Origin of the sequence: Streptomyces mutabilis, from assembly GCF_046628145.1 — a bacterium.
GTDB lineage: Bacteria > Actinomycetota > Actinomycetes > Streptomycetales > Streptomycetaceae > Streptomyces > Streptomyces mutabilis.
In genome coordinates this window covers 4,360,001-4,471,475 of record NZ_CP176874.1, presented here as the reverse complement: position 1 = coordinate 4,471,475, position 111,475 = coordinate 4,360,001, and the positions used below count along the sequence as shown (strand labels likewise).

Sequence of the window (111,475 nt, the reverse complement as noted above, 5' to 3'; positions counted from 1 at the left end):
GGTGGCGCGGGTGGACCATCACCGTGTAGAGCCACAGCCAGTGGGTCATCAGCCGGTGGGTGTTCAGCGTGAGGAACGCGGTGGCGGCCACCCGGCCGGTCTCGTCGTGTCCGACGAGGAGACGGGTACGGCCCTCGGCCATGGCGACCATGTGCTTGACCAGCTCGGCGCGGATGTCCTCGCGTACGGCGGGCGGGACGAAGCCCACGGAGCCGCCCGCGTCGGTGACGTCGGTCCACAGGTCGAGTACGCCGTCGCGCAGGTCCGGGGTGAGGGCGGGATCGAACGTGAAGGTAAGGGACACACGGCAATAGTAACCATTACCCCAGGGCGCGGGCAGCTACTTTCAGGTCCGAGAGCAGCCCCCGATACGCCCCGTCCCGGTCCTCGGCGCGCAGCACGGCCGAAGGGTGCACCGTCGGCACGAGCCGCTCGGGGCGCCCGTGGATCTCCTCCTCCAGCACGGTGCCGCGCACCCGCGTGACCCGGAACGAGGAGCCGAGCAGCGCCTTGCCTGCCGTGGCGCCGAGCACCACGATCAGTTCGGGTTCGACCCGGGCCAGCTCGGCGGCCAGCCAGGGGCCGCAGGCGGTCATCTCGCGCAGGGTGGGCGCCTTGTGGATGCGGCGCTTGCGGGGCTCGGACCGTGTGAACTTGAAGTGCTTGACGGCGTTGGTCACGTACGCGTCCGCCGGGTCGATGCCGGCGTCCGCCAGCGCCCGGTCGAGGAGCCTCCCGGTGGGACCGACGAAGGGTTCGCCCTGCCGGTCCTCCTGGTCGCCGGGCTGCTCGCCGATCAGCATCACGCGGGCGGTCGCCTTGCCGGCACCGAAGACCGTCTGCGTGGCGTCCCGGTGCAGGGGGCAGCCGCGGCATTCGGCTGCCGCCCGGCGCAGGGCGGGGAGGCCGCCGCGCTCGGGAACGAAGGGTTCGGCGGTGTAAGCGTCCTCGGTACCGGCCATGCGGCAGCGGGTACCCACCGCCGTCCTGCGGACCCGTGCCGGGTGCGCTGGGCGGGTGGTCGCTCGCGCGGTTCCCACCGGCCCGCACCCGGCGGACGACCGGACGCCCCGTGTCACACCCGCATCGGCTGCGGCGACTCCCGGCGCGCCGGGTCGGGACCGTCGTACTCCCGGATGATCTCGTACCGCGTGTTCCGCTCCACCGGCCGGAACCCGGCGTCGCGGATCAGGTCGAGCAGGTCGTCCCGCGTCAGCTTGTTCGGCGTGCCGAAGTCGTCCGCGTCGTGCGTGATCTTGTACTCGACGACCGAGCCGTCCATGTCGTCGGCGCCGTGCTGGAGGGCGAGCTGCGCGGTCTGGACGCCGTGCATGACCCAGAAGACCTTGACGTGCGGGACGTTGTCGAAGAGGAGCCGCGAGACCGCGAAGGTCTTCAGCGCCTCCGCGCCGGTCGCCATCTGCGTCCGGGCCTGGAGCCGGTTCCTGACCTTGCCGTCCTTCATGTCCACGAAGTCGTGCTGGTAGCGCAGCGGGATGAAGACCTGGAAGCCGCCCGTCTCGTCCTGGAGCTCACGCAGCCGCAGCACGTGGTCCACGCGGTGGCGGGGCTCCTCGATGTGGCCGTAGAGCATGGTGCACGGGGTCTTCAGGCCCTTCTCGTGCGCCAGGCGGTGGATGCGCGACCAGTCCTCCCAGTGGGTGCGGTGGTCGACGATGTGCTGCCGCACCTCCCAGTCGAAGATCTCGGCGCCGCCGCCGGTCAGGGACTCCAGACCGGCGTCGATCAGCTCGTCGAGGATGTCGGAGGCGGACATCCCGGAGATGGTCTCGAAGTGGTGGATCTCGGTGGCGGTGAACGCCTTGAGCGACACGTCCGGCAGCGCGGCCTTCAGCTCCCGCAGCGAGCGCGGGTAGTAGCGCCAGGGCAGGTTCGGGTGCAGGCCGTTGACGATGTGCAGCTCGGTGAGATTCTCGCCCTCCATCTCCTTGGCGAGTCTGACCGCCTCCTCGATGCGCATCGTGTACGCGTCCTTCTCCCCCGGCTTGCGCTGGAAGGAGCAGTACGCGCAGGACGCGGTGCACACGTTGGTCATGTTGAGGTGGCGGTTGACGTTGAAGTGGACGACGTCGCCGTTCTTCCGCGTCCGCACCTCGTGCGCGAGGCCGCCGAGCCAGGCCAGGTCGTCCGACTCGTACAGCGCGATGCCGTCCTCGCGGGTCAGCCGCTCACCGGAGCGGACCTTCTGCTCCAGCTCCCGCTTGAGCCCGGCGTCCATGCGATACCTCTTTCTCCGACAGGGTCCGTCAGACCCCGTAAACCGTACGCCCCGCGCCCTACACCTCTTCGGGCAGCTCGCCCACCCTGTTCTCCCACTTGGTGGACAGGACGATGGTGGTACGGGTCCGGGAGACGCCCTTCGTCCCCGACAGCCGCCGGATGATGCTCTCCAGGCCGTCCACGTCGGTGGCCCGCACCTTGAGCATGTAGGAGTCGTCGCCGGCGATGAACCAGCAGTCCTCGATCTCCCGCAGGTCCTTGAGCCGCTGCGCCACGTCCTCGTGGTCGGCGGCGTCGGAGAGCGAGATGCCGATCAGGGCGGTGACGCCGAGGCCGAGCGAGGCGGCGTCCACGGTGGCGCGGTAGCCGGTGATGACCCCGGCCGCCTCCAGCCGGTTGATGCGGTCGGTGACGCTGGGCCCCGACAGTCCGACGAGGCGCCCCAGCTCCGCGTAGGAGGCCCGGCCGTTCTCCCTCAGGGCCTGGATGAGCTGCCTGTCCACCGCGTCCATGCGATCGAAGCCTTCCACTGAAGAGGTCTGACGATGTGGGTAACAAACGTGTGGGGGGAGGTGGTACTCGCGTGATGCTCGGTCGGTGCTCAGTCGGCGGGGCGCGCCCCGCCGAGGTCGCCGCTCCAGCGGCGGTAGAGGCCGTGTCCGACGCCCGCCGCGTCGAGTACGCGTCCGGCGACGAAGTCGACCAGGTCCTGGATGTGCGTCGCCCCCGCGTAGAAGGCCGGTGAGGCGGGCACCACGGCCGCGCCCGCGTCGTCCAGTGTCACCAGGTGCCTGAGGGTCCGGCCGTCCAGCGGGGTCTCCCGTACGGCCACGACCAGCTTGCGGCGTTCCTTCAGGGTCACGCTCGCCGCCCGTTGCAGCAGGTCCTTCGACAGCCCGAGGGCGACGCCCGCCACGCAGGCCGTCGACGCGGGCACGATCAGCATGCCCTTGACGGGGTACGAGCCCGAGGACGGCCCGGCCGCGAGGTCGCCGGCGCTCCAGTGCCGTACCCGGTCGCCGGAGACGTCCACGTCGAACGTGTCGGGCTTCCCGTCGGCCCCGCGCGCGAGCCAGGCGCGCAGGTCGTCGCGCCAGTGGGCGTCCCGGAAGGAGATGCCGGTCTCGTCGAGCAGGGTGAGCCGCGAGGCCCGGCTGACCACCAGGTCGACACTCTCACCGGCGGCGAGCAGCGCACGCAGCACCGCTGCCGCGTAGGGCGTACCGGATGCCCCCGACACCCCCACGATCCAAGGCGTGCGCTGGGTCTGTCCTGGCTTCATGATGCCGAGCCTAGTCGCAGGCCCAGGGTTTTCAGACCGTGAGCCCCCGCACCAGCAGATCCAGCAGCGCGCACACGAACAGCGCGATGCCGATGAAGCCGTTGACGCTGAAGAACGCCCTGTTCAAGCGGGTCAGGTCATGGGGGCGCACGATGGTGTGCTCGTAGACGAAGGCGCCGGCGACGATCAGCAGGCCGAGCCAGAGGAAGACTCCCGCGCCGGTGGCGACGGCGTACCAGACGAACAGGGCCGTGGTGACGGTGTGGCAGGCGCGGGCGCCCCAGATGGCGGCGGGGATGCCGAAGCGGGCCGGGACCGACTTCACGCCGACCTGCCGGTCGGTCTCGACGTCCTGGCAGGCGTAGATCAGGTCGAAGCCGCCGATCCAGATGCCGACCGCGAGGCCGAGGATCACGGCGTCCCAGGACCAGCTGCCGGTGATCGCCAGCCAGCCGCCGATCGGGCCCATCGCCTGGGCGAGACCGAGGATGGCCTGCGGGAAGTTCGTGAACCGCTTGCCGTAGGGGTAGACGACCATCGGGACGACGGCGACGGGGGCGAGGGCGAGGCAGAGCGGGTTGAGCAGGGCCGCCGCGCCCAGGAAGACGACCAGGGCGACCAGCGCGCCGGTCCAGGCGTGCTTGACCGACATGGCGCCGGTGACCAGTTCGCGGTGGGCGGTGCGGGGATTGCGGGCGTCGATCTCGCGGTCGATGATCCGGTTGACCGCCATCGCGAAGGTGCGCAGGCCCACCATCGCGACGGTGACCAGGAGCAGCCGGCCCCAGTGGATGTTCTCGTCCCACTCGTACATCGCGGTCAGCGCGGCGATGTACGCGAAGGGCAGGGCGAAGACCGAGTGCTCGATCATCACCAGGCGCAGGAACGCCTTGGTGCGCCCCGGCTGCTGCGGCAGCGCGGCGGAAGCCGACGTCACAGTCCGTACTCCTTCCAGCGGCGGTCGACCTTCGCCGCCGTCTCCGGGTCGGACAGCACCATGTCCGGCCAGCCCCCGTCTCGTGTGTACCCCTCCTCGGGCAGCTTCTTCGTGGCGTCGATGCCGGCCTTGCCACCCCAGAACTGCTGGTAGGAGGCGTGGTCGAGGTGGTCGACCGGGCCTTCGACGACGGTGAGGTCGCGGGCGTAGTCGGTGTTGCCGAGGGCCCGCCAGGCGACCTCGTGCAGGTCGTGGACGTCGCAGTCGGAGTCGACGACCACGATCAGCTTGGTCAGGGACATCATGTGGGCGCCCCAGATGGCGTGCATGACCTTCTGGGCGTGCTTGGGGTACTTCTTGTCGATCGAGACGATCGCGCAGTTGTGGAAGCCGCCGGCCTCGGGGAGGTGGTAGTCCACGATGTCCGGGACGATGATCTTGAGGAGCGGGAGGAAGAAGCGCTCCGTGGCCCTCCCCAGCGGGCCGTCCTCCGTCGGGGGCCGCCCGACCACGATCGACTGGAGCAGCGGACGCTTCCGCATCGTCACGCAGTCGATCTTCAGGGCGGGGAAGGGCTCCTGCGGGGTGTAGAAGCCGGTGTGGTCGCCGAAGGGGCCCTCGGGGAGCATCTCGCCGGGCTCCAGCCAGCCCTCGATGACGACCTCCGCCTGCGCCGGGACCTGGAGCGGGACCGTCTTGCAGTCGACCATCTCGATCCGCTTGCCCTGGAGGAACCCGGCGAACAGGTACTCGTCGATGTCGCCGGGGAGCGGGGCGGTGGAGGCGTACGTCACGGCGGGCGGGCAGCCGAAGGCGATGGCGACCGGCAGGCGCTCACCGCGCCGGGCGGCGACCTGGTAGTGGTTCCGGCTGTCCTTGTGGATCTGCCAGTGCATGCCGATGGTGCGCTTGTCGTGGCGCTGGAGGCGGTACAGGCCCAGATTGCGGATGCCCGTCTCCGGGTCCTTGGTGTGGGTGAGCCCGAGGTTGAAGAAGGAGCCGCCGTCGTCCGGCCAGGTGAAGAGGGCGGGGAGCCGTTCGAGGTCCACGTCGTCGCCGGTGAGGACGACCTCCTGCACGGGGGCGCTGTCGCCCTTCACCTTCTTCGGCGGTACGTGCGTCATCGCGCCGAGCTTGCCGAAGGCCTCGCGGATGCCGACGAAGCCCTGGGGCAGCTCGGGCTTCAGCAACCCGCCGATCTTGTCCGAGATGTCGGAGTACGACTTCAGGCCGAGGGCCTTGAGCAGGCGCCGGTCGGTGCCGAAGACGTTCATCGCAAGGGGCATGTCGGAGCCCTTCACGTTCTCGAAGAGGAGAGCGGGGCCGCCGGCCTTGTTCACCCGGTCGACGATCTCCCCGACCTCCAGGTACGGGTCCACCTCGGCCTTGACGCGCTTGAGGTCACCGTCGCGCTCCAGGGCCCTGAGCAGGGAGCGAAGATCGTCGTAAGCCATGCGGTCCAGTATCCCCGAGCGGCTACGCTGGGCCTGTACCGACCCTGTACCCCACCGCTTTCGCTGGAGAGGCTCCATGCTTCGGGTGCTGATGTTCCTGATCCCACTGGCATTGAGCGTCTACGCGTTCATCGACTGCATCAGCACGAAGAACGACGACATCCGTCACATGCCCAAGCCGCTGTGGGCGATCCTCGTGCTGCTGTTCCCGCTGGTCGGGTCGATCTCCTGGATCATCGCCGGCAAGAAGCGGCAGCCGGCCGGCTCGTCGCCCTGGCAGGGCGGCGGCGGGCGGCGGCAGTGGGTGGCGCCGGACGACAACCCGGACTTCCTGAAGTCCCTGGGCGACCAGCCCGGCGACACGGGCAAGGACCGGGGCGAGGGAGGCTCGCAGGACACCGGCCGGAGCGGCCCCGAGGACGACGAGGACCGCAAGGGCGGCAAGCGGGACGAGGCCTGACCTCTCCCTCCGCCGGATCCCCGTGCCGGCGTCAGATCCCCGTGCCGGCGTCAGATCCCGGTCCCGGCGTCAGATCCCGGTCCCGGCGTCAGATCCTGGTCCAGCGCTGGGAGGCGGAGCCGGTGCACGTCGTGGTCGTCAGGCCGATCCTGGACGCCCGGCGGTTGAGATCGAGGCAACCACCCGTGTTGAGGTTCCTGAGCGAGCCGTTCGCCCCCTCTTTCCACTCTCCCCCCACCTGACCGCAGGCGGCCCTGACGAGCCAGGCGTTCGCGCTCCTGGAGTGGATGCACTCGGCCGTCCCCATGTTGAGGATCCTGAACGCCCCGTCCGAGGTGCTCTGGAAGCGGAAGAGGGCCATGTCGCCCGAGCAGTTGCCGTCGTCGATCGGGGTGCCGACGTACATGCACTTCCCGCTCGATCCGTTCTTCAGCATGAAGGCGTCCGACGCCGACCCGCCGTCTCCCGAGCCGCCACTGGCGGACCCACTCGTCCCGGACCCGCCTCCGGAGCCCGAGGACCCTCCCGAGCCGGACGATCCCCCCGCACCGGACGAGCCCCCGTCGCCGGACGCCCCTCCCGTGCCGGTGGACCCTCCCGAGTCCGCAGAGCCGCCGGGCGCTCCTCCCGTGGCAGCAGCGTCACCGCCCCCGCCGGGCGCGGTGCCGTCGCCGTCCCGCCCACCGTCTTCTTCCTCCCCGTCCTTGCCCTTGCCCTGGTCCTTGTCCTCGCCGTCCTTCTTCCCCTCGTCAGGGCTGCCGGAGGCGGAGGCGCTCGGGCCGGTCGAGCCGGTGGCGGAGTCGGCGGGGCCCGGAGCGGCGGTTCCGGTGGCCGCGGGCCGCGCGCCGGCGTCCCGGCCGCCGTCCGATTCGTTCATCGCGTACGGCAGCAGCGTGAGACCGAGCGTCGCCCCCGTCACGACGACGGGAACCACGATCGCCAGCACCTTCGTACGGCCGCGCCGCTCACGCTTCTGCGGACTCCCGCCCGGAACGACCACGGGAGCGGACGGCTGGTCAGGCACCGCCTCGTCCGGCTCGGGCAGTTGCGCGGCGTCCGGAACCGTCGAGGCGAACGCCGCCCGCTCGGCCAGCGGGCCGTTCACCGCGTCGGGCCACAGGGGCGCGGTGAACGGCCCGTGCCGCTCCGCGGTCTCCACCAGTTCGGCCGCCGTCGGCCGGCCCTCGTGGTCCTTGTCCAGGCAGGCCGCGACGACCTCGGCGAGCTCGGCGTCCAGCTCGCGCAGCGGCTGGAGGTCGGGCTCCTCGTGCACGATGCGGTACAGCACCGCGTGCCCGGACTCGTCACCGAAGGGCGGCCGGCCGGAGGCGGCGTAAGCGATCACCGAGCCCAGCGCGAAGACGTCGACGACGCCGCTGGACTCCCGTTTCCCGGAGGCCTGTTCGGGCGACATGTAGGCGGGCGTGCCCACCACCATGCCGGTCCGGGTCAGCTGGCTCTGCTCGGCGGCCCGGGCGACGCCGAAGTCGATGAGGGTGAGGCCGTCCTGGGTCAGCATGACGTTGGACGGTTTGAGGTCGCGGTGGACCATGTCCAGGGCGTGCACCGCCGCCAGCCCGGCGGCTGCCTCCCTGAGGACGAGCCACAGTGCCTCGGCGGGCAGCGGACCGTGCAGGTCGACGGCCTCGCGCAGGGTGATGCCGGGCACGTACGCGGTGGCGAACCACGGCGGCTTGGCGTCCCGGTCCCCCGCGAGCAGCGGCGCGGTGGCCTCGTCGGGCAGCCGGGAGAGGTTGTCCAGCTCGTGTCCGAAGCGGCGCAGGAAGTCCTTGTCCTCCCCGGCGACCGAGGGCAGCACCTGCTTGACGGCCGCGTACCGGCCCTCGTGGACACCGAGGTAGACCCGGCCCATGCCGCCGGCCCCGAGCCGTCCCAGCAGCGGGATCGGCCCGATCCGGCGCGGGTCGTCGTCCTCCAACGGCTCGGCACCACTGCACGTGAGGCCGGATCCGGCTTCCCCGCTCAACTCTGTCCCCGTTCACCTGCTGCCGCGAGCTCCCGTACGGGCCGCCAAGGCCACTCACGGGAAGCTACATCTTTAGCACGGGAGGCCCAAGTACGGTGCTGTACACGTCTGGTGAAACAGGGTCAGGCGCGTCCCGTCAGCGTCTTGATCCCGGCCGGGGACAGGGCCCGGTCGAAGGCCCGTACGTCGCGCACGGCGCCGGGGAAGAAGTCGCGGGGCTCTCCGTCGAAGGACGCGCGGCCGATCATGAAGGCGCCGGTGGCGGGCATCGGGTCGGGGTCCTCGACGACGGCCTCCTGCACGCCGTCGACGTACAGCAGCAGCTTGCGGGCCTCGCCGTCGCAGACGCCGGCCAGGTGGGTCCAGACGTGCGCCGCGGGGGCGGTGCGGCCGACGGCGCGCCGGCCGGGGCGGGCGAAGGCCCAGCCCTTGTCCTCGCTGGAGTACTGGAGGTAGAAGCCGCTGGCGCCGCCGCTCTCCTGGCTGACAGCGGTGGCGAAGATGCCCGGTACGGCGGCCAGGCGGACCCAGGCCGCGACGGTGAAGCTCCGGCCCGCTCCCGTCTTCAGCACCGGGCCGTCGGTCACGATCTGGCTGCCGGCCCCGTCGAAGGCGGCGCCCGCCCCGCCGGGCTGCCAGGCGACGGCGGTCGCGGTGCCGTCGTGCCCGCCGGCGGTGTCCCGCGCGATCGCGCCGGAGGTCTCGTCGAGGGGCCAGCGACCGACGGGGCTGGGCAGGCGCGGGCCGGTGGTGGTGGGCGAGGGTGACGGCGCGGGCGCGGCGCCGGTCTCCTGCGAGGTGGACGAGCGGTTGAGCCAGAAACCCGTTCCGACGCCGAGCGCGGCGATCGCGCCCGCGCCGGAGAGCAGGAAGGCCCGTCGGCCGCGGGCGCCTCCGCGCGGGTCCGGCGGGGCGGGGCGCACGTCCTGTGCACCGGGCGCCGACGGCCGCACGGCCTCCACCCGGGTCGCCGGGTGCGCGGCGGTGGGCGGGGGGACCTCGGTGGGGCGGGCGGGAGCCGGGACGCCGGCGGGCGGGGCGGCCCCGACGGGACGGACGGGAGCCGGTGCGTCCCCGCTGGGTGTCGTGTCCGTGCCGGTCGGGCTAAGGCCCGGGGTCCAGTGACCGGCGAACGGGAGAGCCACCGTGGTCTCGCCGACGGACGGGCCGATCCGGGCGAGGATCTCGCGCGGGGTCGGCCGGCGGGCCGGGTCCTTGACGAGGCAGTCGTCGACGAGGGCGCGCAGGACCGGGTCGGTGACGGCGTCCACGTCGGGGGCGTTGTGCACGACCCGGTAGAGAAGCGCGGGGGTCGGTCCGTCGCCGAACGGGTTGGCGCCGGTCGCCGCGTAGGCCAGGACCGCGCCCAGGCAGAAGACGTCGCTGGCCCAGGTCACCTCGCCCCCGTTGACCTGCTCGGGGGACATGAATCCCGGCGAGCCCGCCATGTGCCCGGTGCCGGTGATCGAGTCGGCGTCGACGCTGCGCGCGATGCCGAAGTCGATGACGCGCGGCCCGTCCTCGGCGAGCAGGACGTTGGACGGCTTGAGGTCGCGGTGGACGAGGTGCGCGGCGTGGATGGACACCAGCGCCTCGGCCAGCCCGGCCGCCAGCGCGAGCACCGCCGCCGGCTCGAACGGCCCCCGCTCGGCGACCGCCCGCTCCAGCGACGGCCCGGCGATGTAGCTGGTGACCAGCCAGGGCCGGGGCGCGTCCGGGTCGGCGTCGACGACGGGAGCGGTGAAGGCGCCGCTGACCGTCCGGGCCGCCTGCACCTCGCGGCGGAAGCGCTGCCGGAACTCCGGCCTGCGCAGCAGCTCGGCGTGGACCACCTTGACCGCGACGAGCCGGCCGCCCGGCGAACGGCCGAGGTAGACCCGGCCCATGCCGCCCACGCCCAGTCGGCTCAGCAACCGGTACTCCCCGACGGAGCGCGGATCGTCGGGTTCCAGCGCTGACACAGATGCCTCCCGGCGTGCGGTCCCTCCCCGTATCCGTCTCTCCGTACGGGCAGTGCCAGCATAGGGGCGGCTCTCAGCCGGTGGCCGCGGCGGACCTCTCGACGGCTTCCGGGGTCACGGGGGTGAAGAAGTTGACCAGGTTGCCGTCGGGGTCGCGGAACAGGAAGGCACGGTTGCCCCAGGGCATCGTCGTGGGCTCCTTGACGATGTCGTCGACGAAGCCGGCCAGGTCGCGGTGCACGGCGTCCACGTCGTCGACGCGGAACTCGATGACGGCGCTGCGGTTGGCGGCCGGACGGGCGGAGCCGGGGGCGAAGAGCGGCACGGTCCGCGTGCTGCCGATCGCGAGGGTGCCGGAGCCGGTGCGGAGTTCGGCGAAGTCCTCGGTGTACCGGTTCGCCTTCACTCCGGTGACGCGTTCGTAGAAGTCGACGAGGCGGTCGACGTCGCTCGTGATGACGCGGATCGAGACGAGGTTCATGGGTTCGCTCCTGGTCGGTCGGGGCTGTCTCGATCGCACGCTAGGAGCGATGTAGGACAACTGCCGACCGCTGTCCCGGCGGCGGGGCCCCGGTCGCCGCGCTGGAGTCGTTCCCGTACGTGTCCGTCCTGGTGGTGCTCCTCCAACACGTCACTGGTCACAGCGGCGGGTGCCTGCTCCGGGGGCCGCGCATAGGCTGCGGACCGATGACCACCGACGACCGCCGCCGTCTCCGCACCGTCGACCTGGCCCGCACGGCCGGTCTCTCGACACAGCAGATCCGCAACTACGAGGACGCCGGCGTCCTCCCCGCGGCCGAGCGGACGGAGTCCGGGTACCGGGTCTTCGGCGAGCGGCACCGCCAGGCGCTGCTGACCTACCGGACGATCCGGAAGGGCTACGGGCCGGTGACGGCGACGCGGATCATGCGGACCGTGCACGAGGGGGACGTCCCCGGCGCGCTCGCCCTCGTGGACGCCGCGCACGCCGCCCTGCACGGGGAGCGGGGCTCGCTGCGGGCCGCGCGCGAGGCGCTGGACGCGTTGGCGGGGCGGGGGGAGGGACCGGTGACGGGCGACGGCGGCCTGCGCATCGGTGAGGTGGCCGCGCTGGTCGGCGTGAGGACGTCGGCGTTGCGGGTGTGGGAGGCGGCGGGGCTGCTCACGCCCGGGCGGGAACGCGGGACCGGGTACCGCGTGTACGCCCCGGCAGACGTGCGCGACGCACGGGTCGTGCACACGCTGCGCCGCAGCCACTACCTGTTCGACCAGATCCGGCCCGTCCTGGACGGCCTGCGGCGGGAGGGCGGCGGCGAGGCGCTGCGGACGGCGATCGCCGCCAGGGAACAGGCGGTCACCGCCCGCACACGGGCCGCCCTGGAGGGCGCCGGCCGACTGCACACGTATCTGACTTGCATCGACGACACCCTGCGTGGTTAATGGATCACTCACTGACGGCCCATCAGTCGACGGAGGGTCAGCAAGACATGGAGAGCGCCCCGCACCAGGAGTTCCAGCCACCCGGCCAGAGAACCCAGCCACCGGGCCAGTACGACATCCCGCCGCCGCCCGCCGTGCCACCGCGGACCGTACGGGCCGTCGACCTGCGGGTCGGCAAGCGGCTGCTGTGGGTCGGCGCGGCGGCGTACCCCTTGCAGAACATCACCCGGGTGTACACCTTCACCATGACGCCCCGGCGCAAGGAAGCCACGCTGCGGTTCCTGAAGCGCACGGCGCTGATCCTGTCGGTGGCCTTCGCGCTGACGATCGTCGCCGGGCTGACCGCGATCGCCGACAGCTCGATGGCCGGCGGCATCCTCACCTTCGTGTGGATAGGAGCCGTCGCGGCGCTGGTGTTCAGCATCGTGGACCTGTTCTCCGTGCTGTCGGCACCGGCCCAGTACGTCCTGGCGGTGGAGACGTCCGGGCCGTCCATCGCGATGGTGACCAGCGCCGACCCGCACCAGCTCGACCGACTCGTCGCGCCCATCGTGCAGGCCATCGAGAATCCCGAGGCGGAGTTCCACGTCAGGGTCGAGCAGCTCCTGGTCAACCCCAGGAACTACTACTTCGGCGACAACGTCAACATGTACGGCGGATCGGGAAACGTAGGGGTGGGGAACTCATGAGCGGCGACAACTACTACTTCGGCGACAGCGTCTCGATGCACGGCGGCCTCGGCAACACCGGCATCGTCAAGAACCAGGCGGCGCCCGCCGCGACCGAGGCGTCGCCCGCCCTGGAGGCGGCGATCCAGCAGCTGGTCGAGCTGGTCGACGAGCTGCGTGCACAGGTGCCGCCGGCCAGCGCCCGGTCCATCGACGACTGCCTGCCGGACATCACCACGGCTCCCGGCGTCCAGCCGCAGCAGCGGCACCGCGCCCTGATGGCGGTGGCGGGCATCGCCGCCACGGTGGGAGCGGTCGGCCAGCCCGTCGTCGAGGCGGTGAACAGCGTCCTCGCGCTGCTCGGCGGTTGACGCCCGGCCCCCGTACCGTCGTTCGAGGGGCCATCCGTTCCGTTGAACCGTGCCGACACAGCAGGTGCGCGGCCGCGGGCTCGTCATTCCCTTGGTCGGGTCTGTACATCTGCGAACGGAGACCCCTCGTGCGACTGACCGACATCCACCGCTGCGAGATCCGGCCCGGGCGCCTCGTCGAGTGGACGCTCAGTCCGGCGACCGTCCAGGTCGCGGCAGCGCTGCCCGAGGACGCGCGGCCGCCTGCGTACATCCAGGAGTCGCACATCCGGACGGCCCGGTCGGTCCGCGACGACGGTCTCTTCGTGCCGACCTGGCTCGGAGCGGCCTTCGACATCCCGGGCCCGGTCGACCTCGACGTGCTCCAGGAGGCGCTGCGCGCCTGGACGCTGCGGCACGAGACGCTGCGCAGCGGCTTCCGGTGGGGCGGCGGGAGCGGGGACCCGATGCGGCGCTTCACCCTCGACGCGGACGCCGTGTCCCTGCACCGCGAGGACGTCGGCGACTTCCCGGACGCGACGGAACTGGCCCGCCACCTCCAGGACCGCTTCGACGGCGTCGCCGACGCGCTGCGCTGGCCCAACCTCATCTACACGGCGGTCGTCCGCGACGACGGCGTCAGCGTCTACATGGCCTTCGACCACAGCAACGTCGACGCCTACTCCATCTACCGCATCCCCGCCGAGATCGACGAGTTGTACGCGGCCGGCGTCGAGGGCCGGTCCGTGCCGCGGCCCCGGGTCGGCAGCTACGTCGACTTCTGCGAGGCCGAGCGCGCGGACGCCGACCGGATCGACGGCGACCACGACATCGTGGGCCGCTGGCGGGAGTTCATCCGGCGGTGCGACGGGAGGCTGCCCTCCTTCCCCGTCGACCTCGGCCTGGAGCCGGGCGGCCCGCTGCCCGAGCAGAAGCTGCTGCGCGAGCCACTGGTGGACGCGGCCGACGCCGCCGCGTTCGAGGCGTACTGCCGCCCCTACGGCGGCAGCCTGGTCGGCGTCCTGGCCGCCACCGCGCAGGTCGTCCACGAGATCGGGGGCGAGCCCGTCTACCGCACCGTCGTGCCGTTCCACACCCGGTCGCGGTCCCAGTGGTCGGAGTCCGTGGGCTGGTACGTGGGCGGCGCGCCGATCGAGGTCCCCGTGGCGAAGGCCCACGGCTTCACGGACGCCCTGCGCACCGTCCGCGCCCAGCTCCAGGCCAACCGGCGGATGTCCCGCATGCCGATCGACCGGGTGCTGCGCCTGCTCGGCACGGACTTCCGGCCCACCTCGCCCGACCTGTACTCGATCGTCTCCTACGTCGACGCCCGCGACGTCCCCGGTTCCGGCGGCTGGCCGGACCGGACGGCGTACGCCCTGCTGCGGGTGTCGTACGGCGATCAGGTGTGCGCGTGGGTCACCCGGCTCCCGGAGGGCCTGTGGTTCGCCGCCCGCTACCCGGACACCGACGTGGCGCACAAGAACCTGCGCCTGTACGTGGAGCGGCTGCGGGACATCGTCACGGGCGTCGCCCGCGCCCGTGACTAGGGGCGCGCCGGCCCGCCCGGTCCAGGACGGCGAAGCGTCCGGTCACCTCGCCCTTCTCGAAGCCCCGGGGCAGGTCCTCGACGGCCACCTCTCGCGTTCACCCGGTCACCGGTGAGACGGAAGGCGTGGTTGTGGACGGAGCGTGCGTGCGCGTCGAAGAGATCACCGAAGGCGTCCTGGGCCGCCGCGCGGACGCGTTTGCGCGGATTCGTATCCACGCCTTCTTGTCTGTCCGCACGCGGAAGGCCGGTTCCCGTGACGTGGGTCACGGGAACCGGCCTCGCTCGGCGTCTTGTTCAGAAGCCGACGGACTGGAGGGCGCCCAGGCCCACGTCCGCGTAGGAGTGCTTGCCGGAGACGAAGATGTTCACGCCGTAGTAGTTGAACAGCCAGCAGGCGAAGGCGGCCAGGGCCAGGTAGGCGGCCTTGCGGCCCTTCCAGCCGGCGGTGGCGCGGGCGTGCAGGTAACCGGCGTAGGCGACCCAGGTGATGAACGACCAGGTCTCCTTGGGGTCCCAGCCCCAGTAGCGGCCCCAGGCGTCGCCCGCCCAGATCGCGCCCGCGATGATCGTGAACGTCCACAGCGGGAAGACGGCGGCGTTGACGCGGTAGGCGAACTTGTCGAGGGAGGCGGCGGCCGGCAGGCGGTCCAGGACCGAGTTGGCGAAGCGGCCGGGGGTGCCGCCGGAGGCGAGCTTGTTCTCGAACGAGTCCTTGAACAGGTAGAGGATCGTGGAGACCGCGCCGACGTAGAACACCGCGCCGCAGAAGATCGCCGTCGAGACGTGGATGTACAGCCAGTACGAGTGCAGCGCCGGGACGAGCTGGTCGCTGGCGGTGTACAGGACCGTGACGGCGAGGCCGAGGTCGAGCAGGACCGTGGTGGTCAGCGGGAGGCCGAGCCAGCGGACGTTCTTCTTCAGGGCGAGCAGCACCAGGTACACGCCGACGGCGGTCGTCGTGAAGGTGATGTTGAACTCGTACATGTTGCCCCACGGCGCCCGCTTCACGGACAGCGCGCGGGCGATCACACCGGCGGCCTCCAGGGCGAAGGCGAGCACGGTGAGCGAGATGGCGATCCGGCCGTAGAGGTCGCCCTTCTCGGTGCCGCCGTGCGCGCCCGGCCCGTCCGGTACGTCGCGGGAGCCGGTGGCGGCGCGGACGACGACCTTGGGCCGCTCCAGTACGGCGGTGGAGCCGGCCTTGTTCACGGTGACGTCCGGCCCGGTCTTCGCCGTCGCCTTGGCCTCACCGGTCGCGGTGAGCGCGGCGGCGGTGCGGCCGACCTTGCTGCGGCTGCCGAAGAGCCACTCGGCGATGTACGCGAAGAAGGCCAGCGTGTAGACGGCCATCGCGGAGTAGATCAGCGTGTTGCTGGCGTTCGCGAGGTTCTCGTTGGTCGCGGCGGCCAGATCGATTGCGGCGGCGAGAGTCACTTCTCAGCCCCTTCGGCAGGTACGACGTGGGTGTCGGGGGAATCGGGGGTGTCGTCGTCGTTCTTCGGCGCGTCGGGTGCGTCGGGTGCCTGCTCGTACAGGATCCCAGCCAGGTCGCCGAGCTCTTCGGGGACCTTCGCGGACTCGCTGCGCCCGAGACCGGCCATCTCCACGACCGTGACGCCGTCGGCGCCCTTGACGGCCCGCACCCAGACGCGGCGGCGCTGGATGAACAGGGAGCCGGCGAGGCCGAGGATCGCGGCGACGGCGCCGGCGAGCGCCCAGCCGCTGGCGGGCTGCCGGGTGACCTGGAAACCGGCCCATTCCTGGACGCCGTCGAAGGTGACCGTGCCGGCGCCGTTCGGCAGCGTCATGGTCTCCCCGACCTTGAGCTGCTTCTTGAACAGCTCCCCGTCGGAGTCCTTGAACTCCTCCAGGTTGGTCTTGTCGAGCTGGTAGATGCTCTTCGCGAAGCCCGCGTCCACGCCGAGGTCGCCGTGGTAGGCGGAGAGCGCCAGCATCGGGTTGATCAGGGCGGGGAAGGTCGACAGCATCGTGCTGCCCTCGCCGCCGTAGGTCGGCAGGAAGAAGGCGTTGAAGCCGAGCTGTTCCCTCTCGCCCTCGGCGTTGCGGTAGCCGTCGCGGACCATGACGGCGCCGGAGGAGGTGACGTTGGAGTCCAGCGGCAGCAGCGCGGTCGCCTCCTTGTCCATGACGACCTTGCCCTTGGCGTCCCTGACGGTGAGGACGGGCGCGTAGCCGTGGCTGACGAGGTAGACCTTCGAGCCGTCGATCTCCAGCGGCTCGTTGACCTTGATGGTGGTCGACTTCTCCTCGCCGTAGGCGCCCTCGCTGTAGGCGACCTCGGCCTCGTAGATGCGGGGGGTGCCGCGGTTGGGGCCGGACGGCTCGTAGGTCCCGTGGAAGTCCTTCAGGGTGAAGCTGAAGGGGGCCAGGTCGTGGTCCGGGTCGAAGAGGTTGCCGGACTTGAAGTCGTCGTACTGCGTGAGGGTGTTGGAGAAGCCGTCGCCCTCCAGGATCAGCTTGTTGCCCTCGTACTTGAAGAGCTGGCCCCAGGCGAAGGCGATCAGCATCACGATCAGCGCGACGTGGAAGGCCAGGTTGCCGGCCTCGCGCACGTAGCCCTTCTCGGCGGCGACGGCGTCACCGACGGCGTGGGCGCGGAAGCGGCGCTTCTTCAGCAGCTTCAGCGCGGCCTCGCGGACCTCCTCGGGCTCGGCCCCGGTGCGCCAGGTGGTGTACGCGGGCAGCCGGGTCAGGCGCCGGGGGGCGCCGGGCGGACGGCCGCGCAGCTGGCCGACGAACTGCCAGGTGCGCGGCACGATGCAGCCGATGAGGGAGACGAACAGCAGGATGTAGATCGCGGAGAACCACACCGAGCTGTAGACGTGGAAGAGGCCGAGCTTGTCGTAGACCGGCGCGAGGACGTCGTGGTTCTCGCGGAACTCCTCGACCTTGAGGGCGTCGACGCCCTCCTGCGGGATCAGCGAGCCGGGGATGGCGCCCAGCGACAGCAGCAGGAGCAGCAGCAGCGCCACCCGCATCGAGGTGAGCTGCCGCCAGAACCAGCGGGCCCAGCCGATGACGCCGAGGGAGGGGAGGTTCGGTGTCTCCTCCCTGGGAGCGGTGGTCAGCTGGGAGCCGGCGGCGCCGAGGTCCTGGTCCTCGCCTGCCGCCGGGGTCCTGGCCGCCGGGGCCTGGTCCGCCGAGGTCTCGTCCGCCGGGGTCTTGCCGGTCGTGGTGTTGCTCATCGGGTCAGATCCCTACAGTGAAGCCGTTGGACCAGGTCTGCATGTCCTGCACGATGCTGTCCCAGGCACCGGTCAGCAGGAGCAGGCCGGTCGCGATCATCATGCCGCCGCCGATCCGCATGACCCACACATAGTGGCGCTTGATCCAGCCGAAGGCGCCGAGCGCCTTGCGGAAGGCGACCGCGGCGAGCACGAAGGGCAGGCCGAGGCCCAGGCAGTAGGCGACGGTCAGTATCGCGCCGCGGCCGGCGGTGCCCTGCTCGGCGGAGAGCACCAGTACGGACGAGAGCGTCGGGCCGATGCAGGGCGTCCAGCCGATGCCGAACAGGGCGCCGAGGACGGGGGCGCCGATCAGGCCGCTGACGGGCTTCTTGTGGAAGCGGAACTCGCGCTGGGTGAGCCAGGGCATCAGGCCCATGAAGAAGACGCCCATGAGGATCATGAAGACGCCCAGCACCTTGGTCAGCACGCCCCGGTTGGACTGCAGCGTTTCGCCGAAGTAGCCGAACAGCGCACCGCTGGAGACGAACACGGCGGTGAAACCGAGGACGAAGAGCGAGGCTCCGGCGACCATCCGCCCGCGCCGGGCCTCTTGGAGGTCGGTGCCGGTGACGCCGGTCACGTAGGAGAGGTAGCCGGGGACGAGCGGCAGGACGCAGGGCGAGAAGAAGGAGACGAGGCCGCCGAGCAGCGCGATGGGCAGGGCCACCAGCAGCGCGCCGTTGAGCACCGTGCCGTTGTATCCCTCCACGGCGAGCGTGGTCACTGCGGACACGTCACGTCTCCGACTTGCCGGAGGAGTCCTTGAGGTAGGGCTCGAGCATCTTGCGGAGCTTTTCCTCGCTGAGCGCCTGGAGGGTGCGCGCGGCGACCTTGCCCTCCCGGTCGATGATCAGCGTCGAGGGGATGGCCTGCGGGTTGAGGGTGCCCTTCTCGAAGCGGAGCATCAGCTTGCCGGTCGGGTCGTACAAGCTCGGGTAGCTGACCCCGAACTCCTCCTCGAATGCCTTCGCCGGGCCGGTGGAGGTGTCGCGGGTGTTGATGCCGACGAACTGGACGCCCTGGTCCTTGACGTCCTGGTAGACCTTCTCGAAGTTCTTGGCCTCGGCCCGGCAGGGCGGACACCAGGAGCCCCACACGTTGAGGACGACGACCTTGCCCTTGTAGTCGTCGACGTCGATGTGCCCGCCGTCGACCGTCTTGCCGGACAGGTCGGGGGCGTCGGCCCGCTCACCCTTCTTGGCGGTGGAGATGCCGTCGGCGCCCGTGACGAAGCCGGTCTGGCCACCGCCGCCCGAGGTGCCGCCGGAGCCGCACGCGGACACGAGCAGTGCCGAGACTGCCGCGCCGGCGGCAAGGGAGACGCGACGGCGGACGCGGACGGCGGTGCGGGTCGAGCGCAGGGGGGCGCAGCTGGCGGCACTCATGTGAAAAGTTTCGCATGTCCGTTCCGGGGATCTTGCGCACCCCCCTCACGGGCGGAAACCCGCATTTCAGGCGGCGTTTCCGGTGGGTGCCGAGGAGCCGGCGCCGGTCTCCTTGAGGAAGGCGTTCCAGCCGCCGGCCGGCCGCTGCCCCACCTCGACGCTCCGGAGCTTGGCCAGCACCTCCGGCTTCTGCACGTCCAGCCAGTCGGTGAACTGGCGGAAGGAGACGAGCCGGATGTCCTCGCCCTTCTCCTTCTCCCGGGCGATGTACTCGAGGGCGTTCTCGACGGCGTCCATGTAGATGCCGCCGTTCCACTCCTCGAAGTGGTTGCCGATGAAGAACGGCGCCCGGTTCGTCTCGTATGCCCGTTTGAAGCCGGATATGTAGGCGTTGGTGGCCTGTTCGCGCCAGCCCGGGTAGTTGTGGGCGGGCGCCTTGGTGGAGTTGACGGACTGGTTGGCGAGGATGTTGTAGTCCATCGAGAGCACCTCGAAGGAGTGCCCGGGGAAAGGTATCTGCTGGAGCGGCAGGTCCCAGATCCCGTCCTTCTTCGCCGGCCACACCTGACGGCCGCCGGGCGAGGAGGCGTCGTAGCGCCAGCCGAGCTCGCGGGCGGTGGGCAGCAGGTTGTCCTGGCCGAGGAGGCAGGGCGTGCGGCCGCCGACCAGTTCCTTGTCGTAGTCGAAGGGCAGGGAGGGCAGGTCGGTCCAGCCGGTGTTGGTCCGCCACTCCTTCACGAAGGACTTCGCCTGGTCGATCTCGCTGCGCCACTGCGCGGGCGTCCAGGTGCCGACGCTGCCGCTGCCGCCGCAGAAGTGCCCGTTGAAGTGGGTGCCGATCTCGTGGCCGTCCAGCCAGGCCCGGCGGACGCCCGCGAGGGTGTCCTTGATGTGGGCGTCGGTGAGGTATCCGATGTCCGAGGCGCCGCGCGGGTTGTTCGGCGGGTCGTAGAGGCGCTTCTTCGACTCGGGCAGCAGGTACAGCCCGGAGAGGAAGAAGGTCATGTGCGCGCCGTGCTCCTGGGCGAGGTCGAGGAAGCGCGGGAAGAGCCCGTTGCCGACCTCGCCCGCCCCGTCCCAGGAGAAGACGACGAACTGCGGCGGCGTCTGACCCGGCTCCAGCGGCACGGGCGCGTCCGGCTGGTGGGGCTGCTTGCCGGTGTACGACGTCGAGCCGTCGCCGATGGGCTTCGCGGGGGCCTTGTCACTGCCGGAGGGCGAGGGCTTCCCGGAACCCCCGGCCGGGTGCGAGCCGTCCGACGCCGTGTGGGAGCCGGTACCGCAGCCCGCGAGCCCGACGGCGGCCGCGGCGCCCGCGCCGAGTTGGAGCATCCCCCTGCGGGTGAGAGTGCGGGTGGAAGTGCGCATCGCAACCTCGTTCGTCACGTCCTCTGGTGGTCACTCAGTCAGAGGACGTGACGAACGTGCGGGTTCCGGAAATCTGTGCGGATTCCGTAACGAGCGTCACATGCCGCCGGGTCTTACGGCGGACCGGTGGGGCAGGCCGCCCTCAGGCCCCGTACGCCTTGCCCTGCCCCTTGACCGGCTTGGCGCCGGCGAGGAGGTGGGGCGGGACGAGGTCGCGGGCGGGCTCGGTGTAGCCGACGGAGACGATGCGGTCGCCCCGGTACGTGAACGTCGTCAGGGACGCCAGCGTGCACTGCCGCTTGCGCGGGTCGTGCCACAGCCGCCGCCGCTCGACGTACGAGCGCAGGATCCAGATCGGCAGCTGATGGCTGACGACCACGGCCTCGTGCCCGCGCGCCCGCTCCTTGGCCGCGTCCAGCGCGCCCATCATCCGCACCACCTGGTCGACGTACGGCTCGCCCCAGGACGGCTTGAACGGGTTGACCACGTGCTTCCAGTTGCCGGGCCGGCGCAGCGCGCCGTCACCGATGCCGAAGGTCTTGCCCTGGAAGACGTTGTCGGCCTCGATGAGCCGCGCGTCGGTGGCGAGGTCCAGCCCGTGCGCCTTGGCGATCGGCGTCGCCGTCTCCTGCGCCCGCTCCAGCGGCGAGGCGACGACGTACGTCACGTCGCGCGGGGCGAGGTGCTCGGCGACCCGGTCGGCCATGCGCCGGCCCAGGTCGGAGAGGTGGTAGCCGGGCAGGCGGCCGTAGAGGACACCGGTGGGGTTGTCCACCTCGCCGTGCCGCATGACGTGGACGACGGTCAGCTCGTCGTTGTCGTGGCTCACGCGGACGCCTCCGCAGCCGCGCGGGCCGCCGCCGGGAGGGCGTCGGCGATGCGCTGGACGGCCCGCTCGTCGTGGGCGGTGGACACGAACCAGGACTCGAAGGAGGACGGCGGCAGGTAGACGCCGTTGGAGAGGAGCGAGTGGAAGAAGGCGGTGAAGCGGAAAGACTCCTGCGCCTTGGCGTCCTCGTAGTTGCGCACCGGGCCGTCGGTGAAGAACACGGAGAACATGTTGGAGGCCGTTTGCAGCGTGTGCGCGACGCCCTCCTTGCTCAGCGCCTCGGTGACCAGCCCCTGGATCTGCTCCGACACGGCGTTGACCTCGGCGTACGCGGCGTCGTCGAGGAGGCGCAGCTGGGCGAGCCCGGCGGCGGTGGCGACCGGGTTACCGGAGAGGGTGCCGGCCTGGTAGACGGGCCCGGCGGGGGCGAGGTGCGCCATGACGTCGGCGCGCCCGCCGAACGCCGCGGCCGGGAAGCCGCCGCCCATGACCTTGCCGAAGGTCATGAGGTCGGGAACGACCCCCTCCACCCCGTACCACCCGGCGCGGCTGGTCCGGAAGCCGGTCATCACCTCGTCGGAGACGAACAGCGCGCCGTTCGCGGCGCACGCGTCCTTCAGTCCCTGGTTGAACCCGGGCAGCGGCGGCACGACGCCCATGTTGCCGGGGGACGCCTCGGTGATCACGCAGGCGATCTCGCCGGGGTGGGCGGCGAAGGCCGCGTGCACGGCGTCCAGGTCGTTGTACGGCAGCACGATCGTGTCGCTCGCCTGGGCGCCGGTGACCCCGGGGGTGTCGGGCAGCGCGAAGGTGGCGACGCCGGAGCCGGCGGCGGCGAGGAGCGAGTCGACGTGACCGTGGTAGCAGCCGGCGAACTTGACGACCTTCGTGCGCCGCGTGAACCCGCGGGCGAGCCGGATGGCGGACATGGTCGCCTCGGTGCCGCTCGACACGAGCCGCACCTCCTCCAGCGGCGCGACCCGCTCCACCATCGCCTCGGCGAGGGCGACCTCGCCCTCGGCGGGCGTACCGAAGGACGTCCCGCGCGCGACCGCCTCCTGCACGGCGGCGACCACCTCGGGGTGGGCGTGCCCGAGGATCATCGGGCCCCAGGAGCAGACCAGGTCGACGTACTCGCGGCCGTCGGCGTCGGTCAGGTACGGCCCGGTGCCGGAGACCATGAACCGGGGCGTGCCGCCGACGGCGCCGAAGGCCCGCACCGGCGAGTTCACACCGCCGGGCGTGACGGCCGCCGCGCGGTCGAACAGAGCCTGCGAGGCCGGTGCTTCGTATGGATATGCCAGTTCGCTCATGACCTGCGACTTCTCCGACCTTCTCGACCTTCTCCGACTTCCCGGGCCCGGCCCGGACCTTCCTCGGCCCCTGCCCGGCTCCCGCGCGGCCCCTGGTTGCCCAGGGTGACCTCATTCAGGGTAGACAACCCGCCCGACCGCCGTGCCGTCTGCCAGACTGGAGACCATCCACGCAGCTCACGCGGGCGGCGAGGAGAGGGGCTGCAGGCCGTCCCGCGGATGTACGACGGACCCACGACGGGCATATGTCCGACCGTACGTTTCGGCGAGCGGCCGTGGGGGAGGTCACTGACACGATGATCGGGTTGCGCGGCGGGGGCCACGCGTCCTAGAAAAGCAGTCGGGTGGAGATATGCATCGCGGTGGCGGACTGGGCGAGGGGACCGACGACCTGGGTCCTCGACGTGCCCGGCGGGGAAGGCACCGGCGCGAGGCGGCGGAATCGACCGAAGCACGTCAGGCACACGGCACCCCGGGCGAGCCCGACCGGCTCGACGGACAGGCCGGCCGGCTGGGGGCGGGGAGCAGGAATGGTGGTCGGGTGGGGGTGACCTACAAGTACTTCGGCGCGCCCGACGGCGCGACCGCGGCCCGCGTCCCGATCTCGATGCGCCCCGAGGAACTCGGTGGTGACGAGCTCGGGATGAACGGCATGTTCACCAAGATCAAGCCGGAGACCATGGCCGCCATGGTCCTCACCGGCATCGAGGGCGTCCCCCTCCACAAGGTGCCCCCGCTGGAACTGGTCGTCCTGCATCCCGACTACGCGGTGGTGAAGCTCCCGATGACCGTCGTCGACCCCCTGCGCGGCATCGGCGAGGAGGCGGTCGGCGCGGCGGCCTTCATCTGGTCGACGGTCCCGGACCGGGGTGGGCCGCGGGACGCGTTCAACGTGTACCAGTTGCTGCACGAGTGGCAGGACTTCTCGCACCGGCTGCATGAGGCGGGGCATCAGCCGTATTGCCTGGTGTGGCCCTGAGCTGGCCTGACCTGGGGTTTCGCGGGATTCGGGCGGGGCTTTCGGGCTCCGCCCTCATCGTGTGGCGGAGGGGCCTTCGGGGGGCCAGGGCACTTTGAGGGCACATTGGTTCGGCCGGGGGCTCAGGTGTGCCCTGCCGTGCGGGCGTGCCGCCGTACGCGCCACGCCGTAACGGTGAGCGGTCTGCCGGGGATGGACGGCACCCTCATCTGCCGTCCATCCCCGGTTCCCGCACTGCACGCGTCCCGCCAGGACCACTGTGCGGCGGGGTCCGGCCAGCGAGCGACGCGTGGTGCGGGGGTCTGGCTGAGGCCGCGGTCAGTGGGCGAGCTGGGCAGCCGCGTTGATGGCCTCACGCATCTTCTGCTCGGTCTGCTCCTGGGCCAGGGTCCGTTCGATGACGGCGGTGAGATCACGTCGAGGGATGACGACGATGCCGTCGCGGTCGCCGAGGATGGCGTCGCCGGCGTTGCAGACGACGTTGCCGCATGCGACGGGGAAGCCGATGCGGCCGGGTCCGTTCTTCCAGGGGCCGGCGGGGGAGATACCGCGGGCGTAGACGGCGAGTCCCTGGCCGGCGAGTTCTTCGACGTCGCGGACGGCTCCGTCGATGACGATGCCGGTGACGCCCTTGGCGAGACAGATCTCGCCGAGAAGGTCACCGAACACGGCGCGGTTGATCTCGGCGTTTGCGTTGACGACGAGGACGTCGCCCGGGCGGGCGTCGTCCAGGGCCCGGTGGATGGCGAGGTTGTCGCCCTCGCGGGCGAGGACGGGCAGGACGGTGCCGGCCAGTCGCGGTGCGGGGGTCACAGGGCGGATGGCCGCGGCCATGATGCCCATGCGGGCCTGCACGTCGCCGACGAGCGCCACCGGGTATGGGGCGAGCCTTTTCACCTCGTCCAGGTCGGCGCGTTCCCAGGCGGGGGCGATGTCGATGTTGTCGGTCGAGGCGTTGATGAACAAGGCGTTCTCGTCTCCGGGAAGGTGAGGGGCGGGGATCAGGCTGCGGCGCTGACGGTGTACGGCGTGCTCCGGGTCCTGGCCTGCGAGGGCCTGCTGGATGCAGGCGAGGGCCTGGGTGCCCGCGGCCAGCAGCGACTGGCTGGTCTGCCCGGCGATGTGCGGCGTGACGATCAGGTTGTCCAGGCTGCCGAGCCGGGCCGCGAGTTCCGGACTGTGCGGGAGGGGGTCCTGCATGTCGGTCGACTCGCCGTCGAGGACATCGAGGGCTGCTCCGCCCAGGTGGCCGGACTCGAGCCCCGCCAGAACGGCGGTCTCATCGACGAGTCCGCCGCGGGCGGTGTTGATCAGTACTGCTCCCGGGCGCATCCGGGCGATGGCCGCAGCGTCGATGATGTGTTTGGTCGCTGCGGTGAGCGGGGCGTGCAGGCTCAGTACGTCGCACTGGGCGATGAGGTCGTCGAGGAGGACGAGCCGGGCGCCGTACTGCTCCACGGTGTCCGGGGCGACGTAGGGGTCTGAGACGAGTACGGGCATGCCGAAACCGCGGGCGATGCCCGCGGTCAGTGAGGCGATGCGGCCGAAGCCGAGCAGGCCCAGTGTGCGGCCCTGCAGTTCGAACCCGGTGAGCGCGGGCTTGATGGCGGCCCACTGGCCGGCGGCGGTTCCCGCCGTGGCGGCCGGGATGCGACGGGCGAGGGCCAGGGTGAGCGCGAAGACATGCTCGGCGACGGACCGGGCGTTGCTGCCGGGCGTGACGGTGACCCACACGCCGGCGTCGGTGGCCGCCTGGATGTCGACGTTGTCGGTGCCCACCCCGTGCCGGGCGATGATCTTCAGGCGGCTGGACGCCTGGATCTTGTCGGCGGTGAACCGCTCGGCTCGCAGCATGACCGCTTCGACACTGTCCTGGAGGGCCTGTCCTGAGATCCGTGTACGCCCGGTATGACCGGATGGCGTTGGGGTGACCGGCGCCGGGAAGGATCATGATGGGCGACAGGGACGAGCCCGGCAAGCGTTCGAGCGTCGTACGTACGGAAGCCGAGTTGACGCAGCGACAGGTGGAGGACCAGGAGATCGCGCGGCAGTTGGTCGAGCGGGCTCGCAGCGAGGGCGTGAGTCTGGTCGGGCAGGACAGTCTGTTCAAGGGGCTGCTGAAGAGGGTGCTGGAGGGTGCTCTTGAGGCGGAGATGACGGAGCATCTCGGCTACGAGAAGGGCGATCCGGCCGGCCGTGGGGTGCCGAACGCGCGGAACGGGACGGGATCGAATCGCTGAACTCGCGGTTCCGGCAGGCCAGCCGTCGCCGTGGGCACTTCCCCAGCGAGGACGCGGCCCTGAAGGTCCTCTACCTCGCCATCCGGCACCGCGAACCCAACCGCCCGAACCCGACCGGCCGGACCCACAACTGGAAAGCCGCGATCAACGTCCTCGTCGGCTACTACGGCGACCGCATCGACCTCGACGGATTCCGCCTGAACACCACCGAGTGACCCACCGAAACTAAACCAGCAGAACGTCAAAGAAGGGGCATACACGGAAACCGAGACACGCCCCCCTCATGGGGATCGGCGGCCTCACGGGGTGGAGGCGCGCAGCAGTCGAGCCAGATATCAACCGGTATTCCGCAGAACCAGGCAGCCCGACACGCTATGGACCGGGCGCGGCGCATTCTGGTGACCCTTCTTTTGGAAGCAACGGCTATCGGTGGGCCGCGCCAAGAGTACGGACCGACGTACTCGGCCCCGGCGAGGCGCGGCATCCCAGCCACGGCACACCGGTCATCGGACGCCTCGACGACACTCTTATCGGGGGAGCTTGGTCCCATAACGCTAAGCTCACTACTGGCAGTTGGACCCTCGCGAAGAACGATGCGTGGATACAGACCATCATCGATCAACGCGGTACCGTGTACGTCACGTCACCCACCGCAGGAAACTACTGGAAGACGTCCCGAAGGGAACCAACTGTGTTCGCCCGCGAGATCCAGCAGCTCCTCCAGTCTGGGTACAAATGGAAGGGAGACTATCTTGTCGCGCCGAAGGGGTAGCAAGGAAGCCGAACAACCACCTGTAAGCGTGGCAATCCTCAAAGACAAGCGCTTCGATGGCTATCTGCGCTACGTCATTCCACACGATCTGGACGCTGCTATCGATGTCGTGATCCAGTCGTACATGCAGAGTTCTGCGCCGGTCAGGCAGAAGGCGATCGACGACCTGAATGATCGAAGCGCATCCGTTCTCAGCGTTTATGGGCAGCGAATGGCCTCGACCGCAGTCCGCGCCGGATCAATTGACCCTCTACACCGCGGGGTCGTCGCAGTGGGCATGGCGGAAGAGCGCCTCAGCGACGCTCGCGAAAACCTGTACCCGTTGGCAGCGATCAACGATGGCGCTTCTCTTGTCGGCACTTCACTCCGGGAGCTGATCACGGACGCCTCGGCCTTTCTGCCGCTGACAGCAGTAGACCGATTGCGTGCCTTTGATCAGCGTCAAGAGCAGGATAAATCTCTCGAAGCTATGGGCATGAGAAGAACCGGTAGCGGCCAGAAATTCCTCTACTTCTAGCTCACTTCAGGCACCTGAAGCTCACCACGATTGACGGTCCTGAAATCTGCGAAACGTCCTACTGGCGTTCCGTTCCCGCTCCTCGGCGCCAACGACCGCTTCCGTCTAGCCGCTAAGCACTGGACGGAAGCGGCCACGTGGGTCTCCCAGTTCACCCGTGTGACTGTCTCGGAGATTCCCATCCGACATGCTTCGCTGCGGCCGCGGCTGGCCTCGCCTGTCACGTACTACGCATCAGCGGTCCGGATCGCGCATGTACCTTTTGATCCCCGATGATCGTCAGCCCGGGCGGCTGGGACGGCCATTCTGAGCCTCGGTCGCCTCCGCGTCCAGGAAGCCGAGTCCTTACACGGCAACGACGGCGCCAACGTCTCAGTGCCGTTCATGCACTGCGGCGATCAGCCGGCCGACGGCAGCGACCCCTGCGGCGCAGTCCACGACCTACAGGAACGGCTTGTCGTGCTGGTCACTCACGCGGATACTCTCAGTTGGCGGCTGACACGGTACGCGTACAGCTCGGACAAGGCTTCAGCCGACGCACGTTTCGCCGTCGTCGCAATGACCCAGCAAACTGTCCAGGGCGGAACGGCCGAGGATCACGGGTGACCGACCGAGGTCCTTGGAATCCCGTACCGCCGCGTACGCACCGAGGTCGGCGATCTCGACGCAGTCGTTGGCGCCTCCGCTGTAAGAGCTCCTGCGCCAGTGCGCGTTGTACAGTTCCTCGGCGCGGGGGCGGCGGGGTGGAATCGTGCTCAAGGTTCGAGCTCCTCGGCAGTGCGGATGAGGCGGGTAAGGGTCTCGCCCGGGCTGAGGGCAGAGGCCCTGAGCTGGTCGAAAATGTCCGTGTAGTTTCGGACGTCGCTTTGGCATTCCAGATACACGGAGTTGTTGGGGTTCTCCAGCCAGACCAGCGGAGCTGTGGGCTGGGGGAAGGTGAGGATGACGAAGGGGCCGTACAGGCCCGGATGGGCGCCGAGGGCGAACGGGAGGAGCTGGATGGTGACGTTCGGCTGTTCGCCGACCTGGGCAAGGCGCTCGAACTGCTGGCGCATCACGCCGGGTGAGCCGATAACGCGGTGGAGGACTCCTTCGTCCAGGACGGCACGCAGTTCGGCGGGGCGCTCACCGGACAAGCGGCTTTCCTGGCGTTCCATGCGTACCTTGACCAGAGCGTCCACCTGATCGGCACCGAGATCAGGACGCATCTGGGCGATGACGGCGCGAGCGTAGTCCTCCGTCTGAAGCAGGCCGGGAACGAGCAAGGGCTGGTAGTTGGCCAGCGCGACGGCACCTGTCTCCAAGGCGAGGTATCCGTCGTAGCGGGTCGGGGCGAGAACCGTGGAGTACTTGCGCCACCAGGGCTTCTGCTGTTCCTTGTCGGCACGCACCAGGTCCAGGATGTCGTCACGCAGCTCGGCGTCCGTGACGGAGTAGCAGTCGAGGAGAGCCCGCACCAGCACCGGGGTGGTACCGCGCTCGCCGGTCTCGATCCGGCTGAGAGACCCCTGATTGACCTCGATTCGCTCCGACACCTCGGTGAGGGTCAGGCCGGACGCCTCCCGTAACTCGCGCAGCCGTGCGGCGAGCTGGCGTCGGTAGACCGACTGAGGGACCAGCTTCCTCTTCAGTGCCATGCAGGCAGTCTGTCCATCCACCCGTTGGCGGACAACCCGAACGGGCCAACTTGGCCAGACATATTGTCTAGTTGCCTTTTGCGTCAGCACTCTTGCGTAGGACATCCCGTACGCCGCACGGTCCGGCGTGCGTGCCGTTTACCAAGGAGCCCTTGGCTCCGCCGACGTGTTGGGAGGTCTCCATGCCCCGGAACACGCTGCTCCGGCAGTTACTCGAAGAGCGGCACCTCACGACTTACACGGCGTTCGAGGTGCAGTTCTCCCGCGCGGCCCGAAACCTGGCCGAGGAAGCGGGTGACCCTCGGCTGGCCTCGGTCGCGGTCTCTTCGCGACAGTTCGACCGGTGGATGAGCGGGGAACTGAAGCAGCTTCCCCGCCCCGACACGTGCCGCATTCTGGAGGAGCTGCTGGGCAGGACTGCCCGCGACCTGTTCGCTTCGCCCTCGGCCTATCCGCCGACCGCCCCAGAACCACTTCCTGCGGACGTTCCACCTTCTCCCCAGCCCGGCCCGACGGCCCCCGCCGACGATCCGACGCACCTTCTCGCCCGAGCCCGACAGCTGGCCTGCGGCAACGTCGACCAGACCACTCTGTCCTTTCTCGCCTCCCGGATCGAGGTGATCACCGAGCGGTACGAGAAGGACGGTCCGGACGGCCTGTGGGGACAGACAAAGAGCCTGCACAACATGGGGCACACCCTGCTCGCCGGTCAGCAACCTCCATCCGCACGCAGGGAACTCTTCCGGATCACCGCACGCGCCGGCGGACTGCTCGGCTACATGGCGGTCAACACCGGCGCGTTCCGCCTGGCTGAGGCGTACTGCGCCGAAGCGCTGGAACTGAGCCGGGCGATCGGCGATCTCGACACCGAGCTGTGGACCTGCGGCACCCACTCCTTCGCGGCGTACTACGCAGGCCGTTACGACGAGGCCAACGCGCGGGCCGCCGCCGCGGTGGACCGGGCGCCGAACCACCCGCAGGCCATCCGACTGCTGGTCAACGGCCGGGCCCGGGCGCTCGGCAAGCTCGGTGACCGGAACCAGGCCGAGCGGGCCATCGGACAGGCGCTGGAGCTCTCCGACCAGCATGACGTGGCCCCTGGCCTGACCTCCTGCATCTCCTTCTCGCCGTATGGGCGGGCCCGCACCCTGGCCAATGCGCTGACCGCCCGCGTCGCCCTGCAGGACACCGGGCACGTGCTGCGAGACGCCGAGAACCTCGACGACCTGGTCGAGAAGTCCGACTCCGCGTGGAGCCGCTCGCTCGTCCGCCTCGACGTGGCCACCGCGATGCTTCAACAGCTAGCACCCGACGTGGAGCACGCCATGTCCCTCGGGCAACAGGCGATCACTCTGGCCAGCCCGCTGCCGATCAGCTCGGTGCGACAACGCTCCCGAGACCTGTACGAGCGAGCAGCCCCTTGGCGATCCCGGCCAGCGGTGCGCGAGTATGGCGAACAGCTCCGCGCCTGGGGCTGTCAGTTCCCGCCTGCCGAGGTGGGGTGATCACGAAGGAGTTCGCCGGGTGCCTTGGCCGCACATCCAGCTCAGCGCCGATCCCGCAGCCTTCCCCGCCCACCCGCCGGCCGACCTGGGTGACCCCACGGTGATCGCGGCGCACGACCAGGCCACCTTCGACGCCGTGGAGACCATGGTCGATCACTGGGACCGCCCCGGCTGGACGGCACAGACCCGGGCGTACTACTGGATGCTCACCTTCCCCGACAGCCCAGCGCTGGCCGACCTCGCTCTTCGCTGTCAGCAGCACCTCGCGCCGCTCGGCCTGGATCCTGTCCCCGACGACGGGTTGCACATCACGCTCACCCGCGTCGGTTCCGCCGCAGAGCTGCCGCTGAGCCGTCTCGATGACGTCATCAACGCGGCGGCCCCGCTATGCCCGGCGGCCTTCCGCCTGCGGGCGGTCCCCCTCGCGGGTTCTCGGGGAGCCGTACGTCTGACAGTCGCCCCTTGGGGCCCGGTACTGGCGCTGCACGCGGCCCTCAGCGAGTCCATGGCTTCGCTCGGGCTGGCGCCCCGCAAGCCGACCGCGCTGTTCCGCCCCCACCTGAGCTTGGCCTACAACAACCGGCCACGCCCCGCTGCCCCGGTCATCGAGGCCGTCTCCCCACTCCGGGGCCTTGCACCAGTCGATCTGCACGTCCAGGAGGTGCAGTTGGTGGAGCTGCGACGCGAGGACCGCGCCTATCGGTGGAACGTCGTCAAGAGCCTGCCGCTCGGCTGACTGCCGTTTCCCCGCGCGGCAGGACGGCAACGACCGCCTTGCCGACGGCGGTGGTCTCCACGTACCACCGACGTGCCAGCGTCTGCACCAGCCACAGCCCACGGCCGGACTCGGCAAGCGGATCGGCAGCCGTCTCCGACAGGTGCACACGACCGTCGTCAGGCTCCGGGTCGTGGACCGCGATGACGACCTGATCCCCGTCGATCTCGATGGTCAGACAGTCAGGGCCGGCCACCGTGTGTCGCACGGCGTTGCCCACCAGCTCGGATACGACCAGCACAGCGTCGTCCACGCAGGGGGCGACGTCGGCCAGCATCGTACGAACCCGGTCACGGGCCGCAACAAGCGGCTCGCGCTGACCGGCCAGGGCCACCCAGTGCGTGGGAGAACTGGGGACCGTCGGGCGTGAGTCGTTCAGCATCGCGATCGCTCTTCCGGTCGTACGAACGGGTGTGACCCACAGGTTCCGCTTGTCTCCAGTGCGTTTCCACGCCGTCCGGCCGACGCTTCTCCGCCGTCCAGACGGCGGGGAGACGGCGTATCGACGGCGTGGAAACGCCGCTACCGCAACGGGAACCTCGAAGCCGACGGCCAGCCCTTCCAGGGGCGTCCGGTTCGCCGACTTCGCGTAGAGGAGATCATCGTGCCCGCCCCCGTACGAGCTACCTACCGGCTGCGCCTCGCTGTGCCAGAGAAGGCGGGGCGATGACGGCCACCACCCTCCGCCCCGGTTGGTCCCATCCCGTGCGAGCCGCCGTACCGCTCTTCAACGAGGCCGGCTTGAGGCAGATTTTGGAGAAGGTGCAGCGCTGGGCCCCGTATGTCGACGGGCTGCTGCTCGATGACGTGGCAGTCGTCCTGGACGACTACACGCCCACCGAGCACGAGGTCGACGAGCACGCGCAGCGCCTTCGTGGCCACCTGAGGCGACTCGTCCACCTCGCCGTGGTTACCAAGGTGGCCGAGAGAGACGCGCAGACAGCCGACCTCGTCGAGCGCGGGCGCACCATCCCGTCCGAGGAAGTGCCAACGGATCACCGCCGTGCCGTCGGACACATCCGACGTATGGCGTGGACGCTCGACGAACTCCTCGAACGCCTGGTGGCCCACCAGTGCCTTACGGAGGCGCCGTGACCTTCCCGCCTCTCCGCCTCACGTACAACCCGCGGGCCGTCGAGTCGAGAGACAAGACCCTCTCCCTGATCCCGTACATCACCCAGAGGGAAGGGGAGGACGCGGCGCCGGACAACCTCGTCATCACGCGGCACTCCTCCGGTCCGCAGCTGTACTACGCGGACGAAGACCCCCGGGACCGAGACCCGCGGGGCGTGCTTTGGGCCCGGTGCGGGTGGAACCCTGTCGACGCCGAAGGCCGGATCTCCGGTGAGCCGCAGTGGAAGCTGATGCACCCCCACCGGCAGATGGTGTGCATGCAGACACTCACCTGCCAGGTCTGTACAGGTCCCGCCCGCACGCCCCTCGGGTTCATCTTTCTCGCAGGCCCTCGGGATCACGATGCAAGTCCGACGGGCATTCTCACCAATCAGCCTCCGGTGTGCCGCAGGCACACCCGTGCCGCCGCGAGGCTTTGTCCGCACCTGGAGGACGACCCGACGGTGTTCCTGGCCAGGAGCGCACCCCTGTACGGCGTGCACGGCACTCTGTACGGCCGGGACGAGAGTGGTGTGAAGGTCATCGCACAGCCGGATACGCCCTTGCCGTACGGCCATCCGAACCTCGGGACGTTCCTCGCCTCGCAGTTGGTTCGCCGCCTCCAGTCGTTCCGCGTCGTCGGCCTCGACGAGCTGATCAACGATCTGGCCACTGCCTCGTAGAGCCCCGCGTCGGGGCCCTCCAGCCTCACCGGCCGGCCAGCCGAAGGACAGGTGGCCGGTGAGCGGGGCGGGTCCGAGGAGTTCCCCCGACTCCACCTCTGCACGGACCCGTCCCACCCCTGCCAGACGACATGGAGGCAACGTGCACCAACTGATCGCGAGTCCGTTCCTGGGCCAGTACCTCCTCCTCCGGCCCGGTCACGCCAAGGGAGTGGCCATCCCCGAGTCCCGCTTCGAGGAACTGCACACGGCGGTCACCGCGGACCGGTCGGCCCCGGCCTGGCTCACCGAGGCGACCACGGCTGCATGGCAGATGCCCATGCCCAACAGGCCACTGCGAGACACCCTCATCGTCCGCGAACGCTCCGCCTACGGGTACGCGAAGGCGTCCTGGGAGATCAACCTCGGCTGCGACCACGACTGCGGCTTCTGCTACCTCGGCGAGAAGCGGTTCGAGGGCCTGGACTGGGACGACAAGACGCGTCTGCTCACGATGCTGCGCGATGCTGGCGTCCTGTGGCTCCAGATCACCGGCGGCGAGGCCCTGATCGATCCGCAGTTCGCCGCCGCGTACGAGTACGCCACCGGGCTCGGGATGATGATCCAGGTATCGACGAACGGCAGCCAGCTCCACAAAGTGAGGATGCAGGAGCTGTTCGCCCGCCTGCGGCCCTACCGCCTGACGGTGAGCCTCTACGGGGCGACCGGGGAGACCTACGACGCCGTCACCCGCAACCGCGGCGCCTTCGACCGCTTCAGCCGCGGCCTGGACGCCTCCCGTGCGGCGGGCCTGCCCGTGCGAATCAACATCATCGTCGCCGAGGAGAACGCCCACGAGGTGGATGACATGGTCCGCCTGGTGGAAGACCGCTGGGGCTTCCCGTACCAGGTCTTCACGAACATGTCCCCGACGATCGACGGAGAGGCGAAGCCGCTCGCCTCACAGGCCCAGAAGTACGTCCGCGCCCGCCGTGTCTTCACCGGCTGCAACGCCGGCCACACCTTCTTCCACGTGGACCCGCACGGCATCGCCTCGGTCTGCAAGATCGGCCGCGACCCCAGCGTGAACCTCATGACCGAGGGTCTGACCGCCCTTCCCCGACTCGGCGGCATCGCCGAGTCCCTCCAACTCCGCACCGGTGGATGCTCCGGCTGCTCGAAGGTCGGCACCTGCAGGACATGCCGACCGCTGGCCAAGCTCCACCAGGAGGCGGGGGACAACCGATCGCTCTACTGCCAACACGGAGGTTACGGAGCATGACTCCCACCAGCGCCACCCTGACCCGGCCCGCACCGGTCCCGGTCACCATCGGCCTGCGCCCGCCCACAGAGGCCACCGGCACCCTGCCCGTGCCCATCTCCGCGCCCCCGGTCCCTGAGGGCACGTTCCGGATCATCGGCGACCTGGACGTCGACGTCGCCGAGTCCGCCGGGTGCAGCTGCTCGGCCGGCGACGACCAGCCCTACTAGACCGGGGCTCCGCTCCGGCGCGCTGCCCCGGCCGTACGCTGGCCGGGGCAGCCCATCGTCTTCTCCGAGGAACCGCGCCGTGTCCATGATCCGCCGCCACTTCCACGACCTTCCCGTGGAGGCACGCCAGGCCACCGCCGACAAGGCGGGCCCCGTCCACGCCGCCCGCACCGCCGACGGAGGGCTGAACTCGGGCATCGCCGCGTTCCTCGAGACCGATCACGGCCCGGTCTTCGTCAAGGGCATCCCCACCGACCATCCACAGGCCCCGGCCCAGCGTCGAGAGGCCGCGATCAACCCACACCTCCCCCGTGCCTGCCCCCGCCTGTACTGGCACATTGAGGTGGCCGGCTGGGACCTCCTCGGATACGAGGTCCTCCCGGGGCGGCGCGCCGACTACAGCCCGGGCTCCCCAGACCTGCCCCTCGTTGCTGCCGCTCTTGCGGAACTCCAGGAGACCACCGCTCCCACGGACGTTCCCATCAAGGCCGCCGAACAGCGCTGGGCCGCCTACGCCCCGCCCGGAACCGCCGCCCTCTTCTCCGGCGACACCCTCCTGCACACTGACCTTGCCCCGCACAACGTGCTCGTGGACAGCCGTGCCCACATCATCGACTGGGCCTGGCCCACACGCGGCGCCGCCTGGATCGACCCCGCCACCCTCATCCTGCGCCTGCTCGAAGCCGGACACACGCTCGCTGAAGCGGACGCCTTCACCCACCGCTTCCCTTCCTGGCGCACCGCACCAGCGGAGGCCAAGGAAGCGTTCGCCGCCGCCAACGCTGCGGTGTGGGAGGAGATCGCCCGCGCCGACAGCGCGTCGTGGAAGGCTGCGATGGTCGATCACGCGGTCTCCTTCCATGCCCACCTGCGCGCGTTGCCCGGCAAGAGGTAGATCGGGAGCTCAAACAACTCCGACCCCATGTCATGAGAATGCGTCTCCCGGACCTCTCCAGTTGTGTACGGCCGCAGCCCAGCGTCTGGGCAGGGCGGCCAGCTACTTCGAGGAGGTCTTCGTGGAGATCATGGGCGCACCGAGGGCGAGCACCCCGACCCCACGCAGCGCGAGAAGTAGGGGAGGCCGCGATGTCCGAGCTGAAGACCCCGCACGCCGGGGACGACCGAGCCAAGGACGATGACGTCGTCGCCCTACTGATGCGCCAGCACGGCGACATCCGCAACCTCTTCGACGAGGTCGAGGCCACCCAGGGCGAGGAACGCCGCGACGCCTTCCGCCGCCTGGTGCGCCTGCTGGCGGTGCACGAGACGGCCGAGGAGGAGGTGGTTCACCCCTTCGCCCGCAAGGGCTTCCCCGGGGGCGAGCAGGTTGTGAAGGAACGTCTCGCCGAGGAGAAGGCCGCCAAGGAGACCCTGTCGGCGCTGGACGAGATGGACACCGACGACCCGAAGTTCATGCCCCAGCTGCTCAAGCTGCGCAGGGACGTCCAGGAACACGCGCGGGCCGAGGAACGCTACGAGTTCACCCACATCCGCCGCAGCACCGATGTCACCAACCTCGCCGCGATGGCCAAGGCGATCAAGGCCGCTGAGGCGATGGCACCGACCCGGCCCCACCCGGGTGTCGAGTCCGGGGCGAAGAACATGGCCCTCGGGCCGGTCGCAGCGCTGATGGACCGCACCAAGGACGCCGTGCGCCAGGCCATGGGCAAGGGCTGACTCCGCGTCCTCCTGGCCAGCCGGGGCATCCGCCCGGGCGGCGGGGAGGGCGGAGCCGGCCTCCCGGCCCGGCCGCTGTTTGCCCCCTGCCCCCCGGGGGACCCTGCGCCCATGAGCCAGAAGCCAGGTCGTCGCCGTATGGGCCAGAACCGGATGCTGTGGCTGCTCGACGCCCTGGAGCGCGATCCCAGGGCGGACGCGGCGATCGACAAGCTCACCAAGGGCGTGCGGGCGCTTCCGCTGGGCCGGGCCCGAGACGCGTTGCACGGCAGGTGGCTCGGCCATCCCGTGCACCCCCTGATGGTCCAGGTGCCGGTCGGCAGCTGGATGTCCGCCGCCGTGCTCGACCTGTGGCCCGGCCGCACCCGAGAGGCCGGCCTCCTGGTCGGGGTCGGGCTGGCGGCGGCCGGTCCGGCCGCGTTGGCGGGCGCGGTCGACTGGGCCGAGCTGCACCGGCAGCAGACCCGGGTGGGGCTGGTGCACGCCGTGGCCAATACGGCGGCCGTGGGACTGTACGGCGCCTCGCTCCTGTGCCGCCTCACCGGACGGGCCACAGCGGGCCGCGCCTACGGCTTCCTCGGGCTGACGGCGGTCGGCCTGGGCGGCATGCTGGGCGGCCACCTCGCCTACCGGCAGGCTTCCGGCGCCAACCACGCCGAAGAGGTACCGCACGTCGTCGGGGAAGGCTGGCACCGGATCGGCACCGTGGACGAGTTCCCCGCCGGCCGGCCCGTGCGGCGCTCCGTGGACGACGTGCCGGTCCTGGTGGTGCGCGAGACCGGCGGCGCCTTCCACGCACTGGCCGACCGGTGCAGTCATCTGGCGGGCCCGCTGTCCGAGGGCACGGTCGCCGACGGGTGCGTCGAATGTCCCTGGCACGGCAGCGTCTTCCGGCTCTCGGACGGCTGGAACGTCCGCGGTCCCGCCACCGCGCCCCAGCCCGCCTTCGACACGCGCGTCGTCGACGGACACGTGGAGATCAGGCTGCGCCGCGAGGACGGCACGGAGAGCGCGGACGAGGACCGAACGGCCGGGACACCGGAGCGGGCAGGAAAGGACGAAGGCCATGGGCGCGGCGACTGACGGCGGTGTCACGGAGCGGCTGAGGCGACGGCTGCGACGCACCGGGCGCACCTACTCGGCGGGAGAGGACCGCCCGCTGCTCGGCTACGCGGCGGCCATGACGGCGTTCGGCGTCTACACGGCGGGGTGGGCGGCGGTGGTCAGGACGCGCGGTCGTCCGCTGCCGGACCGGCCCCTGCCCTGGGACGTGGCACTGACCGCGGTGGCCACCTTCCGACTGAGCCGACTGCTGAGCAAGGCGTCGGTGACCAGTCCGCTGAGGGCGCCCTTCACCAAGTTCCAGGGGCCGCAGGGTCCGGCCGAGCTGCACGAGGAGGCGAGGTCCGAGGGCGCCAAGGACACGGTCGGCGAGCTGCTGACGTGCCCGTTCTGCATGAGCGTCTGGGTGGCCTCGACCCTCACCGCCGGGCAGCTGCTCTGGCCGCGCGCCACCCGCACCGCCATGGGGGCGCTCACCGCTCTGGCCGGCGCGGACGCGTTGCAGCTGACGTACAGCGCGCTGGTGGCCAAGACGACCGGCGACTGACCACGCCACACCGCGCCCGCCCGACCGCCTCGCGGCCGCGCGGGCGCACGTGGCGGTCACCGCCCCCGGGGCGGAGGTCCCACGTCGGATCGGCGGCCGGGGCGCATCGCCGCGTGCCGCTGCCCGGGACCGGGGCCCGACCGGGCGGCCAGGGCGTCGGCGACCGCGCCGGTGACGAAGGCGGTACACCGTCTTGTGCAGCAGGTCGACGACGAGTTCGCGGCGCGGCCAGGTCTCGGGTGGGGCGCCGACACCGGTGGCGTTCTCCAGGATCTGGTCGGAGGTGACCCGGACGACGGCGAACTTCCCCGACGACCAGGGCCCGCGCAGCCCGGCCTGCGCCATCACCGACCGCAGGATCCCGAGGAGGGCCCCCTGCCCCACGTGCATGGCCAGGTTCACCGGCACCGGCTGACGCCCGGAGTGCTCCCGCATGCCGGTGAGGCGTTCCAGTGTGCGGGCGGGGACGTGGGAGTCGGGCCGGCCGGTCAGCCGTTGCTCCGCCTTCTCGCCCAGCGTCATCACCAGCACTCCGGTCGTACCGGCCAGCAGTCCCTGCCAGAGTGCGCGCTTCATCATGTGGCGGCGAGTACCCAGCGCGCCTCGGCTCACCTGCTCCCCGGCCTCGGGCGGAGACGGGCCGTCCGGGTCCGCACAGCGGGGGGGCGGCCGGATCCGCTCAGCGGACCACCGTGCACAGCGCACTGCTGACGGCGGCCGCGCAGGCCAGCAGGCACGATGCCCAGGCACCGTGGCGTCTGAGCAGGTCGCGTCGCAGCCGCAGGTACCGGGCCTCGTACTCCCGGCCCAGCTCGTCGGCACGGCGCAGGGTCGCCTCGAACATCTGGTGGAAGAGGCGGAGACGGTGGGCGACATAGTGCCGGGTGAGATCCTCCGCCTGCGCGGTGGTCAGCCAGGGGAGGGCGTCGCAGAGCGCTTGCGCCTCCCGGTGTGCGTCGTGCCGGTGCTGCCGGGCCAGGAGGACGCCTTCCGCCTCCGCCGCGATGGCCGAGGCCGGACCGGGGACCGGACCGTGGAGGTGCCCGTCCGTGATCTCCGGTCGCCCTTGTGACCGCTCGTGTCCAGCACGTCGCGCTGCCCGGTGTTCTCCGCCTGGTCGAGGCCGGCCAGGTGGGGGTGGTGCAGGTCGAAGGCGGGCGACTCGGAGCGCCTTCACCTGATCACGGGCCGCCGACGCTTACCGGGTCGGTGCGTTGACTCCCTGCTTCACGAAGCCGCCCAGCACCGCGACACCGCCTCCGCGGCCGCCGTCGGCCCGGACACGTTCTCACTGGTCATCGCAGCACTATCCGTGATCGGGAGCTACTGCGAACGATGCACAGTCCCGCAGGGCGCCCTATCGGGCGGAGCCACTGGGGCCGTCCGGTGACCGGCTGCTGCGCGGAGAGAGAGGCCGGAGCCTGAGAGAGTGGGGGTATGGATATCGAACGCCGGAACAATGTCACCGTCACCGGCAACCCCCAGGGCCGGGCGGTGGTGCTGGCTCATGGGTTCGGTTGTGATCAGAACATGTGGCGTCTGACCGTGCCTGCTCTGGCTGAGGACTACCGGGTGGTGCTGTTCGACTACGTCGGTGCGGGCCGCTCTGACCTGTCCGCGTTCTCGGAAAGCCGCTACGCCTCATTGGACGGTTACGCCCGTGATGTGGTGGAGGTGTGCGAAGCGCTCGATCTGCGCGATGCGGTGTTCGTGGGCCACTCGGTCAGCGCAATGATCGGCGTGCTGGCCGCCGGAACGGCCCCGGAGCGCATCGGGGCGCTGGTGATGGTCGCGCCGTCTCCGCGGTACATCGACGACCCGGGCTACCGGGGCGGTTTCAGTGCGGAAGACATCGACGAGCTGCTGGAGTCTCTGGAGTCCAACTATCTGGGCTGGTCGGCTGCGATGGCGCCCGTGATCATGGGGAACGCGGACCGGCCCGAGCTCGGCGAGGAACTGACGAACAGCTTCTGCGCCACCGACCCGGACATGGCACGGGTCTTCGCCCGCACCACGTTCCTGTCCGATTCGCGGGACGACCTGAAGGCTGTGACGGTGCCGACACTGATCCTGGAGTGCACCCAGGATGTGATCGCCCCCCGGGAGGTCGGCGCCTTCGTGCACCAGATGATCGCGGGCTCCAAGCTGGTCACGCTCGATGCCACGGGGCACTGTCCACACCTTTCCGCGCCCGAGGCCACCAACGGGGCGATCACCGACTTCCTTGCGCGCCTACGGTGATGTGCCGCAACGGGCCGGAGCCCGACTGCGAGAAGAAGTCGACCGAGTCATTCGCCGCCCTGCTGGAGGACAGCGCCGAGGAACTCTACGAAAACGCGCCCTGCGGTTACCTGTCCACGCTGATGGACGGCACCATCGCCAAGATCAACGCGACCCTCCTGGACTGGCTCGGCCTGAAGGCCGATGCGGTGGTGGGCCGGATGCACTTCGCCGACCTGCTGACTGTGGGCGGCAAGCTGTACCACGAGACGCACTTCGCCCCTCTGCTGCGGATGCGGGGCGAGATCAGCGGCATAGCCCTGGAGATCAAGCAGGCCGGAGGCGGCCGTATCCCGGTGCTCGTGTCCTCCGTGGTCAAGCACGGCGGGAACGGCGAGCCCCTGCTGATCCGCACCACGGTCTTCGACGCCCGGGACCGCCGTGCGTACGAGCAGGAGCTCCTGCGGGCCCGTAGAGCAGCCGAGCAGGCCCAGAAGCAGGCGGAGGCCGACCGGGCCCGGCTGCAGGACGCGCTGGCGGTACTGCAGCAGTCACTGCTGCCCGCCACCCTGCCACCGGTGCCAGGGATGGAAGCGGCAGCCCATTACCGCACCGCCTCTCCGGACCGGCTCGGCGGCGATTTCTACGACCTCTTCGCCATCGACGGCGATCGCTTCGCCTTCTTTCTCGGCGACGTGTGCGGCAAGGGCCCACAGGCTGCCGCCGTCACCTCGCTGATCCGCTACACCCTGCGGGCCGCAGCCCTGCACGACCCCGATCCCGTTGCCGCACTGAAGACGCTCAACCACGTACTTCACGAGCGCTACACGGGTGACGACCCGCGCTACTGCACCACCATCTTCGGCACGCTCGAGCCCCACCCCACAACGGGAGAAGCCACCGTCCGCATCGCCTCCGGCGGCCACCCGCCGGCGCTCGTCCTGCGCGCCGACGGCAGGGCCGACTACCTGTCCACCCCCGGCGGCCTCCTCGTCGGCGTCCTGCCGACCGCACCCTTCACCGCCGCCACCACCACTCTCGGCCCTGGCGACGCCCTTGTTCTCTACACCGACGGCCTGACCGAGGCCCGCACGGGCGAAGACCGCACCTCCCTCTACGGGGACGAGGCCCTGCTCGAGTTCGCCGCCAGTCACGCGGGCAAGTCCGCGCCATCCGTCATCCGCGCACTGACGGACCTGCTGGACGACTTGGCTGACGGCCTCGACGACGACACCGCCCTCCTCGCCCTCGGCGTGCCCGCCTCCCCTCCACCGACAAGAAAAGCCGCATGAACCCGATGTGGATCACCACCCGAGACGCTGCCACCGGTCCCGTACTGGGCATCGTCGGGGACCTCGACTACACCACCGTCGGTGAGCTGCGCGAACGGCTCACCACACTCACCCTCCGCCCAGGCCAGCGCCTCGTCCTCGACCTGGCCGGGCTGACGTTCTGCGACTCCAGCGGCATCACCGCCCTGATCGCAGCCCGCAACCACGCCGATGCCTTGCATGCCGACATCGCACTCGCCGCCGTACCCGCCCACACCCTCCGTGTGCTGCGCATGGTCGGCCTCGACCAGATCTTCCCCCTTCACCCCGACAGCGACGCCGCCACTCGGCCCTGAACCGCGAAAGACGACATGACTTCGATGGGCGGGGGCCTGATGATCGAGCGGGTGCGAGTGGGGTGGGCAGAGCTATTGGCGGGCGGCCGGCAGGCGGCTCCTCGTCACCGTAGCGGCCATTGAGGCCCTCGCCGCCGAGATCGACGCCCCGGGAGACATAAGTGTACTTTGCACGTATCTCGGTCGCCCCATAACGGTCCGGTCTCACGTGCTGGGATTTCCGCTGGTCACGGTTTGTTATGTGACTTACATCACTAAAGCTTCGGCAAAGTCGTGGTAGAACATCGCAACTCCGCAGGTGACTGGGCCCAACGCCACGCTGTGGAGGGACGGCAGCCATCAGCAGCACCACCCGGCGTGATCACGGTCCGAAACCGCACCGTGTGGCCGGGTTCGCCCATCGGACAACGACGTTCGCTCAGAGACCGCCCTTCCCCTCGCCCGGCGGGAGTCCCCGGCCCGTCGGCACCGCTCCACGAGGTAGCCAAGTGTCACTCGAATCCGTCACCGAGTCCGTCGACGAAGCCGTCAGCGGATTCTTCGAACCCATAGCCAAGTGGCTGGGAGAGGTCGTCTTCTACGCCGTTCCCGTCGGCGGCACCGACCTGCCCCTCATCGTCGCCTGGCTCGTCGTCGCCGGCCTGGTCTTCACCGGCTGGTTCGGGTTCGTCCAGATCCGCAAGTTCCGACTCGCCGTCGACGTGGTGAGGGGGAAGTACGACGAGAAGGGCTCGGCCGGCGAGGTCAACCACTTCCAGGCGCTGACCGCCGCCGTCTCCGGCACCGTCGGCCTCGGCAACATCGCCGGTGTGGCCGTCGCCGTCTCCATCGGCGGCCCCGGCGCCACGTTCTGGATGATCCTGTGCGGCCTGCTCGGCATGGCCACCAAGTTCGTCGAGGTCACCCTCGGCGTGAAGTACCGCGAGGTGCACGCCGACGGCACCGTGTCCGGCGGCCCGATGCACTACCTGCCCAAGGGCCTCGCCGAGCGCTTCGGCAAGAACGGCAGGACCCTCGGCAAGGTCCTCGCGGTGCTCGCCTCCTTCATGATCCTCTTCTTCGGCCTCTTCGGCGGCAACCTCTTCCAGGTCAACCAGTCCTACGCGCAGCTGGTCTCCGTCACCGGCGGCGAGGACGGCGCCGTCGGCTCCTCCGCCGGCGCCCTGCTCTTCGGCATCCTGGTCGCCGCGCTGGTCGGCATCGTGCTCCTCGGCGGCATCCGCTCCATCGCCAACGTCACCAGCAGGCTCGTGCCCGCCATGGCCGGCATCTACATCGTCGCGTGCCTGGTCGTGATCCTGGTCAACGTCACCGCCGTCCCGGACGCCGTCACCGCCATCGTCGAGGGCGCCTTCAACCCCGAGGGGGTCGCCGGCGGTGTGCTCGGCGCACTGATCATCGGCTTCAAGCGGGCCGCCTTCTCCAACGAGGCGGGCCTGGGCTCCGCCCCGATCGCCCACTCCGCGGTCAAGACCAAGCACCCCGCGAGCGAGGGCCTGGTCGCCCTGCTGGAGCCGTTCATCGACACCGTCGTCATCTGCACCATGACCGCGCTGACCATCGTCATCGCCAACCCGGCCACGCTCGGCAAGGACATCGGCGGCGTCACCATCACCTCCGACGCCTTCGAGACGGTGCTGCCCTGGTTCCCGTACATCCTGACCGTCGCGGTGATGCTGTTCGCCATCTCCACGGTGCTCACGTGGGGGTACTACGGCCTCAAGGCGTGGACGTACCTCTTCGGCCGCAGCCGGACCAGCGAGGTCACGTACAAGGTCCTCTACACCGTCTTCGCCATCGCCGGATCGCTGCTGACGCTGCAGACCCTGATCGACCTGGCCGACGCGGTGCTGTTCTCGCTCGCCGTCATCAACATCATCGGGCTCTACCTCCTCGCCCCCGTCGTCAAGCGCGAACTCGACTCGTTCCTGGAGTACGTCCGCGCCCGCAAGGCCGGTGCGGAAACCGGGGGCGACGAAGACCAGGAGTCGGCGAAGACCACCGTCTGATCCGCCTCACGCGGACCGGCTCCTGAGCGGGCCCGTACTCACCTCGCGCCTTGGTGAGCACGGGCCCGCTCGCCGTACCGGCGCACGGCTCAGCCCCAGACGGCGTCCGCGACGGCGGCTCCGAGGAAGGCGGCGCCCAGGCCGGCGACGACCCCGGCGACGACATTGGCGGCGGCGAGGAACCTCGCGCCCTTCTCGGCCAGCCGCACGGTCTCGTAGGAGAACGTGGAGTAGGTGGTCAGCGCTCCGCAGAACCCGGTGCCGACCAGCAGTCGGAGCGAGTCGGAGGCGGCGCCGTGGGTGGCCGCGCCGGTGAGCGTGCCGAGGATCAGGCAGCCGACGACGTTGACCGTGAAGGTGCCCCACGGGAAGACGCCGTCGTGCCGGGTCTGGACCGCGCGATCGGTCAGGTACCGCAGCGGCGCCCCGGCCATGGCACCGGCCACGACGAGCAGCCAGTTCACTTCTGCCTCCGGGAGATCAGGCGGCGGGTGAGGCTCGCCGAGCACCACACCGCCGCGAGGGCGGCGACGACGGTGGCGGCCAGGTGGGCCAGGCCCGTGCCGGCCTCGCCGGAGGCGATCAGGTGCTGGGTGTCCACGGCGTAGGTGGAGAAGGTGGTGAAGCCGCCCAGGACGCCGGTGCCGAAGAAGGGGCGTACCAGCCGGTGGACGGTCCATACGTCGGTGATGAGCACCATGAAGACGCCGATCACCGCGCAACCGGTGACGTTGACCAGCAAGGTGGTCCAGGGGAAGGTACCCGCCGCCGTGGGCCACAGCAGCGAGGCGCCGTAGCGGGCGGCGGCACCCAGGGCGCCGCCGATCGCGACCGCCGCGAGGACGGGGGCCTGTCCGTCGGCGAGTTCGCGCCGCTGGGCGGGCACCGACAGGTCGATGTCGGGGTCGACGGGCTCCGAGGGGGCGATCGGTTCGGCGGAGTCGATCACCCTGGCGGAGTCGATCGCCTCCGAGGGTTCGGTCGCCTCCGAGGGTTCGACGAGTTCGGGGCTGTCGTGGCTCGCGGCGCGGGGCTTGCGGGGAGCGTTCGGCAACGCGGGTCTCCTACTCGTGCGGCCGCCCGGGCATGCGGACGGTCCTGGTCACCAGTAGGGACTGTTGGCGGCGTCGGTGCCGCGGTTCGGGTACGGCGAGCCCCACCGCCGCGCGACCGCCCGGACCGGGCCGGCCGCTGCCGCCCCAGGGTAGCCCAGCCCGCCCGCGCGAGTTCCGGGCCGGGCGTGCCGGGCCTCGTAGACTCGATGGCCGATATCGGTTTCGTCACTGCCGGAGGTGGGCCGGGTGCGGGAGTTCCAGCGGGGCGCGGTGCGGCTGCACATCCTGCACCACGCGTCCCGGGAGGAGATCCACGGCGCCTGGATGACCGGCGAACTGGCCCGGCACGGGTACCGGATCAGTCCCGGCACCCTGTACCCGACGCTGCATCGCCTGGAGGCGGACGGGCTGCTCACCTCGGAGCAGCGCGTGGTGGACGGCCGCACCCGCCGCGTCTACCGGGCGACCGAGGCGGGGAGGGCGGCCCTCGCCGAGGACCGCAGGGCCCTGGAGGAGCTGGCCCGCGAGGTGCTCGGCGACGAGCGGCCCCGACCTGACGGCGCGCCCGGGACCTGACCCCGCTACGCGCCTCGGGACGCGAGCGCGCGGCGGACGCCGTACGCGGTGACGCCGGCGGCGAGTACGGCCGCCCCGGAGATCACGGAGGAGACCGGCAGGGTGAACGCCAGCAGCAGGCAGCCCGCGAGCCCGGCCGCCGGGAGCGCGCGCGGCGGGCGGCCCTCCTCGGGGGTCAGCGTCCACGCGGCGGCGTTGGCGACGGCGTAGTACGCGAGGACCGCGAAGGACGAGAAGCCCATCGCCCCGCGCAGGTCCGCCGTCGCGGCGAGCACGGCCACCACGGCGCCGACGAGCAGCTCGGCACGGTGCGGGACCTCGAACCGCGGGTGGACGGCGGCCAGGGCGTGCGGCAGGTGCCGGTCGCGGGCCATGGCCAGGGTGGTCCGCGAGACGCCGAGGATCAGGGCCAGCAGCGAGCCGAGCGCGGCCACCGCGGCTCCCGCCCGCACGACCGGCGCCAGCCAGTCGTGGCCCGCGGCCCGCACGGCGTCCGCCAACGGAGCGGCGGACTCCGCCAGCCCCTCGGGGCCGAGCACCGACAGGACGGCGAGTGCCACGAGGACGTACACGGCCAGCGCGATGCCCAGGGCGAGCGGAACGGCGCGGGGGATGGTGCGGGCAGGGTCGCGGACCTCCTCGCCCAGGGTGGCGATGCGCGCGTACCCGGCGAAGGCGAAGAACAGCAGGCCCGCCGCCTCCAGCACCCCGCCGGCGGTGGCGTCGCCCCCGACGTCCCAGCGGGCCGGGTCCGCGGCGCCGGAGCCGAGGGACGCGATCACCACGGCGGCGAGCACCGCCAGGACCACGGCGACGATCACGCGGGTCAGCCACGCCGACTTCTGCACCCCGGCGTAGTTCACCGCGGTCAGCGCCACCACCGCGGCGACCGCGACGGCGTGCGCCTGGCCGGGCCAGACGTACGCGCCGACGGTCAGGGCCATGGCCGCGCAGGAGGCGGTCTTGCCCACGACGAAGGCCCAGCCGGCGAGGTGGCCCCAGAACGGCCCGAGGCGTTCCCGGCCGTAGACGTAGGTTCCGCCGGAGGCCGGGTAGCGGGCGGCGAGCCGGGCGGACGAGGTGGCGTTGCAGTACGCCACCACGGCGGCCACCGCCAGCCCGATCAGGAGCCCGGAGCCGGCCGCGCGGGCGGCCGGGGCGAGGGCCGCGAAGATGCCCGCGCCGATCATCGAGCCCAGCCCGATCGTCACGGCGTCGGACACGCCCAGCCGCCGCCGCAGCTCGTCCGGCGTTCCCGTGGCGGTCGAAGACTCACCCATCGGCCCACTCCTCACGGCCCGGCCCCATGTCTTACGGCTCCCGATATCGGCTGACGATATAGGAGCCGGACGACTCGACGGTGAACTTCCGGTGCCGAACCAGTACGTCGTTCCCCCCTCTCCCCTTCGGCTCCCCCTCCCTCTCTCCCTTCGGACTCTCCCCCTCGGACCGGCCGCGGCGGAGTGCGTGCCGGTCGCCGGGCCGCCGCGTCCTTCCCGGCCCGGACCCGTAGCATGACGTGCGTGACCAGAAGCGCCCCGTCGATCAACCGCCCGGCCGGGCGGCTGCTCACGCTGCTGGTGATGGCGGTACTGGCCGGCCTGCTCGGCATGCACGGCCTGGCCCCCGGGGTGCCGACGGGGCACGCGGGCCCCGGACACACGGACCCCGGACACGCGCGGGCGATGAGCGCCGCGGCCGGTGTCCCGCGCGAGGGCCGGGCACACGCCACGGACGATGCGCCGCAGGCGTCGGCACACGGCACGGACGACGCGCCGCAGACGTACGGCACCCACGGCACCGACAGTCCTCCGTACGCGGATCGGGCCTGCGGGCACACGGACGGCGGGTCGGGGCATGTGGATCACGCCGACGGCACGTGCGCGGCCGCCGGGACCGCCTCCGCCTACACGCCACCGGCCCTGACCGGCGCCGCCGCCGACGCACCGGCCTCAGCTTCGCCCGCCGTGACGGCCGTGCGAGCGCCCGGGGACGTGCGGGGGCCGCCCGACCTCTCCGAACTCCAACTCCTGCGGATATAGAGCGGCCCGCACGGCATCCCACGCGCCGGTGGTCTCCGGCTGTCCCGGCTTCCACCGGGTGACGGGTGCCGTGCCGCCGCACGCCCTCACATCCGCTCGACCGCGCGCCGCGAACGGCGCGCGGGAAGGAGTCGCACCCATCATGAAGCGCAAGCGTTCCCTCGTACGCCGTACCGCCGCCGCAGTCGCCGCCGGCGCGGCGGCACTCACCCTCGCCGCCTGTGGCGGAGCCGACGACGGCGACGCCGGCGGCTCCGCCGGACACGGCGGCCACAACGCCTCGGCCTCGGCTTCCGCACCTGCCTCCGCACCGGCCTCGCAGGGCCGGCACAACGCCGCCGACGTGGCCTTCGCGAAGGGGATGATCCCCCACCACCGCCAGGCCGTCGAGATGGCCGACCTCGCGCCCGAGCGGGCGGGGTCGCCCGAGGTCGAGAAGCTGGCCGCGGAGATCAAGAAGGCCCAGGACCCGGAGATCAGGACGCTGTCCGGCTGGCTCACGTCGTGGGGCGAGGATGTGCCCGCCGATGACGCCGCCATGGACCACTCCACGCACGGCAAGGAGGGCATGGACGGCATGATGACGGACCAGGAGATGCGCGGGCTCGAGGACGCTTCGGGCGAGGCGTTCGACACCGCCTTCCTGGAGCTGATGATCAAGCACCACGAAGGCGCGGTCGCGATGGCGAGGACCGAGCAGACCGACGGCGCGCACGCGCCGGCCAAGAAGATGGCCGGAGAGATCATCACGTCCCAGAGCGCCGAGATCGAGCGCATGAACCGGCTGCTCGGCAAGGGATGACCCGTCGGCAAGACGTCCGTCACGGGAGTACGGAATACCCCTAGGGGGTATATGGTTTCCCGTCCGTGGGGCCCACTCCGGGCCCCACGGGACGTCGATTGGGGTTGGAAGGTCATGGAGCATCACCACACGCACCAGGAGCAGCACACCCCCGCGCACCAGGGACACCACTCCGGTGCCGCGCACGGCGCGACCTGGGCGACGGCGGTGCGGGCGACCCTGCACTGCCTCACCGGGTGCGCCATCGGCGAGATCCTCGGCATGGTCATCGGCACGGCCCTCATGTGGGGCAACGTGCCGACGATGATCCTGGCGATCTCCCTCGCCTTCATCTTCGGCTACTCCTTCACCCTCTTCGCCGTGGTCCGCGCGGGGGTCTCCCTGAAGGCGGCGGTGAAGGTGGCGCTGGCCGCCGACACCGTGTCCATCGCGGTGATGGAGCTGGTCGACAACGGCATCATCGCGCTGACGCCGGGGGCGCTGGACGCGCACCTGTCGGACGGACTGTTCTGGTACGCGCTGCTCGGCGGGTTCGCCGTGGCGTTCCTGATCACCACGCCGGTCAACAAGTGGATGATCGGCCGCGGCAAGGGCCACGCCGTGGTCCACGCCTACCACTGACCCGGCCGCCGCGACGCCGGACACGGAAGCCGGGCCCGAGTACGGGCCCGGCTTCCGTGCGGGTCGGCTCCCTCAGGCCGCGCGGCCGGTGAGCTCGTACCCGGCGTCGTCGACGACCCGGGCCAGCAGCGCGTCGTCGGGCTCCCCCACGGTGGTGACGGAGACCCGGCCCGCCCCGCGGTCGACCTCGACCGCCCGTACGCCGTCCAGGGCGCCGATCTCCTTGGTGAGCGTGGCCTCGCAGTGTCCGCAGGTCATGCCGGCGACGGCGTACACGGTGGTGACGCCCTCGGTGACCGTGGCGGTGGTGGCGGCGGTGGAGCAGCTGCCGTCAGGAGTGCAGCAGGACATGGTTCCTCCGGACAAACGATCGGTGGGTACCCCCCAGGGGTACAGTTGACGTCTCCAATGTATACCCCTAGGGGGTATATGCGAAAGCCTGAGCAGCGGCGACGTACCGCCGCCCATACCGGAAGCCGATCGGAAGCGCATCGGAAGCCTCGAAATCTGGTTTCGGAAGCGCCGGTACTGGTCGGATCGGGCGAAGCGCAGAGCACATCGACCCACTGGGGTCGGCCGGAATCCGCTCGGGCGGAAGCCGGAGGCATCGAGGTGACAGATGAGTGATACACGTGTCCCGCCCCACGGCACCGGCTCCTACCCCGCCCCGGGCCTCGCGCCCGAGCCGGGGCGGATACGCAACCAGGCGCTGGTTGCCGTCGGCGCCCCGTTCCTCCTCGTCGCGGTCCTCGTCGTCGCCTTCGGGACGGCCGGCGGCGGCAGCGACACGGTGTCGTCCTCCGGCGGCTTCAACGGCGGCACGCTGGGCGGCGCCTTCACCGGGGACCCCTTCGGCGACGGGACCGACGACGACTCGTCCGACGACTCGTCCGACGAGACGGACGGCGCCTACGGCACGACCGACGGCCTGACGGGCGGCACGACCGACGGCACGTCGGGGGACACCACCGGCGGCTACGGCACGACCGGCGACCACGGCCTCCCCGGCGACGACGCCTCCTCGTCGAGCGGATCGCCGGCCGACGACGCGAACGGCGACGAGCCGGGCGCCGGCGTCACCGCACCGGCGGCCGGTCCGGAGGCGACCGTGACGGCGTACTTCGACGCCATCAACGACCGCGACTTCAGGACGGCTTGGGAACTGGGCGGCAAGAACATCGACCCGGACTACGACCACTTCGCCGAGGGCTTCGACACGACCGAGAGCGACGAGCTCACCGTCCACGGCACGACGGGGGACACCGTCTACGTCACTTTCGTCGCCCGGCAGACGGACGGCTCCGAGCAGACCTACGACGGCAGCTACACCGTGCGCGACGGGCTCATCGTCTCGGCGGTCGTCCAGGAGAGGGGCTGAGAAGGCCGCCATGACCACGCACTCCGCACCCCCGTCCCCCGCCGCGCCCCTGCCCCCCGACGCGCCCCCGCCGCCCGACGCGACGAGCAACGCGACCCGCCTGCTCTGCGCCGGCACCTACCTCGACCCCGTGTACCGCAAGGCGGTGATCCGGGAGCTGCTGACCGAGCGCTTCCGGGTCGTGGCACCCTCGTACGGCTACGACGCCGTGCCCGTGCTGGCCCACGCGCTCGCCGCCCACAACCTCCGGCTCCAGCAACTGCGCACACTGCTCGCCGGTGCCGCCGTCGTCGTCCTGCTCATGGCCACCGGCGTCCTGAGCACCCTCGGCGCCGCACTCCTCTTCGTCTGGCTGGCCTGGGCCACCATGTTCCTGCGCCGGATCGCCGTCCTGCGGACACTGGCCGCCCACCTCGCGCCGCCCGCCGACGGGGCCCACTTCGACGGGCGGTACCCCCGGACCACGCGTCTCACTCCGGAACTCGTCCGCAAGATCACCGACGAACAGGGGTCGGAGACCGTGCGCTACGGCGGGTACAAGCCCTTCATCGGGGCGGGCGCACTCTGGCGCCGCTGGTCGAACGCGGAGCTGCTGATCGGGGCCCCGGTCGCGTCGGCCGGCTCCTTCGACCAGGGCCTCTTCGACGGCCGCGTCCCGCGCCCGGCCGGCCCGGCGAACGGCGCCCCGAACGGCACGCCCAACGGCGCGGGCGCACCCGCGCACCCCGAGCGCAGGCCGATCATCCCCTTCACGACCGAGGAGATCACCTCCCAGGTCCGCGACCGGATGCTCGCCGAACTCCGCGACCGGCCCAGGCCCTCCGACAGCATCCGGCTGCTCTCCGTCGACCGGCGCCGCTTCACCACCGCCGTCCGCACCCTCGACGGACCGACGCTCCGCGTGCCCGCCGACGGCCGTCCCGGCACCGGCGAGCACTGGCGGGAGGCCTACGACGCGGACCGCGAGTACCTGTGCATCCGGATCGGGTCCTGGAACCAGGAGCTCGTCACCACGGTGTTCGTCGGGTTCGACATCAAGGGCGCCACCCTGCACACCGAGTTCTACACCTACGTCCTCGCCCCCGTGGCCGAGAGCTTCCACCTGGTCGACCGGCTGCCCGCCACCATCGACGGCCGGCTGATGGGCCGTATCGCGTGGGACGTGACCCGCAGCGTGCCCGGCGAACTCCTGCGGCTGCTCACCAACCCGCTCCAGGAGCGCCTGCCCAGCCGCTCCGGCACCGTCAAGGTGACGGTCCCCCAGCCGGCCGACCGCAGCGAGTTCCGGCTCGGCCGCTACGCGGACACCGTCGTGGACTGCGGCGCGCGCACCAGCGTCCGGGAGATGGCGGCCAGCAGCGATTTCCACCACTTCTTCCAGGAGACCGACGCCCTCAAGTACACCCAGATCGTCGAGCGCCACCTCCTGCAGATCGTCGGCGACTTCCTGCGCGAGCACGACGTGGACACCCGGGACCACGAGGCCAACCAGACCAACATCCTCCAGCAGAACTTCGGCGCGAACAGCACCAACAACTTCGGCGGCAACCAGAGCGTCGGCAACAGCGGCACCCAGACATTCGGCAACAACTCCGGCGTCACCAGGGAGGCTCGGCCCGCATGAGAAGCCAGCAGTTCGGCGACCACGGCTTCGGCCAGCACGGCAGCAACACCAACTTCGGCGGGAACCAGAGCGTCGGCAACAGCGGCACGCAGAGCTTCGGCGACAACTCCCCGGTCGTACCGGCGCCCGCCGGACCGGGAGCACCTGGCGGACCTGGCTCACCGGCAGGGCAGCCGTACGCCGGCACCCGGCGCCACGACCTGGCCCCGCCGCCCGGCGACGGCGACCGGGCGCGCAGCGTGTTCGTCGTCCACGGCCGCGACGAGCAGGTACGGCGCGAGATGTACGAGCTGCTGCGCCGCCTCGACCTGCGCCCCAAGGAGTGGGAGGACCTGATCAGGGCGACCGGCCAGGCCTCCCCCTTCCTCGGTGACGTGGTCGCCGGCGCCCCCGCGCAGGCCCAGGCGGCACTCGTCCTGCTCACACCGGACGACATCGTCACGCTCCACCCGGAGCTGCGCGGACACGACGAGCCCGACCACGAGACGCGGCCCGTCTGCCAGTCCCGCCCGAACGTCCTGATCGAGCTGGGCATGGTGCTGATGGCCTACCCCGAGCGCACGCTGATCGTCGAGGTCGGCAACCTGCGGCCGATCGCCGACATCGCCGGGCGCAACGTCATCCGCTTCGACGGCTCCGCCACGGCCGTCGGCAAGATCGTGCAGCGCCTGAAGCTGGCGGGCTGCACGGTCGACGACACCGGCTCGGACTGGCGCCAGACCTACCCGTTCCAGCACCTGTCCGCCTACCACCGCCGGCCGTAGTCCGGCGGATCCGGCGCCGATCGGGGGACCGGCGCAAACGGCCCCCGGGGGGCGTGCCGCGGCCTCGGCACGCCCCCGGGGGCCCACTGATGTCCACCGATGTCCGCCGAAACCCCAACTCTCCCGAAGAGACCGTTGGTACGCTGCCGACACCTCCCCCGCCACCGCCCGGCGGGAGAGAGTGAAGCGAGTGGAGACCACTTGTATGGCGCGCATCCGTGTCAGCGTCCTGGGCCCGGCGAGACTCCAAGTCGACGGCGAACCCGTCCGGTTGACCCCGTTGACGACACGGCTGCTGGTCCGGCTGGTGGCGGCTGACGGCGAGCCCGTACCGATCCGCCGACTGCACCGGGACGTATGGGCGGTCCCCGGCACGCAGCCGCACCGGACCGGACGCCACCGCAACGACGTGCAGAAGCGCGTCCTCGAACTGCGCCGCGCCCTCGACCCCGATCAGAGCGGCGAGGGCACCCGCATCCTGCGCACCGAGCAACTGCCGTCCGGCCCGGCGCCCGAGACGGCGTACCGGCTGGTGCTCACCCCCGACACACTGGACTGCGCGGAGTTCACCGACCTCGTCCACTCCGCGCTGCTCGCGGCCCCCGCGTCGGCCGCCGACCGGCTGGGCGCGGCACTCGACCTCGTCCGCGGCCGTCCCCTGGCCGACGCGGCCGACGAGGACTTCGCGCAGCCCCTGATCCGCCGGCTCACCGCACTGCACGAGACGGCCCGCCGCCAGCTGATCCGCAGCCGCATCGACCTGGGCCGCCACGACCTCGCCCTGCCGGTCGCGGAACGGATGGCCCGGGAACGCCCGGACGACCCCGGCATCGCCGAACTGCTCGGCTCCCTGCGGGCCCGGCTGCGCGAGCGCCACGGACACGAACTGCTGCGGCAGCCCGTGCCCGGTGCGGGCGGCGGCGAGCTCGTGGTGGTGCGCGGCGACCTGTTCGGCCAGGAGGACGCCAATCTGGTGGTCGGGTTCACCGACACCTTCGACACCGCCACCGAGCGGGACCTGGTGATCAGCCGGGACAGCGTGCAGGGCCAGCTGGTGGACCGGCTGTTCGGCGGCGAGCGCAAGCTGCTGGACGACCGCCTCCAGGCCGGGCTGAGGGCGTTCACCCCGGTGCGCACGGAACGCCCCCAGGACAAGCCCCGCGGGCGGCGCGTCCGCTACCCGGTCGGCACCACCGTCCCGCTGCCGGTCGACGGCCGCCGGGTCTTCGCCGTGGCCTACTCCCGGCTCGGCAACGACCTCGTCGCCCGCTCCTCACCGGACGACCTGAAGGCGAGCCTGGAGCGGCTCTGGCCGGCCGTCGCCCGGTACGGCATGTACAAGCCGGTGGCGATACCGCTGATCGGCGCCGGACTGGCCCGGGTCGTGGAGCTGGACCGCACCCAGCTTCTGCTGATGATCGTCGAGAGCTTCGCCGCCCATTTCCGCCGGGACCCGACGACCGCCCCGGAACTGCGCGTCGTGATCCGCCCGGCCGACCTGGAACGGACCGACCTGTCCGCGCTGGGCTCGTATCTGCGGACCTCGCGGTACGACAGCCCGTACGCCGTCGGCACGCCGCGCACCGCGAGCGTCGTGGGCACCGGTGGCACCGGTGACACCACTTGTACCGCGGGCACCACCAGCACCGGTAGCAACGTAAGCACTGCTCACACTGCGAGCACCGACAGGTCCGCCAGCACCGAAGACACCACCAGGACCACCAGCTCCACCGACACCAGGGTCACCAAAAACGCCCCGAGCCCCCACCACCAGTAACGCCCGTCCCTCGGGACACCCGGGGTCCCTCAGTCACCGTCCCCGACCCCGCTCCCCGCGGGCCACCCGCCCACCGTGAATCCGACCACCGACCCGCCTCCGTCCCGCCGGAAGGCGAACGTCGCTCCCCCGTGCGCCAGTGCCACCTCCCGCACGATGGACAGGCCGAGGCCGGAACCGGGCCGGGAGCGGGCGCCGGCGGTGCGGAAGAAGCGGTCGAAGACCCGGGTCAGGTCGGCTTCGGCGATGCCCGGACCGCGGTCGCGGACCTCGACGCGGATCGGGCCCTCCAGGGCCGGCCCGGCGACGGCGACCTCGATGGGGCCGGTACCGCCCGGGTCGAACTTGGCGGCGTTCTCCACCAGGTTGGACAGTGCACGGGTCAGCATCGCGGGCCGGCCCTCCGTCACCGTCTCGCCCCGGACGCTCACCCCGATCTCCCGCCCGGTACGGCGCCGGGCCAGGCTCGCCACGTCGCGTGCGATCCGGGCGAGGTCGACCCGTTGCGGGGGCTCGCCGGCGGACTGCCCGGCCGCCAGCTCGACCAGTTCGTTGACCAGGTCGGTCAGCTCGCGGGCCTCCTGGCCCAGGTCGGCGACGAGTTCCTCGCGTGCGCCGGGCGGCAGCTCGTCCATCCTGCGCAACAGCGAGATGTTCGTCCGCAGCGAGGTCAGCGGCGTACGCAACTCGTGGCCCGCGTCCTGGACCAGGCGCCGCTGGTCCTCCTCCGACTGGGCGAGGCGGACCAGCATCAGGTCGATGGCGCGGCCCAGGCGGCCCACCTCGTCGGGGCCGGTGACCGGCACCTCGACACCGAGCCGGCGAGTCCGGGCGACGTCCTCGGCGGCGGAGGTGAGGAGCACCAGCCGCCGGGTCATGCGCCGCGCCAGCCACCAGCCGAACAGCCCGGCGGCCGTCACCACCGCGGCCATCAGCAGCAGCGTCCGCCGCTGCAGCGCCCGCAGCAGTTCCTCGGTGTCGCTGAACTCCTGCGCCACCTGCACCGCGCCCCGGCCACCGCCCAGGGACACCGTCGCGACCCGGAAGACGTCGTCGCCGACCCCGACGTCCTCGTGCTCGACCGTCCGCCCGGCCACGGCGGCGTGCGCGGTCCGCCGGTCGGCGTCGGTGACCGGCAGCCGCGGCACGGCCGAGTCGGAGACCTCGCCGTCCGGCCCGAGGACCTGCACGTCGGTGCGGGCCGGGCGGACGATCTCGTGGCCCGGCGCGGAGGAGGAGAAGTCATCGGGCGACATCCGCCGCTCGCGCACCTCGGCCCGCAGGTCCTGCACGACCTGCGCGAAGACGGACTCCTGGTCCACCCGCACCAGCCGGGCCGCCGCGTTGTACGACAGCACCCCGACCAGGACCGTGACCACGGCGGTGACCGCCGCGAACGACACCGCGAACGTCGTCCGCAGCGACAGCAGCCGGGGCCGGCGCCCGAGCGGGGAGGGGCCCACTCAGTCCTCCCGCAGCACGTAACCCACCCCGCGCACGGTCTGGATCGGCTGCGGCGCGCCCGGCTGGTCGAGCTTGCGGCGCAGGTAGCCGACGTAGACGGCGAGGTTCTTGGAGCCGGGCCCGAAGTCGTAGCCCCAGATGCGGTCGTAGATCGTGGAGTGGTCGAGCACGATGCCCGCGTTGCGCACCAGCAGTTCCAGCAGCTCGAACTCGGTGCGGGTCAGCTCCAGCTCGCGCCCGTCCCGCCAGGCGCGGCGGGCCCGCGGGTCCATGCGCAGCCCGGCCGCCTCCAGGTAGCGTGCGTCCGGCTCGCGCTCCGGGTCCGCCCCCGGGGAGGCGGTCTCCGTCTCCTCGCGGTCGGTGCGGCGCAGCAGAGCGCGCAGCCGGGCGAAGACCTCCTCGACGTCGAAGGGCTTCACCACGTAGTCGTCGGCGCCCGCGTCCAGGCCCGCGATCCGGTCGGCGGTCTCCACCAGCGCCGTCAGCATCAGGATCGGCGTGGGGTCGCCCTCGGCGCGCAGCTCCCGGCAGACCTGGAGGCCGTCGATGCCCGGCATCATCACGTCCAGCACGAGCACGTCCGGCCGGCCGCTGTGTGCCTGGGCCAGTGCCTCGGTGCCGTCGGCGACCGCGGTGACCCGGTAGCCCTCCAGGGTGAGGGCGCGCTCCAGGGCGTGCCGGATCGCGCGGTCGTCTTCGGCGAGCAGAACAGTCCGGGGCACGCGTCCAGTCTGCCAAGGTGATCGGGCCCGTGACCGGAGGGCCGGGCTTCTTACCGGGTTCTCACCCTGTGGGCCGCAGCGCCGCGAGGCGTTCCTCGAAGGGGACGACCTCGAAGGCGTCGTCCGCCGGCTTCCCGGCCGGTTCCGGGGCCGCCGACAGCCCGCCCGTCAGCGTGGCCAGCTCGGCGGCGGCCCGCTCGATCCGCCCGTCCAGCCCCTCGGCGCCCCAGTCCTCCGATGCGGCGTACACGCCGGTCGGGACGACGACGGCCTTGAGGTAGGCGAAGAGCGGCCGCAGGGCGTGGTCCAGGACCAGGGAGTGCCGGGCCGTGCCGCCGGTCGCGCCGATCAGCACCGGCTTCCCGGCGAGGGCGTTCTCGTCGGTGACGCTCAGCGCGTCGAAGAACGACTTGAACAGCCCGCTGTACGACGCGGAGAACACCGGCGTGACCGCGATCAGGCCGTCGGCCGCCGCCACCGCGTCGAAGGCGGCGGCGAGGTTGCGGCCAGGGAAGCCGTTGGTGAAGGTGTGGGCGATCTCCACGGCGAGGTCGCGCAGCTCGACCACCTGCACCTCGGCCGGGGTCCGCTCGGCGGTGGCGGCGGCCAGGCGGTCGGCGAGCAGCCGGGTGGAGGACGGGACGCTCAGTCCCGCCGAGACGACGACGAGCTTCATGCCCGTGCTCCTTCCTGTCGGTCCTCGCGCTCCTTGCGGGCGGTGGCCAGCTGGGAGGCGTGCGTGGGGGCGTCCGGCACGTTCGCCGGGCGGTTCTTGGCGAACTCCTCGCGCAGTACCGGTACGACCTCCTCGCCGAGCAGGTCGAGCTGCTCCAGGACGGTCTTCAGGGGCAGTCCGGCGTGGTCCATCAGGAACAGCTGGCGCTGGTAGTCACCGGCGTAGTCGCGGAAGGCGAGCGTCTTCTCGATCACCTGCTGCGGCGAGCCCACGGTGAGCGGGGTCTGCGCGGTGAAGTCCTCCAGCGACGGCCCGTGCCCGTAGACCGGGGCGACGTCGAAGTACGGGCGGAACTCGCGCACCGCGTCCTGGCTGTTCTTCCGCATGAACACCTGCCCGCCCAGGCCGACGATCGCCTGCTCGGGCGTGCCGTGCCCGTAGTGGGCGTAGCGGTTGCGGTACAGCTCGACCATGCGCTTGGTGTGGTCGGCCGGCCAGAAGATGTTGTTGTGGAAGAAGCCGTCGCCGTAGTACGCGGCCTGCTCGGCGATCTCCGGCGAGCGGATCGAGCCGTGCCAGACGAACGGCGCGACCCCGTCCAGCGGACGCGGCGTGGACGTGAAGCCCTGGAGCGGGGTGCGGAACTTCCCCTCCCAGGTGACGACGTCCTCGCGCCACAGGCGGTGCAATAGGGCGTAGTTCTCGACCGCCAGGTTGATGCCCTCGCGGATGTCCTTGCCGAACCAGGGGTAGACCGGGCCGGTGTTGCCGCGCCCCATCATCAGGTCCACCCGGCCGTCGGCCAGGTGCTGGAGCATCGCGAAGTCCTCGGCGATCTTCACCGGGTCGTTCGTGGTGATGAGGGTGGTGGAGGTGGACAGGATCAGCTTCTCGGTGCGGGCCGCGATGTAGCCGAGCATCGTGGTCGGGGACGAGGGCACGAAGGGCGGGTTGTGGTGCTCGCCGGTCGCGAAGACGTCCAGGCCGACCTCCTCGGCCTTCAGCGCGATGGCGACCATGGCCTTGATCCGCTCACGCTCGGTCGGCGTCCGGCCCGTGGTCGGGTCCGGGGTGACGTCGCCGACGGTGAAGATGCCGAACTGCATGGTCGCTCAACCTCCGAGTTGTTGACGGTTCAACTATACCCGTGAACGGAGGACCCCCGGACGTTATTCCGCCCCCCGTTCCTCCCCGTGCGAAGCTGCCCCCATGCTGGTCCTCCGCTCCGCCGCCCTCTTCGTCGTCGCCGCCCTCTTCGAGATCGGCGGCGCCTGGCTGGTCTGGCAGGGCGTGCGCGAACAGCGCGGCTGGCTGTGGGCCACCGGCGGGGTCCTCGCCCTCGGCGCCTACGGCTTCGTCGCCACGTTCCAGCCCGACGCCCACTTCGGCCGCATCCTCGCCGCGTACGGCGGGATCTTCGTGGCCGGCTCGATCCTGTGGGGCGTGGTCGCGGACGGCTACCGCCCCGACCGCTGGGACATCACCGGGGCACTGGTCTGCCTCGCCGGGATGGCCGTGATCATGTGGGCGCCCCGCAACGGCGGCTGACTACCCTGGTCGGCGACCGTCCGCACCGCACCCGTCACGCAACAGGAGCAGCCCATGGCCACCGCAGCCGCCCCGTCCGCCGCCTCCCGCATCGCCGTCGTCACCGGTGCGAGCAGCGGCATCGGCGCCGCCACGGCCCGGCAGCTCGCCGAAGCCGGCTACCGCGTCGTCCTCACCGCCCGCCGCAAGGACCGCATCGAGGCACTGGCGGCGGAGATCCAGGCGGCAGGCCACCAGGCCACGGCGTACCCCCTGGACGTCACCGACCGCGCGGCCGTCGACGAGTTCGCCACCGCCTTCAAGACGATCGGCGTCCTCGTCAACAACGCGGGCGGAGCACTCGGCGCCGACCCGGTGGCCACCGGCGACCCCGAGGACTGGCGCCGCATGTACGAGACGAACGTCCTCGGCACCCTCAACCTCACCCAGGCCCTGCTCCCCAAGCTGGAGGCGAGCGGCGACGGCACGGTGGTCGTCGTCTCCTCCACCGCCGGCTTCGCCACCTACGAGGGCGGCGCGGGCTACGTCGCCGCCAAGCACGCCGAACACGTCCTCGCCGAGACCCTCCGCCTGGAGATCGTCGGCCGCCCGGTACGCGTCGTCGAGATCGCGCCCGGCATGGTCAAGACCGACGAGTTCGCCCTCACCCGCTTCAGCGGCGACGAGGAGAAGGCGGCCAAGGTCTACGCCGGCGTCCCGGCCCCCCTGACCGCCGACGACGTCGCCGACACCATCACCTGGGCGGTCACCCGACCCGCCCACGTCAACATCGACCTCCTGGTCGTCCGCCCCCGCGCCCAGGCCTCGAACACGAAGGTGCACCGGGAGGCGTAGGCCCCCCGGCGCACCGGCGCGTCAGCCCTTCACGCAGACGACCTGCTTCAGCTTCGCCACGACCTCCACGAGGTCGCGCTGCTGGTCGATGACCTGGTCGATCGGCTTGTACGCACCCGGGATCTCGTCCACGACGCCGGAGTCCTTGCGGCACTCCACGCCACGCGTCTGCTCCTCCAGGTCCTTGGTGGAGAAGCGGCGCTTGGCGGCGTTGCGGCTCATGCGCCGGCCGGCGCCGTGCGAGGCGGAGTTGAAGGACTTGGCGTTCCCGAGACCCTTGACGATGTACGAACCCGTGCCCATGGAGCCGGGGATGATCCCGTACTCGCCGGAACCGGCCCGGATCGCGCCCTTGCGGGTGACGAGCAGGTCCATCCCGTCGTAACGCTCCTCGGCCACGTAGTTGTGGTGCGCGCTGATCTCCGGCTCGAAGACCGGCTTGGCCTTCTTGAACTCCTTGCGGACCACGTCCTTGAGGAGCGCCATCATCAGCGTGCGGTTGTACCTCGCGTACTCCTGCGCCCAGAACAGGTCGTTGCGGTACGCCGCCATCTGCGGGGTGTCCGCGACGAACACCGCGAGGTCGCGGTCGATCAGACCCTGGTTGTGCGGAAGCTTCTGGGCGATGCCGATGTGGTGCTCGGCGAGTTCCTTGCCGATGTTGCGTGAACCCGAGTGGAGCATGAGCCACACAGAACCGGTCGTATCCGTGCACACCTCGACGAAATGGTTGCCGCTTCCGAGCGTTCCCATTTGCTTTTCGGCTCGCTCGTGACGGAATTTGACCGCCTCCGCCACCCCGTCGAACCGCCCCCAGAAGTCGTCCCACCCCGCCGTCGCCAGCCCGTGGAACCGCCCCGGATCGACGGGACTGTCGTGCATCCCCCGCCCCACCGGAATCGCCTGCTCGATCTTCGAGCGCAGCCGCGACAGGTCGCCCGGCAGGTCGTTGGCCGTCAGGGACGTCTTCACCGCCGACATCCCGCAGCCGATGTCCACGCCCACCGCCGCCGGGCACACCGCGCCCCGCATCGCGATCACGGACCCGACCGTCGCGCCCTTGCCGTAGTGCACGTCCGGCATGACCGCGAGGCCCTTGATCCACGGCAGGGTCGCGACGTTGCGCAGCTGCTGGAGCGCGCCCTCCTCGACCGTCGCCGGGTCGGTCCACATGCGGATCGGCACCTTCGCGCCCGGCATCTCCACGTACGACATATCGTCCTCATTCCCCCGGAAAACAAACAGAAGTCTCAAAGCGCAAAACCGGCGCCAAGGGCAGCCAATGGGACGGCTGACCGGCGTTCACGGCGACGCGTGCGATACACATTGTCTGCAGGGGGCGCCCCCGCGCGGCAAGCGAATAACCAGCGGGGACACTGGAGTACCGACCACAGCCACACCGGCGAGAGGAGCCGCACCGTGCAGCGGAAGGCCTACGTACCCGGCGTCGCCGCCTGCTTGGCGGTGCTGCTGGCCGGCTGCACCGGCGGCTCGGGTGACGGCGCCACGGCGGACGACTCCAACCCGGGCAGGCCCGGCGTCGCGACCGAGGCGGCCGAGCCCGGCAAGTACCGCACCCTGCCGGAGCCGTGCGGCGCGGTCAGCGACAAGACCCTCGACTCGCTCCTGCCCGGCATCAAGGAGATCGCGGACGAGGAGCAGCGCGAGAAGGCGTACGCGGGTGAGCCGACGCTCGCCTACGACACGGACCGCAAGGTGGGCTGCCGCTGGAAGGTGGAGTCGGCGGACGCCACCAACCACCTCTTCGTGGACCTCCAGCGGATCGTGTCGTACGACAACTCCGTGAGCGACGACAGCGAGGCCGAGCAGCTCTTCGCGGAGCAGGTGGAGGAGGCCGATCTGCCCGAGCCGGTGGCCTCGGGCTCCGAGTCCGCCTCCGGCTCCTCGTCCCCGTCCGGGTCCCCCTCCTCCGGCGCCCCGTCGTCCGGGGAACCGACCGCCGGTCCGAGCGGCACGCCCTCCGCCCCCGCCGCCTCGGGCTCCGGTTCGGCCACCGCGCCCTCGTCGGGCGCCTCCGCCGATGCCACGCCCGCCGAACTCCAGCCCCGGCTCCTCGACGACCTGGGTGACGAGGCGTTCGTGGACGACGAGCTGAGCAGCTCCGGTTCCACGGCGAAGCGGCGCACGGTGACTGTGGCGTTCCGCACGTCGAACGTCGTGGTGACCGTGGAGTACGCGGAGCAGTCGGCGACGCTCGGAGTCGTGCCGGACAGCGAGGAAATGCAGGACAAGGCGCGGAAACTGGCTTCCCAGCTGGCCGATTCACTGGGTGGCTGAGCCCGGCGGGGGCTTCCGGGTGGCCGCGCGTGAAGCACCTGGAGAGGAGCCACACGGTTTCCTCACCGCGTACCGTGACCCCTCGGACCCGTTCCGAACGCAGGAACCACGAGTGCCATGAGTGAAGGAACCATGCAGCGACGAGCCCAGCGTGACCAGCAGGATCAGCGTGCGAAGCGACTCACCCGCGCCCTTGTCTGCGCGGCCGCCGTCCCCGTGATGCTGGTGGCAGCCGGCTGCTCCTCGGACTCCGGCTCCGACGACGGCAAGGAGAAGGCAGCGGAGAAGTCGGCCGCTTCCCCTTCCGCGAAGCCGTCTCCGACGGTGCAGGCGGCGGCGTACGGGAAGCTTCCGGAGCCGTGCTCGGTGCTGGCGAAGAAGACGCTGGAAGAGCTGGTGCCGAAGGCCGACGACGGCAAGGAGGGCGCCTCGAACGACACGGCGATGCGCGGCGGTTGCTCCTGGGACAGCCTCGACGACAACGGCGTGAAGGGCTCCCAGTTCCGCTGGCTGAGCGTGTCGATGCTCCGCTTCGAGTCGGACCAGACGCGCGGCGCGGGCGACAAGCTGGCCCGTGACTACTACACGAAGCAGTTGCAGGACGCCCAGAGCACCGAGAACGCGAAGAGCGTGAAGACGACGCCGGTGAGCGGCACGGGCGACGAGGCCGCGATCGTCAGCTACGACCTGAAGAAGAAGGAAGGCACCTTCAAGCAGCAGACGGTCGTGGCGCGCGTCGAGAACGTCGTCGTCACGGTCGACTACAACGGCGCGGGCCTGGCGGGCGACGAGACGCCGGACGCCGGCGACCTGGGCAAGGACGCGCAGAAGGCGGCCAAGGAGGCGGTGGCCTCGGTGATGAAGGCCAACGGCGCGGGCTCGTCGAATTCCTCGCCGTCCGAGTCGAGCGCCGGCTCGGGCTCTGGCTCTGGCTCTGGTTCGGGCTCGGGCTCCGGCTCCGACTCGGGCTCCGACTCCGACTCGGATTCGCAGTCGGGCAAGTCCTCGTCGAAGAAGAGCTGACGGGTCGTATCACCCCACCGGCCACCCGTCCCCCGCACACATGTGCCACCCTGTTGCGCGCAACAACTGGCACTGGGAGGGGAGTACGGGTGGCCGCGCCACTACAGCTGACCCGGACGCATCGCGTTCTCATCGGCATGGTCGTCTTCGGCGCCGTCATCATCGCCGGGATCGGCTTCGCGGGTTCGTACGCGGCGGTGCGTGAACTGGCCCTGCAGAAGGGCTTCGGGAACTTCAGCTACGTCTTCCCGATCGGCATCGACGCGGGCATCTGCGTGCTGCTGGCGCTCGACCTGCTGCTGACCTGGATCCGCATCCCCTTCCCGCTGCTGCGGCAGACGGCCTGGCTGCTGACGGCGGCGACGATCGCGTTCAACGGCGCGGCGGCCTGGCCGGACCCGCTGGGCGTGGGCATGCACGGGGTGATCCCGGTGCTGTTCGTGGTGTCCGTGGAGGCCGCCCGGCACGCGATCGGGCGGATCGCGGACATCACCGCCGACAAGCACATGGAGGGCGTCCGCCTCACCCGCTGGATTCTCTCGCCGGGGCCGACCTTCCTGCTGTGGCGGCGCATGAAGCTGTGGGAGCTGCGCTCCTACGAGCAGGTGATCAAGCTGGAGCAGGAGCGGCTGGTGTACCAGGCGCGGCTGCGCTCGCGGTTCGGCCGCGGCTGGCGGCGCAAGGCGCCCGTGGAGTCGCTGATGCCGCTGCGGCTGGCCCGCTACGGCGTTCCCCTGGCGCAGACGGCCCCGGCGGGCCTGGCGGCGGCGGGCATCGAGCCGGCGCTGCTCCCACCGGCGCCCAGGGAGCAGACCGAGGAACCGCAGGCCGTCGCGCCCGCGGCGGAGCAGCGTCCCGAACTGGTCAAGGCCCCCGCTGCCGGGACGCCGGCCGCGCGCGCCGTCCCGGAGGCCGGCGGCGAACCCGAGGAGCAGAGCCCTTGGTTCAACACCCGCCAGGTCGAGTACCAGGGCGGTTACGACCCCACCTACGACCCCGCCGAGCACTACGCCGAGTGGTACGAGGAGCAGCAGCGGGCCGACCAGTACCGGGACCAGTACGAGGAGGAGCCGCCGCTCCAGGAGCCCTCGCCGGAGGAGACCGGCAGCTTCCCGATACCGGTCGTGCCGGGCCGTACCCGCGAGCTGGGTGAGGGCGGCGGGACCCCGGCGGCCTCCGAGCCCTCGGCGCAGGGGCAGGGCCCGGACGAGGACGCCTACTACCAGGTCTTCAAGCAGTCGATCAACGGCAGCTATCCGACACCGCGCGAGTTCGGCGACAACGTGGAGGCGACGTTCGGTACGCAGCTTCCCGACCACGAGACCAAGCGTCTGGTCACCCACTTCACCAACCGCCACAGCGCGGAGCTGGAGGAGGACCACATCGCGTAGGGAGCGACGCGCAGGGAGCGTGCGTACGGCGAAGGGGGCGCCCGGCAAACACCGGGCGCCCCCTTCTTCGCAGCGGCGGGACCTACTCCCCGAGCAGGGTCCGCACCCGCTCCTGTCCCACCGCCAGCAGCAGCGTGGGCAGGCGCGGGCCGGTGTCGCGGCCGACGAGCAGGTGGTAGAGCAGCGCGAAGAACGACCGCTGGGCGGTCTTGATCTCCGGCGGCAGCTCCTTGGGCGTGGCGTCGGCGGAGAAGCCGGCCTGGACCTTGGGCACGCCGTAGACGAGGTGGGTGAGCCCGTCCAGGGACCAGTGGTCGGCGAGGCCGTCGAGCAGCAGCCGCAGCGAGGCCCGGCCCTGCTCGTCGAGGGACTTCAGCAGCTCGGCGTCGGGCTCGTCGCGCACGATGGTGCGCTGGTCGGCGGGGACGTGGGTGTTGATCCACGCCTCGGCCTTGTCGTACCGCGGCCGGGCCTCCGCCAGCTCCGTCAGCGGGTGGGCGGGGTCCAGCTCGCTGAGGATGCGCAGCGCCTGGTCCTCGTGCCCGGCGGTGATGTCGGCCACGGAGGCGAGCGTCCGGTACGGCAGCGGCCTGGGCGTGCGCGGCAGCTCACCGGCGGCCGTGCGGACGGCGCGCGAGTGGGCGGCGGCGTCGGCGGGCAGGGCCGAGCCGTCGGCGACCTTGGCGTCCAGACGGTCCCACTCGTCGTAGAGGCGCTGGATCTCGTGGTCGAAGGCGATCTTGAAGGACTGGTTGGGGCGGCGGCGGGCGTAGAGCCAGCGCAGCAGCTGGGGCTCCATGATCCGGAGCGCGTCGGCCGGGGTGGGCACCCCGCCCTTCGAGGAGGACATCTTCGCCATGCCGCTGATGCCGACGAAGGCGTACATCGGGCCGATCGGCTGCTCGCCGCCGAAGATCCCGACGATCTGCCCGCCGACCTGGAACGACGACCCGGGGGACGAGTGGTCGACGCCGCTGGGCTCGAAGATCACGCCCTCGTACGCCCAGCGCATCGGCCAGTCGACCTTCCAGACCAGCTTGCCGCGGTTGAACTCGCTCAGCCGCACCGTCTCGGAGAAGCCGCAGGCGGTGCAGGCGTAGGTCAGCTCGGTCGAGTCGTCGTCGTAGGCGGTGACCGTCGTCAGGTCCTTCTCGCAGTTGCCGCAGTAGGGCTTGTACGGGAAGTACCCGGCGGAGCCGGAGCTGCCGTCGTCCTCGGCGGCGGCGCCGGAGCCCTCGGCGGCCTCCAGCTCGGCCTCGTCCACGGGCTTCTGCGACTTCTTCGCGGGAGCCTTCTTGGTCCGGTACTGGGCGAGGATCGCGTCGATGTCCTGGCGGTGCCGCATGGCGTGCAGGACCTGCTCGCGGTAGACGCCGGAGGTGTACTGCTCGGTCTGGCTGATCCCGTCGAACTCGACGCCCAGCTCGGCGAGCGAGGCGATCATCGCGGCCTTGAAGTGCTCGGCCCAGTTCGGGTGGGAGGAGCCCTTGGGCGCCGGGACGGAGGTCAGCGGCTTGCCGATGTGCTCGGCCCACGTCTCGTCCACGCCCGCGATCCCGGCCGGGACCTTGCGGTAGCGGTCGTAGTCGTCCCAGGAGATCAGGTGCCGGACCTCGTGGCCCCGGCGGCGCACCTCGTCGGCGACCAGGTGCGGGGTCATGACCTCGCGCAGGTTGCCCAGGTGGATGGGGCCGGACGGGGAGAGTCCGGACGCGACGACGACCGGTTTGCCCGGGGCACGGCGCTCCGACTCGGCGATGACCTCGTCCGCGAAACGGGAGACCCAGTCGGTGGTCTCTGTGCTCTGAGCCACGATCGGCACGTCCTCTTTCCTGGAACTTCTCTGGAACTGCTCCTGAAACAGCCGGTACGGTCGCACGGCTGACCGCTCCATTCTCCCAGCCCGGCCCGCATCCGCGAAAACCGCTTTTCACCGCGTGGGATACTCGGTTCCCACAGCTTCAGAAAGCCTCACTCCCGGAACCCCGAGCAGAACGGCGAACCACTCCATGGCCTCGGTCACGTCCCTCAGCGACTCCGTCCAGCAGCAGCTCGCGTCCGCCCTCACGGCCACCCGGCCGGAGGCAGCCGGCGCGGACCCGCTGCTGCGACGAAGCGACCGGGCGGACTACCAGGCCAACGGCATCCTCGCCCTGGCCAAGAAGGCCAAGGCGAACCCGCGGGAGCTGGCCGCCGAGGTCGTCGCGCACATCACCACCGGCGACCTGTTCAAGGAGGTCGAGGTCTCCGGGCCCGGCTTCCTCAACATCACCGTCACCGACCGGGCGATCACCGAGAACCTGGCCGCGCGGTACGCGGACGACACCGGCCGCCTCGGCGTGCCGCAGGCCGAGCACCCCGGCACGACGGTGATCGACTACGCCCAGCCGAACGTGGCGAAGGAGATGCACGTCGGCCACCTGCGGTCGGCGGTCATCGGTGACGCCCTGCGCGGCATGCTCGACTTCACCGGCGAGAAGACGATCGGCCGGCACCACATCGGCGACTGGGGCACCCAGTTCGGCATGCTCATCCAGTACCTCTTCGAGCACCCCGGCGAGCTGGCCCCGGCCGAAGAGGTCGACGGCGAGCAGGCCATGTCCAACCTGAACCGGGTGTACAAGGCCTCGCGTGCGCTCTTCGACTCGGACGAGGAGTTCAAGGAGCGGGCCCGCAGGCGGGTCGTCGCCCTCCAGTCCGGTGACAAGGAGACCCTCGAGCTGTGGCAGCAGTTCGTGGACGAGTCGAAGGTCTACTTCTACTCGGTCTTCGAGAAGCTCGACATGGAGATCCGCGACGAGGAGATCGTCGGCGAGTCCGCGTACAACGACGGCATGCCGGAGACCGCCCGGCTCCTGGAGGAGATGGGCGTCGCGGTGCGTTCCGAGGGCGCGCTCGTGGTGTTCTTCGACGAGATCCGCGGCAAGGACGACCAGCCGGTGCCGCTGATCGTGCAGAAGGCCGACGGCGGCTTCGGCTACGCGGCCTCCGACCTCACCGCGATCCGCAACCGGGTGTCCGACCTGCACGCGACGACGCTGCTGTACGTCGTCGACGTGCGCCAGTCGCTCCACTTCAAGATGGTCTTCGAGACGGCCCGCCGGGCGGGCTGGCTGAACGACGACGTCACCGCGCACAACATGGGCTACGGCACGGTGCTCGGCGCGGACGGCAAGCCGTTCAAGACCCGTGCGGGCGAGACCGTGCGGCTGGAGGACCTGCTGGACGAGGCGGTGCAGCGGGCCGCCGAGGTCGTGCGGGAGAAGGCACGGGACCTCACCGAGGAGGAGATCCAGGAGCGGGCCGCGCAGGTCGGCATCGGAGCGGTGAAGTACGCGGACCTGTCGACGTCGCCGAACCGCGACTACAAGTTCGACCTGGACCAGATGGTCTCGCTCAACGGCGACACCAGCGTGTACCTCCAGTACGCCTACGCCCGCATCCGGTCCATCCTCCGCAAGGCCGGCGAGGTCCGCCCCGCCGCCCACCCGGAGCTGGACCTGCACGAGGCGGAGCGGGCGCTGGGCCTGCACCTGGACGCGTTCGGGGACACGGTCTTCGACGCGGCCGCGGAGTACGCCCCGCACAAGCTGACCGCGTACCTGTACCAGCTGGCGTCCCTGTACACGTCGTTCTACGACAAGTGCCCGGTGCTGAAGGCCGAGACGCCCCAGCAGGTGGAGAACCGCCTGTTCCTGTGCGACCTCACGGCCCGCACCCTGCACCGGGGCATGGCCCTGCTGGGCATCAGGACGCCCGAGCGGCTCTGACACCTTCACCGGCGCACGGGCAGGGCGGCCCGTCCTCTCCCCGGCGGAGAAGGCGGGCCGCTTCGCGTACCGCGTCTTCCGTCCGCGGACACAGCCCTGGGAGAACCCAGTGCGAACTGGGAAGGCGTCCGCCAGGTCAGGCGCGGGTGTGTCGTGGCCCTGACCGGCCGTCCTCCGCGCGTGGCCCCCCGGCGACGATCCGATTCGGACTCGGATCACCCGGTCCGCAGTGCCTCCCCCAGCCTCCGCAGCCCCTCCGCGATCTCGTCCGGCGCCTGCGTGACGAAGCACAGCCGCATGGTGGCGCGGTCGGGCTCGCCGGCGTGGAAGGGGGCGCCGGGGACGTACGCCACGTCGTGGCGGACCACTTCGGGGAGCAGGGCCGTGGTGTCGTACCGCTCCGGCAGCCGCACCCACACGAACATGCCGCCCTCGGGGCGGGTCCACGCCGACCCCGCCGGGAGCGCGTCCGCGAGGCCGGCGAGCATGGCGTCCCGGCGGGCGCCGTAGGCCGCGGCGACGCGCGCGACGTGGGCGTCCAGGTCGCGGTCGGCCAGGTACCGGGCGGCGGCGAGCTGGTTGACGGTCGGGGTGTGGAGGTCGGCGGCCTGCTTGGCGACCGCGCAGGCCCGGCGCAGTTCGGCGGGCGCCCGCAGCCAGCCCAGGCGCAGGCCGGGCGCCATGACCTTGGAGAAGGAACCCATCAGCACGGTGCGGTCCCGGGCGCCGTCGTAGGAGGCGATCCACGGCACCCGCTCGCCCTCGAAGCGCAGTTCGCCGTACGGGTCGTCCTCGACGATCCACACCCCGCGCCGCCCGGCGACCTCCGCGACGGCGGCCCGGCGGTCGGCGGGCAGGGTGCGGCCGGTGGGGTTGGAGAAGGTGGGCACGGTGTAGAGCAGCTTGGGCCGCTCGCGCACCACCAGCTCCTCCAGGGCCGCCGGGTCGATCCCGTGCTCGTCGCCCGGCACCGCGACGACCCGGGCGCCCGCGAAGCCGAATGCCTGGAGGGCGGCCAGGTAGCAGGGGTCCTCGACCAGGACGGTGTCGCCGGGTTCGATCAGGGCGGTGGCCAGCAGGGACAGGGCCTGCTGCGAACCGGTGGTGACGAGGAGGTCGTCGGGGTCGGTGCCGAGGCCGCGCGCGGTGGTGCGGGCGGCGAGCGCGGCACGCAGGGCGGGCTCGCCCTCGGTGGTGGAGTACTGGAGCGCCCGCGCGGGCACCTCGGTGAGGACCGCCTGGTACGCGGCGGCGATGCCCTCCGCGTCGAACAGCACCGGGGCCGGCAGCCCGCCCGCGAAGTTGATCACCTCGGGGCGGGCGGTGACGGCGAGGATGTCCCGTACGGGGGAACCGCCGATCGACCGGGTCCGCGCGGCGAGCGGCGGGAGCGGGGCGGCGGGAGCGGACACATTCTCAGTCACGGTCATGCCCGCACCCTAGAGAAGTGCGTGGCGTCTACATGCGCCTTTCCGCGATCCGGACACCCGCGCGACCGCCGGACCTTCACCCCTTGACGCCGAGCCCTCCGTAGACGTTGATGTCGGCGTCCGTGACGTCGTTGATGTCCTTGTACCGGACCTTCTCGATGTCCTCCAGGCTCGCCAGGTAGGACTCCTCGGGCTGCTCGGGCACGGGGGCCGCGTGATCCGGGCGCCAGTGGTGCACCGGGACGACCCCGGGCTCGGCGATCTTCAGCCCGGTCTCCGTGAAGAAGCGCTCGACGTCGTTGCGGGAGCGCAGCACGAAGGTGAACCCCCGCTCGGTGTACGTCCGCTGGACCGCGCGGATGTTCTCCGGGTTGAGGTCCTCGGTGAGGTGGCTGAGGACGAGTCGGCTGCCGGCGGGCAGCGCGTCCATCAGCCCGCGGACGATCGGGTACGCCTCCTCGTCCTCGACGAAGTGCAGGATGGCGACGAGGCAGAGCGCGACGGGGCGGCTGAAGTCGAGGGTCCCGGAGGCCAGTTCGAGGATCCGCTCGGGGCTCTTCAGGTCGGCGTCGATGTAGTCCGTGCGGCCCTCGGGACCACTGGTGAGCAGGGCGCGGGCGTGGGCGAGGACGACCGGGTCGTTGTCGACGTAGACCACCCGGGACTCGGGGGCGATGCGCTGGGCGATCTGGTGCACGTTCTCGGCGGTCGGCAGGCCGGTGCCGATGTCGAGGAACTGGCGGATGCCGTCCTCCTCGGCCAGCGCGGTGACGGCGCGGCGCAGGAAGTCGCGGTTGTGCCGTACGTCGAGGTAGCCGCGCGGGTTGGCGGCGAGCCCGGCGGCGGCCGCGTCGCGGTCGGCGGGGTAGTGGTCCTTGCCGCCGAGGAAGACGTCGTAGACGCGGGCCGGGTGCGCCTTGCTGCTGTCGATCCTCCTTCTCAGCTCCGCGGGGTCCTGACCGAGGGCGTCACCGGGCATGGGCGTCTCCTGACGAGAGAACCGTTGGGTGGTCAACAACCTAACGTCCCGGCCGAGTTGCCGGTGCCCGACGTTCCCTCCCGTCTCCCCTCAGCCCTCCTCGACCAGCTCCCAGTGGTCGCTGCCGAGCGGGTACGCGTAGTAGGAGTCGTCCTTGGAGGCGCTGGTGCGGAACGGCCGGCCGTGGTCGTCGACCCGCAGGGTGCCCTCCCGGCCGCCGCTCGACCACTCCAGCTCCAGGTACCAGCTCACGTCGTGCTCGCTGGTGTGCGCGTTGACGTGGAACACCTCGAGGTCGGACTCGGTGACCGAGTACGGGAAGTCCTGCTGGCCGCCGATCGGCATCGCCAGGGGGTCGCCCAGGTCGAGCGCGACGTCGAAGGCCTCGACGTCCACCTTGCCGCCGCAGCCGTTGCCCATCACGTACTGGTTCCAGTCCAGCGGCTGCTGGCTGCTCACCACGCGCACGTGCAGGTCCTTCAGGACGACGGTCTCCGGGCCGGTGCCCTGCACGGTGAGGACGACCGTCTGCCGGTTCGCGGAGACCGCGCCGTAGGCGGTGGCCCAGCCGACCGCGTCCTGCTGGGCGGGCGGCTTCAGCACGTTCTTCGGGCTGCGGTCGACCAGGAAGGCGTGGTCGCAGGGGGAGTCCCAGTGGTACGGGGTGGTCGAGACGGTGAGCGCGGGGCCGGAGGCGGGCGCGCGGCGGCTCGGCGAGGCGGCGGCACCGGGGCGGGACGTGGAGGCGGAGGCGGAGGCGGAGGGGGTCGTGGAGGGGGACGCGGACGCCGACGCGGAGGGACTCCCGCTCCCGCTCGCGGTCGTCGACGCGGTGGCGCTCGCGGACGCCGACAACGAGGGCGACACCGCCCCGGCGGCCCCGGCCGGGCCGTGCCGCCCGTCGTCGCCCGTACCCGACACGAGGTTCGCCACGAGCGCCACGGCGACGCTGACGGCGACGACGCCGGAGGCCGCGTAGAGGGCGGCGCGGGGGACGCGGCGACGGGGCGCGGGCGGTGCGGAGTCGGCGGGCGCCGGTGAGGTGCCCGCGACGGCGCCGACGGAGACGGTCGCCTCCTCGGAGCCGCCGGTCTGTCCGCCGCCGACCGCGACTTCCGGGACTTCCGGGGCTTCCGGGGCTTCCGGGGCTTCCGGGGCGTCTGGAGCTTCTGGAGCTTCTGGGGCGCCTGGGGCTTCCGTGCTCTCCGTTCCGGCCGCAGCTCCCGTTCCGGCCGCGGCGTCCGTGCCCTCTGTCTTCTGGGCTTCCTCCGCCCGTCCCTCCCCCTCGCTCTTCTTCACGCCCCGCAGCGCGTCCGCGCGGATCCAGCGGCGGTGGAGTTCGAGCAGTTCCTCAGGGGTGGCCCGGCAGACACGGGCGAGGCGTTCGACCGGGGCGAACTCGACGGGGACGACCTCCCCACTGACGTACCGGTGGAGGGTCGACGCGCTCATGTGCAGCCGTTTGCCCAGTGCCCCGTAACTCAGCCCGGACCGCTCCTTGAGCTCCCGCAGCAGTCCCGCGAAGTCGTCCCCCGCCACTGTTCCTCCCTCTCCCGCATCCCCGTACCGCATCCCAGAGGGATGGCATTCCCGCAGGTCAGAGCCGTTGTAGCCATCCCATTGTCCCGCATACCCCGGCTGCTCTGGCGACCGGGACGACCCCGGGCCCAAGCTGTGGTCATCCAAGCAGCCGCTCCCGACGAACGGTCGAGCGGCTCACCTGAACTCACCCGAAGGAGCCCACCCATGTCCGCACGCACCGCCCGCACCGCACGCACCGCCCGCCGCACCCGCCTGTTCGCCGCCACCACGGTCGCGCTGGCCGCCCTCGCCCTGACGGCCTGCGAGGGCGACACCTCGGACACGGGCGCCTCGGCCCCGGCGGCGTCCTCCTCGTCCTCCTCTCCGGCCGGCGCGCAGAGCGAGTCGCCCACGGGTGAGAAGGAGTCGGGCAACGGCGCGGAGGGCAACGGCTCGAAGGAGACGAACGGCTCCGCCGGCTCGACCGGCTCGGGCTCCTCGGGCTCGGGCTCGGGCTCCGGCTCCTCGGGCTCCGGCTCCTCCGACAAGTCCGACAAGGGCTCCGCCGCCGGAGTGAGCGACGACTCCGACTCCGACAAGCCGGGGAAGTGCTCCGCCTCCGACGTCAAGATCACCGCGAAGAAGGTGTCCCGCCCCCTCAACCACCTGCTGCTGACCGCCACCAACACCGGCTCGAAGACGTGCATGCTGCCGCAGTACCCGGCGGCGCGCTTCGGCGAGGCCCAGTCCGTGCCGCCGGTCGCGGAGGCGACCAAGCCGCAGTCCCTGACCGGGGTCGAGCCCGGCAAGTCCGGTTACGCCGGGGTGCTGCTGTCGTCCGGCGACGGCAGCGGCGAGAACGGCTACGAGACGAACACCCTCACGATCCCCTTCGAGGACGGCTCCATCGCCACCGTCGCCCTGCCCGCCGGCGGCGTGTACGTCGACACCGCGCTGACGGTGACCTACTGGCAGACCAGCATGGACGCCGCGCTCGGGTACTGAAGGGGTGCCCGCACCCCTTGCACGGACCACCGGGCGAGGTCGCTCAGCGCAGCGTGCGAGCGACCTCGGTGGCCCAGTAGGTCAGGATGTTGCGCGCACCGGCCCGCTTGATGCCGGTGAGCGACTCGAGGATGGCCCGGTCGCGGTCGATCCAGCCCTTCTCGGCGGCGGCCTCGATCATCGAGTACTCGCCGGAGATCTGGTAGGCGGCGACGGGCACGTCCACCGCTTCGGCGACCTTGGCGAGGATGTCGAGGTAGGGACCGGCCGGCTTGACCATCACCATGTCGGCGCCCTCCTCGAGGTCGAGGGCCAGCTCGCGCAGGGACTCGCGCACGTTGGCGGCGTCCTGCTGGTAGGTCTTCCGGTCCCCCTTCAGCGAGGATCCGACGGCCTCCCGGAACGGCCCGTAGAAGGCGGACGCGTACTTGGCGGTGTACGCGAGGATCGCGACGTCCTCCCGCCCGATCTGGTCGAGCGCGTCACGGATGACGCCGATCTGGCCGTCCATCATCCCGCTGGGCCCGACCACGTGGGCGCCCGCGTCGGCCTGGACTTGCGCCATCTCGGCGTACCGCTCGAGGGTGGCGTCGTTGTCGACCCGCCCCTCGGCGTCGAGCACACCGCAGTGGCCGTGGTCGGTGAACTCGTCGAGGCACAGGTCGGACATGACGAGCAGCTCGTCCCCGACCTCGGCCCGCACGTCCCGCAGGGCGACCTGGAGGATGCCGTCCGGATCGGTACCCGCCGTCCCGGCGGCGTCCTTCTTCTCCTCCTCCGGCACGCCGAAGAGCATGATCCCGGAGATCCCCGCCTCGACCGCCTCGGCGGCGGCCTTCTTCAGCGTGTCCCGGGAGTGCTGCACGACCCCGGGCATCGCCGCGATCGGCACCGGCTCGCCGACGCCCTCGCGGACGAAGGCGGGGAGGATGAAGTCGGCGGGGTGCAGCCGGGTCTCGGCGACCATCCGACGCATGACAGGAGTGCTCCGCAGCCGCCTGGGCCGCGTGCCGGGAAAGGATCCGTACGTCGACATACCACCTACGCTACGCCCGCCCCACCCGTGCCTTTGCCGACGGAGAGTCGGCCCGGACACCCCTTGACCTCAACCATGCTTGAGCTCCTACGGTCGCCGTCATGGAGTACTCACACACGGACGCCGAACTGATCCAGCAGCCCATCGGCTACTGGAGCTGGGCCGCCTACAAGGCCGTCGTCACCCGCACCCGTGCCGCCCTCGCCGAGATCGGCACGACCCAGCCGCAGTGGTGGACCCTGGCCCAGGTCGCCCGCGCGGACACCCCGAAGACCCGCGCCGAGATCTCCCGCCTCCTGCGGAACTACCTCGACACGGGCCCGGAGACGATGGAGGCGGAGATCGACGCGACCATCACCCGGGGCTGGACCGTCCAGACCGCCGACGGCCTGCTCACCCTCACCCCCGAGGGCAGCGCCTTCTACGAGAAGGCGGCAGCCCTCCAGTCCGACCTGTGGACGGAACGCCACGCCGGCATCTCCGACGAGGAGTACCTGACCACCATGAAGGTGCTCCAGCGCTTCATCCACAACACGGGCGGCAGGGCCTGGCACCACTAGGGCGTCGGCCGGAGCCTCTCCGGCGGCCACGGCACGTCGGCCAGGAGCGGGAGCAGTGCCTCCTCCTCGTGGTCGAGGTGCGCCTCCAACTCCTCCGACATGGCCCTCAGTTCCGCGCGGAAGCGTTCGGGGTCGGCGATGTGGACGCCGGCCAGCAGCTTCGCCAGCTCGCCCTGGACGCGGGCCACGGTGCGGTGCTCGTCGGCGAGCCGGCCGAAGACGTCGGACAGGTCGGGGTGGTGACGGGCGATGCCGGGGAACAGGTGCTCGTCCTCACTCACGTGATGGAACTCCAGCGCCTGGCAGAACGCCAGGCACCGCTGCCGGATCTGGAGCCCGAGCCCCGGCGCCGGCGGCTCACCGGGCCCGGAGTGCGCGGCGCGTGCGGCGAAGTGCGCCTCCACCTCCGCCCGCACCTGACGCAGCTGCCCGCGCAGCCAGGTGTGGACCTCCAGCAGCTTGTCGGCGAGGGTGCGGTCCTCCCCGGGGCCGGACCACCCCGAGGGCTCGGCCCTCCCCAGCACCACCACCGGCAGCGGCCGCCGGGTCCGCTCCTGGTAGTCGCCGTAGCCGGGCACGGCCCGCACGACGTACGCGAACAGCTCCTCCCGCCGGGCTCCCTCGGCGGGGACCGCCAGCGCCTCGAAACTCGACGTGCCCACCTCCACCCGGACCACGGGGTGGGCGAGCAGGTTGTAGTACCAGCCGGGGTGCCGCGGGCCACCGAGGTTGGAGCCGACGACGAGGAGGGAGTCTTCGTGGCGGACGTACCCGAGCGGTGTGGTCCGCGAGGCCCCCGAACGGGCGCCGGTGGTCGTGAGCAGCAGCAGGTCCCCGCCTTCGAAGGGACCACCGACCTTCCCCCCGTTGGCGCGGAACTCATCGATGACGGACTGGTCGAAAGACGTGGGCATACGTTTCCGTGTCTCCATGACGGCAGGCCGCGGCGCGGCACGGTGCCGGGAAATGTGAAGAGAAGAAGAAGAGAGGACGACGACGTGCGGAAGCGCTGCGTCGTGTCAGGGCGCGGAGCAGTAACTCATCACGTACCCCTTGATCCAGGGCGCTCGCCCGATCGCCGGCCGGCCCACTGCTCTTTGACCGGCGCCACGCGGCACCGCCCTCATTACACGCACGCCGCCGCCGGCTGTCAACGCACCGCGATCACGGCCGCCCACGCACGGACCGGGCACGCGTCGAGGAACACAGAATCCGCCCGGCCGCGGACGGGGCTGCGGCACGGGCGGATTCGGCTACCGGTACGGCTACGGCTACGACCGGGGACGACCCTCGATCTTCGCCTGCTCGACCAGCTCGGCGTAAGCGTCGGGTTCGTCCAGGTGGTCCTCGCTCAGCAGGAGCATCGACCAGGGCACCGGGCACGGCGGCGCGTGGTCGGGATCCGGGCACAGGAGGGCGGCGACGCGTTCCTTGATCTTCTCCGCCTCCTCCTGACTCGCGTACAGGCCCAGCCGCAGCTCGTAGACGCCTCGCTCTTCGGACACGGGCACTCGCTCCTGTTCGGGGAGGGACGGGAGGAAGGGGGGAGACGCGTCTCCCCCCTTCCTCCGCACAACTTCCGTGGGGCCTGCGTGCGGCCTCTTCTCCGTTCTACCAGACACGCTTCGCGTCGCAGTGGCGCTTGTAGTGCCCCGCCGGGACGGGCACGTTGCGCTTGGCGTCCTTGATGGCCGCGTCCTTGGAGTTGCCGGAGCCGTCCGCCCGGTCGTATCCGACGACGTTGTTGTCGCTGATGCGGACGATCTGGCACTGCACGGTGGCGTGCCAGGTCTTCAGGACGCCCACCTCGGCCGCGGGGGGCGCGGCGGACGCGGTGCCGGCCGACGCGACCGGCGCGACGAGGCCGCCGAGCGCGATGGTCATGGCGCCGACGGCGAGCGTGCGGCGCAGCGTGCCCGGCTTCGTCTTCTTCATCGTGGCCCTCCTTGACAGCAGTGGAACCGGAACGTCCACGAGCCTCACATCCGGCCCCGGTGCCTGTCCCCGTCCGCCGGGTCGATTGGCAGGCGGCTGACACCATCGGGCAGCTGTCCGCCGACTGCCACCGCGCCGGCGGTGAACCGGTCCCCCCGCCGCCGCTACGTACCCGTACGTACTCGTCGTCCATGGCGTCACCGACAGTGGCCAGGCAGGAGAACTCATCGTGCACGAGACGGCCGTCCAGCCCCCTCCCGCGCCGGGGAAACGCGACAACCCCTCGCTGGTGACCGTGGTGGGCACCGAACTCGCCCGCAACAAGCGGGGGTTCCTGCCGTGGTACCACCTGCTCGCCCCGGTGATCATCACCGTTCCGCTGTTCCTGGGCTCCCTCGGCTCCTCCGAGGCGAAGGCCGGGCAGACCTTCGAGGTGTTCCGGAACGTGACGCTGGAGTTCTGGGGCGTGCTGGTCCCGATGACCGCGGGTCTGGCCGCCGCGCTGTCGGTCCGCGCCGACCAGGACGCCTGGCGGCTGCTGCTGTCCTACGGGGTGCCCCGGTGGCGCTACTTCGTCGGCAAGGTGGCCATGCTGGGCGTGCTGGGCCTCGTCTCCTCCACGGTGCTGCTGGTCATGCTCTCCCTGGGGGCGGCGATCAGCGGGAAGTTCCCGGAGGCGATGGGCACCGTCGCGGCGGCGGTGTACCTGCCGTGGCTGGTGGGGCTGTCCATGACCGCGCTGGCCGTGCTGGTCGTCATGGTGTGGGGCATGGGCCCCGGCATCGGGGTGGGCGTCGCGGGGCTGCTGTGCGGTGCGCTCGTCTCGGACAAGTCCTTCTGGTACGCGGTGCCGTTCTCCTGGCCGATGCGAGTGGTGCTGCCGCTGGCCGGGATCGGGCCCAACGGGGTGCCGCTGCCCGACGACAGTCCGGTGACCGAGATGTCGGCCATCCCGCTCGCGGTGGCCCTGGCCGCCGTGCTGACCGCCCTCCTGCTGGTCGCCGGCAGCCTGCACATGAGCCGTAAGGAGATCTGACCGTGAGCATGCCGACACCGCACAGCCCGGGCGCCCCGGCGACGCCGGCGCTCGTCATCCGCCAGCTGCACAAGCACTACGGCTCCCACCGCGCCCTGTCCGGCGTGGACCTCACGGTCGGCGCCGGCGAGGTCTACGGGCTGCTGGGGCCGAACGGCGCGGGCAAGACGACGCTGATGAAGGCGCTGCTGGGCCTGCAGCGGCCGACGTCGGGCGCCATCGAGATCCTCGGTCGGCCGGTCGGGCGGGAGTCGCTGGCCCAGGTCGGGGCACTGATCGAGGTGCCCGGTCTGTGGCCGACGCTGACCGGCGACGAGACGATGCGGGTGCACGCGAGGCTGCGCGGGGTGCCCGAGGAGTGGATCGAACCGGCGCTGCGGCTGGTGTCGATGACCGAGTCGCGGGGGCGCAGGGTCAAGGAGTACTCGCTGGGCATGCGCTGGCGGCTGGGCATCGCCGTGGCCCTGCTGGCCCGGCCCCGGCTGATCGTGCTCGACGAGCCCACCAACGGCCTCGACCCCGTCGGCATCCGCGAGATGCGCGGCATCATCCGCTCGCTCGCCGCCGAGGGGGCGGCGGTGCTGATCGCCAGCCACCAGCTCGCCGAGGTCGCCCAGGTGTGCGACCGGGTGCAGGTGCTGGTGGCCGGCCGCACCCGGTACGAGGGTTCGCTGGACGGGCTGGCCCTGGACGGGGACGTGGAGGCCGGGTTCTTCCGGCTGCTGGAGACCGCCGATGCCGGCGTCGGCTGACCGGCCGTCCGCCGACGGCCCGGACCTCTCCGGTGCCGTCGGCGGACGGTGGGCGGGTGGCGCGCGCTCAGCCGACGCGGTCGCGGCACTGCCGGTGCAGGCCGAGCCGGCCGGCGGCCGACATCAGCTCGGCCCGGCTGCCGACGCCCAGCGCGTCGTACAGCTTGCGGATGCGGCGGTACATGGACCGCTCCGAGCAGTAGTAGTGGCGGGCGATCTCGGTCACGGTCATGGCCGTGCAGAGCAGCCGCACCAGCTCCCTGTCGTACTCGTGCGGGGCGGGCGCCGGGGGCGGTTCGGGCGAGCCGCGCAGGGCCTGGTCCGCGCGCCGGTCGTCGGTGCCGTACCTGACGCCGTGGCCCCGGCCCTGGTCCTGCTCGCGGCCCCCCTCCCGGCCGTTGCCCTGGTCCCGGCCGTTGCCCTGGTCCCGGACGTGGCCGACCGGTATGGCGCGGAGCCGGGTCATGGCGGGGTCGGCGGCCGGGCCGGAACGGGCCGGCGTGGTCATGCGGTGGGCCCGGATGTGCGCGCGCAGCAGGTCGGTCTGGGCGTCACCGGGTATGGCGAGGTTGAGGACGAAGTCGGCGCCGGCCCGGATCCCGTAATAGGTCCGCAGCCCGGAGATGTCGTGGGTGACGGCGACGAGCAGGGACATCGGGTGCCGGGTCCGGACGGCCCGCAGGCTGTCGGCCTGGGGTTCGCTGATCACCGGCACCAGCACCGGCAGGTCGAGCGGGCGGCCGGGCGCGGTGAGGTCCTCGTCGTCGACGAACTCCACGCGGCGCAGGCCTGAGCGGAGTCGGCAGAGCGGGGCGTACGGCGTGGTGAAGTAGTCGCCGAGGCCGGAGTGGACCAGGACGTCGGGCCCGGTCGTGGTGTCCGCGGCGTGGCGGCTGTGGAGTATGGGACGGTTCTGCTGGTCACGCTGGTCGTGGTCGTGATCCTGCGGTTGCACGGCGGTTTCCCCCGAGTTGATCGTTCTTGCTTGGTTGCGGTGTCCTGACTTTCTGGGTGTCGGCTTCTTCGGTTCTTCGGCTCGTTCGGCTTCTTCGGCTCGTTCGGCTTCTCGGCCTCCTCCACCTCTTCGGTGTACGCGGCCTCCTCGGCCCCCTCGGCTTCTTCGGCCTCCTCGGCTTCTTCGGGCCCCTCGGCTCCTCGGCTCCCGGGCGTCACCGGCGGTCAACCCGCTGACGCGCGGACCCTGTTGGGCTACCCAGAGGCCCGGCAGAGACCCATCGTGCGGCTGAGCAGCGGGCCGAGGCTCACCTTGTCGCCCCCGTCGCCGGTCGCGCGCACCGGCCCGATGTCCCGGTAACCGGCCTCCCGGGCACGGCCGTTGAGCGCGTAGGTGGTGCCGTCGGGGACGGTGAACACGGCCTGGTCGCCCTCGCGGCACTCGGCGGTGCCGTGGTCGACCGTCAACGGCCAGGTGTAGCCGAGGTTCTTCTCGCTCATCTGCTGCGCGGTACCGGTGGGGCTGGGCAGCGGCACCGGGTCGGTGGTGTCGGGGTCGGTCCGGCCGCTGCCCCCGCAGGCGGTCAGCACGAGCAGGGACAGACCGGCGAGGCCGGCCAGGACACCCGGCGCGGTTCGCCGGCGGTGCGGTGCGGGGCGCTCGTCGGCGGCGCGGCGGACGTGGACGGTGGTGGTCATGTGCCGGTACCTCACTTTCCGGTGGTGCCCGCGCGGTGTCCCGCACGGTGGGCGCCGAGCAGGGCGGCGTACCCGTCCTCCAGGGACGGTTCGACCGGCCGGGAGCCGGCGGGCGGGGTGGTCGTGACGATGCGGTACTGGGCGCCCTCGGCGGTGGCCACCGCGCTGACCACCTCTGCGCCGGGCGGCGGTCCGCCGACGGCGCCGGCCGGACCGTACACGTAGGTGCAGCCCGCGGCCTCGCTGACCAGGGCGGCGGTGGCGTCGTGGAAGACCAGGCGGCCCGCGGAGAGGACCGCGACCTCGGGGCAGGTCTGGGCGACGTCGTCGAGGATGTGGGTGGACAGCAGGACGGTGCGGCCCCGGCCGAGCCCGGCGAGCAGGGTGCGGAACCGCATCCGCTCGTGCGGGTCGAGGCCGGCGGTGGGCTCGTCGACGATCAGCAGTGACGGGTCGCCCAGCAGCGCCTGAGCGATGCCGACCCGGCGTTTCATGCCGCCGGAGAAGCCGGCCAGCCGGTCCCCCGCCCGTTCCTCCAGGCCGACCTCGGCGATCCGTGCCTCGACCTGCCGGCGGCGGTCGCGCTTGTCGTGGATGCCCTTCAGTACGCCTATGTAGTCGAGGAACTCGCGCACCGTCAGGTCCGGGTAGAGGGAGAGTTCTTGCGGCAGGTAGCCGAGGCCGCGTTTGACGGCGGTGAGGCCCGCGGTGGTCGCCAGGTCGTGCCCGCCGACGACGATCCTGCCGGACGTGGGGCGCAGCACTCCGGTGACGAGCCGCAGCAGCGTGGTCTTGCCCGCGCCGTTGGCGCCCAGCAGTCCGACGGTGCCGCTCTCGATGTGCAGGTCCACACCGTCCAGTGCGCGCCGGCCGCCGGGGTGGTCCTTCGTCAGTCGCTCCGTGGTGATGTTCATGATGCTCCGTGTCGTCTGATCGTGCCGACGAGCCGGGCGAGCGCGTGGCAGACCAAGGCCGTCGTGAGGACGCAGGTGAGGTTGAGCAGCGCGGTGGCGTCGTCGGCCGCGGGGCGCAGCGCGCCGGTGCCCTCCCGGGCCGCCCACACCTGCGGGGCGTGCGCCCAGGCGACCAGCGGGTAGCCGCCGAGGGGCGACAGGACCGTGCCGGTCGGGGTGGGGACGGGCGAGAACGCCGGCGGGAAGTGGCAGGCCCACAGCCACGCCACGACCACGACGGCACGGGCGGCTGCCACCGGCAGCAGGACGCCCAGCAGCCCGCCGAACGCCGTGACCAGCACCGTGGCGGGGAGGATCACCGTCAGCAGGGCAGCCGCCGCCGAGCCCAGGGGTGCCGGGGAGGCGCCGGTCACGGACAGCACGGCCGCGTGGAGCAGCAGCAGGGCGGCGACCGGGGTGAGCGCGGTCAGGAGCGGCCCGACGAGGCCGCCGGCGGCGCGGGACAGCGGGCCGGTCGGCGTGGCGGCCAGCAGTTCCGGCATGCCGTGCTCCTCGCGGGCGCGGCGCAGCCGGTCGGTGAGGGCGAGCCCGATCCCGAGGGTGCAGAAGGTGTTGACGAGCACCGCGGCGGCGCCGACCCGTGCCGCCGGGTCGTCGTGCCCGGTGACCACGGGCGAGGTCGCGGCGAGCAGCAGGCTCAGCAGGGCCAGGGGGAGCACCGTGCCCCAGACGACCTTGCGGCGGGCCGCCATCAGCGCCTCGTACCGCACGGTCCACAGCAGCGCGGTCATCACGCCTCCCCCGGGCCGGGGTACATTCCGCCGCCCCGGCCGAGCCGTACGCCCGCAGGGCCGCCGGGGCCCAGCGAGCGCAGGGCGCGGACGGTCAGCCAGCCGCCGGCCAGCAGCGCGGGCAGCGCCCGGCCGGCCCCCTCGGGAACGACCGGGTCGACGAGGAGCAGCTTGGCCAGGACGCCGGCGGCGACCAGTCCGCCGGCGGGCGCCGTCGCCCCGGACCGTACCGTCGCCCACACCGCGGCCCCGCCCAGCAGTACGCCCAGCCCGGCCAGCTCCAGCAGGGCGGCACCCGGTTCCAGTGGTTCCCCGGTCGCCGTCAGCAGCGCCACCAGCGCGAGGGCGGTGACCGCGGCGACGGCGGCGACCCAGGCGAGCCGGCGGGCGACGGTGCGCGGGTAGGGGGTGGGCAGCGACAGGTGGAGTTCCGGCATCGGCTCGCGGGCCACCACCGCCGCGCAGACCAGCGCCGTGGCGGCGGGCAGCGCGCTGGTCAGCAGGGTGCGGCCGAGCAGGGTGGCGTCCTCGGAGCCGGCGGCCACACCCACGTATCCGAGAACGGCGGCCAGCACCGGAAGGGTGACGGCCTGATGTCCGCAGCGGCGCACCTCGTACGTCCACCAAGTGGCGACCGTCATCTGCCCGGCTCCTCCCGTGCTTCCCCGTGGCCTGCCGCGCTCCCGTCCCTCGGGGCGCCGCCCGCGCCGGGTGCGGCGCGGATGTACCGCCGCTCCGGCCGACCGGGGGATTGCCGGCCGGGAGCGGCGGTACATCCAGTACGTAGCGGCCGGGGCGCCGGCGGTTCGCGCCGTCATCGTTCGGCCGGTTCCGGCAGTGCGTACGCCCGCATGGCGCCGGCGGCCCAGGCGAGCAGCACCGCCGACAGGGCGACGGTCCAGGGCGTCGTCGACAGCAGCGTGTCCACCATCGCGCCCACCGGGGTGCTGAACAGGCCCTGCGGACCGCTCGTCACGCCCAGCAGCCACACCGCGCCGCCCGCCGCGGCACCCGGCGCGGGGCCCAGTCTGACCGCCAGGGCCAGCGCGAGGGACGCGGCCAGCAGGGACTGGCCGAGCCAGCTCGACACCACCGGCCACCAGCCGGGTCCGTCCACGAGCGCCGAACAGGCCATCGCCATCGCCAGGTCGGCGCTGAGCACCACCGTCAGTCGCGCGAGGAAGACCGCCGCGGGCGACACCGGAAGGGTGAAGAGCAGTTCCTGGCGGGGGTCGCGCCGGGGCAGGGCCGCCGCCAGCGCACCGAACGTCACCAGGAGCACCACCACGGCGCCGAACAGCCGGAGGGCGAAGCGGTCCGCCTCCTGCGCCGAGGCGAGCAGGGCGGCTCCGACGAACCCGCCGGCGCTCAGCGGAGCCCACGCCTTCGGCATCAACGCGGCCTGCCGCCCGACGAGTTGCCAGGCGGTCCGCAGCGACCGCTCGGACGCCCCGGACCGGGCACCGGCACCCAGCCGGCCGACGAGGGCGCGCAGCCCGCCCGCTTCACGGGCCGCGCCCGGAGGCGCGGTGGCGGACCGCGGCGCCAGCACGGGCCCGAGCAGCGCGTCGAAGGGCGGCGGGGCATGCGCCGGCCCGGCCTCCTCCGTACGCAGGGCGGTGCCGATGTCCCGCCAGGCGGCCAGGCGGACCCGGCAGTCGGGGCAGGCGTCGAGGTGGCGGCCGTCACGCCGGTCCCGGGACGCGGTCTGCGCCAGGCGGGCGAGGACGTCGTCCGCGAGGTGTTCTGTCATCGTCGTCCCGTTCCTTCCAGCCGCCTGGCGGCGAGCATCCCCGACAGCCGCTTGCGCGCGTGGGACATCCGGCTCTTCACGGTGCCCACCGGGATGGCGAGCACGGTGGCCACCTCCGGGTAGGCCAGGTCCTCGACCAGGACCAGGGCGAGGACCTCGCGCAGATGGCCGGGGAGGGAGCGCACGGCGGCCAGCAGCTCGGCGCGCTCGGCCTCCCGCACGACCTGGTCCTCCACGCTCGGCGCGGGGTCGGGCACGTCCTGCGCCTCGGCGAGGTCGGCGAGCTGCGGCCGCGACTTGCGCAGGTGGTTGTGGGCCTGCCGCCGGGCCACGCCCAGGAGCCAGCCCCGTACGGAGGACTCGCCGCGGAATCCGGCCGCCGAGCGCCACACGGCCAGCCACGTCTCCTGGAGGATCTCCTCCGCGACCGACCGGTCCGAGGTGAGTCTGCGGATAAGGCGGAGCATGGCGGCGGCGTGCCTCTCGTAAAGGGCACGCAGGGCGGCCTGGTCGCCACGGGCGACGGCGCTGAGCAGAACCTCGTCCGAACACACGGTAGGTACGTATCCGACGCCGCCCGCCCGGTTCACGCCCAACCGCCGGTGCCACCCGGATCTGGCCGGAATCCTTCGCCCGGCCCGCCCCGCTCTCCGGGGCAGCGACGTTCGGGGCGGAACCGGAGAAACCGGAGGACAGCCCTCGGAAGCGGGGCGGACAGGGTGGCAGGGGCGCCGGAACCCGTCGCCGCCCGCGCCGGCACGAATCGGCCGGGACCCGCCCCCCGGGAGTGCCGGCACGGCACGGCGGAACACGGCGCCGGCGGCGCGGCGGCGGCGCGGCGGCGGTGCGGCGGCGCGGCGGCGGTGCGGCGGCGGTGCACGGCCTCGACACCGGGTGGTGGTGTCTCGCCTGCCATCGGACTGCCACGCACTGCCAGCCCGATCCGAAGCCGTTGAGCCGTCGCCGAGGCCCGTGGTTGCGTGTTCGACGGATCGCGACCCGACGAACATCCATTCGGCCTGTACGAAGGAGTCAGTATGGGAATTCACGCCCCCACCACGGGACAGAACGACGCGAACCTCTTCGACCTCGACCTCGAGATCGGCGTCGAGAAGTCCGTCGCCGGCCCGGCCATCACCAGCGTGTCCTGGTGCACCCCCGGCTGCACCAGCGAGGGCGGCGGCTCCGGCTGCAGCCACTGCTGCTGACGACGGCAAACGGTTCACGCACACCCGTGGGGCCGGCGGGCCGCCCGCCGGCCCCACGGGGCCGAACACACCGCGGCACACGACACAGGACACCGGCAGGACCGGACGAGTGACGAGCAGGGGGACAGCCATGGGGGCAGCGCCACCCAGGACACCTTTCGAGGCGAACGACGTCTTCCTGTACCGGGCGCCGCTGGGCGGATCACCCGCGCTGCCGCTGCCCGCCGCCGGACCGCACGACCTCGGCGCCTGCGCCGAGTTGCTCGCCTCCGTCCCCGCCGACCCGCTGCTCGCCGAGGCGCTCGACCTCGCCTCCCCCAGTCTCAGCGCCCTGGTCCGCCGGGTCGCCGAGCGCGGCGCCGCGGGGATCAAGGCGGGGCAGCTGCGCCGCGCGGCACTCGCCGTGCTGCGCTACGACATCCGCAGGCGCACCCGCCCGACCCCGTTCGGCCTGTTCGCGGGCGTGTCGACCGGCCACTTCGACTCCACCGCCAAGCTGGAGCGCGGCCCCGGCCACCGCACCCGCACCCACGTCGACATGCAGTGGCTGACCAGGCTCGGCCACCGCCTCGAAAGCGACCCCGCGGTGCTGTCCGTGCTCACCGTCCAGGCGCACCAGGCGCTGACCGTGCGCGGGGACCGCGTGGTCCTCACCGCCTCCTCCACGCAGGGCGTCCGCCTCACCGAGGGCGGCGAGGCCCGCGCCACCGTCTCCGTGCGCCGCACGCCCGTCGTCGCCCGCGCCCTCGCCGAGTCGGCGGCGCCGCTGCCGTACCGGGAACTGGTCCGGCGCACCGCGGAGGCGTTCCCCGGCGCGCCCCTGGACCGGATCGAGGCACTGCTCGCCGAGCTGGTGCGCCAGGAACTGCTCCTGACGGGGCTGCGCCCGCCGCTGGACGGCGGCGACCCGCTCGCCCACGTGCTCGGACTGCTGGCGGCGGTCACCGACCCGGCGCCGGAGACCCGCCGCATCCACGAGGCGCTGCGCGAGATCGACGACGCCAGGCGGGCGTACGACGACCGGCCGGTGGGCCGGGGCCGCGCGGAACTGGAGCGGCTGCTGCGGCTCGCCCGGTCGGTGGAGCCCGACGACACGCCACTGCACATCGACACCCGCCTCGACACCGGGCTGCACCTGCCGTACGCGGTGCGCGGGACCGTCGAGCGGGCCATGGGCGTGATGTGGCGGCTGTCCCGGCCGAAGCTGGGCTCTTCGCGCTGCGGGACTACCACCGCCGCTTCCTCGACGTGTACGGCGCCGACCGGCTGGTGCCGGTCCTCGACCTGCTGGACGAGTCGACCGGCCTGGGCGCCCCCGCCGGCTACGGCTGGCCGAACAGCGAGGCCCCGCCGCTGCCGCCCGAGGACCCCCGCACCACCCGCCGGGACCGTGCCATGGCCCGGCTGGTCGCCGCCGCGCAGCGGACCGGTGCCCGGGAGGTTCTCCTCGGCGACGACGAGGTGGCCGAGCTGTGCCACGACACCGCCGACCCCGCCGACCTCCAGGGCTCCGCCGAGGTGACGGTGCAGGTGGTCGCGCCCTCGGTGGAGGCGCTGGACGACGGCGAGTTCCGGGTCTACCTGTCGCCGTCGCCGGGCTCGCACCGGGCCGGGGCAACCTTCGCCCGGTTCGCCGACCAGCACCCCGCCTGGGGGCCCGCGTTCGCCGCACTGCACCGCGACAGCCCCGTGCACGTACAGGACGCGGTCCCCGTCGACCTCGCCTTCCGCACCCGCTCGGGCCGGGCCGCCAACCTCGCCCACACCGTTCCGGCCACGGGCCGGCGCATCGGCGTCGGCGTTCCCGACGTCCCCGGCGGCGGCGTCGAGGAACTGCGCCTGTCCGACATCGGCGTCGGCGCCACCCTGGACCGGCTGACCGCCGTCCACCTGCCGACCGGGCGGGAGATCGTGCCCGTGCTCGGCAACATGGTCAGCGCGCCCGCGCAGGCACCCAACGCGGCCCGGCTGCTGTGGGAGATCGGCCTGGAAGGGCAGCGCCTGTGGGAGCCCTGGAACTGGGGTCCGCTCGCCGACGCGCCGTTCGTCCCCCGCATCCGGTACGGCCGTTTCGTCCTGGCCTGCGCCGTCTGGCGGCCGGACGTCCTGCGCACCCGGGCCGAACGCCTGCGCGCCGAAGGCGAGAAGGGCGGGCCCACCGCGGGGACGCCGGCCGCCCGGCCCCGCCCCGAGCCCCGCCAGGGCACCACCGACGGTGCGCGAACGGACTCCACGCACCGCACACCCGGCGCGCCCCGCGCGGCGGCGGACCCGGCCGCCCGGACCACCCACACCGTCGAGGACCGGCAGCCCTCCGCACCCGCCGACCGCCCCGAGAGCCGGCCCTCCTCGCCCACCGACCACCCCGACGCCCTCCCCCGCACCGACTGGGACCGCGCGGTCGACGACTGGCGGGCGGACTGGGGCGTCCCCCGGCACGTGCTCGCCGTCACCACCGACCAGCGGCTGCTGCTCGACCTCGACGACGCCTGGCACCGCGCCCTCCTGTTCGACCAAGTACTGCGCCACCCCGACCTCATCGCGCAGGAGATCCCCGGCGAGGACGAGGGCTGGCTGGACGGCACCCTGGCCGGGCACACCAGCGAGCTGGTCGTCCCGCTGACCCGCCGGGAGAACGGCGTGCCCCGCAGGCGGCCGTACGCCGGGCACCCGCAGCCGGACCGCACGGTGCACGGCCTGGGCGGCGAGTGGCTGTACCTCAAGGTGCACGGATCGGCGCGGACCCAGGACGACCTGCTGCGCGACCACGTCCCCGGCCTGGTCTCCCTGGCCGCCGAACACGGCGCCGACCGCTGGTTCTTCATCCGCTACACCGACGAGGCCGGCCACCACCTGCGGCTGCGCCTGCACGCCGCCCGCCCCCAGCAGCTGTGGGGGCAGGTCGCCCCGGCCGTCGGCGGGCTGCTGGACCGCTGGCAGCGCGAGGGCCTGGTGCGCGGCCACACCGTCGCGCAGTACGACCCGGAGACCGAGCGCTACGGCGGCCCCGCGGCGCAGGCGGCCGCCGAACGGGTCTTCCAGCACGACAGCGAGGCCGCCGTCGAGCTGCTGCGGGTGGCCAGGGACCCGGCGAACGACTTCGCGACGGACGACCTGGCCGTCATCTCCTGCGCCGCGCTGGCCCACGCCTTCGGCCCGCCCTCGCCCGGCAATCCGCTGGCCACCGAGGACTGCGGCGACGACGCGGCAGCGGCCTGGCTGTCCATGACCGGCGCCCGCCGCGACCTGCCCACAGCCTTCCGCACCAGGGCGGCCCACTGGCGCCGCCTCGTCGACCCCCACGGCGGCTGGCCCGCCCTCGCCGCCGACCCCGCCGGGTCCCGGGTCCTGGCCGCGCTGCACGCCCGCGACCGGGCGGTGGCCGAACTGTCCGACGCCGTACGGCGGTCCGGGCCGACGCCGGAGGGCCGGGTGGTCGGCAGCCTGCTGCACATGGTCTGCAACCGCCTCTTCGGCGGCGAGGGCGCCCGCGAGCTGACCGTGCTCGGCATCGCCCGGGGCGCCGTACAGGACCACCTCAACCGCCGGAGGCACCAGTCGTGAACGCCGTCACCGCCCCCCGCGCCGCGGAGGCCGTCGCCCTCGTCGCCGAACGGCTCGCCGACCCCGCGCACGTGGCCGCCGTCGCCTCCCGCGACGACAACCGCGACCCGATCTACGGCGCCGTCATGTGGGGCCCGCTGACCCTCTCCAACGGCCTGCCCGGCACCGCCCTGCTGTACGGCGAGCTGGCCCGTACCGACGAGGGCCGGCGGGCCACCGCGCACCGCCACCTCGCCGCCGCCGGCCAGGCGCTGAACTCCGCCCCCAGCCGGGGCCTGTTCTCGGGCCCCGCCGCACTGCTCGCCGCCGCGCAGACCTGCGCCGGCCCCGAGGGGCACTACGCCTCGCTGCGCCACCGGCTGGCCGCCTGGGTCGCCGAGGACCAGACCGAGCGGCTGGCCGTCTTCCGCTCCCGGACCGGGCCCGGCGTCGACTGGGGCGCGTACGACCTGATCAACGGCCTGTCGGGGACGACCCGGCTGCTGCTCGACGCAGCGGCCGACCCGGCGGAGGCCGGGCCCGGCGTCGAGTCCGCCCTGACCGAGTCCCTCCACCACCTCGTCCGGCTCACCGCGCCGGTCACGGTCGACGGCCACGAGGTGCCCGGCTGGTGGGTGCCGACCGAGCTCCAGCTCAGCGAGCGCGACCGGGCCGACTACCCGCGCGGCGACTTCAACCTCGGCATGGCCCACGGCATCACCGGCACCCTGGCGGTGCTCTGCTCGGCGTACGCGGCGGGCCGCGAGGTGCCGGGCATGCGGGACGCCGTGCACCGCGTCGCCGACTGGCTGCTGGGCTGGACGCTGCACGACGAGGCGGGACCGTACTGGCCCGCCCGCGCCGGCTTCACCGACGAGGTGGCCGCCGACCGGCCGCGGCACCTGTTCACCCGCACCGCCTGGTGCTACGGCACCCCCGGAGTGGCCGCCGCCCTGTTCCGCGCCGGGACCGTCCTGGACCGCCCCGAGTGGCGCACGGCCGCCGTCGAGGCGCTGCGGGCGGCGCTGCGGCGGGACGAGTCGCGGTGGGCCGTCGAGGGCGCCACCGTCTGCCACGGCTACGCCGGACTGCTGCGCGTCGTGGCCCGCGTCGCCCATGCCGTCCCCGGCGACACCGACCTCGGGGACGGGGTCGCACGGCTGACCGGCCGGGTCCTGGAACTGGCCGACGAACAGGCGCCGTTCGGCTTCCGCCACCTCATGCGCTTCCCGGCCGCCGCCCGCTCGCCGCACCCGCACCGGGCCGTGGACACCGCGGGCATGCTGGAGGGCGCGGCGGGTGTGGCGCTCGCGCTCCTGCCGGTCGACGACGCCCCGCTGCCGTGGGACCGCACGCTCGGACTGGCCTGAACCGTGGAGGGAACCCCCGTGCCGTCACCCGAACCACCAGCCGCACCCGTCATCCCCCTGCCCGGGGCCGTACCGCCGGCCTTCGAGCTGACCGACCTCGTGGTGCGCTACGGCAAGGTCCGGGCCGTCGACGGGGTGTCCGTCAGCTCCCCGCCGGGCCGGGTCACCGCACTCCTCGGCCCCAACGGGGCCGGCAAGTCCTCCCTGCTCGGCGTGTTGTCCACGGCGTCGCGGCCGGACTCGGGCGACGTCCGCATCTTCGGGCACGACGTGCGCGAGGCCCCGATGGCCGCGCGCCGCCGCCTCGGGCTGGTCTTCCAGGAGCGGACCCTCGACAAGGAACTGTCCGTGGAGCGCAACCTGTGGTTCCACGCACGGCTGTTCGGCATGAAACGGGCCGACGCCCGCTCCCGCATCGACCTGCTGCTGGACCTCTTCGAGCTGACCGACCGCCGCCGCCGGCCGGTCGAGGAACTGTCCGGCGGCCTCTCCCGCCGGGTGGAGATCGCCCGCGCCCTGCTGCACCGCCCCGGTTTGATCATCCTCGACGAGCCCACCAACGGCCTGGACCCCACCGCGCGGGCGGTGGTGTGGCGGGACCTGCTGCGGCTGCGGGACGAACTGGGCGTCACCGTCCTGTACTCGACGCACTACATGGACGAGGCCGAGTACGCCGACGAGATCGTCATCCTCCAGCAGGGCCGCGTCGTCCGACAGGGCAGCCTGGCCCGGCTCAAGAGCAGCCTGGACTCCTCCCGCATCGTGGTCTCCTGCACCGACGACGAGGCCGCCGCCCGGCAGCTGCGCGCCGCGGGCTTCGAGCCGCTGACCGAACCGGGCGGCGTCGCCGTCCACTGCGCCGACCCGGAGTCCCGCATCGCGGACGTGGTGCGGGCCCTCGACGTCAAGGGCCTCACCGTCGCCGTGCACCACCCGTCCATGAACGACGTCTACCTGGCGGCGGCCGGCCCGCAACGGCCGAGCCCCCGGCCGGAGAGGGTGAGCACACCATGACCGCGACCACCGTCGGCGCCCCGCCGCCGCTCGCCGCGGCCGACGGACGGCTGCGGGTCGCCCTGCGCGCCATCGGCGTCATCGCCCACCGCGACCTGCTGCGCCAGTTCAAGCGCCCCGGCGTGCTGTTCAGCCAGGGCGTGCAGATCCTCTTCTTCGTCCTGGTCTACGCGGTCGGCTTCGACGGCATGATCGACTCGGTCGGCGGAGTCCCCTTCAGCGCCTACGTGTTCCCCGGCATCATCGCCATCCAGGTCGTCTCGATCGGCGTCGCGTCCGGGCAGACGTACGCCTGGGACCGCGAGTACGGCGTGCTGCGCGAGCTGCTCGTCGCCCCGGTGCCGCGGATCTGTCTGCCGCTGGGCAAGGTCGTCGCCGGCGCGGGCATGGTGACCGTGCAGAGCGCGGTGATGCTCGCCTTCTCGCCCACGGTGGGGGTGCAGCTGACGCCGGGCCGGTTCGCCGCCGCGATGGGCTGCTACGCGCTGGCCGCCGTGGTGTTCAGCGTGATCGGCCTGTGCCTGGCCACGGTCATCAAGCGGGTGCAGACCCTCCAGGCGACCGTCCAGCTGGCCATGTTCCCCATGCTGTTCCTGTCCGGCTCGGTGTTCAGCGCCGAGGACGCGCCGGGCTGGCTGTCCGCGATCATGCACGTCAATCCCATGACGTACGCCGTCGACCTGGCCCGCCAGACGCTGCTGGGCACCCCCGGGCTGCTGCCGTGGTGGGCGGACCTGGGCGCACTGTGCGGCATCCTGGCGGCGGTCCTGACCGTCCTGCGCCTGCGGAGCGGCCGGTGAGCACCACGCCGGCGACCTCGGCCCCGCCGTCGTCCCCGCCCTCGACCTCGTCCTCGTCCCCGCCCTCGCCCTCGTCCGACGGCCCGTCGTGGGCCCCGCTCCCGGCGCACGCCGTGACGGACGACGCGGACGCACCGCCGCCGGACCCGGACGCGGCACCGGAGCGGGTACTGGCGGGCGCGCTGCGCTGGATCGAGGCCGGCCTGGAGTGGTTCCGCCCCCGGCGCTGGGAGGAGTACCTGCCCCCACGCCCCTTCCGCCCCGGCCCCCTGCTCGAACTCCTCGGCCTGCTCCGCGTCCTGGACCGCGAAGGCGTCCTGCCCAGGACCGCCCCGCTGCCGGGCCGCGCCCTCGACCTCGCCGCCGAGACCGCCGCGGACCCCGCTTTCGAACGGTCGCTGCGCCGCGGGGACGCCTACTTCCCGTACCACCTGAACCTCGTCATGCTGCTGGAGCACCTGGGCCGCCCGCAGCCCGCGCTGCGGGCCCGCTGCGAAGCCCTGCTGGCCGCCGACGCGGGCGGACACCTCCGCCCGTACAAGCCGGTGCTCAACCGCCTGGAGCTGCGCTACTTCCTGGACCGCGGCGGCCTCACCGCCCCGCCCTCCCTGCCCACGGTCGACGCGCTGCTCCGGGAGAGCGTCGCCGCACTCGACCCGGACGTCCTGCAACTGACCGAGAGCGAGACCTACGCCCTCACGCACGCCGTGTTCTACGCGACCGACTTCGGCCGCCACCGGCTCGACCTCGGCGACGGCCCCCGGGCCGGGGCCCGGCTCCGCGAGACGGTGCGCGTCCTGCTGGCAGTGCACCTCGCGAGGGGCAGCCTGGACCTGCTGGCCGAACTGCTGCTGTGCACGCGAGCCCTGGCAAAAGGCCCGGAGACCTCGCCGGCCGAACGAACCGCCTGGCACACCCTCGCCCGCGCGGCCCGCCCCGACGGCGCCGTGCCCAGCCCGGTCCACCGCCCGGAGGTCCTGGCCACCCTGACCGGCGACAAGGCCGCCGCGTACCTCTTCGGCACCTGCTACCACACGACCACGGCCGCCGCCCTCGCCGCCGCCACGCTCCGCCACCGACCGCCGGACACCCTCCGCCCCGCCACCGGCACCCCCCGGCCACCGCGTGCGGAGCCGGCGGAGATCCGCACCTGGGCGCGACGGGTGGCAGCGGAGGCCGCCACCGCGCCGACGACACTGCGCACGGCCTGGCGCGACCAGCTCGCTCCCCTGCTGACCCTCGCCGTCCAGGCCCGCGACCCCCACGTCCTGGCCGAGCTGCTGACGGCCGCCGAGTCCCTGGGCACCACCGCCCACTCCCCGGCCCGCGAGGCGGCGGCCCACCTGACCGCCTGGACCGACTGAACGGCCGCCCGCGAACGCTCCGGACCGAAAAGCGGGGCGCCCCCCTGGAGCGCCCCGCCTCATCTCACCTCACATCACCTCACGTGGAGGACCGCCGCCGACGCGCCCCCGGCCGCCGCTCGCTCGGCCGCGTCACCGGGTCGCCGGCCTCCAGGGCCGCCGCGCGGCGCCGGGCGCCGAAGTCGGCCAGGGCCTCCGCCAGCTTGGTGACGGACGGCTCGGGGGACATGACGTCGACCCGCAGCCCGTGCTCCTCCGCCGTCTTGGCGGTCGCCGGACCGATGCACGCGATCACCGTCACGTTGTGCGGCTTGCCCGCGATGCCCACCAGGTTGCGGACCGTGGACGACGAGGTGAAGAGCACCGCGTCGAAGCCACCGCCCTTGATGGCCTCCCGGGTGGTGGCCGGGGGCGGCGAGGCGCGCACCGTGCGGTAGGCGGTGACGTCGTCGACCTCCCAGCCCAGCTCGATCAGACCGGCGACCAGGGTCTCCGTGGCGATGTCGGCGCGGGGCAGGAAGACGCGGTCGATCGGGTCGAAGACCGGGTCGTACGGCGGCCAGTCCTCCAGCAGGCCCGCGGCCGACTGCTCGCCGCTCGGCACCAGGTCCGGCTTCACGCCGAAGGCGATGAGCGCCTTCGCGGTCTGCTCGCCTACCGCGGCGACCTTGATGCCCGCGAAGGCACGGGCGTCGAGCCCGTACTCCTCGAACTTCTCGCGGACCGCCTTCACCGCGTTGACCGACGTGAACGCGATCCACTCGTAGCGGCCCGTCACCAGGCCCTTGACCGCCCGCTCCATCTGCTGCGGGGTGCGCGGGGGCTCCACCGCGATGGTCGGGACCTCGCTGGGGACGGCCCCGTAGGACCGCAGCTGGTCGGAGAGCGACGCCGCCTGCTCCTTCGTACGCGGCACGAGGACCTTCCAGCCGAACAGCGGCTTGGACTCGAACCACGACAGCTGGTCGCGCCGGGCGGTCGCACCGCGCTCACCGACCACGGCTATCACCGGACGGCCACCGTCCGGGGACGGCAGCACCTTGGCCTGCTTCAGCGTCTGGGCGACCGTGCCCAGCGTCGCCGTCCAGGTCCGCTGCCGGGTCGTCGTACCGGCGATCGTCACCGTCAGCGGGGTGTCCGGCTTGCGGCCCGCCGACACCAGCTCACCGGCCGCCGCGGCGACCGAGTCGAGCGTCGTCGAGACCACGACCGTCCCGTCGGAGGCGCCCACCTCCGTCCAGCACCGCGCCGACGCCGTACGGGCGTCCACGAACCGCACGTCGGCGCCCTCGGCGTCCCGCAGCGGCACACCGGCGTACGCGGGCACACCGACCGCGTTCGCGATACCGGGGACGACCTCGAAGGGCACCCCGGCCGCGGCGCACGCCAGCATCTCCTCGGCGGCGTACGCGTCGAGCCCGGGGTCCCCGGTCACCGCACGCACGACCCGCCTGCCGCCCCGCGCGGCCTCCATGACAAGATGTGCGGCATCCCGCACAGCGGGGGCGCCGACGGAGGTTGACGCACCGTCAACCACTGTCAGCTGGGGCGCGCCTGTGCCCGGATCCGACGGATCGGCATCCGTGTGCACTTCCGACACGCCCTGCCTCGCATGCGTGCGTACGACGTCGAGCACCTCGTGCTCGGCGACGAGGACGTCCGCGTGCGCCAGCGCCTCCACGGCGCGCAGAGTCAGCAGTCCCGGATCTCCGGGTCCGGCACCGAGGAAGGTGACGTGCCCTTGTTCCGGACCGGCGGGAAAGGTGGTGGGGCTCAATGTGCTCGCTCCCCCATCAGACCGGCCGCGCCCTGGGCGAGCATCTCGGTGGCGAGTTCGCGACCGAGTGCCATCGCCGCCTCGTGCGTCTCGGGCACGGGACCGGTGGTGGACAGCTGCACCAGCGTCGAGCCGTCGGTCGTGCCGACGACGCCGCGCAGGCGCATTTCCTTGACAATCTGCCCGTCGGCCAGCAGGTCGGCCAGCGCGCCCACGGGGGCGCTGCAGCCGGCCTCCAGGGCGGCGAGCAGTGACCGCTCGGCCGTCACGGCGGCCCGCGTGAACGGGTCGTCGAGCTCGGCGAGCGCGGCGACGAGGTCCGCGTTGTCCGCGGTGCACTCGATCGCCAGGGCCCCCTGGCCGGGAGCCGGCAGAACCGTGTCGACCGACAGGAAGTCGGTCACCTCGTCGATGCGGCCCACCCGGTTCAGCCCGGCGGCGGCCAGTACGACGGCGTCCAGTTCACCGCTGCGGACGTATCCGATGCGGGTGTCGACGTTGCCCCGGATCGGGACCGTCTCGATCTCCATGCCGTGGGTGCGCGCGTACGCGTTCAGCTGCGCCATCCGGCGCGGCGCGCCCGTCCCTATGCGGGCGCCGCGCGGCAGGTCGGTCAGCTTGCGCGCGTCCCGGGCGACGACCACGTCCCGCGGGTCCTCCCGCTCGGGAATCGCGGCCACCACCAGGCCCTCGTGCTGCGCGGTGGGGAGGTCCTTGAGCGAGTGAACCGCGAAGTCCACCTCGCCCCGCAGCAGCGCCTCGCGCAGCGCGGCCACGAACACGCCCGTGCCGCCGATCTGCGCCAGATGCTCGCGCGACACATCGCCGTACGTGGTGATCTCGACCAGCTCAACGGGCCGACCGGTCACCTGGCTCACGGCGTCCGCCACCTGCCCGGACTGGGCCATGGCGAGCTTGCTGCGCCTGGTCCCCAGCCTCAGTGCCTTCTCAGTCATGCCGGCCCTCGGTTCTTCTCAGTGCTGTTCTCGGCGCGGGAGACGGAGGCCACCGTCTCGGGGTCGAGGTCGAACAGGGTGCGCAGCGCGTCCGCGTACCCGGCACCGCCGGGCTCGGCGGCGAGCTGCTTGACCCGCACCGTCGGCGCGTGCAGCAGCTTGTCGACCACACGCTTGACGGTCTGGGTGATCTCGGCGCGGTGCTTGTCGTCGAGGCCGGGCAGCCGCCCCTCGAGGCGGGCGATCTCACCGGCCACGACGTCCGCGGCCATGCTGCGCAGCGCGACCACGGTCGGCGTGATGTGCGCGGCCCGCTGGGCGGCGCCGAACGCCGCGACCTCGTCGGTGACGATCCGGCGGACCATGTCGACGTCGGCGGCCATCGGGGCGTCGGCGGAGGCGTCGGCCAGCGACTCGATGTCCACCAGGCGCACCCCGGCCAGCCGGTGCACGGCGGCGTCGATGTCGCGCGGCATCGCCAGGTCGAGGAGGAAGAGCACGGGCTGCGGACGCGGCACCTCGGCGACCGGCTCCGGGCGTCGGCGCTCGGGGATGCGGCCGGCCCGCGTCGCCGTGGCGGCGAGCGCGGTGATCAGCTCGGCGTCCGTCTCGGGGCCCGGTCGCCCGGCCTCGCGGGACCGGTCCACCGTCGTACCGCTCGCGGCCCAGGCCCCGTGCTGCTCCAGCGTCGCCGCGTCCATGCCGGCCACGGCGGCCTCCCCCATCACGGAGAAGCCGGACGGCACGGCGGACAGGTCCAGCGGGCAGTTCTCGTCCGTGCCGGCACCCGGCAGTGGCGTTTCGGCAGCCTCCCGTACGCCGGTGGAGCCGGCGTCGCCCGCGGCGCGTACGCCGGCCGGCTCGGCGGCGGGCGCGCCGGTGCGGCCCTCCACCGTCGCCGCCACGGCGTCCGCCGTGAGGACCAGCCCGGTCGCGCCGGTGCAGGAGACGGCCACGTCGGCACGTGTCAGCTCGGCCGGCACCGCGTCCATCGGTACCGCGCGGGCCAGCACGTCCGTGTCGTCGCCCTCGGAAAGGATCTGGGCGAGCCGCTCGGCCCGCTCGAAGGTGCGGTTGGCGACCACGATCTCGGCGACCCCGGCCCGCGCCAGCGTCGCGGCGGCCAGCGAGGACATCGAACCGGCGCCGATGACCAGGGCCTTCTTGCCCCCGGCCCACGTCCGCACGTCGGCGCCCGCGGCCAGCTGCTCCAGGCCGAAGGTGACCAGGGACTGCCCGGCGCGGTCGATGCCGGTCTCCGAGTGGGCCCGCTTGCCGACCCGCAGCGCCTGCTGGAACAGGTCGTTCAGGAGCCGTCCGGCGGTGTGCAGGTCCTGGGCACGGGCCAAGGAGTCCTTTATCTGGCCGAGGATCTGGCCCTCGCCCACCACCATCGAGTCCAGCCCGCAGGCCACCGAGAACAGGTGGTGGACGGCCCGGTCCTCGTAGTGCACGTAAAGATAAGGAGTGAGCTCCTCCAGGCCGACCCCGCTGTGCTGGGCGAGCAGCGTGGACAGCTCGGCGACACCGGCGTGGAACTTGTCCACGTCGGCGTAGAGCTCGATGCGGTTGCAGGTGGCCAGCACCGCGGCCTCGGCGGCCGGTTCGGCGGCGACCGTGTCCTGGACCAGCTTCAGCTGCGCGTCCGCGTTCAGGGACGCCCGCTCGAGCACGCTGACCGGCGCGCTGCGGTGGCTGAGTCCGACGACGAGGAGGCTCATGCCGGCATCACGGCGGGCACGTCCCCGTCGGGTCCCTGGTCGGTGGAGGGCTGCTGCTTGCGGGCGACGGCGGGCGGCACGGCACCGGCGTCGGCCACCGCCTCCTCGCCCGCCTTGCGCTGCTCGTGGAAGGCGAGGATCTGCAGCTCGATGGAGAGGTCGACCTTGCGCACGTCGACGCCCTCGGGGACGTTCAGCACGGTCGGCGCGAAGTTCAGGATGGAGGTGACACCGGCGGCCACGAGCCGGTCGCAGACCTGCTGGGCGGCACCGGCGGGGGTCGCGATCACGCCGATGGAGACACCGTCGTCCTGGATGATCTTCTCCAGCTCGTCGGTGTGCTGCACCGGGATGCCCGCGACGGGCTTTCCGGCCATCGACGGATCGGCGTCGATGAGCGCGGCGACCCGGAAACCGCGGGAGGCGAAACCGCCGTAGTTGGCGAGCGCGGCGCCGAGGTTACCGATACCGACGATCACAACCGGCCAGTCCTGGGTGAGCCCCAGCTCGCGCGAGATCTGGTAGACGAGATACTCGACGTCGTAGCCGACGCCCCGGGTCCCGTAGGAGCCGAGGTAGGAGAAGTCCTTGCGCAGCTTCGCGGAGTTGACGCCCGCCGCCGCCGCCAGCTCCTCGGAGGAGACCGTGGGCACCGAGCGCTCGGAGAGCGCGGTCAGCGCGCGGAGGTACAGCGGAAGCCGGGCGACGGTGGCCTCGGGAATCCCTCGGCTGCGGGTCGCCGGTCGGTGTGTTCGGCCAGTTGCCACGGTGCTCCTGCGGGTAGAGCGGGGCTGTAGGCGGTCATACGTCCCTACATGACCGCCCCGTCGAATGCAGGCTATGTCTTTGTGAACGCGTGCACAAAGATGGTGTCCGATTTGCCCGGCCAACGTGACCGGGCTCACGCGCGCCCGGCGCACGAACCGGGAACCGGCGCGCACGCGCACGCGTTCCTCTCCCATCGAGGGCAAAGCCGCACACGCTCCTCACGATCAACGCCCCCGAGACCAAGTCACCATCGATCCTAAGCGACCATCCGGACTACTTGGACTCATCGGTCAGTGCCTTGCGCAGGCGTTCCTCGTTCACACGCCAGAAGGTGTGCTGCCTGCCGTCGATCAGGACGACCGGGATCTGTTCCCAGTACTCGTCGTGGAGTCGGCGGTCCTGGGTGATGTCCTTCCCCTCCCAGGGGACACCGAGGTCGGCACAGACCTTCTCGACGACGAGCTGTGCGTCATCACACAGGTGACAGCCGGGTTTGCGGATGAGGGTGACGAGATGGTTCTCGGAGTGCTCGGAGGACTGAGCGGGCTGCGGGGCCCCCGGCGTCTGCGGGGCCTGCCGGCGCTGCGCGGCCTTTCGGCGGAAGAGCGGACTCATGCCGGCCATTCTCGCGCGCGGGGCCACTCCTGCGGCGAGCCCCGTGCGGGGTCCCCCGACGGGCTCTTCGACGCGCCCCGCGACACACCCTTTAACGGCACGGTCGCCCAGAGTTCACAGCCTCCGAACCTCTCGACTCCGAAGCCCCCGAACAAACTGGCTATGCTCACGGACATGGCCGCTCTTCAATGGCTCACTCCCCGTAGGCGCTCCGCCACGGCGCGGAGCGTGTTGGCAGGCGAGGCCTCGGCGGAGGCAGCCCGCAAATCCGCGCAGTCCGCCGAGGAGACCGCCCCCGACACGGGCGCGGAGGCGGAGTTCCCGGTCCACGGCGACGAGCGGGCGGCCGCCTTCTTCGACCTGGACAACACCGTGATGCAGGGCGCCGCGATCTTCCACTTCGGGCGGGGCCTGTACAAGCGCAAGTTCTTCGAGACCCGCGACCTGGCCCGGTTCGCCTGGCAGCAGGCGTGGTTCCGGCTCGCCGGCTTCGAGGACCCCGAGCACATGCAGGACGCCCGCGACTCCGCGCTGTCCATCGTCAAGGGCCACCGCGTCTCCGAGCTGAAGTCGATCGGCGAGGAGATCTACGACGAGTACATGGCCGAACGGATCTGGCCGGGCACCCGCGCCCTCGCCCAGGCCCACCTGGACGCCGGGCAGAAGGTCTGGCTGGTCACCGCGGCCCCGGTGGAGATCGCCCAGGTGATCGCCCGCCGCCTCGGCCTGACCGGCGCGCTGGGCACGGTGGCCGAGTCGATCGGCGGCGTCTACACGGGCAAGCTCGTCGGCGAACCCCTGCACGGCCCCGCCAAGGCGGAGGCGGTACGGGCACTGGCGGCGGCGGAGGGCCTGGACCTGTCCCGCTGCGCCGCCTACAGCGACTCGCACAACGACATCCCGATGCTGTCCCTGGTCGGCCACCCGTACGCGATCAACCCGGACTCCAAGCTGCGCAAGCACGCCCGGGAGCTGGAGTGGCGCCTGCGGGACTACCGAACCGGCCGCAAGGCGGCCAAGGTCGGCATCCCGGCGGCCGCGGGCGTCGGCGCCGTGGCCGGCGGCACGGCGGCGGCCATCGCGCTGCACCGCCGCCGCCGTTGACCCAATCGATGTGACGTACCCCCGAGACACCCCCTCCAGTCCCCTTTCCTCACATCGACCACAACACGCTCTGTAGTCACAAGGAACCCGAACCGTTCCGGTCATTAACTGATCACTCTGTCGCATCTGATCGAGCGTCAATCGGGCACGGAAGCGACGTAATCGATGATTTGAGCAACTGGGCGTAGCAGTGCCTGCACGAAGCGTTATTCTCCTCAGACGCATTCCGGTACCCCACCTTCGCTACGACGGGTGAATGGTTCCGTACTGCACGTGATGGAAGCTCTGCCTCTGGGAGTCCCGTGTACCCACACGTCGGGGTTGACGCCTCGGGCCTGGCTACGCTGCGCGCAACGGTCAAATCAGCCCAAGACCTGTTGCGCGGCTTCGTCCCCACCGCGTACGCCGTCCCCGCCCTCGCCACGGCCACCGCCCCCGTCGGCCCTTGCTACGCACTGGCCGACTCGGGCGCCGCCGTCGGCAGACGCGCTCGATCGTCCGCGTCCGGGGCCGCCGCCACCCACCGGCGCCCCGCCGCGGACAGCGACAGCGCCCGCATGATGGACCTGGTCGAGCGGGCGCAGGCCGGCGAGGCCGACGCCTTCGGGCGGCTCTACGACCAGTACAGCGACACCGTGTACCGCTACATCTACTACCGGGTGGGCGGCAAGGCGACCGCCGAGGACCTCACCAGCGAGACCTTCCTGCGGGCCCTCCGGCGCATCGGCACCTTCACCTGGCAGGGGCGCGACTTCGGCGCCTGGCTGGTGACCATCGCCCGCAACCTGGTCGCCGACCACTTCAAGTCCAGCCGCTTCCGGCTGGAGGTCACCACCGGCGAAATGCTCGACGCCAACGAGGTCGAGCGCTCCCCCGAGGACTCCGTCCTCGAGTCCCTCTCCAACGCCGCCCTCCTCGACGCCGTACGACGGCTCAACCCGCAGCAGCAGGAGTGCGTGACCCTGCGCTTCCTCCAGGGCCTCTCGGTCGCCGAGACCGCCCGGGTCATGGGCAAGAACGAGGGCGCCATCAAGACGCTCCAGTACCGGGCCGTGCGCACCCTCGCCCGGCTCCTCCCGGACGACGCGCGCTGAGCCCTCACCCTGTGCGTTCCCCAAATCACCACCGGTGAGAGTCTGTTGAGACATCGGTCCGATCATCCACCGTGCGTAACCCAAGTGCCGCGCCGCTCGTTGTGCGGGATGCAGGCTCCCTGTGGTCACACTCCGGCCTACTCCGATCACACGATCGAGTGGTTCCGATCAGGGTGTGCAACCCTCAGGACCCCCTGGGGAGTCGACCGTCATGACGAGAGGAGGTGCCGCCAGTGATCGCGAACGTATCGGCACACCGGCGGGCGAACGCCTTCGCCCAGGCTCTGGAGGAGCAGTCCGATCCCGGGGCGGCGGCCGAGCAGTCCGGAGGACCGGCAGCCGCCGGGGCCGCCGGGGAACCGACCGAGCAGGGTCGTCTGTTGACCCTTGCCCACGGCCTGGAGACGCTGCCCCGGCCCGAGCTTGATCCGGAGGTCAAGGTCGTCCAGCGGGCCCAGCTGGTGGCCGCGTTCGAGGCCATGCTCCAGGAAGGCACCGCGGGCGGCGGGGCGACGGATCCCGCGGTACCCGAGCAGCGCCGGGCGCGCGGCACCCACCGGGCGGCCCCGCTGAAGAGGTTCCGGCCGCGCTCGCGGCTGGCCAAGGGCCTCACCGCGGGCGGGCTGAGCGTGAGCGTCGCCGCCGGAGCCTTCGGCGGAGTCGCCGCGGCCAGTTCGGACGCCCTGCCCGGCGACTCGCTCTACGGCCTCAAGCGCGGCATAGAGGACTTCCGCCTCGGCCTCGCCGACGGGGACGACGAGCGCGGCCGGGCCTACCTGGACCTGGCCTCCACCCGGCTGAACGAAGCACGCCGGCTGATGGAGCGCGGTCGCAGCGGGCCCCTCGACCACGAGTCCCTCGGCGAGATCCGCCGCGCGCTGTCCGGCATGCAGCACGACGCCTCCGAGGGCCACCGGCTGCTCAGCGCCGTCTACGCCCGCGACCCCGGCTCCCTGGCCCCCATGCAGGCCCTCTCCACCTTCTCCCGCTCCCACCGGGACACCTGGGGAGCGCTGCGCGATCGGCTGCCCGTGCAGCTCGGGGACGTCAGTGAGCAGGTGTCGTCGGTCTTCGACGCCATAGAGGACGACGTGGCGCCGCTGCAGTCCATGCTTCCGCGGTCGCCGGACCAGGAGACCGACGGCACGGACCACGGCAGCCCGGGCAGTTCCGGTTCGGCGACCAGCGACGCCCCCGGCTCCGGTCACTCGTCGACGCCGAGCACCGGCGACGACGGCACCTCGGAGAGCGGGCGCTCGGACAGCGGCCGGCCCAGCGAGTCCACCGACTCCGGCCAGGAGGAGGACGGCCTGCTCGGCGGCGGTACGGGCGGCCTGCTCGACCCGCCGAAGGACAGCAGCCCCGCCGCCCCGTCCACGGGCAACAACACCCCGCCCGTGGAACCGGACGTCACCCTCCCGCCCCTCCTCCCGGGCCTCCTGCCCGGCCTGGGCATCGAGGCGGACGACACGGAGTGAGCACGTGGGGGTGCCCTCGCGGCACCCCCACACAGCCCCGCTCACAGGTCAGAAGGGACCACGGGTCAGAAGAACACCGACCGCCGCTGCACCAGCAACTTGTAGAGCGTGTGCTGGATCTGCTCCCGCACCTGGTCGGTCAGGTTGAACATCAGCATCGGGTCCTCGGCCGCCTCCGGCGGATAGCCGTCCGTCGGGATCGGCTCGCCGAACTGGATCGTCCACTTCGTCGGCAACGGCACCGCCCCCAGCGGCCCCAACCACGGGAACGTCGGCGTCAGCGGGAAGTACGGGAAGCCCAGCAGCCGCGCCAGCGTCTTCGCGTTGCCGATCATCGGGTAGATCTCCTCCGCGCCCACGATCGAGCACGGAATGATCGGCGCACCCTGCCTGAGCGCCGTCGACACGAAGCCGCCGCGCCCGAAACGCTGGAGCTTGTAGCGCTCGCTGAACGGCTTCCCGATGCCCTTGAAGCCCTCCGGCATCACCCCGACCAGTTCACCCTGGGCCAGCAGCCGCTCGGCGTCCTCCGCACAGGCCAGCGTGTGGCCCAGCTTGCGGGCCAGCTCGTTGACCACCGGCAGCACGAACACCAGGTCCGCCGCCAGCAGCCGCAGGTGCCGGTCGGCCGGATGGTGGTCGTGTACGGCGACCTGCATCATCAGGCCGTCCAGCGGCAGCGTCCCCGAGTGGTTCGCGACGATCAGCGCCCCGCCCTCGGCCGGGATGTTCTCCACGCCCTTCACCTCGACCCGGAAGTACTTCTCGTACACCGGGCGGAGCATGGACATCAGCACCTGGTCGGTGAGCTCGGCGTCGTAGCCGAAGTCGTCGACCTCGTAGTCACCGGTGAGACGGCGGCGCAGGAAGGCCAGACCGCCCGCGATACGGCGCTCCAGACCACCGTCCGCCGCGTCGTCCGGCCGCGCCCCGGGCGACCCCTGCGGCTCCGGCGTCGCGGCGCCGTCGTCCTCGGCGGCCCCCCGCACCGGCAACGGCTGCACCTCCCGTACGGGCACGGACTCCGCCGAGCCCTTGCGCCGGCTCCCCGCGCCGCGGCGCCGGGCCGGGCGCTGGGCCGCGTTCCCACCGCTGCCGCCGCTCCCCCGCGACCTGTCGTCGTCGAACGGAATGACCTTGGCGTCCGCCATCGTTGATGCGCTCCTCAGTTGGCGCTCTGCGTCGGGAGGTGGCCGCTGCCCCGCCGGGACAGCTCCGCGATCCGGTCGACGGCCCCCGCGAGGGCCTCGGGCGGCAGCAGACCCGCACCGCGGCCGCGCGCGAAGTCCGCGAACGCCCCGGCCGTCGAGTACTTCGGCCGGAACCCCAGGGTCTCGCGCATCTGCGTGGTGTCCACCACCCGCCCGTGGGTGAGCAGCCGGATCTGCTCGGGGGAGAAGTCCGTCATCCCCAGCGTACGCACGAGCGAGCCCGCCCAGGTGACCGCCGGCAGCAGCAACGGCACCGTGGGGCGACCCAGCCGGCGCGAGCACTGCGACAGCGTCAGGACACCGTCGCCCGCGATGTTGAAGGTGCCGCTGTTCAGCGTGCCCCGCCGCGGCTCGTGCGAGGAGATCCGCAGCACCTCGATCACGTCGTCCTCGTGCACGAACTGGAGCCGCGGGTCGTAGCCGAACACCGTCGGCAGCACCGGCAGCCCGAAGTACGAGGCGAGCGGCGTGTCCGCGGCCGGGCCCAGGATGTTGGCGAACCGCAGGACGGTCACCGCGACGTCGGGACGGCGCCGGGCGAAGCCCCGCACATACCCCTCGACCTCGACCGCGTCCTTTGCGAAGCCGCCGCTGGGCAGTGACTTGGGCGCGGTGGTCTCCGTGCAGACGGCCGGGTCGCGCGGCGCGGACCCGTAGACGTTCGTACTGGACTTCACCACCAGCCGCTGCACGGCCGGCGACTTCTGGCAGGCGCCGAGCAGCTGCATCGTGCCGATGACGTTGGTCTCCTTGACCGACGTCCGGCTGCCGCTGCCCAGCGGGGTGCCCGTGACGTCCAGGTGGACGACGGTGTCGGCCCCCGTCTCCGCGAGGATGCGCCCGATCGCCGACTGCCGGATGTCGGCCTGGACGAACTCCGCGCCGCCCAGATGGTGCTCCGGCGCGACGGCGTCCACGCCGACGACCCGGTCCACGTCGGGATCACGCTGGATGCGACGGACGAACCGGCCGCCCAGCTGGCGGGCCACCCCGGTCACGAGCACGACCTTGCCCAAGATCAGCGCCTTCCTTCCACCCTGCTGCGTACCTGCCGCGTTCCCCGCCTGCGGGCCAACTTAGCCGGTCGGCGTTGCGCTGTGATGACCGACGGACGCGGCGAGTGACAAGAATTCGTGCCTGCCCCCCGGCCGGGTGCGGCCGTCGTTCCGGGCCCCGGTACGACTGTGGCCCCCCACCGGATGCGGTGGGGGGCCACAGACCACGCTGACGGCGCAGCGTCGCTTACTTCTTGTTGCGACGCTGAACGCGCGTGCGCTTCAGCAGCTTGCGGTGCTTCTTCTTGGCCATCCGCTTGCGCCGCTTCTTGATAACAGAGCCCACGACTACCCTCGCTCACTTCTCATCACTCGGTTGTTGGGCGCCATGGGCCCACACGACCTACGAGGGGCCAGCCTACCCGCCCGAGCGCTGAGACTCGTAATCGAGGTCGTCAGGCCGTTTCCACCCCCACGTAACTCTCCCGGAGGTACTCGTGAACCGCTTGCTCCGGGACGCGGAACGACCGTCCCACCCGGATCGCGGGCAGATGACCGCTGTGCACCAACCGGTACACGGTCATCTTGGACACGCGCATCACCGAGGCGACCTCCGCCACGGTAAGGAACTGAACCTCGTTCAGAGGCCTTTCGCCAGCTGCAGCCATGACACACCTGAACCTTCCGCACTCGACGGCCACCGGCTTCCCCTTCCGGTGACTCTTCGTCGCTGCGTGCTCACTCCCCAATGTAGGGGCGGGTGATGCGAATGGGGAAGAGGTGCACCCATCGCTTCCCTACCGTGACAGACACGCCCGATTGAGTACGTAGCGGGTAAGCGGCCGGTAGTACTCAGACCGCACAGCGTCATCAAGTGGAACGGCGACGGACACGATCCCCTCCGCCTCTCCCACGAAGAGCGCGGGATCGTCCGTATCGGCCGGCCCGATCGCCTCGAACCCCAGCTGACCTGCCCCGCAGGCCCATCCGTGGTCCCCGATCACCAGCTCGGGAAGCGGCCCGCCGGCCTCGGCGGCGGCCGCCAGCGCGGTACGAACCGGGAGCGGCGAATGCGTGTGCGCGCCGGGCTCACCACCGGCGCGAACGGCGCCGGGTTCCCGCACCAACGCGACTCCCCGGACGTAGTCGAGGTTGTACGTGCGTAGACCGAACCGGGTCGTTATGTCGACACGGCGACCCTGCGCCGGGGTGAGGACAGCACATCCCGCTGCCGACAGCGCCTCGGCCAAGGCGACGTAGAAACCGAGCAGCCGGTGCGGGTGGCCGGTGCCGAGGAGCACCGGCCCGCGACGCTGAGCGACGACGGCGAGCCGGCCGGCGAACGCGTCCAGCGCCGCCAGCGTCCGCTCCGGGTCGATCACGTCCTGCCCCGACGTGTCGCGCGGATCGGCCGAAACCCCGCACCTCTCCGCCATCAGCCCGAGCAGGTCCCGGTGCCCCCAGTCCCGCTCCGGATCGATCCCGATCAGCACCCGCGGATCCCGCGCCGCGAACAGCCGGTAGCTCCGCAGACTCACCTCCCGGGAAGTCGCCACGACCCCGGCAAGACGAGCGTCCAGAAGATGAGCCCGAAGAGCTCGACGGGTCAGCACGCTCTCGATGCTGCCGGGCCGCCCCACCTCCTGGGCGGGAAACGCGACAATCTACCCACGGTCGGCGTAGCGTTCCCGCGCAAGTCCGCTCCAGACGCGGTCAGTCGTGCCGCATAGCCGCGGGCAGCCGCACCGCGTAGCCGCGGGCAGTCGTGCCGCTGGGGCGGCACGGGTGGGCGGTGGGGGCACCTCCCGCTCGAGCGAAGCCGAGAGTGGGGGAGGCACCCCGCCACGCCGGGCTGCGACACCCACCCCCGGCCGGCACAGACGCCGGGCACCCTCACGTCACGCCAACAACCCCCGCAACGGAAACACCGCCCGCCGAGCCGCCACCACCGCCTGATCCAACCGATCCGCAGGGTCGTACCCCGCATCCCACGGCGCCCACCCCACCGGCCACCGCCCATCAGTCATCCGCATCGGCCCCAGCTGCCGCGTCCGCGCGAACACCTCCTGGCGCCACCCCTCCGGAATCACCGTCTCCGGCGCCACCGGCCGCCCCGCCGCGATCCCCACCAGATGCGCCCACGACCGCGGCACCACATCCACCACGGCGTAACCGCCACCCCCCAGCGCCACCCACCGCCCCCCGGCGTACTCGTGCGCCAGCTCATGACACGCCACCTGCACCGCCCGCTGCGCGTCCAACGACACCGCCAGATGCGCCAACGGATCCTCGAAGTGCGTGTCCGCCCCGTGCTGCGTCACCAGCACCTGCGGCCGGAAGTCCGCGAGCACCTCCGGCACCACCGCGTGGAACGCCCGCACCCACCCCGCGTCCCCGGTCCCCGCCGGCAACGCGACGTTCACCGCCGACCCCTCCGCGCAGTCCGCGCCCGTCTCCTCCGGCCACCCGGTCTGCGGGAACAGCGTCCGCGGATGCTCGTGCAGCGACACCGTCAGCACCCGCGGGTCCTCCCAGAACGCCGCCTGCACCCCGTCCCCGTGATGCACGTCCACGTCCACGTACGCGACCCGCTCGGCCCCCAGCTCCAGAAGCCGCGCGATCGCCAGCGCCGCGTCGTTGTACACGCAGAACCCGGACGCCGCCCCCGGCATCGCGTGGTGCAGTCCTCCCGCGAAGTTCACCGCGTGCAGCGCGTCCCCGCGCCACACCGCCTCCGCCGCCCCCACCGACTGCCCGGCGATCAGCGCGGACACCTCGTGCATCCCCGCGAAGGCCGGATCGTCCACCGTCCCGAGCCCGTACGACACGTCCGCCGCGCCCGGATCCGCCGACGCCGCCTTCACCGCGTCGATGTAGTCCTCCCGGTGCACGAGCCGCAGCGTCGACTCCCCGGCCGCCCGCGCCGCGACGACGTCCACCTCACGGTCGAGTCCCAGGGCACCGACCAGACTTCGCGTCAGGGCGAGCCGGACCGGATCCATCGGATGCTCCGGCCCGAAGTCATAGCCCGTTACTGCCTCGTCCCACATCAGCTGTGCGCGGCCGCTCATGCCCGCCACCGTATCGGTCGGGTCGAGCCTCGAACGACCTGGCGTACACGACCGTCACCAGCACCAACACCATCGGCACGAGCATCGCCCCGCGATAGCTCCAGGCGTCCCCGAGCGCCCCCACCAAAGGCGAACCGATCAGAAAACCGACGTAGTTGAACACATTGAGCCGCGCCACCGCCGCATCCGACGCCCCCGGACGGCCGTCCCGCTCCTCCGCCAGCCGTCCCGCCGCCGCGAACGTCTGCGGCACCAGCACGCACAGCCCCAGCCCCAGCAACGTGAACCCGAGCATCCCCACCCAAGCCCCGGGCGCCCCCGCCACCACGGCGAACCCACCGGCCGCGACGACGGCCCCACCGCGCACCACCGCCACGGCCCCGAACCGCCGCACCCCGAAGTCCCCGACGGCCCGCCCCACCAGCGTGGTCACCATGTACACGTTGTACGGCACCGTCGCGAGCTGCTCCGAACTGCCCAGCACGTCCTGGAGGTACTTGGCGCTCCAGTTGGAGACGGTCGAGTCCCCGATGTACGCGAACGTCATCACGAGGCACAGCGGCAACAGCACCTTGAACCCGACTCCCGCGGCCTCCGCCTTCGGCGGCCCACCCGCCCCGGCCTCGCCGGCACCGCCACCGTCCCCGTCGACGTACCACCGGCTCCCCACCAGCGCGAGCGGCAACAGCACCACCACAACCGGCAGATACGACACCCACAACGCCAGGTCCCAGTGCGCCCCCGCCCAGGCCAGCGAGGCTCCCAGAATCCCGCCCAGGCTGTACGCCGCGTGGAACCCCAGCATGATGCTGCGCCCGTACGCCCGCTGCAGACTCACCCCGAGCATGTTCATCGACGCGTCCAGCGCCCCCACGGCGAGCCCGAAGACGCCCAGCGCCACGGCCAGCACCGCCACCCCGTCCCCCGCCCCGACCCCGAACAGTGCCAGCAGCACCACCGGCTGGGACCATCGCAGCAGCCGGCTCGGCCGCACCCGCCGCACCAGGCGCCCGGTCACGACACTCCCGATCCCCGCCAGGATCGGCACGGCGGCCAGGAAGACGGGCAGCAGCGCGTCGGACACCCCGTACCGGTCCTGGACGGCCGGGATCCGCGTCACCAGCAGAGCGAAGGCGACGCCCTGGGCGAAGAAGCCGAACGCCAACGAGACTCTGCCGTGCCGCAGCACATCCGTCATGGCGGCGAGCGTAGAGGTCCCGCTTACCCGTGGGTAGATCCAGCCAGAGATGAATTCTGCTCAGCTTTTCCGGTCAGGTCGTCAGCAACCCCGCCAACTCCCCCATGTCCCGGAAGAGCCGCGTGGCCCCGGCCAGCTTCCCGGCCGGCGTCATCGCCGTGAACCCGTACACGTCCATCCCCGCCGCGACAGCCGCCTGAACGCCCAGCGGACTGTCCTCCACCACGACACACCGCTCGGGCGCGATCCCCATCCGCTCGGCCGCGTACAGGAACAGGTCCGGGGCGGGTTTCCCCCGCCCCACGTCCTGGGAGCTGAAGATCCGCTCGTCCTCGAACCACCGGTCCAGCCCGGTCTTCCGATGCCCCACCCGAATGCGCTCGTGGCTCCCGGAAGACGCCACGCAGTACGGCACCCCGTCCACCGCGAGCTTCTCCAGCAGGCCGACCACCCCGGGCACGGCCTCCAGGTCCTCCGCGAAGGCGGCGAAGACCCGCCGGTGGAACACGTCGTCGAAGCCCTCGGGCAGCTTTCGCCCGGTCCGCTCCAGTACGAGGTCATGCACCCGATGCATCGCGGCACCCATGTAGTCCCGCAGCGAGTCCTCGTACGACGTCGGGTGCCCCAGCTCGGTCAGGTAGCCGGCCAGGAGCCGATTCGAGATCGGCTCACTGTCGACGAGGACGCCGTCGTTGTCGAAGATAACCAGGTCGTAGCGCATAGGTGAGACACTAAACGACTCCGAAACGCAGAAAGCCCCGCACCGTTCCCGGTGCGGGGCTTTCTCGCAATAATTGTTCGGCGGCGTCCTACTCTCCCACAGGGTCCCCCCTGCAGTACCATCGGCGCTGTAAGGCTTAGCTTCCGGGTTCGGAATGTAACCGGGCGTTTCCCCTACGCTATGACCACCGAAACACTATGAAACTGACAACCGCACCACACCCTGTGACAAGTGTGGGGTTGTTCGTGGTTTCAGAACCAACACAGTGGACGCGAGCAACTGAGGACAAGCCCTCGGCCTATTAGTACCAGTCAACTCCACCGGTTACCCGGCTTCCATATCTGGCCTATCAACCCAGTCGTCTACTGGGAGCCTTACCCCATCAAGTGGGTGGGAGTCCTCATCTCGAAGCAGGCTTCCCGCTTAGATGCTTTCAGCGGTTATCCCTCCCGAACGTAGCCAACCAGCCATGCCCTTGGCAGAACAACTGGCACACCAGAGGTTCGTCCGTCCCGGTCCTCTCGTACTAGGGACAGCCCTTCTCAAGACTCCTACGCGCACAGCGGATAGGGACCGAACTGTCTCACGACGTTCTAAACCCAGCTCGCGTACCGCTTTAATGGGCGAACAGCCCAACCCTTGGGACCGACTCCAGCCCCAGGATGCGACGAGCCGACATCGAGGTGCCAAACCATCCCGTCGATATGGACTCTTGGGGAAGATCAGCCTGTTATCCCCGGGGTACCTTTTATCCGTTGAGCGACGGCGCTTCCACAAGCCACCGCCGGATCACTAGTCCCGACTTTCGTCCCTGCTCGACCCGTCGGTCTCACAGTCAAGCTCCCTTGTGCACTTACACTCAACACCTGATTGCCAACCAGGCTGAGGGAACCTTTGGGCGCCTCCGTTACTCTTTAGGAGGCAACCGCCCCAGTTAAACTACCCATCAGACACTGTCCCTGATCCGGATCACGGACCCAGGTTAGACATCCAGCACGACCAGACTGGTATTTCAACGACGACTCCACCCACACTGGCGTGCGAGCTTCAAAGTCTCCCAGCTATCCTACACAAGCCGAACCGAACACCAATATCAAACTGTAGTAAAGGTCCCGGGGTCTTTCCGTCCTGCTGCGCGAAACGAGCATCTTTACTCGTAGTGCAATTTCACCGGGCCTATGGTTGAGACAGTCGAGAAGTCGTTACGCCATTCGTGCAGGTCGGAACTTACCCGACAAGGAATTTCGCTACCTTAGGATGGTTATAGTTACCACCGCCGTTTACTGGCGCTTAAGTTCTCAGCTTCGCCTGGACGAATCCAAGCTAACCGGTCCCCTTAACGTTCCAGCACCGGGCAGGCGTCAGTCCGTATACATCGCCTTACGGCTTCGCACGGACCTGTGTTTTTAGTAAACAGTCGCTTCTCGCTGGTCTCTGCGGCCACCCCCAGCTCACGGAGTAAATCCGATCACCAGACGTGGCCCCCCTTCTCCCGAAGTTACGGGGGCATTTTGCCGAGTTCCTTAACCATAGTTCACCCGAACGCCTCGGTATTCTCTACCTGACCACCTGAGTCGGTTTAGGGTACGGGCCGCCATGAAACTCGCTAGAGGCTTTTCTCGACAGCATAGGATCATCCACTTCACCACAATCGGCTCGGCATCAGGTCTCACCCTCATGTCATCCGGATTTACCTAGATGACGGGCTACACCCTTACCCCGGGACAACCACCGCCCGGGATGGACTACCTTCCTGCGTCACCCCATCACTCACCTACTAACCGCTTGGTTCAGCGGCTCCACCACTCCCCTCAACTCCGAAGAGATCAGGGCGGCTTCACGGCCTTAGCATCACGATGCTCGATGTTTGACGCTTCACAGCGGGTACCGGAATATCAACCGGTTATCCATCGACTACGCCTGTCGGCCTCGCCTTAGGTCCCGACTTACCCTGGGCAGATCAGCTTGACCCAGGAACCCTTAGTCAATCGGCGCAAACGTTTCTCACGTTTGTATCGCTACTCATGCCTGCATTCTCACTCGTGAACCGTCCACAACTGCCTTCCGGCGCTGCTTCACCCGGCACACGACGCTCCCCTACCCATCACAGCCGGCGTTGGCCGTATTGCTGCAATGACACGACTTCGGCGGTACGCTTGAGCCCCGCTACATTGTCGGCGCGGAATCACTAGACCAGTGAGCTATTACGCACTCTTTCAAGGGTGGCTGCTTCTAAGCCAACCTCCTGGTTGTCTGTGCGACTCCACATCCTTTCCCACTTAGCGTACGCTTAGGGGCCTTAGTCGATGCTCTGGGCTGTTTCCCTCTCGACCATGGAGCTTATCCCCCACAGTCTCACTGCCGCGCTCTCACTTACCGGCATTCGGAGTTTGGCTAAGGTCAGTAACCCGGTAGGGCCCATCGCCTATCCAGTGCTCTACCTCCGGCAA

General features: G+C 71.5%; 107 protein-coding genes, 2 rRNA genes and 4 pseudogenes (2 of these 113 cut by a window edge). 51 read left to right on the top strand and 62 right to left on the bottom strand.

Annotated features, from left to right (window positions below; all coding sequences use genetic code 11):
* The 7 genes from ACLIN4_RS20165 to ACLIN4_RS20135 all read right to left on the bottom strand — a co-directional run.
* A protein-coding gene (locus ACLIN4_RS20165; protein ID WP_100049069.1) for a GNAT family N-acetyltransferase crosses the window boundary here: on the bottom strand, nt 1–304 show its 5' portion. 221 nt of this gene lie to the left of the window's left edge; only the first 304 of its 525 coding nucleotides appear in the window; it begins with the start codon at nt 302–304; its stop codon lies off the left edge, out of view.
* A 16-nt stretch (nt 305–320) separates the two neighbouring features.
* Complete coding sequence (locus ACLIN4_RS20160; RefSeq protein WP_411576077.1) at nt 321–962, bottom strand: UdgX family uracil-DNA binding protein; 642 nt, start codon at nt 960–962, stop codon at nt 321–323.
* Between the two features lie 113 nt (nt 963–1,075).
* Nucleotides 1,076–2,239 (bottom strand): aminofutalosine synthase MqnE, encoded by a 1,164-nt coding sequence (mqnE, locus tag ACLIN4_RS20155; RefSeq protein ID WP_107479039.1) that lies wholly within the window; start codon nt 2,237–2,239, stop codon nt 1,076–1,078.
* Nucleotides 2,240–2,297: 58 nt separating this feature from the next.
* Nucleotides 2,298–2,753 (bottom strand): Lrp/AsnC family transcriptional regulator, encoded by a 456-nt coding sequence (locus tag ACLIN4_RS20150; protein ID WP_100049066.1) that lies wholly within the window; start codon nt 2,751–2,753, stop codon nt 2,298–2,300.
* Nucleotides 2,754–2,842: 89 nt separating this feature from the next.
* The gene (locus ACLIN4_RS20145) at nt 2,843–3,523 is read right to left on the bottom strand and encodes a UbiX family flavin prenyltransferase (RefSeq protein ID WP_289907080.1); all 681 of its coding nucleotides are present in this window, start codon (nt 3,521–3,523) and stop codon (nt 2,843–2,845) included.
* A 31-nt stretch (nt 3,524–3,554) separates the two neighbouring features.
* Complete coding sequence (mqnP, locus tag ACLIN4_RS20140; RefSeq protein WP_381914609.1) at nt 3,555–4,460, bottom strand: menaquinone biosynthesis prenyltransferase MqnP; 906 nt, start codon at nt 4,458–4,460, stop codon at nt 3,555–3,557.
* A complete protein-coding gene (locus tag ACLIN4_RS20135) occupies nt 4,457–5,914 on the bottom strand; it encodes a menaquinone biosynthesis decarboxylase (protein ID WP_100049061.1) in 1,458 nt (485 codons plus the stop codon). The genes mqnP and ACLIN4_RS20135 overlap by 4 nt, the downstream gene beginning before the upstream one ends.
* 76 nt (nt 5,915–5,990) lie before the next feature.
* Between ACLIN4_RS20135 and ACLIN4_RS20130 the strand changes: the two genes are divergently transcribed.
* The gene (locus tag ACLIN4_RS20130; RefSeq protein ID WP_382023433.1) at nt 5,991–6,374 is read left to right on the top strand and encodes a PLDc N-terminal domain-containing protein; all 384 of its coding nucleotides are present in this window, start codon (nt 5,991–5,993) and stop codon (nt 6,372–6,374) included.
* Nucleotides 6,375–6,462: 88 nt separating this feature from the next.
* Here ACLIN4_RS20130 and ACLIN4_RS20125 read toward each other — a convergent pair whose 3' ends face one another.
* The 3 genes from ACLIN4_RS20125 to ACLIN4_RS20115 form a co-directional block, all read right to left on the bottom strand.
* Nucleotides 6,463–8,361, bottom strand: coding sequence for a protein kinase domain-containing protein (locus ACLIN4_RS20125; protein ID WP_411576076.1), 1,899 nt, complete (start codon nt 8,359–8,361; stop codon nt 6,463–6,465).
* 122 nt (nt 8,362–8,483) lie between these two features.
* Nucleotides 8,484–10,322 carry a protein kinase domain-containing protein gene (locus tag ACLIN4_RS20120; protein ID WP_411576075.1) on the bottom strand — a complete coding sequence of 613 codons (1,839 nt, stop codon included), beginning with the start codon at nt 10,320–10,322 and terminating at the stop codon, nt 8,484–8,486.
* A 73-nt stretch (nt 10,323–10,395) separates the two neighbouring features.
* Complete coding sequence (locus ACLIN4_RS20115; protein ID WP_107478840.1) at nt 10,396–10,803, bottom strand: VOC family protein; 408 nt, start codon at nt 10,801–10,803, stop codon at nt 10,396–10,398.
* Between the two features lie 206 nt (nt 10,804–11,009).
* Between ACLIN4_RS20115 and ACLIN4_RS20110 the strand changes: the two genes are divergently transcribed.
* The 4 genes from ACLIN4_RS20110 to ACLIN4_RS20095 all read left to right on the top strand — a co-directional run bounded on the left by ACLIN4_RS20110 (nt 11,010) and on the right by ACLIN4_RS20095 (nt 14,309).
* Complete coding sequence (locus ACLIN4_RS20110; RefSeq protein ID WP_107478841.1) at nt 11,010–11,741, top strand: MerR family transcriptional regulator; 732 nt, start codon at nt 11,010–11,012, stop codon at nt 11,739–11,741.
* 47 nt (nt 11,742–11,788) lie between these two features.
* A complete protein-coding gene (locus tag ACLIN4_RS20105) occupies nt 11,789–12,430 on the top strand; it encodes a DUF6232 family protein (protein WP_107478842.1) in 642 nt (213 codons plus the stop codon).
* Nucleotides 12,427–12,780: a hypothetical protein gene (locus ACLIN4_RS20100; RefSeq protein WP_100048940.1), complete on the top strand. Its 354-nt coding sequence runs from the start codon at nt 12,427–12,429 to the stop codon at nt 12,778–12,780. The genes ACLIN4_RS20105 and ACLIN4_RS20100 overlap by 4 nt, the downstream gene beginning before the upstream one ends.
* A gap of 128 nt (nt 12,781–12,908) precedes the next feature.
* Nucleotides 12,909–14,309, top strand: a complete 1,401-nt coding sequence (locus ACLIN4_RS20095) for a condensation domain-containing protein (RefSeq protein ID WP_290012853.1) — start codon at nt 12,909–12,911, stop codon at nt 14,307–14,309.
* 296 nt (nt 14,310–14,605) lie between these two features.
* On the opposite strand, the gene ccsB is transcribed toward ACLIN4_RS20095, so the two are convergent.
* From ccsB to hemL, 7 genes are all read right to left on the bottom strand, one after another.
* Nucleotides 14,606–15,745, bottom strand: a complete 1,140-nt coding sequence (ccsB, locus tag ACLIN4_RS20090; protein ID WP_289907093.1) for a c-type cytochrome biogenesis protein CcsB — start codon at nt 15,743–15,745, stop codon at nt 14,606–14,608.
* Complete coding sequence (locus ACLIN4_RS20085; RefSeq protein ID WP_411576074.1) at nt 15,742–17,517, bottom strand: cytochrome c biogenesis protein ResB; 1,776 nt, start codon at nt 17,515–17,517, stop codon at nt 15,742–15,744. Before ACLIN4_RS20085 ends, ccsB begins: the two co-directional genes overlap by 4 nt.
* Before the next feature lie 4 nt (nt 17,518–17,521).
* Nucleotides 17,522–18,292: a cytochrome c biogenesis CcdA family protein gene (locus tag ACLIN4_RS20080; RefSeq protein ID WP_179342580.1), complete on the bottom strand. Its 771-nt coding sequence runs from the start codon at nt 18,290–18,292 to the stop codon at nt 17,522–17,524.
* A gap of 1 nt (nt 18,293) precedes the next feature.
* Complete coding sequence (locus ACLIN4_RS20075) at nt 18,294–18,944, bottom strand: TlpA family protein disulfide reductase (protein ID WP_411576073.1); 651 nt, start codon at nt 18,942–18,944, stop codon at nt 18,294–18,296.
* A 66-nt stretch (nt 18,945–19,010) separates the two neighbouring features.
* Entirely contained in the window at nt 19,011–20,312 is a 1,302-nt protein-coding gene (locus ACLIN4_RS20070; protein ID WP_411576072.1) for a hypothetical protein, read from the bottom strand.
* Nucleotides 20,313–20,454: 142 nt separating this feature from the next.
* The gene (locus ACLIN4_RS20065; protein ID WP_100048944.1) at nt 20,455–21,102 is read right to left on the bottom strand and encodes a histidine phosphatase family protein; all 648 of its coding nucleotides are present in this window, start codon (nt 21,100–21,102) and stop codon (nt 20,455–20,457) included.
* Nucleotides 21,103–21,137: 35 nt separating this feature from the next.
* Nucleotides 21,138–22,454, bottom strand: a complete 1,317-nt coding sequence (gene hemL, locus ACLIN4_RS20060) for a glutamate-1-semialdehyde 2,1-aminomutase (protein ID WP_107478848.1) — start codon at nt 22,452–22,454, stop codon at nt 21,138–21,140.
* A 352-nt stretch (nt 22,455–22,806) separates the two neighbouring features.
* Between hemL and ACLIN4_RS20055 the strand changes: the two genes are divergently transcribed.
* Nucleotides 22,807–23,433 (top strand): hypothetical protein, encoded by a 627-nt coding sequence (locus ACLIN4_RS20055; protein WP_179342581.1) that lies wholly within the window; start codon nt 22,807–22,809, stop codon nt 23,431–23,433.
* Between the two features lie 318 nt (nt 23,434–23,751).
* On the opposite strand, the gene ACLIN4_RS20050 is transcribed toward ACLIN4_RS20055, so the two are convergent.
* Nucleotides 23,752–25,326 (bottom strand): NAD(P)-dependent oxidoreductase, encoded by a 1,575-nt coding sequence (locus ACLIN4_RS20050; protein ID WP_411576766.1) that lies wholly within the window; start codon nt 25,324–25,326, stop codon nt 23,752–23,754.
* 209 nt (nt 25,327–25,535) lie between these two features.
* Here ACLIN4_RS20050 and ACLIN4_RS20045 point away from each other — a divergent pair.
* The 3 genes and pseudogenes from ACLIN4_RS20045 to ACLIN4_RS20035 form a co-directional block, all read left to right on the top strand.
* Nucleotides 25,536–25,658, top strand: a pseudogene (locus ACLIN4_RS20045) (transposase); the annotation flags it as partial.
* Nucleotides 25,655–25,757: pseudogene (locus tag ACLIN4_RS20040) on the top strand (transposase); the annotation flags it as partial. The pseudogenes ACLIN4_RS20045 and ACLIN4_RS20040, both read left to right, overlap by 4 nt.
* 716 nt (nt 25,758–26,473) lie before the next feature.
* On the top strand, nt 26,474–26,962 hold the full coding sequence (locus tag ACLIN4_RS20035; protein ID WP_107479965.1) for a hypothetical protein: 489 nt from the start codon (nt 26,474–26,476) through the stop codon (nt 26,960–26,962).
* 528 nt (nt 26,963–27,490) lie between these two features.
* Here ACLIN4_RS20035 and ACLIN4_RS20030 read toward each other — a convergent pair.
* Both ACLIN4_RS20030 and ACLIN4_RS20025 read right to left on the bottom strand, forming a co-directional pair.
* Nucleotides 27,491–27,721, bottom strand: a complete 231-nt coding sequence (locus ACLIN4_RS20030) for a DUF397 domain-containing protein (RefSeq protein ID WP_257101872.1) — start codon at nt 27,719–27,721, stop codon at nt 27,491–27,493.
* On the bottom strand, nt 27,718–28,599 hold the full coding sequence (locus tag ACLIN4_RS20025) for a helix-turn-helix domain-containing protein (RefSeq protein WP_107479963.1): 882 nt from the start codon (nt 28,597–28,599) through the stop codon (nt 27,718–27,720). Before ACLIN4_RS20025 ends, ACLIN4_RS20030 begins: the two co-directional genes overlap by 4 nt.
* A 182-nt stretch (nt 28,600–28,781) precedes the next feature.
* Here ACLIN4_RS20025 and ACLIN4_RS20020 point away from each other — a divergent pair, with 182 nt between their 5' ends.
* The gene (locus ACLIN4_RS20020; RefSeq protein ID WP_307652338.1) at nt 28,782–30,104 is read left to right on the top strand and encodes a hypothetical protein; all 1,323 of its coding nucleotides are present in this window, start codon (nt 28,782–28,784) and stop codon (nt 30,102–30,104) included.
* Nucleotides 30,105–30,123: 19 nt separating this feature from the next.
* Nucleotides 30,124–30,840 carry a 2'-5' RNA ligase family protein gene (locus ACLIN4_RS20015; protein WP_107479961.1) on the top strand — a complete coding sequence of 239 codons (717 nt, stop codon included), beginning with the start codon at nt 30,124–30,126 and terminating at the stop codon, nt 30,838–30,840.
* Here ACLIN4_RS20015 and ACLIN4_RS20010 read toward each other — a convergent pair.
* Nucleotides 30,818–31,261, bottom strand: a complete 444-nt coding sequence (locus ACLIN4_RS20010) for an ATP-binding protein (RefSeq protein ID WP_107479960.1) — start codon at nt 31,259–31,261, stop codon at nt 30,818–30,820. The genes ACLIN4_RS20015 and ACLIN4_RS20010 overlap by 23 nt on opposite strands.
* A gap of 284 nt (nt 31,262–31,545) precedes the next feature.
* On the opposite strand from ACLIN4_RS20010, the gene ACLIN4_RS20005 reads away from it, so the two are divergent.
* The 8 genes from ACLIN4_RS20005 (at nt 31,546) to ACLIN4_RS19970 (ending at nt 37,431) form a co-directional block, all read left to right on the top strand.
* On the top strand, nt 31,546–31,974 hold the full coding sequence (locus tag ACLIN4_RS20005) for a DUF6415 family natural product biosynthesis protein (RefSeq protein WP_307652339.1): 429 nt from the start codon (nt 31,546–31,548) through the stop codon (nt 31,972–31,974).
* Nucleotides 31,971–32,675 carry a hypothetical protein gene (locus ACLIN4_RS20000; protein WP_107479958.1) on the top strand — a complete coding sequence of 235 codons (705 nt, stop codon included), beginning with the start codon at nt 31,971–31,973 and terminating at the stop codon, nt 32,673–32,675. Before ACLIN4_RS20005 ends, ACLIN4_RS20000 begins: the two co-directional genes overlap by 4 nt.
* A gap of 142 nt (nt 32,676–32,817) precedes the next feature.
* Nucleotides 32,818–33,936, top strand: coding sequence for a radical SAM protein (locus ACLIN4_RS19995; protein WP_257101870.1), 1,119 nt, complete (start codon nt 32,818–32,820; stop codon nt 33,934–33,936).
* Nucleotides 33,933–34,145: a hypothetical protein gene (locus ACLIN4_RS19990; RefSeq protein ID WP_107479957.1), complete on the top strand. Its 213-nt coding sequence runs from the start codon at nt 33,933–33,935 to the stop codon at nt 34,143–34,145. The genes ACLIN4_RS19995 and ACLIN4_RS19990 overlap by 4 nt, the downstream gene beginning before the upstream one ends.
* Nucleotides 34,146–34,230: 85 nt before the next feature.
* On the top strand, nt 34,231–35,040 hold the full coding sequence (locus ACLIN4_RS19985; protein ID WP_257101873.1) for an aminoglycoside phosphotransferase: 810 nt from the start codon (nt 34,231–34,233) through the stop codon (nt 35,038–35,040).
* 191 nt (nt 35,041–35,231) lie between these two features.
* On the top strand, nt 35,232–35,822 hold the full coding sequence (locus tag ACLIN4_RS19980) for a hemerythrin domain-containing protein (protein WP_307652341.1): 591 nt from the start codon (nt 35,232–35,234) through the stop codon (nt 35,820–35,822).
* A gap of 111 nt (nt 35,823–35,933) precedes the next feature.
* A complete protein-coding gene (locus ACLIN4_RS19975; RefSeq protein ID WP_257101977.1) occupies nt 35,934–36,905 on the top strand; it encodes a Rieske 2Fe-2S domain-containing protein in 972 nt (323 codons plus the stop codon).
* On the top strand, nt 36,889–37,431 hold the full coding sequence (locus ACLIN4_RS19970; RefSeq protein WP_107480543.1) for a DUF1360 domain-containing protein: 543 nt from the start codon (nt 36,889–36,891) through the stop codon (nt 37,429–37,431). The genes ACLIN4_RS19975 and ACLIN4_RS19970 overlap by 17 nt, the downstream gene beginning before the upstream one ends.
* Before the next feature lie 679 nt (nt 37,432–38,110).
* Here the strand turns inward: ACLIN4_RS19970 and ACLIN4_RS19965 are convergent.
* Both ACLIN4_RS19965 and ACLIN4_RS19960 read right to left on the bottom strand, forming a co-directional pair.
* Nucleotides 38,111–38,275 carry a hypothetical protein gene (locus ACLIN4_RS19965; protein WP_307652343.1) on the bottom strand — a complete coding sequence of 55 codons (165 nt, stop codon included), beginning with the start codon at nt 38,273–38,275 and terminating at the stop codon, nt 38,111–38,113.
* 212 nt (nt 38,276–38,487) lie between these two features.
* Nucleotides 38,488–38,601 (bottom strand): annotated as a pseudogene (locus tag ACLIN4_RS19960) (cytochrome c oxidase subunit I); the annotation flags it as partial.
* Nucleotides 38,602–38,868: 267 nt separating this feature from the next.
* Here ACLIN4_RS19960 and ACLIN4_RS19955 point away from each other — a divergent pair.
* The 4 genes from ACLIN4_RS19955 to ACLIN4_RS19940 all read left to right on the top strand — a co-directional run bounded on the left by ACLIN4_RS19955 (nt 38,869) and on the right by ACLIN4_RS19940 (nt 43,287).
* Nucleotides 38,869–39,672, top strand: a complete 804-nt coding sequence (locus tag ACLIN4_RS19955) for an alpha/beta fold hydrolase (protein WP_107479838.1) — start codon at nt 38,869–38,871, stop codon at nt 39,670–39,672.
* The gene (locus ACLIN4_RS19950) at nt 39,672–40,943 is read left to right on the top strand and encodes a PP2C family protein-serine/threonine phosphatase (protein ID WP_289912112.1); all 1,272 of its coding nucleotides are present in this window, start codon (nt 39,672–39,674) and stop codon (nt 40,941–40,943) included. The genes ACLIN4_RS19955 and ACLIN4_RS19950 overlap by 1 nt, the downstream gene beginning before the upstream one ends.
* Entirely contained in the window at nt 40,940–41,278 is a 339-nt protein-coding gene (locus ACLIN4_RS19945) for an STAS domain-containing protein (RefSeq protein ID WP_107479837.1), read from the top strand. Before ACLIN4_RS19950 ends, ACLIN4_RS19945 begins: the two co-directional genes overlap by 4 nt.
* 488 nt (nt 41,279–41,766) lie before the next feature.
* Nucleotides 41,767–43,287, top strand: coding sequence for an alanine/glycine:cation symporter family protein (locus tag ACLIN4_RS19940; protein WP_107479836.1), 1,521 nt, complete (start codon nt 41,767–41,769; stop codon nt 43,285–43,287).
* Between the two features lie 89 nt (nt 43,288–43,376).
* Here the strand turns inward: ACLIN4_RS19940 and crcB (ACLIN4_RS19935) are convergent, their stop codons facing one another.
* Both crcB (ACLIN4_RS19935) and crcB (ACLIN4_RS19930) read right to left on the bottom strand, forming a co-directional pair.
* Entirely contained in the window at nt 43,377–43,751 is a 375-nt protein-coding gene (gene crcB, locus ACLIN4_RS19935; protein ID WP_107479835.1) for a fluoride efflux transporter CrcB, read from the bottom strand.
* Nucleotides 43,748–44,233: a fluoride efflux transporter CrcB gene (gene crcB / locus ACLIN4_RS19930; protein ID WP_411576765.1), complete on the bottom strand. Its 486-nt coding sequence runs from the start codon at nt 44,231–44,233 to the stop codon at nt 43,748–43,750. Before crcB (ACLIN4_RS19930) ends, crcB (ACLIN4_RS19935) begins: the two co-directional genes overlap by 4 nt.
* A gap of 355 nt (nt 44,234–44,588) precedes the next feature.
* Here crcB (ACLIN4_RS19930) and ACLIN4_RS19925 point away from each other — a divergent pair, with 355 nt between their 5' ends.
* Nucleotides 44,589–44,918 (top strand): PadR family transcriptional regulator, encoded by a 330-nt coding sequence (locus ACLIN4_RS19925; protein WP_107479834.1) that lies wholly within the window; start codon nt 44,589–44,591, stop codon nt 44,916–44,918.
* A 5-nt stretch (nt 44,919–44,923) separates the two neighbouring features.
* On the opposite strand, the gene ACLIN4_RS19920 is transcribed toward ACLIN4_RS19925, so the two are convergent.
* A complete protein-coding gene (locus tag ACLIN4_RS19920; protein WP_411576071.1) occupies nt 44,924–46,198 on the bottom strand; it encodes an APC family permease in 1,275 nt (424 codons plus the stop codon).
* A gap of 243 nt (nt 46,199–46,441) precedes the next feature.
* Here ACLIN4_RS19920 and ACLIN4_RS19915 point away from each other — a divergent pair, with 243 nt between their 5' ends.
* The 3 genes from ACLIN4_RS19915 (at nt 46,442) to ACLIN4_RS19905 (ending at nt 48,383) form a co-directional block, all read left to right on the top strand.
* The gene (locus tag ACLIN4_RS19915) at nt 46,442–46,960 is read left to right on the top strand and encodes a DUF6153 family protein (RefSeq protein ID WP_382025185.1); all 519 of its coding nucleotides are present in this window, start codon (nt 46,442–46,444) and stop codon (nt 46,958–46,960) included.
* A 142-nt stretch (nt 46,961–47,102) separates the two neighbouring features.
* A complete protein-coding gene (locus ACLIN4_RS19910; protein WP_289912120.1) occupies nt 47,103–47,762 on the top strand; it encodes a DUF305 domain-containing protein in 660 nt (219 codons plus the stop codon).
* Nucleotides 47,763–47,876: 114 nt separating this feature from the next.
* A complete protein-coding gene (locus ACLIN4_RS19905; protein ID WP_107479830.1) occupies nt 47,877–48,383 on the top strand; it encodes a DUF4396 domain-containing protein in 507 nt (168 codons plus the stop codon).
* A gap of 72 nt (nt 48,384–48,455) precedes the next feature.
* Here the strand turns inward: ACLIN4_RS19905 and ACLIN4_RS19900 are convergent, their stop codons facing one another.
* Entirely contained in the window at nt 48,456–48,734 is a 279-nt protein-coding gene (locus tag ACLIN4_RS19900) for a heavy-metal-associated domain-containing protein (protein WP_100046898.1), read from the bottom strand.
* A 268-nt stretch (nt 48,735–49,002) separates the two neighbouring features.
* On the opposite strand from ACLIN4_RS19900, the gene ACLIN4_RS19895 reads away from it, so the two are divergent.
* The 4 genes from ACLIN4_RS19895 to ACLIN4_RS19880 all read left to right on the top strand — a co-directional run bounded on the left by ACLIN4_RS19895 (nt 49,003) and on the right by ACLIN4_RS19880 (nt 53,926).
* On the top strand, nt 49,003–49,761 hold the full coding sequence (locus tag ACLIN4_RS19895) for a hypothetical protein (RefSeq protein ID WP_411576070.1): 759 nt from the start codon (nt 49,003–49,005) through the stop codon (nt 49,759–49,761).
* A gap of 10 nt (nt 49,762–49,771) precedes the next feature.
* Nucleotides 49,772–51,385, top strand: coding sequence for a hypothetical protein (locus ACLIN4_RS19890; RefSeq protein ID WP_290014269.1), 1,614 nt, complete (start codon nt 49,772–49,774; stop codon nt 51,383–51,385).
* Nucleotides 51,382–52,149 carry a TIR domain-containing protein gene (locus ACLIN4_RS19885; RefSeq protein WP_107477974.1) on the top strand — a complete coding sequence of 256 codons (768 nt, stop codon included), beginning with the start codon at nt 51,382–51,384 and terminating at the stop codon, nt 52,147–52,149. Before ACLIN4_RS19890 ends, ACLIN4_RS19885 begins: the two co-directional genes overlap by 4 nt.
* Before the next feature lie 205 nt (nt 52,150–52,354).
* Nucleotides 52,355–53,926 (top strand): macro domain-containing protein, encoded by a 1,572-nt coding sequence (locus ACLIN4_RS19880; RefSeq protein ID WP_411576069.1) that lies wholly within the window; start codon nt 52,355–52,357, stop codon nt 53,924–53,926.
* A 29-nt stretch (nt 53,927–53,955) separates the two neighbouring features.
* On the opposite strand, the gene ACLIN4_RS19875 is transcribed toward ACLIN4_RS19880, so the two are convergent.
* The 4 genes from ACLIN4_RS19875 to ACLIN4_RS19860 all read right to left on the bottom strand — a co-directional run bounded on the left by ACLIN4_RS19875 (nt 53,956) and on the right by ACLIN4_RS19860 (nt 57,894).
* Nucleotides 53,956–55,389, bottom strand: a complete 1,434-nt coding sequence (locus ACLIN4_RS19875; protein WP_107477975.1) for a sensor histidine kinase — start codon at nt 55,387–55,389, stop codon at nt 53,956–53,958.
* Nucleotides 55,390–56,112 (bottom strand): response regulator transcription factor, encoded by a 723-nt coding sequence (locus tag ACLIN4_RS19870; RefSeq protein ID WP_107477976.1) that lies wholly within the window; start codon nt 56,110–56,112, stop codon nt 55,390–55,392.
* A 61-nt stretch (nt 56,113–56,173) separates the two neighbouring features.
* Entirely contained in the window at nt 56,174–56,788 is a 615-nt protein-coding gene (locus ACLIN4_RS19865; protein ID WP_100046891.1) for a CE1759 family FMN reductase, read from the bottom strand.
* On the bottom strand, nt 56,785–57,894 hold the full coding sequence (locus ACLIN4_RS19860) for an LLM class flavin-dependent oxidoreductase (protein WP_107477978.1): 1,110 nt from the start codon (nt 57,892–57,894) through the stop codon (nt 56,785–56,787). The genes ACLIN4_RS19865 and ACLIN4_RS19860 overlap by 4 nt, the downstream gene beginning before the upstream one ends.
* 103 nt (nt 57,895–57,997) lie before the next feature.
* On the opposite strand from ACLIN4_RS19860, the gene ACLIN4_RS19855 reads away from it, so the two are divergent.
* A complete protein-coding gene (locus tag ACLIN4_RS19855; protein WP_043372042.1) occupies nt 57,998–58,336 on the top strand; it encodes a YnfA family protein in 339 nt (112 codons plus the stop codon).
* A 54-nt stretch (nt 58,337–58,390) separates the two neighbouring features.
* Nucleotides 58,391–59,170, top strand: coding sequence for an SDR family NAD(P)-dependent oxidoreductase (locus tag ACLIN4_RS19850; protein WP_107477979.1), 780 nt, complete (start codon nt 58,391–58,393; stop codon nt 59,168–59,170).
* Nucleotides 59,171–59,191: 21 nt separating this feature from the next.
* Here the strand turns inward: ACLIN4_RS19850 and ACLIN4_RS19845 are convergent, their stop codons facing one another.
* Entirely contained in the window at nt 59,192–60,385 is a 1,194-nt protein-coding gene (locus ACLIN4_RS19845; protein WP_107477980.1) for an RtcB family protein, read from the bottom strand.
* Between the two features lie 204 nt (nt 60,386–60,589).
* Between ACLIN4_RS19845 and ACLIN4_RS19840 the strand changes: the two genes are divergently transcribed.
* The 3 genes from ACLIN4_RS19840 to ACLIN4_RS19830 all read left to right on the top strand — a co-directional run bounded on the left by ACLIN4_RS19840 (nt 60,590) and on the right by ACLIN4_RS19830 (nt 63,882).
* Nucleotides 60,590–61,468, top strand: coding sequence for a DUF3558 domain-containing protein (locus ACLIN4_RS19840; protein WP_179342466.1), 879 nt, complete (start codon nt 60,590–60,592; stop codon nt 61,466–61,468).
* Nucleotides 61,469–61,600: 132 nt separating this feature from the next.
* Complete coding sequence (locus tag ACLIN4_RS19835; protein WP_411576068.1) at nt 61,601–62,491, top strand: DUF3558 family protein; 891 nt, start codon at nt 61,601–61,603, stop codon at nt 62,489–62,491.
* A gap of 89 nt (nt 62,492–62,580) precedes the next feature.
* A complete protein-coding gene (locus ACLIN4_RS19830) occupies nt 62,581–63,882 on the top strand; it encodes a DUF2637 domain-containing protein (RefSeq protein ID WP_411576067.1) in 1,302 nt (433 codons plus the stop codon).
* A gap of 82 nt (nt 63,883–63,964) precedes the next feature.
* Here the strand turns inward: ACLIN4_RS19830 and lysS are convergent, their stop codons facing one another.
* On the bottom strand, nt 63,965–65,704 hold the full coding sequence (gene lysS, locus ACLIN4_RS19825) for a lysine--tRNA ligase (protein WP_411576066.1): 1,740 nt from the start codon (nt 65,702–65,704) through the stop codon (nt 63,965–63,967).
* A gap of 187 nt (nt 65,705–65,891) precedes the next feature.
* On the opposite strand from lysS, the gene argS reads away from it, so the two are divergent.
* A complete protein-coding gene (argS, locus tag ACLIN4_RS19820; RefSeq protein WP_100046885.1) occupies nt 65,892–67,652 on the top strand; it encodes an arginine--tRNA ligase in 1,761 nt (586 codons plus the stop codon).
* A 215-nt stretch (nt 67,653–67,867) separates the two neighbouring features.
* Here the strand turns inward: argS and ACLIN4_RS19815 are convergent, their stop codons facing one another.
* The 3 genes from ACLIN4_RS19815 to ACLIN4_RS19805 all read right to left on the bottom strand — a co-directional run bounded on the left by ACLIN4_RS19815 (nt 67,868) and on the right by ACLIN4_RS19805 (nt 71,600).
* Complete coding sequence (locus ACLIN4_RS19815) at nt 67,868–69,082, bottom strand: PLP-dependent aminotransferase family protein (protein WP_381914921.1); 1,215 nt, start codon at nt 69,080–69,082, stop codon at nt 67,868–67,870.
* 76 nt (nt 69,083–69,158) lie between these two features.
* The gene (locus ACLIN4_RS19810) at nt 69,159–70,061 is read right to left on the bottom strand and encodes an SAM-dependent methyltransferase (RefSeq protein ID WP_289912148.1); all 903 of its coding nucleotides are present in this window, start codon (nt 70,059–70,061) and stop codon (nt 69,159–69,161) included.
* A gap of 90 nt (nt 70,062–70,151) precedes the next feature.
* Nucleotides 70,152–71,600, bottom strand: a complete 1,449-nt coding sequence (locus tag ACLIN4_RS19805) for a helix-turn-helix domain-containing protein (protein ID WP_381914920.1) — start codon at nt 71,598–71,600, stop codon at nt 70,152–70,154.
* A 207-nt stretch (nt 71,601–71,807) separates the two neighbouring features.
* Between ACLIN4_RS19805 and ACLIN4_RS19800 the strand changes: the two genes are divergently transcribed.
* A complete protein-coding gene (locus tag ACLIN4_RS19800) occupies nt 71,808–72,587 on the top strand; it encodes a DUF4232 domain-containing protein (RefSeq protein WP_289912152.1) in 780 nt (259 codons plus the stop codon).
* 43 nt (nt 72,588–72,630) lie between these two features.
* Here the strand turns inward: ACLIN4_RS19800 and hemB are convergent, their stop codons facing one another.
* Nucleotides 72,631–73,623: a porphobilinogen synthase gene (gene hemB / locus ACLIN4_RS19795; RefSeq protein WP_107477986.1), complete on the bottom strand. Its 993-nt coding sequence runs from the start codon at nt 73,621–73,623 to the stop codon at nt 72,631–72,633.
* Nucleotides 73,624–73,724: 101 nt separating this feature from the next.
* On the opposite strand from hemB, the gene ACLIN4_RS19790 reads away from it, so the two are divergent.
* Nucleotides 73,725–74,183: a MarR family winged helix-turn-helix transcriptional regulator gene (locus ACLIN4_RS19790; RefSeq protein ID WP_219184406.1), complete on the top strand. Its 459-nt coding sequence runs from the start codon at nt 73,725–73,727 to the stop codon at nt 74,181–74,183.
* Here ACLIN4_RS19790 and ACLIN4_RS19785 read toward each other — a convergent pair.
* The 3 genes from ACLIN4_RS19785 to ACLIN4_RS19775 form a co-directional block, all read right to left on the bottom strand.
* On the bottom strand, nt 74,180–75,097 hold the full coding sequence (locus tag ACLIN4_RS19785) for a nitroreductase/quinone reductase family protein (RefSeq protein WP_411576065.1): 918 nt from the start codon (nt 75,095–75,097) through the stop codon (nt 74,180–74,182). The two genes, ACLIN4_RS19790 and ACLIN4_RS19785, sit on opposite strands and share 4 nt — an antisense overlap.
* Nucleotides 75,098–75,454: 357 nt before the next feature.
* Nucleotides 75,455–75,688: an SPOR domain-containing protein gene (locus ACLIN4_RS19780; protein WP_107477988.1), complete on the bottom strand. Its 234-nt coding sequence runs from the start codon at nt 75,686–75,688 to the stop codon at nt 75,455–75,457.
* A gap of 106 nt (nt 75,689–75,794) precedes the next feature.
* Nucleotides 75,795–76,118, bottom strand: a complete 324-nt coding sequence (locus ACLIN4_RS19775) for a hypothetical protein (protein WP_100046878.1) — start codon at nt 76,116–76,118, stop codon at nt 75,795–75,797.
* Between the two features lie 229 nt (nt 76,119–76,347).
* Between ACLIN4_RS19775 and ACLIN4_RS19770 the strand changes: the two genes are divergently transcribed.
* Complete coding sequence (locus ACLIN4_RS19770) at nt 76,348–77,154, top strand: ABC transporter permease (RefSeq protein WP_257003160.1); 807 nt, start codon at nt 76,348–76,350, stop codon at nt 77,152–77,154.
* Between the two features lie 8 nt (nt 77,155–77,162).
* Complete coding sequence (locus tag ACLIN4_RS19765) at nt 77,163–77,906, top strand: ABC transporter ATP-binding protein (protein ID WP_100046901.1); 744 nt, start codon at nt 77,163–77,165, stop codon at nt 77,904–77,906.
* Between the two features lie 67 nt (nt 77,907–77,973).
* On the opposite strand, the gene ACLIN4_RS19760 is transcribed toward ACLIN4_RS19765, so the two are convergent.
* The 7 genes from ACLIN4_RS19760 to ACLIN4_RS19730 all read right to left on the bottom strand — a co-directional run bounded on the left by ACLIN4_RS19760 (nt 77,974) and on the right by ACLIN4_RS19730 (nt 83,571).
* Complete coding sequence (locus ACLIN4_RS19760) at nt 77,974–78,861, bottom strand: hypothetical protein (protein WP_307652356.1); 888 nt, start codon at nt 78,859–78,861, stop codon at nt 77,974–77,976.
* Nucleotides 78,862–79,115: 254 nt separating this feature from the next.
* The gene (locus ACLIN4_RS19755) at nt 79,116–79,559 is read right to left on the bottom strand and encodes a DUF2511 domain-containing protein (protein WP_107477989.1); all 444 of its coding nucleotides are present in this window, start codon (nt 79,557–79,559) and stop codon (nt 79,116–79,118) included.
* Nucleotides 79,560–79,570: 11 nt separating this feature from the next.
* A complete protein-coding gene (locus tag ACLIN4_RS19750) occupies nt 79,571–80,473 on the bottom strand; it encodes an ATP-binding cassette domain-containing protein (protein WP_107477990.1) in 903 nt (300 codons plus the stop codon).
* On the bottom strand, nt 80,470–81,264 hold the full coding sequence (locus tag ACLIN4_RS19745) for a hypothetical protein (RefSeq protein ID WP_107477991.1): 795 nt from the start codon (nt 81,262–81,264) through the stop codon (nt 80,470–80,472). Before ACLIN4_RS19745 ends, ACLIN4_RS19750 begins: the two co-directional genes overlap by 4 nt.
* Entirely contained in the window at nt 81,264–81,905 is a 642-nt protein-coding gene (locus tag ACLIN4_RS19740) for a hypothetical protein (protein ID WP_289912170.1), read from the bottom strand. Before ACLIN4_RS19740 ends, ACLIN4_RS19745 begins: the two co-directional genes overlap by 1 nt.
* 173 nt (nt 81,906–82,078) lie before the next feature.
* Nucleotides 82,079–83,017, bottom strand: a complete 939-nt coding sequence (locus ACLIN4_RS19735; RefSeq protein ID WP_290014281.1) for a hypothetical protein — start codon at nt 83,015–83,017, stop codon at nt 82,079–82,081.
* Nucleotides 83,014–83,571 carry an RNA polymerase sigma factor gene (locus ACLIN4_RS19730; RefSeq protein ID WP_043376914.1) on the bottom strand — a complete coding sequence of 186 codons (558 nt, stop codon included), beginning with the start codon at nt 83,569–83,571 and terminating at the stop codon, nt 83,014–83,016. The genes ACLIN4_RS19735 and ACLIN4_RS19730 overlap by 4 nt, the downstream gene beginning before the upstream one ends.
* Before the next feature lie 483 nt (nt 83,572–84,054).
* Here ACLIN4_RS19730 and ACLIN4_RS19725 point away from each other — a divergent pair, with 483 nt between their 5' ends.
* The 7 genes and pseudogenes from ACLIN4_RS19725 to ACLIN4_RS19695 all read left to right on the top strand — a co-directional run bounded on the left by ACLIN4_RS19725 (nt 84,055) and on the right by ACLIN4_RS19695 (nt 92,316).
* The gene (locus ACLIN4_RS19725; RefSeq protein ID WP_071528712.1) at nt 84,055–84,225 is read left to right on the top strand and encodes a gallidermin/nisin family lantibiotic; all 171 of its coding nucleotides are present in this window, start codon (nt 84,055–84,057) and stop codon (nt 84,223–84,225) included.
* A gap of 130 nt (nt 84,226–84,355) precedes the next feature.
* Nucleotides 84,356–86,721: pseudogene (locus ACLIN4_RS19720) on the top strand (lantibiotic dehydratase family protein); the annotation flags it as partial.
* Nucleotides 86,722–86,865: 144 nt separating this feature from the next.
* Entirely contained in the window at nt 86,866–87,789 is a 924-nt protein-coding gene (locus tag ACLIN4_RS19715; RefSeq protein WP_411576764.1) for a thiopeptide-type bacteriocin biosynthesis protein, read from the top strand.
* The gene (locus ACLIN4_RS19710) at nt 87,786–89,138 is read left to right on the top strand and encodes a lanthionine synthetase C family protein (RefSeq protein WP_411576064.1); all 1,353 of its coding nucleotides are present in this window, start codon (nt 87,786–87,788) and stop codon (nt 89,136–89,138) included. Before ACLIN4_RS19715 ends, ACLIN4_RS19710 begins: the two co-directional genes overlap by 4 nt.
* A gap of 18 nt (nt 89,139–89,156) precedes the next feature.
* Entirely contained in the window at nt 89,157–90,152 is a 996-nt protein-coding gene (locus ACLIN4_RS19705) for an ABC transporter ATP-binding protein (protein ID WP_289912181.1), read from the top strand.
* On the top strand, nt 90,149–90,952 hold the full coding sequence (locus ACLIN4_RS19700; RefSeq protein WP_289912183.1) for an ABC transporter permease: 804 nt from the start codon (nt 90,149–90,151) through the stop codon (nt 90,950–90,952). The genes ACLIN4_RS19705 and ACLIN4_RS19700 overlap by 4 nt, the downstream gene beginning before the upstream one ends.
* On the top strand, nt 90,949–92,316 hold the full coding sequence (locus ACLIN4_RS19695) for a DUF6895 family protein (protein WP_411576063.1): 1,368 nt from the start codon (nt 90,949–90,951) through the stop codon (nt 92,314–92,316). The genes ACLIN4_RS19700 and ACLIN4_RS19695 overlap by 4 nt, the downstream gene beginning before the upstream one ends.
* Nucleotides 92,317–92,395: 79 nt before the next feature.
* Here the strand turns inward: ACLIN4_RS19695 and ACLIN4_RS19690 are convergent, their stop codons facing one another.
* The 5 genes from ACLIN4_RS19690 to ACLIN4_RS19670 all read right to left on the bottom strand — a co-directional run bounded on the left by ACLIN4_RS19690 (nt 92,396) and on the right by ACLIN4_RS19670 (nt 98,162).
* Nucleotides 92,396–94,093 carry a uroporphyrinogen-III synthase gene (locus ACLIN4_RS19690; protein ID WP_100048167.1) on the bottom strand — a complete coding sequence of 566 codons (1,698 nt, stop codon included), beginning with the start codon at nt 94,091–94,093 and terminating at the stop codon, nt 92,396–92,398.
* Nucleotides 94,090–95,049, bottom strand: coding sequence for a hydroxymethylbilane synthase (gene hemC, locus ACLIN4_RS19685; RefSeq protein ID WP_289912187.1), 960 nt, complete (start codon nt 95,047–95,049; stop codon nt 94,090–94,092). The genes ACLIN4_RS19690 and hemC overlap by 4 nt, the downstream gene beginning before the upstream one ends.
* The gene (locus tag ACLIN4_RS19680) at nt 95,046–96,770 is read right to left on the bottom strand and encodes a glutamyl-tRNA reductase (RefSeq protein WP_411576062.1); all 1,725 of its coding nucleotides are present in this window, start codon (nt 96,768–96,770) and stop codon (nt 95,046–95,048) included. Before ACLIN4_RS19680 ends, hemC begins: the two co-directional genes overlap by 4 nt.
* Nucleotides 96,767–97,537, bottom strand: coding sequence for a redox-sensing transcriptional repressor Rex (locus tag ACLIN4_RS19675; RefSeq protein ID WP_100048165.1), 771 nt, complete (start codon nt 97,535–97,537; stop codon nt 96,767–96,769). Before ACLIN4_RS19675 ends, ACLIN4_RS19680 begins: the two co-directional genes overlap by 4 nt.
* 274 nt (nt 97,538–97,811) lie before the next feature.
* On the bottom strand, nt 97,812–98,162 hold the full coding sequence (locus ACLIN4_RS19670) for a glutaredoxin family protein (protein WP_107479171.1): 351 nt from the start codon (nt 98,160–98,162) through the stop codon (nt 97,812–97,814).
* Between the two features lie 165 nt (nt 98,163–98,327).
* On the opposite strand from ACLIN4_RS19670, the gene ACLIN4_RS19665 reads away from it, so the two are divergent.
* The 3 genes from ACLIN4_RS19665 to ACLIN4_RS19655 all read left to right on the top strand — a co-directional run bounded on the left by ACLIN4_RS19665 (nt 98,328) and on the right by ACLIN4_RS19655 (nt 101,829).
* Nucleotides 98,328–99,257, top strand: a complete 930-nt coding sequence (locus tag ACLIN4_RS19665) for an HAD family hydrolase (RefSeq protein ID WP_411576061.1) — start codon at nt 98,328–98,330, stop codon at nt 99,255–99,257.
* A gap of 302 nt (nt 99,258–99,559) precedes the next feature.
* Nucleotides 99,560–100,351 carry an ECF subfamily RNA polymerase sigma factor, BldN family gene (locus ACLIN4_RS19660; RefSeq protein WP_107479169.1) on the top strand — a complete coding sequence of 264 codons (792 nt, stop codon included), beginning with the start codon at nt 99,560–99,562 and terminating at the stop codon, nt 100,349–100,351.
* Between the two features lie 233 nt (nt 100,352–100,584).
* Nucleotides 100,585–101,829, top strand: a complete 1,245-nt coding sequence (locus ACLIN4_RS19655) for a DUF5667 domain-containing protein (protein WP_290014285.1) — start codon at nt 100,585–100,587, stop codon at nt 101,827–101,829.
* A gap of 65 nt (nt 101,830–101,894) precedes the next feature.
* On the opposite strand, the gene ACLIN4_RS19650 is transcribed toward ACLIN4_RS19655, so the two are convergent.
* The 10 genes from ACLIN4_RS19650 to ACLIN4_RS19605 form a co-directional block, all read right to left on the bottom strand.
* On the bottom strand, nt 101,895–102,980 hold the full coding sequence (locus ACLIN4_RS19650; protein WP_107479168.1) for a lysophospholipid acyltransferase family protein: 1,086 nt from the start codon (nt 102,978–102,980) through the stop codon (nt 101,895–101,897).
* A gap of 14 nt (nt 102,981–102,994) precedes the next feature.
* On the bottom strand, nt 102,995–104,056 hold the full coding sequence (locus ACLIN4_RS19645) for an NAD-dependent epimerase/dehydratase family protein (RefSeq protein ID WP_100048160.1): 1,062 nt from the start codon (nt 104,054–104,056) through the stop codon (nt 102,995–102,997).
* Between the two features lie 226 nt (nt 104,057–104,282).
* Nucleotides 104,283–104,381 (bottom strand): 30S ribosomal protein bS22, encoded by a 99-nt coding sequence (locus tag ACLIN4_RS19640; RefSeq protein ID WP_003948845.1) that lies wholly within the window; start codon nt 104,379–104,381, stop codon nt 104,283–104,285.
* A 109-nt stretch (nt 104,382–104,490) separates the two neighbouring features.
* Entirely contained in the window at nt 104,491–104,703 is a 213-nt protein-coding gene (locus ACLIN4_RS19635) for a helix-turn-helix domain-containing protein (protein ID WP_004984898.1), read from the bottom strand.
* A gap of 129 nt (nt 104,704–104,832) precedes the next feature.
* Nucleotides 104,833–105,648 (bottom strand): phosphatase, encoded by an 816-nt coding sequence (locus tag ACLIN4_RS19630; protein ID WP_107479173.1) that lies wholly within the window; start codon nt 105,646–105,648, stop codon nt 104,833–104,835.
* A gap of 285 nt (nt 105,649–105,933) precedes the next feature.
* On the bottom strand, nt 105,934–107,106 hold the full coding sequence (locus ACLIN4_RS19625; RefSeq protein ID WP_355565567.1) for an acetoin utilization protein AcuC: 1,173 nt from the start codon (nt 107,104–107,106) through the stop codon (nt 105,934–105,936).
* The gene (locus ACLIN4_RS19620) at nt 107,057–108,304 is read right to left on the bottom strand and encodes an MFS transporter (protein ID WP_289912684.1); all 1,248 of its coding nucleotides are present in this window, start codon (nt 108,302–108,304) and stop codon (nt 107,057–107,059) included. The genes ACLIN4_RS19625 and ACLIN4_RS19620 overlap by 50 nt, the downstream gene beginning before the upstream one ends.
* Nucleotides 108,305–108,377: 73 nt before the next feature.
* Nucleotides 108,378–109,025 carry an HAD family hydrolase gene (locus tag ACLIN4_RS19615; protein WP_411576060.1) on the bottom strand — a complete coding sequence of 216 codons (648 nt, stop codon included), beginning with the start codon at nt 109,023–109,025 and terminating at the stop codon, nt 108,378–108,380.
* 75 nt (nt 109,026–109,100) lie between these two features.
* Nucleotides 109,101–109,217 (bottom strand): 5S ribosomal RNA (rrf, locus tag ACLIN4_RS19610).
* An 89-nt stretch (nt 109,218–109,306) separates the two neighbouring features.
* Nucleotides 109,307–111,475, bottom strand: a 23S ribosomal RNA gene (locus tag ACLIN4_RS19605); it runs 953 nt beyond the window's last position.

Coding starts and splice junctions, on each gene's coding strand:
- ACLIN4_RS19665 (WP_411576061.1), top strand. CDS start 98,328: ATGGCCGCTCTTCAATGGCTCACTCCCCGTAGGCGCTCCGCCACGGCG.
- ACLIN4_RS20025 (WP_107479963.1), bottom strand. CDS start 28,599: ATGGCACTGAAGAGGAAGCTGGTCCCTCAGTCGGTCTACCGACGCCAG.
- ACLIN4_RS19680 (WP_411576062.1), bottom strand. CDS start 96,770: ATGAGCCTCCTCGTCGTCGGACTCAGCCACCGCAGCGCGCCGGTCAGC.
- ACLIN4_RS20070 (WP_411576072.1), bottom strand. CDS start 20,312: ATGCGCACTTCCACCCGCACTCTCACCCGCAGGGGGATGCTCCAACTC.
- ACLIN4_RS19740 (WP_289912170.1), bottom strand. CDS start 81,905: ATGACGGTCGCCACTTGGTGGACGTACGAGGTGCGCCGCTGCGGACAT.
- ACLIN4_RS19700 (WP_289912183.1), top strand. CDS start 90,149: ATGACCGCGACCACCGTCGGCGCCCCGCCGCCGCTCGCCGCGGCCGAC.
- ACLIN4_RS19755 (WP_107477989.1), bottom strand. CDS start 79,559: ATGACCACCACCGTCCACGTCCGCCGCGCCGCCGACGAGCGCCCCGCA.
- ACLIN4_RS19910 (WP_289912120.1), top strand. CDS start 47,103: ATGAAGCGCAAGCGTTCCCTCGTACGCCGTACCGCCGCCGCAGTCGCC.
- ACLIN4_RS19865 (WP_100046891.1), bottom strand. CDS start 56,788: ATGAAGCTCGTCGTCGTCTCGGCGGGACTGAGCGTCCCGTCCTCCACC.
- ACLIN4_RS19750 (WP_107477990.1), bottom strand. CDS start 80,473: ATGAACATCACCACGGAGCGACTGACGAAGGACCACCCCGGCGGCCGG.
- ACLIN4_RS19670 (WP_107479171.1), bottom strand. CDS start 98,162: ATGGCCGGCATGAGTCCGCTCTTCCGCCGAAAGGCCGCGCAGCGCCGG.
- ACLIN4_RS19635 (WP_004984898.1), bottom strand. CDS start 104,703: ATGGCTGCAGCTGGCGAAAGGCCTCTGAACGAGGTTCAGTTCCTTACC.
- ACLIN4_RS19950 (WP_289912112.1), top strand. CDS start 39,672: ATGTGCCGCAACGGGCCGGAGCCCGACTGCGAGAAGAAGTCGACCGAG.
- ACLIN4_RS19900 (WP_100046898.1), bottom strand. CDS start 48,734: ATGTCCTGCTGCACTCCTGACGGCAGCTGCTCCACCGCCGCCACCACC.
- ACLIN4_RS19895 (WP_411576070.1), top strand. CDS start 49,003: ATGAGTGATACACGTGTCCCGCCCCACGGCACCGGCTCCTACCCCGCC.
- ACLIN4_RS19975 (WP_257101977.1), top strand. CDS start 35,934: ATGAGCCAGAAGCCAGGTCGTCGCCGTATGGGCCAGAACCGGATGCTG.
- ACLIN4_RS19790 (WP_219184406.1), top strand. CDS start 73,725: ATGGAGTACTCACACACGGACGCCGAACTGATCCAGCAGCCCATCGGC.
- argS (WP_100046885.1), top strand. CDS start 65,892: ATGGCCTCGGTCACGTCCCTCAGCGACTCCGTCCAGCAGCAGCTCGCG.
- ACLIN4_RS19775 (WP_100046878.1), bottom strand. CDS start 76,118: ATGAAGAAGACGAAGCCGGGCACGCTGCGCCGCACGCTCGCCGTCGGC.
- ACLIN4_RS19810 (WP_289912148.1), bottom strand. CDS start 70,061: ATGCCCGGTGACGCCCTCGGTCAGGACCCCGCGGAGCTGAGAAGGAGG.
- ACLIN4_RS19785 (WP_411576065.1), bottom strand. CDS start 75,097: ATGCCCACGTCTTTCGACCAGTCCGTCATCGATGAGTTCCGCGCCAAC.
- ACLIN4_RS19970 (WP_107480543.1), top strand. CDS start 36,889: ATGGGCGCGGCGACTGACGGCGGTGTCACGGAGCGGCTGAGGCGACGG.
- ACLIN4_RS20160 (WP_411576077.1), bottom strand. CDS start 962: ATGGCCGGTACCGAGGACGCTTACACCGCCGAACCCTTCGTTCCCGAG.
- ACLIN4_RS20110 (WP_107478841.1), top strand. CDS start 11,010: ATGACCACCGACGACCGCCGCCGTCTCCGCACCGTCGACCTGGCCCGC.
- ACLIN4_RS19735 (WP_290014281.1), bottom strand. CDS start 83,017: ATGACAGAACACCTCGCGGACGACGTCCTCGCCCGCCTGGCGCAGACC.
- ACLIN4_RS20075 (WP_411576073.1), bottom strand. CDS start 18,944: ATGAGTGCCGCCAGCTGCGCCCCCCTGCGCTCGACCCGCACCGCCGTC.
- ACLIN4_RS19815 (WP_381914921.1), bottom strand. CDS start 69,082: ATGACCGTGACTGAGAATGTGTCCGCTCCCGCCGCCCCGCTCCCGCCG.
- mqnE (WP_107479039.1), bottom strand. CDS start 2,239: ATGGACGCCGGGCTCAAGCGGGAGCTGGAGCAGAAGGTCCGCTCCGGT.
- ACLIN4_RS20105 (WP_107478842.1), top strand. CDS start 11,789: ATGGAGAGCGCCCCGCACCAGGAGTTCCAGCCACCCGGCCAGAGAACC.
- ACLIN4_RS19990 (WP_107479957.1), top strand. CDS start 33,933: ATGACTCCCACCAGCGCCACCCTGACCCGGCCCGCACCGGTCCCGGTC.
- ACLIN4_RS19625 (WP_355565567.1), bottom strand. CDS start 107,106: ATGAGCGGCCGCGCACAGCTGATGTGGGACGAGGCAGTAACGGGCTAT.
- ACLIN4_RS19835 (WP_411576068.1), top strand. CDS start 61,601: ATGCAGCGACGAGCCCAGCGTGACCAGCAGGATCAGCGTGCGAAGCGA.
- ACLIN4_RS20115 (WP_107478840.1), bottom strand. CDS start 10,803: ATGAACCTCGTCTCGATCCGCGTCATCACGAGCGACGTCGACCGCCTC.
- ACLIN4_RS19860 (WP_107477978.1), bottom strand. CDS start 57,894: ATGCAGTTCGGCATCTTCACCGTCGGCGACGTCACCCCGGACCCGACC.
- ACLIN4_RS20130 (WP_382023433.1), top strand. CDS start 5,991: ATGCTTCGGGTGCTGATGTTCCTGATCCCACTGGCATTGAGCGTCTAC.
- ACLIN4_RS19945 (WP_107479837.1), top strand. CDS start 40,940: ATGAACCCGATGTGGATCACCACCCGAGACGCTGCCACCGGTCCCGTA.
- ACLIN4_RS19920 (WP_411576071.1), bottom strand. CDS start 46,198: ATGGGTGAGTCTTCGACCGCCACGGGAACGCCGGACGAGCTGCGGCGG.
- hemB (WP_107477986.1), bottom strand. CDS start 73,623: ATGTCGACGTACGGATCCTTTCCCGGCACGCGGCCCAGGCGGCTGCGG.
- ACLIN4_RS20150 (WP_100049066.1), bottom strand. CDS start 2,753: ATGGACGCGGTGGACAGGCAGCTCATCCAGGCCCTGAGGGAGAACGGC.
- ACLIN4_RS20145 (WP_289907080.1), bottom strand. CDS start 3,523: ATGAAGCCAGGACAGACCCAGCGCACGCCTTGGATCGTGGGGGTGTCG.
- ACLIN4_RS19765 (WP_100046901.1), top strand. CDS start 77,163: ATGCCGACACCGCACAGCCCGGGCGCCCCGGCGACGCCGGCGCTCGTC.
- ACLIN4_RS19880 (WP_411576069.1), top strand. CDS start 52,355: ATGGCGCGCATCCGTGTCAGCGTCCTGGGCCCGGCGAGACTCCAAGTC.
- ACLIN4_RS19850 (WP_107477979.1), top strand. CDS start 58,391: ATGGCCACCGCAGCCGCCCCGTCCGCCGCCTCCCGCATCGCCGTCGTC.
- ACLIN4_RS19885 (WP_107477974.1), top strand. CDS start 51,382: ATGAGAAGCCAGCAGTTCGGCGACCACGGCTTCGGCCAGCACGGCAGC.
- ACLIN4_RS19955 (WP_107479838.1), top strand. CDS start 38,869: ATGGATATCGAACGCCGGAACAATGTCACCGTCACCGGCAACCCCCAG.
- ACLIN4_RS20135 (WP_100049061.1), bottom strand. CDS start 5,914: ATGGCTTACGACGATCTTCGCTCCCTGCTCAGGGCCCTGGAGCGCGAC.
- ACLIN4_RS19985 (WP_257101873.1), top strand. CDS start 34,231: ATGATCCGCCGCCACTTCCACGACCTTCCCGTGGAGGCACGCCAGGCC.
- ACLIN4_RS19620 (WP_289912684.1), bottom strand. CDS start 108,304: ATGACGGATGTGCTGCGGCACGGCAGAGTCTCGTTGGCGTTCGGCTTC.
- ACLIN4_RS19855 (WP_043372042.1), top strand. CDS start 57,998: ATGCTGGTCCTCCGCTCCGCCGCCCTCTTCGTCGTCGCCGCCCTCTTC.
- ACLIN4_RS20100 (WP_100048940.1), top strand. CDS start 12,427: ATGAGCGGCGACAACTACTACTTCGGCGACAGCGTCTCGATGCACGGC.
- ACLIN4_RS20055 (WP_179342581.1), top strand. CDS start 22,807: ATGCATCGCGGTGGCGGACTGGGCGAGGGGACCGACGACCTGGGTCCT.
- ACLIN4_RS19745 (WP_107477991.1), bottom strand. CDS start 81,264: ATGACCGCGCTGCTGTGGACCGTGCGGTACGAGGCGCTGATGGCGGCC.
- ACLIN4_RS20005 (WP_307652339.1), top strand. CDS start 31,546: ATGACGGCCACCACCCTCCGCCCCGGTTGGTCCCATCCCGTGCGAGCC.
- hemC (WP_289912187.1), bottom strand. CDS start 95,049: ATGACTGAGAAGGCACTGAGGCTGGGGACCAGGCGCAGCAAGCTCGCC.
- ACLIN4_RS19965 (WP_307652343.1), bottom strand. CDS start 38,275: ATGTTCGAGGCGACCCTGCGCCGTGCCGACGAGCTGGGCCGGGAGTAC.
- ACLIN4_RS19800 (WP_289912152.1), top strand. CDS start 71,808: ATGTCCGCACGCACCGCCCGCACCGCACGCACCGCCCGCCGCACCCGC.
- ACLIN4_RS20065 (WP_100048944.1), bottom strand. CDS start 21,102: ATGCGGCACGGCGAGGTGGACAACCCCACCGGTGTCCTCTACGGCCGC.
- ACLIN4_RS19725 (WP_071528712.1), top strand. CDS start 84,055: ATGGGAATTCACGCCCCCACCACGGGACAGAACGACGCGAACCTCTTC.
- ACLIN4_RS19845 (WP_107477980.1), bottom strand. CDS start 60,385: ATGTCGTACGTGGAGATGCCGGGCGCGAAGGTGCCGATCCGCATGTGG.
- ACLIN4_RS19650 (WP_107479168.1), bottom strand. CDS start 102,980: ATGGCGGACGCCAAGGTCATTCCGTTCGACGACGACAGGTCGCGGGGG.
- ACLIN4_RS19890 (WP_290014269.1), top strand. CDS start 49,772: ATGACCACGCACTCCGCACCCCCGTCCCCCGCCGCGCCCCTGCCCCCC.
- ACLIN4_RS20020 (WP_307652338.1), top strand. CDS start 28,782: ATGCCCCGGAACACGCTGCTCCGGCAGTTACTCGAAGAGCGGCACCTC.
- ACLIN4_RS20010 (WP_107479960.1), bottom strand. CDS start 31,261: ATGCTGAACGACTCACGCCCGACGGTCCCCAGTTCTCCCACGCACTGG.
- ACLIN4_RS19615 (WP_411576060.1), bottom strand. CDS start 109,025: ATGCGCTACGACCTGGTTATCTTCGACAACGACGGCGTCCTCGTCGAC.
- hemL (WP_107478848.1), bottom strand. CDS start 22,454: ATGAGCGAACTGGCATATCCATACGAAGCACCGGCCTCGCAGGCTCTG.
- ACLIN4_RS19905 (WP_107479830.1), top strand. CDS start 47,877: ATGGAGCATCACCACACGCACCAGGAGCAGCACACCCCCGCGCACCAG.
- ACLIN4_RS19980 (WP_307652341.1), top strand. CDS start 35,232: ATGTCCGAGCTGAAGACCCCGCACGCCGGGGACGACCGAGCCAAGGAC.
- ACLIN4_RS20085 (WP_411576074.1), bottom strand. CDS start 17,517: ATGAGCAACACCACGACCGGCAAGACCCCGGCGGACGAGACCTCGGCG.